The 105,095-nt window shown below is 60.9% G+C and carries 87 protein-coding genes and 1 pseudogene (1 of these 88 running past the window's edge); 42 read left to right on the top strand and 46 right to left on the bottom strand.

From position 1 onward, the window contains the following. The first annotated feature begins 497 nt into the window (after positions 1-497). On the top strand, positions 498-1,349 hold the full coding sequence (locus tag WFM45_RS23145; RefSeq protein WP_015379379.1) for a helix-turn-helix domain-containing protein: 852 nt from the start codon (positions 498-500) through the stop codon (positions 1,347-1,349). Here WFM45_RS23145 and WFM45_RS23140 read toward each other — a convergent pair. From WFM45_RS23140 to WFM45_RS23130, 3 genes and pseudogenes are all read right to left on the bottom strand, one after another. Beyond that, a pseudogene (locus WFM45_RS23140) lies at positions 1,339-3,123 on the bottom strand (ATP-binding response regulator). The gene WFM45_RS23145 and the pseudogene WFM45_RS23140 overlap by 11 nt on opposite strands. Continuing rightward, entirely contained in the window at positions 3,120-3,614 is a 495-nt protein-coding gene (locus WFM45_RS23135) for a molybdopterin-dependent oxidoreductase (RefSeq protein ID WP_004931017.1), read from the bottom strand. The pseudogene WFM45_RS23140 and the gene WFM45_RS23135 overlap by 4 nt, the downstream one beginning before the upstream one ends. Before the next feature lie 162 nt (positions 3,615-3,776). Then, positions 3,777-5,126 (bottom strand): aminotransferase-like domain-containing protein, encoded by a 1,350-nt coding sequence (locus WFM45_RS23130; RefSeq protein WP_075685883.1) that lies wholly within the window; start codon positions 5,124-5,126, stop codon positions 3,777-3,779. 139 nt (positions 5,127-5,265) lie between these two features. On the opposite strand from WFM45_RS23130, the gene WFM45_RS23125 reads away from it, so the two are divergent. From WFM45_RS23125 to WFM45_RS23115, 3 genes are all read left to right on the top strand, one after another. Further along, positions 5,266-5,895 (top strand): LysE family translocator, encoded by a 630-nt coding sequence (locus tag WFM45_RS23125; protein ID WP_044030069.1) that lies wholly within the window; start codon positions 5,266-5,268, stop codon positions 5,893-5,895. Positions 5,896-5,931: 36 nt separating this feature from the next. Further along, positions 5,932-6,783 (top strand): PhzF family phenazine biosynthesis protein, encoded by an 852-nt coding sequence (locus WFM45_RS23120; RefSeq protein ID WP_021505215.1) that lies wholly within the window; start codon positions 5,932-5,934, stop codon positions 6,781-6,783. A 67-nt stretch (positions 6,784-6,850) separates the two neighbouring features. Further along, positions 6,851-7,369: a DinB family protein gene (locus tag WFM45_RS23115; protein WP_021505214.1), complete on the top strand. Its 519-nt coding sequence runs from the start codon at positions 6,851-6,853 to the stop codon at positions 7,367-7,369. 77 nt (positions 7,370-7,446) lie between these two features. Here the strand turns inward: WFM45_RS23115 and gorA are convergent, their stop codons facing one another. Together gorA and WFM45_RS23105 are read right to left on the bottom strand one after the other, a co-directional pair. After that, positions 7,447-8,799, bottom strand: a complete 1,353-nt coding sequence (gorA, locus tag WFM45_RS23110; protein ID WP_004931014.1) for a glutathione-disulfide reductase — start codon at positions 8,797-8,799, stop codon at positions 7,447-7,449. Between the two features lie 130 nt (positions 8,800-8,929). Further along, complete coding sequence (locus WFM45_RS23105) at positions 8,930-9,772, bottom strand: 23S rRNA (adenine(2030)-N(6))-methyltransferase RlmJ (RefSeq protein ID WP_004931012.1); 843 nt, start codon at positions 9,770-9,772, stop codon at positions 8,930-8,932. A 135-nt stretch (positions 9,773-9,907) separates the two neighbouring features. Here WFM45_RS23105 and WFM45_RS23100 point away from each other — a divergent pair, with 135 nt between their 5' ends. From WFM45_RS23100 to rsmJ, 4 genes are all read left to right on the top strand, one after another. Continuing rightward, positions 9,908-10,312: an ASCH domain-containing protein gene (locus WFM45_RS23100; protein ID WP_118892643.1), complete on the top strand. Its 405-nt coding sequence runs from the start codon at positions 9,908-9,910 to the stop codon at positions 10,310-10,312. A 16-nt stretch (positions 10,313-10,328) separates the two neighbouring features. Beyond that, positions 10,329-10,790 (top strand): HIT family protein, encoded by a 462-nt coding sequence (locus tag WFM45_RS23095; RefSeq protein WP_015379372.1) that lies wholly within the window; start codon positions 10,329-10,331, stop codon positions 10,788-10,790. 117 nt (positions 10,791-10,907) lie between these two features. Further along, a complete protein-coding gene (prlC, locus tag WFM45_RS23090; protein ID WP_015379371.1) occupies positions 10,908-12,950 on the top strand; it encodes an oligopeptidase A in 2,043 nt (680 codons plus the stop codon). 8 nt (positions 12,951-12,958) lie between these two features. After that, positions 12,959-13,705: a 16S rRNA (guanine(1516)-N(2))-methyltransferase RsmJ gene (gene rsmJ / locus WFM45_RS23085; protein WP_015379370.1), complete on the top strand. Its 747-nt coding sequence runs from the start codon at positions 12,959-12,961 to the stop codon at positions 13,703-13,705. A gap of 28 nt (positions 13,706-13,733) precedes the next feature. On the opposite strand, the gene WFM45_RS23080 is transcribed toward rsmJ, so the two are convergent. The 10 genes from WFM45_RS23080 to WFM45_RS23035 all read right to left on the bottom strand — a co-directional run bounded on the left by WFM45_RS23080 (position 13,734) and on the right by WFM45_RS23035 (position 24,874). After that, entirely contained in the window at positions 13,734-14,333 is a 600-nt protein-coding gene (locus WFM45_RS23080) for a KpsF/GutQ family sugar-phosphate isomerase (RefSeq protein WP_076741284.1), read from the bottom strand. Beyond that, positions 14,333-15,970 carry an FGGY-family carbohydrate kinase gene (locus WFM45_RS23075; protein ID WP_118892645.1) on the bottom strand — a complete coding sequence of 546 codons (1,638 nt, stop codon included), beginning with the start codon at positions 15,968-15,970 and terminating at the stop codon, positions 14,333-14,335. Before WFM45_RS23075 ends, WFM45_RS23080 begins: the two co-directional genes overlap by 1 nt. 13 nt (positions 15,971-15,983) lie before the next feature. Continuing rightward, entirely contained in the window at positions 15,984-16,937 is a 954-nt protein-coding gene (locus WFM45_RS23070; RefSeq protein ID WP_015379368.1) for an ABC transporter permease, read from the bottom strand. Between the two features lies 1 nt (position 16,938). After that, on the bottom strand, positions 16,939-17,928 hold the full coding sequence (locus tag WFM45_RS23065; protein ID WP_015379367.1) for an ABC transporter permease: 990 nt from the start codon (positions 17,926-17,928) through the stop codon (positions 16,939-16,941). Further along, entirely contained in the window at positions 17,921-19,420 is a 1,500-nt protein-coding gene (locus WFM45_RS23060) for a sugar ABC transporter ATP-binding protein (RefSeq protein WP_015379366.1), read from the bottom strand. The genes WFM45_RS23065 and WFM45_RS23060 overlap by 8 nt, the downstream gene beginning before the upstream one ends. A 105-nt stretch (positions 19,421-19,525) precedes the next feature. Then, on the bottom strand, positions 19,526-20,512 hold the full coding sequence (locus tag WFM45_RS23055; RefSeq protein ID WP_031300309.1) for an autoinducer 2 ABC transporter substrate-binding protein: 987 nt from the start codon (positions 20,510-20,512) through the stop codon (positions 19,526-19,528). Between the two features lie 329 nt (positions 20,513-20,841). Next, a complete protein-coding gene (gdhA, locus tag WFM45_RS23050) occupies positions 20,842-22,185 on the bottom strand; it encodes an NADP-specific glutamate dehydrogenase (RefSeq protein WP_015379364.1) in 1,344 nt (447 codons plus the stop codon). 199 nt (positions 22,186-22,384) lie between these two features. Continuing rightward, on the bottom strand, positions 22,385-22,822 hold the full coding sequence (gene uspA, locus WFM45_RS23045; protein ID WP_004930988.1) for a universal stress protein UspA: 438 nt from the start codon (positions 22,820-22,822) through the stop codon (positions 22,385-22,387). A 267-nt stretch (positions 22,823-23,089) separates the two neighbouring features. Then, complete coding sequence (locus WFM45_RS23040; protein WP_015379363.1) at positions 23,090-23,998, bottom strand: LysR family transcriptional regulator; 909 nt, start codon at positions 23,996-23,998, stop codon at positions 23,090-23,092. A gap of 102 nt (positions 23,999-24,100) precedes the next feature. Then, the gene (locus WFM45_RS23035; RefSeq protein ID WP_033631860.1) at positions 24,101-24,874 is read right to left on the bottom strand and encodes an SDR family oxidoreductase; all 774 of its coding nucleotides are present in this window, start codon (positions 24,872-24,874) and stop codon (positions 24,101-24,103) included. 433 nt (positions 24,875-25,307) lie between these two features. Between WFM45_RS23035 and uspB the strand changes: the two genes are divergently transcribed. Then, positions 25,308-25,643: a universal stress protein UspB gene (gene uspB, locus WFM45_RS23030; RefSeq protein WP_004930978.1), complete on the top strand. Its 336-nt coding sequence runs from the start codon at positions 25,308-25,310 to the stop codon at positions 25,641-25,643. A 73-nt stretch (positions 25,644-25,716) separates the two neighbouring features. On the opposite strand, the gene pitA is transcribed toward uspB, so the two are convergent. Beyond that, entirely contained in the window at positions 25,717-27,219 is a 1,503-nt protein-coding gene (pitA, locus tag WFM45_RS23025) for an inorganic phosphate transporter PitA (RefSeq protein WP_015379362.1), read from the bottom strand. A gap of 300 nt (positions 27,220-27,519) precedes the next feature. Here pitA and WFM45_RS23020 point away from each other — a divergent pair, with 300 nt between their 5' ends. Beyond that, positions 27,520-28,719, top strand: a complete 1,200-nt coding sequence (locus WFM45_RS23020) for an NAD(P)/FAD-dependent oxidoreductase (RefSeq protein WP_060557909.1) — start codon at positions 27,520-27,522, stop codon at positions 28,717-28,719. A 28-nt stretch (positions 28,720-28,747) separates the two neighbouring features. On the opposite strand, the gene add is transcribed toward WFM45_RS23020, so the two are convergent. Continuing rightward, on the bottom strand, positions 28,748-29,740 hold the full coding sequence (add, locus tag WFM45_RS23015; protein WP_336957373.1) for an adenosine deaminase: 993 nt from the start codon (positions 29,738-29,740) through the stop codon (positions 28,748-28,750). A gap of 9 nt (positions 29,741-29,749) precedes the next feature. Continuing rightward, positions 29,750-30,691, bottom strand: a complete 942-nt coding sequence (locus WFM45_RS23010; protein WP_048326418.1) for a nucleoside hydrolase — start codon at positions 30,689-30,691, stop codon at positions 29,750-29,752. Positions 30,692-30,851: 160 nt separating this feature from the next. Between WFM45_RS23010 and WFM45_RS23005 the strand changes: the two genes are divergently transcribed. Further along, positions 30,852-31,535, top strand: coding sequence for a Crp/Fnr family transcriptional regulator (locus WFM45_RS23005; protein ID WP_060557904.1), 684 nt, complete (start codon positions 30,852-30,854; stop codon positions 31,533-31,535). Here the strand turns inward: WFM45_RS23005 and WFM45_RS23000 are convergent. From WFM45_RS23000 to WFM45_RS22985, 4 genes are all read right to left on the bottom strand, one after another. Further along, a complete protein-coding gene (locus WFM45_RS23000) occupies positions 31,532-31,951 on the bottom strand; it encodes a VOC family protein (RefSeq protein WP_336957369.1) in 420 nt (139 codons plus the stop codon). The two genes, WFM45_RS23005 and WFM45_RS23000, sit on opposite strands and share 4 nt — an antisense overlap. Positions 31,952-32,077: 126 nt before the next feature. Further along, on the bottom strand, positions 32,078-32,494 hold the full coding sequence (locus WFM45_RS22995) for an SRPBCC family protein (protein WP_031300306.1): 417 nt from the start codon (positions 32,492-32,494) through the stop codon (positions 32,078-32,080). 36 nt (positions 32,495-32,530) lie between these two features. Then, positions 32,531-33,328, bottom strand: a complete 798-nt coding sequence (locus WFM45_RS22990; protein ID WP_004930955.1) for an SDR family NAD(P)-dependent oxidoreductase — start codon at positions 33,326-33,328, stop codon at positions 32,531-32,533. A gap of 55 nt (positions 33,329-33,383) precedes the next feature. Next, positions 33,384-34,394 carry an aldo/keto reductase gene (locus tag WFM45_RS22985; protein ID WP_033631865.1) on the bottom strand — a complete coding sequence of 337 codons (1,011 nt, stop codon included), beginning with the start codon at positions 34,392-34,394 and terminating at the stop codon, positions 33,384-33,386. A gap of 142 nt (positions 34,395-34,536) precedes the next feature. On the opposite strand from WFM45_RS22985, the gene WFM45_RS22980 reads away from it, so the two are divergent. Continuing rightward, a complete protein-coding gene (locus WFM45_RS22980) occupies positions 34,537-35,436 on the top strand; it encodes a LysR substrate-binding domain-containing protein (RefSeq protein WP_015379354.1) in 900 nt (299 codons plus the stop codon). Positions 35,437-35,469: 33 nt separating this feature from the next. Here the strand turns inward: WFM45_RS22980 and WFM45_RS22975 are convergent, their stop codons facing one another. Genes WFM45_RS22975 through WFM45_RS22965 form a run of 3 tightly spaced genes read right to left on the bottom strand, consistent with a single transcriptional unit; the run spans position 35,470 to position 41,812 of the window. Further along, positions 35,470-37,659 carry a virulence factor SrfC family protein gene (locus WFM45_RS22975; protein ID WP_336957364.1) on the bottom strand — a complete coding sequence of 730 codons (2,190 nt, stop codon included), beginning with the start codon at positions 37,657-37,659 and terminating at the stop codon, positions 35,470-35,472. Then, the gene (locus WFM45_RS22970; RefSeq protein WP_336957362.1) at positions 37,656-40,601 is read right to left on the bottom strand and encodes a virulence factor SrfB; all 2,946 of its coding nucleotides are present in this window, start codon (positions 40,599-40,601) and stop codon (positions 37,656-37,658) included. The genes WFM45_RS22975 and WFM45_RS22970 overlap by 4 nt, the downstream gene beginning before the upstream one ends. Then, positions 40,601-41,812 (bottom strand): SrfA family protein, encoded by a 1,212-nt coding sequence (locus WFM45_RS22965; protein ID WP_261239119.1) that lies wholly within the window; start codon positions 41,810-41,812, stop codon positions 40,601-40,603. Before WFM45_RS22965 ends, WFM45_RS22970 begins: the two co-directional genes overlap by 1 nt. Before the next feature lie 294 nt (positions 41,813-42,106). On the opposite strand from WFM45_RS22965, the gene WFM45_RS22960 reads away from it, so the two are divergent. Beyond that, entirely contained in the window at positions 42,107-43,024 is a 918-nt protein-coding gene (locus WFM45_RS22960) for a DMT family transporter (RefSeq protein ID WP_336957360.1), read from the top strand. On the opposite strand, the gene pdxR is transcribed toward WFM45_RS22960, so the two are convergent. Continuing rightward, positions 43,021-44,514, bottom strand: coding sequence for a MocR-like pyridoxine biosynthesis transcription factor PdxR (pdxR, locus tag WFM45_RS22955; RefSeq protein ID WP_336957358.1), 1,494 nt, complete (start codon positions 44,512-44,514; stop codon positions 43,021-43,023). The two genes, WFM45_RS22960 and pdxR, sit on opposite strands and share 4 nt — an antisense overlap. A 1,049-nt stretch (positions 44,515-45,563) precedes the next feature. Here pdxR and WFM45_RS22950 point away from each other — a divergent pair. From WFM45_RS22950 to WFM45_RS22930, 5 genes are all read left to right on the top strand, one after another. Beyond that, positions 45,564-45,950 (top strand): winged helix-turn-helix domain-containing protein, encoded by a 387-nt coding sequence (locus WFM45_RS22950; protein ID WP_336957356.1) that lies wholly within the window; start codon positions 45,564-45,566, stop codon positions 45,948-45,950. A gap of 118 nt (positions 45,951-46,068) precedes the next feature. Next, a complete protein-coding gene (locus WFM45_RS22945) occupies positions 46,069-46,614 on the top strand; it encodes a fimbrial protein (protein ID WP_164123908.1) in 546 nt (181 codons plus the stop codon). Between the two features lie 56 nt (positions 46,615-46,670). Next, the gene (locus tag WFM45_RS22940) at positions 46,671-47,375 is read left to right on the top strand and encodes a fimbrial biogenesis chaperone (protein ID WP_146033797.1); all 705 of its coding nucleotides are present in this window, start codon (positions 46,671-46,673) and stop codon (positions 47,373-47,375) included. 57 nt (positions 47,376-47,432) lie between these two features. Further along, positions 47,433-49,979, top strand: a complete 2,547-nt coding sequence (locus tag WFM45_RS22935; RefSeq protein ID WP_336957353.1) for a fimbria/pilus outer membrane usher protein — start codon at positions 47,433-47,435, stop codon at positions 49,977-49,979. Between the two features lie 73 nt (positions 49,980-50,052). Continuing rightward, a complete protein-coding gene (locus WFM45_RS22930; RefSeq protein ID WP_336957350.1) occupies positions 50,053-51,144 on the top strand; it encodes a fimbrial protein in 1,092 nt (363 codons plus the stop codon). A 13-nt stretch (positions 51,145-51,157) separates the two neighbouring features. Here WFM45_RS22930 and WFM45_RS22925 read toward each other — a convergent pair whose 3' ends face one another. From WFM45_RS22925 to WFM45_RS22890, 8 genes are all read right to left on the bottom strand, one after another. After that, positions 51,158-51,781, bottom strand: a complete 624-nt coding sequence (locus WFM45_RS22925; RefSeq protein ID WP_176326528.1) for a LuxR C-terminal-related transcriptional regulator — start codon at positions 51,779-51,781, stop codon at positions 51,158-51,160. Positions 51,782-51,890: 109 nt separating this feature from the next. Further along, a complete protein-coding gene (locus WFM45_RS22920; RefSeq protein WP_336957346.1) occupies positions 51,891-52,430 on the bottom strand; it encodes a fimbrial protein in 540 nt (179 codons plus the stop codon). An 18-nt stretch (positions 52,431-52,448) separates the two neighbouring features. Next, the gene (locus WFM45_RS22915; RefSeq protein WP_033631878.1) at positions 52,449-53,453 is read right to left on the bottom strand and encodes a fimbrial protein; all 1,005 of its coding nucleotides are present in this window, start codon (positions 53,451-53,453) and stop codon (positions 52,449-52,451) included. A gap of 14 nt (positions 53,454-53,467) precedes the next feature. After that, the gene (locus tag WFM45_RS22910; protein ID WP_004930909.1) at positions 53,468-54,079 is read right to left on the bottom strand and encodes a fimbrial protein; all 612 of its coding nucleotides are present in this window, start codon (positions 54,077-54,079) and stop codon (positions 53,468-53,470) included. An 11-nt stretch (positions 54,080-54,090) separates the two neighbouring features. Then, on the bottom strand, positions 54,091-54,837 hold the full coding sequence (locus tag WFM45_RS22905; RefSeq protein ID WP_021505171.1) for a fimbrial biogenesis chaperone: 747 nt from the start codon (positions 54,835-54,837) through the stop codon (positions 54,091-54,093). A gap of 24 nt (positions 54,838-54,861) precedes the next feature. After that, positions 54,862-57,348, bottom strand: coding sequence for a fimbria/pilus outer membrane usher protein (locus WFM45_RS22900; RefSeq protein ID WP_050501228.1), 2,487 nt, complete (start codon positions 57,346-57,348; stop codon positions 54,862-54,864). Positions 57,349-57,434: 86 nt separating this feature from the next. Next, on the bottom strand, positions 57,435-57,986 hold the full coding sequence (locus WFM45_RS22895; protein ID WP_004930899.1) for a fimbrial protein: 552 nt from the start codon (positions 57,984-57,986) through the stop codon (positions 57,435-57,437). Positions 57,987-58,077: 91 nt separating this feature from the next. Continuing rightward, the gene (locus WFM45_RS22890) at positions 58,078-58,608 is read right to left on the bottom strand and encodes a fimbrial protein (protein ID WP_015379342.1); all 531 of its coding nucleotides are present in this window, start codon (positions 58,606-58,608) and stop codon (positions 58,078-58,080) included. Positions 58,609-59,435: 827 nt separating this feature from the next. Between WFM45_RS22890 and WFM45_RS22885 the strand changes: the two genes are divergently transcribed. From WFM45_RS22885 to fetB, 5 genes are all read left to right on the top strand, one after another. Next, positions 59,436-59,780, top strand: a complete 345-nt coding sequence (locus WFM45_RS22885) for a hypothetical protein (RefSeq protein WP_370446676.1) — start codon at positions 59,436-59,438, stop codon at positions 59,778-59,780. Positions 59,781-59,809: 29 nt separating this feature from the next. Then, the gene (locus WFM45_RS22880) at positions 59,810-60,919 is read left to right on the top strand and encodes an FKBP-type peptidyl-prolyl cis-trans isomerase N-terminal domain-containing protein (protein WP_336957341.1); all 1,110 of its coding nucleotides are present in this window, start codon (positions 59,810-59,812) and stop codon (positions 60,917-60,919) included. 37 nt (positions 60,920-60,956) lie between these two features. Then, the gene (locus WFM45_RS22875; RefSeq protein ID WP_004930885.1) at positions 60,957-61,244 is read left to right on the top strand and encodes a FaeA/PapI family transcriptional regulator; all 288 of its coding nucleotides are present in this window, start codon (positions 60,957-60,959) and stop codon (positions 61,242-61,244) included. Positions 61,245-61,435: 191 nt separating this feature from the next. Then, the gene (gene fetA, locus WFM45_RS22870) at positions 61,436-62,113 is read left to right on the top strand and encodes an iron efflux ABC transporter ATP-binding subunit FetA (protein ID WP_033631882.1); all 678 of its coding nucleotides are present in this window, start codon (positions 61,436-61,438) and stop codon (positions 62,111-62,113) included. Next, entirely contained in the window at positions 62,100-62,873 is a 774-nt protein-coding gene (gene fetB / locus WFM45_RS22865) for an iron efflux ABC transporter permease subunit FetB (RefSeq protein ID WP_033631883.1), read from the top strand. Before fetA ends, fetB begins: the two co-directional genes overlap by 14 nt. 35 nt (positions 62,874-62,908) lie before the next feature. On the opposite strand, the gene WFM45_RS22860 is transcribed toward fetB, so the two are convergent. Both WFM45_RS22860 and WFM45_RS22855 read right to left on the bottom strand, forming a co-directional pair. Continuing rightward, on the bottom strand, positions 62,909-63,745 hold the full coding sequence (locus WFM45_RS22860; RefSeq protein WP_085337647.1) for a TIM barrel protein: 837 nt from the start codon (positions 63,743-63,745) through the stop codon (positions 62,909-62,911). Positions 63,746-63,777: 32 nt separating this feature from the next. Continuing rightward, positions 63,778-65,220 carry a sugar porter family MFS transporter gene (locus WFM45_RS22855; RefSeq protein ID WP_250602114.1) on the bottom strand — a complete coding sequence of 481 codons (1,443 nt, stop codon included), beginning with the start codon at positions 65,218-65,220 and terminating at the stop codon, positions 63,778-63,780. A gap of 556 nt (positions 65,221-65,776) precedes the next feature. Here WFM45_RS22855 and WFM45_RS22850 point away from each other — a divergent pair. From WFM45_RS22850 to WFM45_RS22835, 4 genes are all read left to right on the top strand, one after another. Further along, positions 65,777-67,282 carry a CoA-acylating methylmalonate-semialdehyde dehydrogenase gene (locus tag WFM45_RS22850; protein WP_015379335.1) on the top strand — a complete coding sequence of 502 codons (1,506 nt, stop codon included), beginning with the start codon at positions 65,777-65,779 and terminating at the stop codon, positions 67,280-67,282. Between the two features lie 77 nt (positions 67,283-67,359). Further along, entirely contained in the window at positions 67,360-68,181 is an 822-nt protein-coding gene (gene iolB / locus WFM45_RS22845; RefSeq protein WP_336957334.1) for a 5-deoxy-glucuronate isomerase, read from the top strand. Positions 68,182-68,355: 174 nt separating this feature from the next. After that, positions 68,356-68,625 carry a hypothetical protein gene (locus WFM45_RS22840; protein WP_004930864.1) on the top strand — a complete coding sequence of 90 codons (270 nt, stop codon included), beginning with the start codon at positions 68,356-68,358 and terminating at the stop codon, positions 68,623-68,625. A gap of 14 nt (positions 68,626-68,639) precedes the next feature. After that, a complete protein-coding gene (locus WFM45_RS22835; protein WP_004930859.1) occupies positions 68,640-68,978 on the top strand; it encodes a type II toxin-antitoxin system RelE/ParE family toxin in 339 nt (112 codons plus the stop codon). 41 nt (positions 68,979-69,019) lie between these two features. Here the strand turns inward: WFM45_RS22835 and WFM45_RS22830 are convergent, their stop codons facing one another. Together WFM45_RS22830 and WFM45_RS22825 are read right to left on the bottom strand one after the other, a co-directional pair. Continuing rightward, positions 69,020-69,856, bottom strand: coding sequence for a MurR/RpiR family transcriptional regulator (locus WFM45_RS22830; RefSeq protein WP_004930856.1), 837 nt, complete (start codon positions 69,854-69,856; stop codon positions 69,020-69,022). A gap of 203 nt (positions 69,857-70,059) precedes the next feature. Continuing rightward, positions 70,060-71,991, bottom strand: coding sequence for a bifunctional 5-dehydro-2-deoxygluconokinase/5-dehydro-2-deoxyphosphogluconate aldolase (locus WFM45_RS22825; RefSeq protein ID WP_033631888.1), 1,932 nt, complete (start codon positions 71,989-71,991; stop codon positions 70,060-70,062). Between the two features lie 547 nt (positions 71,992-72,538). Here WFM45_RS22825 and iolD point away from each other — a divergent pair. Genes iolD through iolE form a run of 4 tightly spaced genes read left to right on the top strand, consistent with a single transcriptional unit; the run spans position 72,539 to position 77,408 of the window. Then, complete coding sequence (gene iolD, locus WFM45_RS22820; protein ID WP_033631889.1) at positions 72,539-74,479, top strand: 3D-(3,5/4)-trihydroxycyclohexane-1,2-dione acylhydrolase (decyclizing); 1,941 nt, start codon at positions 72,539-72,541, stop codon at positions 74,477-74,479. 35 nt (positions 74,480-74,514) lie between these two features. After that, positions 74,515-75,528 (top strand): Gfo/Idh/MocA family protein, encoded by a 1,014-nt coding sequence (locus WFM45_RS22815; protein ID WP_004930848.1) that lies wholly within the window; start codon positions 74,515-74,517, stop codon positions 75,526-75,528. A gap of 39 nt (positions 75,529-75,567) precedes the next feature. Further along, positions 75,568-76,452, top strand: coding sequence for a sugar phosphate isomerase/epimerase family protein (locus WFM45_RS22810; protein WP_004930845.1), 885 nt, complete (start codon positions 75,568-75,570; stop codon positions 76,450-76,452). Between the two features lie 59 nt (positions 76,453-76,511). Next, the gene (iolE, locus tag WFM45_RS22805) at positions 76,512-77,408 is read left to right on the top strand and encodes a myo-inosose-2 dehydratase (RefSeq protein WP_015379329.1); all 897 of its coding nucleotides are present in this window, start codon (positions 76,512-76,514) and stop codon (positions 77,406-77,408) included. Between the two features lie 61 nt (positions 77,409-77,469). Here iolE and WFM45_RS22800 read toward each other — a convergent pair whose 3' ends face one another. Both WFM45_RS22800 and WFM45_RS22795 read right to left on the bottom strand, forming a co-directional pair. Then, on the bottom strand, positions 77,470-78,648 hold the full coding sequence (locus tag WFM45_RS22800) for a P1 family peptidase (protein ID WP_033631891.1): 1,179 nt from the start codon (positions 78,646-78,648) through the stop codon (positions 77,470-77,472). After that, positions 78,641-79,156 carry a GNAT family N-acetyltransferase gene (locus tag WFM45_RS22795; protein ID WP_033631892.1) on the bottom strand — a complete coding sequence of 172 codons (516 nt, stop codon included), beginning with the start codon at positions 79,154-79,156 and terminating at the stop codon, positions 78,641-78,643. The genes WFM45_RS22800 and WFM45_RS22795 overlap by 8 nt, the downstream gene beginning before the upstream one ends. Before the next feature lie 390 nt (positions 79,157-79,546). Here WFM45_RS22795 and WFM45_RS22790 point away from each other — a divergent pair, with 390 nt between their 5' ends. The 4 genes from WFM45_RS22790 to gntK all read left to right on the top strand — a co-directional run bounded on the left by WFM45_RS22790 (position 79,547) and on the right by gntK (position 83,814). Then, positions 79,547-80,242, top strand: coding sequence for a pirin family protein (locus WFM45_RS22790; protein ID WP_049186505.1), 696 nt, complete (start codon positions 79,547-79,549; stop codon positions 80,240-80,242). A gap of 292 nt (positions 80,243-80,534) precedes the next feature. After that, a complete protein-coding gene (gene gntR, locus WFM45_RS22785; protein WP_250602113.1) occupies positions 80,535-81,530 on the top strand; it encodes a gluconate operon transcriptional repressor GntR in 996 nt (331 codons plus the stop codon). Between the two features lie 340 nt (positions 81,531-81,870). Further along, positions 81,871-83,187 (top strand): gluconate transporter, encoded by a 1,317-nt coding sequence (gntT, locus tag WFM45_RS22780; protein ID WP_004930830.1) that lies wholly within the window; start codon positions 81,871-81,873, stop codon positions 83,185-83,187. A gap of 99 nt (positions 83,188-83,286) precedes the next feature. Further along, positions 83,287-83,814, top strand: coding sequence for a gluconokinase (gene gntK, locus WFM45_RS22775; RefSeq protein ID WP_261420380.1), 528 nt, complete (start codon positions 83,287-83,289; stop codon positions 83,812-83,814). A 30-nt stretch (positions 83,815-83,844) separates the two neighbouring features. On the opposite strand, the gene WFM45_RS22770 is transcribed toward gntK, so the two are convergent. Then, on the bottom strand, positions 83,845-84,438 hold the full coding sequence (locus WFM45_RS22770; protein WP_025159894.1) for a YhgN family NAAT transporter: 594 nt from the start codon (positions 84,436-84,438) through the stop codon (positions 83,845-83,847). Between the two features lie 192 nt (positions 84,439-84,630). On the opposite strand from WFM45_RS22770, the gene asd reads away from it, so the two are divergent. The 6 genes from asd (at position 84,631) to glgP (ending at position 95,790) form a co-directional block, all read left to right on the top strand. Next, a complete protein-coding gene (gene asd / locus WFM45_RS22765; protein WP_004930820.1) occupies positions 84,631-85,734 on the top strand; it encodes an aspartate-semialdehyde dehydrogenase in 1,104 nt (367 codons plus the stop codon). 443 nt (positions 85,735-86,177) lie between these two features. Continuing rightward, entirely contained in the window at positions 86,178-88,364 is a 2,187-nt protein-coding gene (glgB, locus tag WFM45_RS22760; RefSeq protein WP_033631894.1) for a 1,4-alpha-glucan branching enzyme, read from the top strand. Further along, complete coding sequence (gene glgX, locus WFM45_RS22755) at positions 88,361-90,343, top strand: glycogen debranching protein GlgX (RefSeq protein ID WP_336957325.1); 1,983 nt, start codon at positions 88,361-88,363, stop codon at positions 90,341-90,343. The genes glgB and glgX overlap by 4 nt, the downstream gene beginning before the upstream one ends. A gap of 15 nt (positions 90,344-90,358) precedes the next feature. Beyond that, positions 90,359-91,636, top strand: coding sequence for a glucose-1-phosphate adenylyltransferase (gene glgC / locus WFM45_RS22750; protein WP_004930810.1), 1,278 nt, complete (start codon positions 90,359-90,361; stop codon positions 91,634-91,636). Between the two features lie 134 nt (positions 91,637-91,770). Further along, positions 91,771-93,201, top strand: coding sequence for a glycogen synthase GlgA (gene glgA, locus WFM45_RS22745; RefSeq protein WP_004930807.1), 1,431 nt, complete (start codon positions 91,771-91,773; stop codon positions 93,199-93,201). A 141-nt stretch (positions 93,202-93,342) separates the two neighbouring features. After that, positions 93,343-95,790 (top strand): glycogen phosphorylase, encoded by a 2,448-nt coding sequence (gene glgP, locus WFM45_RS22740; protein ID WP_033631896.1) that lies wholly within the window; start codon positions 93,343-93,345, stop codon positions 95,788-95,790. A gap of 59 nt (positions 95,791-95,849) precedes the next feature. Here glgP and glpD read toward each other — a convergent pair whose 3' ends face one another. The 5 genes from glpD to malT form a co-directional block, all read right to left on the bottom strand. Continuing rightward, a complete protein-coding gene (glpD, locus tag WFM45_RS22735; protein ID WP_317525372.1) occupies positions 95,850-97,358 on the bottom strand; it encodes a glycerol-3-phosphate dehydrogenase in 1,509 nt (502 codons plus the stop codon). Between the two features lie 247 nt (positions 97,359-97,605). Next, positions 97,606-98,364: a DeoR/GlpR family transcriptional regulator gene (locus WFM45_RS22730; protein WP_004930797.1), complete on the bottom strand. Its 759-nt coding sequence runs from the start codon at positions 98,362-98,364 to the stop codon at positions 97,606-97,608. A gap of 51 nt (positions 98,365-98,415) precedes the next feature. Continuing rightward, complete coding sequence (glpG, locus tag WFM45_RS22725; protein WP_015379321.1) at positions 98,416-99,252, bottom strand: rhomboid family intramembrane serine protease GlpG; 837 nt, start codon at positions 99,250-99,252, stop codon at positions 98,416-98,418. A gap of 171 nt (positions 99,253-99,423) precedes the next feature. Next, positions 99,424-99,750 (bottom strand): thiosulfate sulfurtransferase GlpE, encoded by a 327-nt coding sequence (glpE, locus tag WFM45_RS22720; RefSeq protein ID WP_004930790.1) that lies wholly within the window; start codon positions 99,748-99,750, stop codon positions 99,424-99,426. An 82-nt stretch (positions 99,751-99,832) separates the two neighbouring features. Next, positions 99,833-102,547 carry an HTH-type transcriptional regulator MalT gene (gene malT, locus WFM45_RS22715; protein ID WP_033651750.1) on the bottom strand — a complete coding sequence of 905 codons (2,715 nt, stop codon included), beginning with the start codon at positions 102,545-102,547 and terminating at the stop codon, positions 99,833-99,835. A 460-nt stretch (positions 102,548-103,007) separates the two neighbouring features. Between malT and malP the strand changes: the two genes are divergently transcribed. After that, positions 103,008-105,095: the 5' portion of a maltodextrin phosphorylase gene (gene malP / locus WFM45_RS22710; RefSeq protein ID WP_336957319.1), read on the top strand. Its footprint extends 318 nt past the window's final position; 2,088 of the gene's 2,406 nt are visible here — the first part of the coding sequence; the start codon lies at positions 103,008-103,010; its stop codon lies off the right edge, out of view.

The raw sequence follows: 105,095 nt of genomic DNA, 5'->3' as shown, positions 1-105,095 counted from the left end.
TCAGGACAACAGCGTCAACGCCGGTTTCACCTGGCGCTTCTAAGCCAAGCGGTCATTACAGGGTCAACGGAGCCGGCATGCCGGCTCCGTTTTTATTTGCGGCTGCGGGGTGAGTCCGTATGATGGCGCGGCGCCAGGGCAATAAAAAACCGGGACCCTGACGGATCCCGGCTTAAAAGTGGGTAAAACAGATTAGCGCTAAAGGCTCAAGCCCCGTTTTGCTTATGCAGTCCAAGCGATGTGAGCATCGTCTCAGTAGCGGCAACGGAACAAATTTTCCCTGGTGTTACTATGGTTATTATTAAAAATCGTGCTGGTGTTATTTTTTATAGTGTATTGCTGTATGTCTCTTTTGATACCATGTTTGACGATACAACATGGTATGTCAAGCAACGTTTTTAACGCATAATTGCATGGGATGCTAGTTTTAGGTGTGGCTTTTTCAGCAGAAATAATCAAAACGACTGATAAATCAGTAAAAAAAATCGAAGGAACAAATGGATAACAATCATCAAAAATTCGATTCACAGTCGATTGCCAATCGGGTCAGGGAGCTGTTTTTACATTACGGGATTGGAAAACGTCAGCATGCCCGCGAACTCAGCCGCATCTTGGATCTGAGTTTTTCACATGCGCACCGCAAATTGAAAGGGCAAAGCCCCTGGACGCTGGAACAGATCAACAGCGTCGCGGCCGCGTTGGGAGAAACGCCGGCGGCGATCGCCGATTTGAGCGCCGAACACGAGACGACCGAGCCAAACATGGCGCGTGATGCCATCTTTTTCGTGGCGGGGGTGGCGATCCCTTGCGTCGGGCACATTGGCGACGAACTTTCTGCCGGGCGGCCGGCGGAGTTTGTGGCGCTGCGTGTGGAGGGGCAATGGCATATCTATCGCGCCGAAGAGGCGCCGGCAGGTCTGCGTTACGGCGTCGAACTGATAGAAATCCGGCCCGGCTACGGCGATGACGAGCGGTTGAGCATCGCGGTATTGGACGATTCGCATCAGGCGGCCGATGAGCTGGCCAAGTACCTCGGCGGCTGCGGTTTCAACGCAGTGGCGTTTTACGATGTCGACAGCTTCTGCCAGGCGTTGCAGCAAAGCCTGTTCGACGGTTACGTGGTGGACTGGCTGATCGGTGAGGAAACGGCGGATCGCTGTATCGCCACCATCCGCGCCTCCGACAACCCGGACGCGCCGGTACTGGTGCTGACCGGCGAACTGGGCACCGACCGACGCGAGTCGGAGATCGCTCAGGCGATGCGCGAGTACGATGTGCTCGGTCCTTATGAAAAACCGGTGCGGCTCCATGTGATCGAAGCCGCACTGCAACGCTGTTTTAATCTTTAGCGGGGAACACCTCGGCCAGTGCGCTCGACAGCGCATCCAGCCGAACCGGTTTCATCAGGTAGTTATCGAACAGGGCGCGCTGATCCGCCGTCAGCTGCTCCGGCGTATAGGCGCTGATGCCGATGATTGGCACATGGCGGTTGGGGCCGCGACGATTGCGCAGCTGCCTGGCCAGGGCGGCGCCGTCGATGCCCGGCATCTGCAGATCCAGCAACAGCGCGTCGTAAGGGCGTCTGAGCAGCTTCTGCAACGCGCGCTCCGGCGAGTCGCACAGTTCGTGCTGGTAACCCAGCTTATCCAGCAACGCCGCAAAGGCGTCACCCACCTACTTGTTGTCATCCACCACCAGCACCTGCTGCGGTTTCTGCTGCAGAGAGGTATTGGCGGTGGCGGGCTCGTCGGCGCGTTCTTCTTCACTGATCTGCACCGGAATGCTGACGATAAAGGTGCTGCCCTTCTTGATTTCGCTGTACACCGTGATGGTACCGTCGAGCAGCGTCACCAGGCCGTGTACGATCGCCAACCCCATCCCCACGCCGGCATATTGCTTGGTATGCGACTGATCCAACTGGGTAAAGGGTTTGAAGATCTGATCGAGCTGGTCTTTTTCGATACCGATGCCGGTGTCGGTCACTTCGATAATCAGCGAACTGCCGCCGGGTTGACGGCGCAGGCAGCTGTGCAGCGTAATGCTGCCGCTTTCGGTGTATTTGTAGGCGTTGGTCAGCAGGTTAACGATAATCTGCCGGATGCGCAGCGGATCGGAGTGCACCAACAGGTGGCTGCACTCCACTTCGCAGCTCAGTTTGACCTGCTCTTTGCGGGTCAGGGTGGCGATTTCATTAGCGGTTTCCGCGATCAGCTTCTGCGCGTCGAACGGCACGATGCGCAATTCCATCATGCCGCTGTCGAGGTGCGCGTAGTCGGTCAGATCCTTCATCTGGCTTTCGATTTGCTGCGCGGCGGTCTCCAGCCGCTGGAAAGTGTCCGCATGCTCCGCCGACACCCGGGTGTTCACCAGCACGTCGATGGCCGACATCACGCTCTGCAATGAGGTGCGCAGCTCGTGGCCGATGGCGCCGAGGAAGGCGTTTTTGGTGCGTGTCGCTTTCTCCGCCTCAATGGCCTTGGCCTGCTGGCGAATGGTCAGCCGCTGCTGGCGGAACACGATCAGGGTGATGGCGATCAGCGCGATCACCGAGAACATGACGATCACCAGCCCATAGAAAATGATGTGCCGTTTCTCGATGTAGTCCTCATAGGCGGCGGTGCGCTGCTTCACCTCGGCGTGGTCGGTCAGGTTGGCCATTTCGATGGCGTAAGGCTTGATGGCCTTCATGGCCGCGAAAACCTGGCTGAAGTCGATTTTCGGGTTATCCAGTAGTTTATCGATGCGATCCATCTGCAGGCGCATCTGCTTGACCACTTCCGGGTAGCCCGGCTCGGCGTACAGCGGTTGCGTGGATTCGGAGACGGTTTCCAGCACGTAAAAGCGCGAATAGAGGATTTCGAACCGCAGCCGCAGGTTGTCGCTGTCCACCTGCGCGGCATGGCTTTGCTGCTCGACGAACGTGTCGAATTCCGCCAGCTTGATGGAGAACTTGGCGATCGACCAGGAGTAGTTCTCCTGCGTGCCGGCGATGGCATACAGCCCTTTCTTCGACAGGGTGGCGCTGTAGTAATAGAGCGTGACGGTCGAAGCCACTAAAAACAGCGCGGCAAAGATGGCCGGGATCGCCAGCCTGCTGCCGTTCTTAAAGGTCGTCAGCTTCATTTGATCACGATCCTGTCGACTTGCCAGATAAAGCGTGAATTGTACAACGGCGAGTTCAGTTCAGGCCCGGCGGCGTCGCGCGGGTAAACCAGGAACAGCGGGCCGAAGTTTCTGAGCTTCAGCATTTCCCCGTCCATCCTGTAGGCCAGGATCATGTTGTACTTCTTGACGTCGGACAGCGGCACGTCGATGTAATAATCGTTCAGCGCGTAGAAAGTCAGCGTCTCGCCCTTGGCGCCGACGCGCTCCAGGATATCGGCCACCGAAATCCCTTCAAATTTTCTCTGCGGCGTCCAGGAGGTGGAGGTGGTGATGCTGCGCACCGGCATCGCCAACAGCTGCTTATCGGTGAACAGATAGCTTTTTTTGACCGGGTCGGTCACGTTGTCGATCTTGCCCGCCACTTCCAGGGTAAAGCTGAGCGCGCTGCTCTGGGCGATAATCAGGGCCACGCAGGCCATCGCAAGGGTTTTGCATAGTTTGAACAGCATCGGCGTTCTCCAGAGGCGCGGGGAGGTTTGTATCAGTCCCGCTAATTTATCAGGCAGAATAATGGCAGAAAAAGCAGGCGGGTGCGAAGGGAATAGTAAACCGCACAAAAAGAACAGTCCTGGGCCGGTCGGCCTGTACACGTAACCTTTCTCTTCCGTTTGTCAGCCGTTTCGATGCGCTTTCAACAGCTGCGCCAGCTGCGTCAGGCCTGCCGTTAGCTCGTCCGGCGAGGGGGAACCCAGGCACAGGCGAATGCCCGTCGCACGTTCGTCGCGGTCTACCATCACGGTGTCCGGCGGCGTCACCTTTACGTTGGCCAATGCGGCGGCGGCGGCCACAGACTCGGCGGTTTCGCGCGGCATCGGCAGCCAGACATGATAAGCGTCGGGATGCGATACGCATTCGTCGGCATCGAATATCGAGGTGGCCAGATGTACTCTTCGCTGAGCCTCATGGCGCAACGCTTGCGGTATCGTCTCGATCGCGCTGCTGGCCAGCCACTCCTCCACCACAGCGCAAGACAGTGGCGAAGGCGCGAAAGGAAGATCTTGCAAGGCTTCTTCCGCCGTAGTTTGCATGCCGGGCGGCAGAGTCAGCATGCCGATCCGCAATCCCGGGCCGAGCGTTTTCGACAGGCCATTGACATGGAACACCCGCTCGGGTGCCAGAGCCGCGAGCGCAGGCGCCGCTGAATGCCCCAGCGCATACACGCCATCCTCGATGATCCAGACATTCGCCCGCCGGCATATCTCGACGATAGCCTGCCTGCGCTCGGCGCTCATGGTGGCGGTTGTCGGATTATGCAGCGTCGGCGTCAGATAGACCGCGGTATGGCCGGAGGAGACTCGCTCGAGCGCGCTCGCCAGCGCCTGCGGCACTATGCCTTGCGCATCGATCTCCACGCCGATCAGGCGATGGCCTTTACGTCGGGCCAGCGCGATCGCGCCGGGGTAGGTGAGTCTCTCGGTCAGTATCGTGCCGCGTGGCCCGCAGGCCAGGTCAAACGCCAGCGAAATCGCCTGACGGGCATTGCTGGTCAGCGCCAGGTGCGACGGATCGATCGTGACGCCGGCGTTTTCCAGCCAGCGGGCCAACAAACGCCGGTGCTCCAGATGCCCGGTCGGAGGGGAATAGAAGTTCAGATGGTCCACATCCATTTTCCGCGCAATGCCGGCCAGCGTGCGCGCCAGCAAACGATCGGTAAGCATCGCCGGCGGCGCATTGGATGAAAGATCGATTTCGCGTTTTTCACGGGCGCGGCGGATCGCCACGAACATCCCGCGGCCTTTCACGCTGCGCACCAACCCACGCCGCTCCAGGATGGCATAGGCTTTGGTCACCGTGCCCAGACCGATCGCCAATTGCCAGGCGAGCGTACGGTGGGCCGGCAAACGATCGCCCCCTTGCAGCTTGCCCTCGATAATGTCGTCAGCCAACGCCAACACCAGCCGTTCGACGGTAGTGGCTTCCACATTGGCCAGGCGGGGCTGCCAGGGGGATTGAAGCCGCATATTCGCTCTCCGGAGAAAGAATATAGTGTCACGTGACACTATTTAAATAGGCGAAAAGTGTAACACATACTATGTTGGTGAGGAGTCCCGGCGTTTTCAACTACGGCTCGGCCGTAAGGCGGGTCAGCGGAGTTTTTCCATGATGGTCAGTCAGCTTGCGTTGGTTTACGGCGCCTATCTCCTCGCAACTGCCAGCCCCGGCCCCAGCAACATGGCGATCATGGGCGTGGCGATGCGTGACGGTCGCAGGCCCGCGTTGGTGCTGGCCGCTGGGGTGGTGACCGGATCGCTGTGCTGGGCGATGTTGGCCGCGACCGGCCTTTCCGCCGTGTTGGCCACGTATGCGCAGGCGCTGTGGACCATCAAGATCGTTGGCGGCGTGTATATGCTGTATCTGGCGCTGCGCGCCGGCCGATCCGCATTACGGGCGTCTCCCGTTACGACAGGCATAGCGGCAGGGGATAGCGCGCGATCTTATCAGAGGTTGTATCGGCAGGGCGTGCTGATGCATCTCGGCAATCCCAAGGCCATCATGTCCTGGATGGCGATCATGTCGCTGGGATTGCGGCAAGGCGCGCCTGAGCAGGTTTTACCGGCAATTATTGGCGGTTGCGCGCTGCTCGGCGTGACGATTTTCGGGGGGTATGCCCTGCTGTTCTCAACGTCGCCGATGATCGCGTTTTACACCCGGGTGAGGCGCTGGATTGAAGGAACGCTTGCGCTGCTGTTCGCTTTGGCGGGCCTGGAGCTGTTGATATCGCGGGGGTAATCATGCACGCCCGGCGTTAACCTGAGGAGAGAAGCGATGGTTTTTGGCATGCAGATGGTGGATGTCTTTGGCACCGGGCCACTCGCCGGCAATCCGTTGGCGGTGATTACGGGTGCCGGAGCGTTGTCTACGGAGGACATGCAGCGCTTGACGCGTTGGTTCAACCTGTCGGAAACGGCCTTTTTACTGCCGCCTATGCACTCACAGGCGGATTACCGGGTGCGAATATTCACGCTGGATCGTGAAATGCCGTTTGCCGGGCACCCGACGCTCGGCAGTTGTCATGCCTGGCTCACTGCGGGCGGTACGCCGCGTAATGACGCGGAGATCATCCAGGAGTGCGGGGCGGGCTTGGTGAGCATTCGCCGCGAGGGCGGACGGCTGTGTTTTGCCGCGCCGCCGTTGATTCGCTCCGGGGCGCCGTCAGAAGCGGCGTTGGCCGACGCGCTGCGGTTTTTGGGGATCGCGCCTGAGGAGGCGCTCGATGCCGCCTGGATCGATAACGGTCCGGGGTGGCTGGGGATCCGGCTGGCCAGCGCCGAGCGGGTGCTTTCCCTGACGCCGGCGAGAAGCTGGCCGCGCAGAGTGGACATTGGCGTCGTCGGCCCACATGCCGATGGTGACGCAGCCTTCGAGGTGCGCGCTTTTTTGAGCGATCACCTTGGCGCTATCGTCGAAGATCCGGTCACCGGCAGCCTCAATGCCTCGCTGGCTCAGTGGCTGTTTGCAAGCGGCGTGGTCAGCGGCGGCTATATCGCCGCTCAGGGCCGCTGCCGTGGGCGCAACGGGCGCGTGCATGTCACCCGCGACGAGAGCGGCCGGATTTGGGTGGGTGGCAATACGCGCACTCAGGTCGAAGGTCGGCTGCATGGGATTGGCACGGCGTAGAACGCGCCGCCGCACCCGCGTGCGGCTGAACGGAATATCGATTTTCATCCGATAAGGAGTGAACAGTATGTCTGCAACGGCCATCGATACCTTGAAAATGCTGGTGCGTTACAAAGCGTGGGCGAACGCCTTGACCTTTGACTGCGTGGCGGCCTTGCCGGAGGGCGAAGCGCTGCGGCCGCGCCCGACCCGTTTCGGCAATATGGTGCATACCTTGAATCACGTGTACGTGGTGGACGATATCTTCAGGCACCATCTGCAAGGCCGCAAGCATGGCTACCTCGCGCGCAACACCGAGCAAACGCCTGCGCTTGGCTCTCTGCGGTGTGCGGTGGAGGAAATGGACCGCTGGTATATCGAACAGGTGGACAACTGGTCGCCCGAGGCGCTGGCGCAGGTGGTGCATTTCGAGTTCGTCGGCGGGGGGGAAGGCCGCATGACGCGCCAGGAAATCGTGCTGCATGTCGTCAACCACGCGACCTATCATCGCGGTTTTGTCGGCGATATGCTCTATCAGGTGCCCTTTGCTGCACCGGCGAACGATTTGCCGGTGTTTCTTCGCGATCATTACCGCCGGGCGCCGTGAGGCGAGCGGGATAAATAAAAAAGCCAGACGCTTTCGCGCCTGGCCTGTTACGCGCCGGAACCCGGCGAAGTTGCGCCTCAGCGCATGGTGACGAACTCTTCCGCCGCAGTCGGGTGGATAGCCACGGTGTTGTCGAAGTCCTTCTTGGTGGCGCCCATCTTCACCGCCACCGCGAAGCCCTGCAGGATCTCGTCCATGCCGAAGCCGATGCCGTGCAGGCCGACGATTTTCTCTTCTTTACCCGCGCACACCAGCTTCATGCGGCACGGCTGGCGGTGCTGCGTCACGGCGCTGTACATGGCGGTGAAGGAGGACTTGTACACCTTCACGTTGTCCGCGCCGAACTTCTCGATGGCTTCCGGCTCGGTCAGGCCGACGGTGCCGATCGGCGGGTGGCTGAACACCACGGTGGCGATGTTGCTGTAGTCCAGATGCTCGTCCGGCTTGTTGTTGAACAGGCGCTCGGACAGGCGACGGCCGGCGGCGACGGCGACCGGGGTCAATTCTACCGCGCCGGTGTTGTCGCCCACCGCGTAGATGCCTTTGACGTTGGTGTTCTGGAACTTATCGACGTCGATGTAGCCTTTCTCATTGGTTTTCACCCCGGTCACGCCGAGGTTCAGGTTGTCGGTCGCCGGTTCGCGGCCGATGGCCCAAATCAGGCAGTCGACGGTGAATGCTTTGCCGTTTTCCAGCTGCAGCGTCAGGCTGCCGTCGGCGTTCTTGACGATCGCTTTCGGCACCGATTCGGTGTGCAGGCTCGGCCCTTCGGTGTTCATCACTTCCACCAGGGTTTCGACGATCATCGGATCGAAGGTGCGCAGCGGCGCGTGCTTGCGCACGAACAGGTGCGTTTCCGCGCCCAGCGCGTTCAGCACGCCGGCGATCTCCACGGCGATATAGCCGGCGCCCACCACGGCGACGCGTTTCGGCATGGCGTCCAGCTCAAAGAAGCCGTCGGAGTCGATACCGTATTCCGCGCCCGGAATAGCCGGATGGCTCGGGCGGCCGCCGGTGGCGATCAGGATGTGATCGGCGGTGATGGTCTCGCCGTTCACTTCCACGGTGTGCGCATCCACGAAGCGCGCGAAGCCTTTGATCACGTCGACCTTGTTCTTGCCCAGCACGTTATCGTAGGAGTTGTGGATGCGATCGATATAGGCGGTGCGGTTGGCGACCAGCTTTTTCCAGTCGAAGGCGTTGACGGTGGTGTCGAAGCCGTAGTCCGGGCCGTACTGATGGATGGCCTCGGCGATCTGCGCCGCGTGCCACATGACTTTTTTCGGTACACAACCCACGTTTACACAGGTGCCGCCCAGCTCTTTGGCTTCAATCAGCGCACACTTTTGGCCGTACATGGCTGCCCGGTTGATCGATGCGATACCGCCGCTGCCGCCGCCAATTGCTAGATAATCGTAATGTTTCGTCATCTGGGATTTCCATGAGTTGTGAATTTGAAGAGGGTAAGAGTTTAACGCCTGACCGGGGTTTGTCGCAAAGATTGCGTCGATGGCTGCGATAGGTGGACGCAGGGCGCGGCAAACCGCGCCCTGATGGGGTTTATTCCGGTACCACCCAGTTCACCAGATGGTGACCGATGCCCGACGGCACCAGCACCTTGTGCAGCCACGGCAGCACGTTCTTCATCTGCTGTTCCAGCTTCCACGGCGGGTTGATGACGATCATGCCGGAGGCGGTCATGCCGCGCTGATCGCTGTCGGGTTTCACCGCCAGCTCGATCTGCAGGATGCGGCGAATGCCGGTGGCTTCCAGATCGCGCAGCATGCGTTTGATCTGCTGGCGCATGACCACCGGGTACCACAGCGCGTAGGTGCCGGTGGCGAAACGCTTGTAGCCTTCCTGAATGCCTTTGACCACGTCCTGGTAATCGGTCTTCATTTCATACGGCGGATCCATCAGGATCAGGCCGCGGCGCGACAGGGGCGGCAGCTGGGATTTCAGCTGCTGATAGCCGTCGGCGCGCTGCACTTTGGCGCGCTCGTCTTTCTGGAATTCGCTGCGCAGCAGCGGGTAGTCGCTCGGGTGCAGCTCGGTCAGGTGGATTTTGTCCTGCGGGCGCAGCAGCTGGCGGGCGATCAGCGGCGAGCCGGGATAATAGCGCAGCGTGCCGGAACGGTTGAAGTTGTGCACCACGCTCATGTAGGCCGCCAGCTCTTCCGGCAGATCGTCGCGTTGCCACAGCAAACCGATGCCTTCCAGGTATTCGCCGGTGCGCTCGGCGTGTTCGCCGCTGAGCTGATAACGGCCCGCGCCCGAGTGGGTATCCAGATACAGGAACGGCTTCTCTTTTTCCTTCAGCGACTCGATGATCAGGCTCTGAACGGTGTGCTTGAGCACGTCGGCGTGGTTGCCGGCGTGGAAACTGTGGCGATAACTTAACATGACGGGTGGCGGTTCCTTGTGCTCCGCAGGCGGAGCATTCAATGCAATAAGGCTTATAATCTGCACAGTATAAACTGTCTGGCCGGGAAAAACCGGACTCCGTTGCCGCAGACGTTAACAGAAAGGGACAGGACGATGAGCAAACAGGCGATTTTGGCGAATTACCCCGACGCGGCGCGCTGGGCATTCGGCGACGGCCCCGCGTTAGCCGAAGAACTGCTGGGATTGGTGCTGAGCGGGGATAAAACCGCCACCTGCAGTTCCTATGCGAGCTATCGTCGGGAACAAACCCCGCGGATCGGCGATTACAGCATCGTTCTCGATGGCCGCGGCGAACCGGCCTGCGTGATCAGAACCCTGGCGCTGCGCCTGGTGCGCTACGATCGGGTGACCGCCGAGATGGCGGCCAAAGAGGGTGAAGGCGACAAAAGCCTGGCGTTTTGGCGCCAGGGGCATCAAGAGTTCTTTACCCGCGAGGGCACTTTTGCGCCGGACATGTGGCTGGTGTTCGAAGAGTTCGAATGGGTTGAAACGCTGTGAATCACAAGGAGAAAGGATGAGCTGCATTTTTTGCGACATCGTGGCGGGCAAGGCGCCGTGCCATAAAATCTGGGAAGACGACGACCATCTGGCGTTCCTGTCCATCTTTCCCAATACCGACGGTTTCAGCGTGGTGATCCCCAAGGCGCACCACCCGAGCTACGCGTTTGATCTGCCGGACGAGGTGCTGAGCGCGTTGATGCTGGCGACCAAGCGGGTGGCGAAGCAGCTGGATCGCGCGTTCGACGACGTCGGCCGCTGCGGCATGGTGTTCGAGGGCTACGGCGTCGACCACGTGCACGCCAAACTGATCCCGCTGCACGGCACCGCATCGCTGGAACAGTGGCGGCCGATCGAATCGACCTCGCCGAAGTTTTTCGAACGTTATGAGGGCTATATCTCCTCCCACGACGCCGCGCGCGCCGACGACGAACAGCTGGCGGCGCTGGCCGCCCGCATCCGCCAAAGCGCCGTTTAAGGCACGAACGATCAACGCCGGGCATTGATTTTCCTGTTGTCTGGCTCCATGTTAGAGATTCATACGCATTTTAAGGCTCGCCCGTGCGGCGGGCCCAACGCTAATCAGGACTGCCCTATGACAAATCCGTTGCTGACCCCGTTTTCCCTGCCGCCTTTCTCGGCGATCCGCCCTGAAGATATCGTGCCAGCGGTGCAATCCGCGCTGGCGGACTGCCGCGCTGCGGTAGAGCGCGTGGTCGCGCAGCCGGGCCCGTTCACCTGGGACAATCTGTGTCAGCCGTTGGCGGAGTCGGACGATCGCCTGTCGCGCATCTGGTCGCCGATCGGGCACCTGAACTCGGTGAAAAACAGCCCGGAGCTGCGCGCCGCCTATGAGCAGGCGCTGCCGCTGCTGTCCGAGTACGGCACCTGGGTCGGCCAGCACGAAGGGCTGTACCAGGCCTACCGCAGCCTGAAAGAGGGCGCGGCGTTCGAGGCGTTGAGCGTGCCGCAGCGCAAGGCGGTGGATAACGCGCTGCGCGATTTCGAACTGTCGGGCATCGGCCTGTCGGCGGACAAACAGCAGCGCTACGGCGAGATCGTCGCGCGCCTGTCCGAACTGGGTTCCACCTACAGCAATAACGTGCTCGACGCCACCATGGGCTGGAGCAAACTGATTACCGACGAAGCCGAGCTGAGCGGCCTGCCGGAAAGCGCTCTGGCGCAGGCGCAGGCGATGGCGCAGGCCAAAGAGCAAGACGGCTGGTTGCTGACGCTGGACATGCCGAGCTACCTGCCGGTGCTGACCTACGCCGACAACCGCGCGCTGCGCGAAGAGATGTACCGCGCCTTCGCCACTCGCGCCTCCGATCAGGGGCCGAACGCCGGCAAATGGGACAACAGCGAAGTGATGGCGGAAACGCTGGCGCTGCGCCACGAGCTGGCTCAGCTGCTGGGCTTCGATACCTACGCCGACAAGTCGCTGGCGACCAAAATGGCGGAGAGCCCGGAGCAGGTGATCGGCTTCCTGAGCGATCTGGCCAAGCGCGCCCGCCCGCAGGCCGAGCAAGAGCTGGCGCAGCTGCGCGCCTTCGCCAAACAGCACTATGGCGTGGACGAGCTCGAAGCCTGGGACATCACCTATTACGGCGAAAAACAGAAACAGCACCTGTTCTCCATCAGCGACGAGCAGCTGCGCCCGTACTTCCCGGAGCAGCGGGTGGTGGAAGGGCTGTTCGAAGTGGTGAAACGCATCTACGGCATCACCGCCAAAGAACGTAAAGACGTGGAAACCTGGCATCCGGACGTGCGCTTCTTCGATCTGTTCGCCGCCGACGGCGAGCTGCGCGGCAGTTTCTACCTCGATCTGTACGCCCGCGAAAACAAACGCGGCGGCGCCTGGATGGACGACTGTGTCGGCAGCCTGCGCAAGGCCGACGGCACGTTGCAAAAACCGGTCGCTTACCTGACCTGCAACTTCAACCGCCCGTTGGGCGACCAGCCGGCGCTGTTCACCCATAACGAAGTGACCACGCTGTTCCACGAATTCGGCCACGGTCTGCATCACATGCTGACGCAGATCGATACCGCCGGCGTCTCCGGCATCAACGGGGTGCCGTGGGATGCGGTCGAGCTGCCGAGCCAGTTTATGGAAAACTGGTGCTGGGAGCCGGAAGCGCTGGCGTTTATCTCCGGCCACTACCAGAGCGGCGAGCCGCTGCCGAAGGAAATGCTCGACAAGCTGCTGGCGGCCAAGAATTACCAGGCGGCGCTGTTTATCCTGCGCCAGCTGGAGTTCGGCCTGTTCGATTTCCGCATGCACTTCGAATACAGCCCGGAAAAAGGGGCGCAGATCCTGCCGACGCTGGCGGAAGTGAAGAAAATGGTGGCGGTGGTGCCTTCACCGAGCTGGGGCCGCTTCCCGCACGCCTTCAGCCACATCTTTGCCGGCGGCTACGCGGCGGGTTACTACAGCTACCTGTGGGCGGAAGTGCTGTCGGCCGACGCCTACTCGCGCTTCGAAGAAGAGGGGATATTCAACGCCGAGACCGGCAAATCCTTCCTCGACAACATCCTGTCGCGCGGCGGTTCGGAAGAGCCGATGGCGCTGTTCAAACGCTTCCGTGGCCGCGAGCCGCAGCTGGATGCTATGCTGCGCCATTACGGCATTAAAGGATAACCCGACACGTGAGCGTGTGTTTATTGTGTGAAGCAGGCGCCGATCCCGGCGCCTTGTCTGTTTTGGCGCAGCGCTGGCGGCTGACGTCCGACGATGACGCGCCGATGGCGCTGGTACTGACCCCAGAACGGCTGGAGCTGCGCAAGCGCGACGAGCCGAAGCTCGGCGGGATCTACGTCGATTTCGTCTCCGGTGCCATGGCGCACCGGCGCCGCTTCGGCGGCGGCCGCGGCGAGGCGGTGGCCAAAGCGGTCGGCATCAAGGGCAGCTACCTGCCGGACGTGGTGGACGCCACCGCCGGGCTGGGGCGCGACGCCTTCGTGCTGGCGGCGCTGGGCTGCCGGGTGCGGATGCTGGAGCGCAATCCGGTGGTGGCGGCGTTGCTGGACGACGGCCTGCAGCGCGGCTATCAGGATGCGGAAATCGGCCCGTGGCTGCGCGAGCGCCTGACGCTGCTGCACGCCTCCAGCCTGACGGCGCTGGCGGATCTCAGCCCGCGTCCCGAGGTGGTGTATCTCGATCCGATGTTCCCGCACAAGCAGAAAAGCGCGCTGGTGAAGAAAGAGATGCGGGTGTTTCAATCGCTGGTGGGCAGTGACGATGACGCCGACGGCCTGCTGGAACCGGCGCGCCGTTTGGCCACCAAGCGCGTGGTGGTGAAACGCCCGGACTACGCGCCGCCGCTGGCCGACGTGCCGGCGCACGCCGCCACGCTGACCAAAAGCCACCGCTTCGATATCTACATGCCGCTGTAATGTCTGCCGGGCCCGCTGTGTCGGGCCCTCAGTTTTCCTCTCGTAAACTTTTCCCCACGCCGCCGCCCGGATGCACCGCCAGCAAGGCGTTCTTGTCGTAACCACTGCGCGCCATCAGGCAGGCGCAGGCGGCGTCGAAGATCGCCAACACCAGCACAATTGAGGTGGTGGCCAGCATGTTCAGCGGATCTATCTCCTTCTGCACCCCGGTAGCGATCGTCAGCTGCGCCGCCTGCGCGATGGCGGAATGCGGGTTTTCCGTCACCGCGATCAGCGTCACTCCCTTGGCCTGCAGCGTCGGCAGCAGGCGGGTCAGCTCGTCGGAATTGCCGCCGCGCGAGATCAGGATCAGCAGATCGTCTGCGCGCAGGAAGCCCAGATCGCCGTGCGCCGCGCCGGTGGCGTCGAGATAGACCGCCGGCCGCTCCACGCAGGCCAGCATATGGGCTATCTTGCGCGCCGCAATCCCAGAGGTGCCGACGCCGGTGACGGCGATTTTACCGCGGCAGTCGGCCAGCAGCGCCAGCAGCCGCTGCCAGGTGTGCGCGTCGAGGCGTTCGCCCAGCTGCGCCAGCTCCTGGCTGTAGGTTTGCCAGCCCTGTACGGCCTGCCGCCACTCCTGCTGCATCACGCCTCCTCCTGCATCAACCGGCGGTATTTCATGTGGTCGTTGTACAGCTCGTGGAACACCCGGTATTTACGGTCGTAATAGCTTTTTATCTGGTTGGTCTGCGGCGTGACCGTCTTGCCGATGCGGCTCATGGCGCTCATCGCCTCCGGCAAGGTGTCGAACACGCCGGCCGCCACGGTGCCCATTATCGCGCCGCCCAGCAGCATCGCTTCGCTTTCCTCCGGCAGCAGCATGGCGCAACCGGTGGCGTTGGCGTGCTCCTGCACGAAGATCGGGTTCTTGGTGCCGCCGCCGCTGGCCATGATGGTGTCGATGCTGTAGCCGCTGTGGTTCATGGTTTCGATGATGTGGCGGGTGCCGAGCGCGATGGCCTGAATGGTGGCCAGGTAGTGCAGCGCCATGTCTTCCGGCGTGCGCGACAGCTTCAGCCCGGTCAGGATGCCGGTCAGCGTCGGGTTGGCGCGCGGCGAGCGGTTGCCGTGGAAGTACGGCAGTATGTGAATGTCCTGCGTCAGGAAGGCGATGTTCTCCGGCTCGCCGGCCATGCGGCGCAGAATGGCGTTCAGCACCTCATAGATGGTCTGCCCCTGGGCTTTCGCCTGCGCCAGCAGCTCCTGATAGCACGGATGCGACTGGATGACGTGGTCGATCAGCGCGCCGGTAGCGGACTGGCCGCCCTCGTTCAGCCAGTATTCCGGCAGGATCGCCGAGTAATACGGCCCCCAGACGCCGCCGATAAAGCGCGCGGTGCGCGACATCGCCATATGGCCGGTGGAGGTGCCGCCGATCAGCGCGACGCGGCGATTGAAGTCGGCCACCTCGCCGGAGACGCCGGTGGCGCCCAGCGTGCCGAGGGTGCCGGCGTGCGCGTCGATGATCGATACGCTCACCGCCGTGCCGGCGATCAGCCCCATCTCGCTGGCGGCACGCTGGGTCAGACCGTGACCCAGCGGCTCACCCATCATTTTAACGTCGCTGCCGATCTTGGCCGCGTCATGTTCCAGCACGTCTTCCAGCCCGATCTGCTGGAAGTAGCTCTTGTCCCAACGCTGCTCGTGGCCGAGATAGGTCCACTTGCACACCGTCGAGCACAGCGAGCGGGTGGCGTCCTGGGTGGCGCGCCAGGTGAGGAAGTCCGGCAGATCGAACAGGTAGCCGGCGTTGGCCCAGGTGGTGGGCATGTGCTGTTTCAGCCACAGCAGTTTCGGCGTCTGCATCTCCGGCGAAATGATGCCGCCGACGAAGTCCAGCACCCGGTGTTTGGTGGCGTTGATGCGCTCGGCCTGGGCGATCGCCCGGTGATCCATCCACACGATGATGTTCTGTTCGGTACGACCGGAGGGGCTGACGGTCAGCGGTTTGCCCTCTTTATCCAGCACCACCAGCGAACAGGTGGCGTCGAAGCCCAGCCCTTTGACCTGGATCGGGTTGATGTCGGCCTGGTTGACCGCGTCGCGCACCGCATTGCACACCGCCTGCCAGATGTTATCCGACGACTGCTCGACGAAATCCGCCTTTGGCCGGTACAGATCGATGGCCCGGCTGGCCTGGCCGACCATGCGCCCATTGAGATCGAATACGCCTGCGCGCGCGCTTCCGGTGCCCACATCTACGCCAATAAAATAGCTCGCCATTATCTGTTTTCTCCTAAGCTTTTCGATTCTGTAACGCGATAAACAGGATCAGCACGCCGCCCCACAGGGCCATGGTCAGGTAGCTGCTGACCCCCAGCAAATTGAGGCCGCTTTCCAACATTTGCAGCACGATCAGCGCCAGCACCAGCCCCAGAATGCGGCCGAAACCGCCGTCCGGGTTGATGCCGCCCAGCACCGAGGCCAGAATGGTCACCAGCAGATAAGATTCGCCGTAGCCGGCCTTGGCCGAGTTGAACTTGGCCATCATCAGCAGCGCGGCGCCCCAGCCGAGCAGCGCCGACAGGATGTACACCGCGATCTGCACCCGCGCGGTGTTCACGCCGCTAAAGCGGGTGGCCTGCTCGTTGGAGCCGATCAGGTACAGGCTGCGCCCCAGCGTGGTGTGCTCCAGCAGCAGCCACAGACCGACCGCCACCAGCAGGAACAGGATCAGCGCCACCGGTACGCCGAGCACGGCGCCGTTGCCGAGAAATTGAATCGCCGCCGGGAAGCCGGAGATCACCGCGCCGTTGGACAGCAGGATGTTCAGGCCGGTGATCAGCGTCATGGTGCCGAGCGAGGCGAGGATCGGCGAAACGCCGATCCAGGCTACCAGCACGCCGTTGAGCGCGCCGATCGCCACCGCCACCAACAGGCCGGCCAACAGCGCCAGCGCCAGGAACAGCGGCTGGTCGGGATGGCTGACGATGATCGCCGCCATCACCAGCGAACAGGCGTTGGCGCCGGCGATGATCGACAGGTTGATGCCGCCGGTCAGCATGGTGATGCCCATGCCGAGCGCCAGCAGGCCGAGGATCGGCAGCTGCGAGGCGATCGACTGGAAGTTGCCGAGGCTGAAGAAGCGCGATCCGAGCAGCCCGGCGAACAGCAGCGCCACCGCGATGATGATCGCGCCCTGCAGGCGAATGATCCGATCGTTTGGGATCAACCGAGTTAACTGCGTCATGTCAGATCTCCTTGAGCAGCTTGCGTTTTTCGTTCCAGGCGGTGGTGCTGATGCTGATCAAAATGATCGCGCCGCTGAATACCTGGTGCCAATAGGCCGAGACGCTGAGCAGCGTCAGCCCGTTTTGCAGGAAGGCCAGCAGCACCACGCCGAGCAGGGTGCCGGTCAACGATCCGCGGCCGCCGCTCATGCTGGTGCCGCCCAGCACCACCGCCGCCAATACCGTCAGCTCGAAGCCGAGCAGCGAGTTGGGCGCCACCGACTGGGTGATCTGCGCCTGCACCACCGCCGCGACGCCGGCCAGAATGCCCATATAGCCGTAGACGCAGAAGTGCAGCCGCAGCAGGTTCAACCCCAGGCGCGACGCCGCGTCGCGGTTGCCGCCCATGGCGTAGATCTGGCGCCCCAGCCGGGTGCGGTTCATCAGCACGCCGGTGACGACGATGGTCGCCAGCAGGCACAGCAGCGGCAGCGTCAGGCCGTAGTCGTAACCGTCGGCGCCCTGGAACGAGAACCAGTTGATGCCGTTCATGAACCAGTCCGGGAAGCCGTACAGCCAGGTACCGTTGGTGGCGTACACCAGCAGGCCGTAGAACAGGTTAAGGGTAGCGATGGTGATGATGATCGCCGGCACCTTGAGCCAATACACCAGGAAACCGTTCACCAACCCGAGCAGCAGGCCGACGCCAATCGCCAGGGCGAACGCCAGCGGGAAGCTGCCGCCGTGCTGGATCACCCAGCTGGCCATCACATACTGCGCGATGGCGGTGACCGCCGGGAACGAAATGTCGATGCCGCCGGCGATCAGCACCACGAACAGCCCGCAGGCCAGGATGCCGAGAATGGCGTAGCTGGTGGCGACGTCGGTCAGGTTGCCGAGCGTCAGAAACTCATCGGTGCCGGCGCTCAGGCCGATCGCCAGCAGCAGCACCAGCAGGCCGAGATAAAACTCGTGCCGCCCGGCCAGGCGGGCCAATAATGACTTATCCATTCACCACCTCGGCGATCTGTTGTTCGGTACTCTGGTGCGGCGCGAATTCGGCGATCAGCTCGCCCTTGCGCATCACCATCACCCGATGGCTGTTGTAATAGGCTTCCGGGATCTCGTCGCAGATCATCAGCACCGCCATGCCCAGCTGCGCCAGATCGCGGGCGATCTGATAGATCCCCTCTTTGTTGGCGATGTCGACGCCGACGGTGGGTGAGTCGAGGATCAGGATCTTCGGCTGGGTTGCGACCCATTTGGCGATGGCGATGCGCTGGGCGTTGCCGCCGGACAGGGTCTTCACCGGCAATGCGCTGTCGGACACCTTGATGTTCAGATCGCGGATCAGCCGGTTGACCAGCTCGGTCGCCTTGGCGTGATCCAGCAATCCAAGCGAGGTATGCAGCCGATCGAAGACGGTGACGATGGTGTTGTCGTAGATCGATTGCTCCATGATCAATCCCTGCGTCAGACGATCCTCCGACACATAACCGATGCCGTGGCGCACCGCTTCGCGGTTGTTGTGCAGCTGCACCGCTTGGCCCTCGATGCGGATCTCGCCGCTGTCCGGCCGCGTCATGCCGAACAGGCTGAGGCACAGTTCGGTGCGGCCGGCGCCGAGCAGGCCGACGATCGAGACGATCTCGCCGCCGCGCAGCGCCAGATTGACGTTGCGGTATTTTTCGCCGCGGCTGAGGTTGCGCACCTCGAGCAGCGGCGCCTGTTCGGCCGGCGGCAGCGGCGGCAGCGGGCTGTAGTGGAAGCGTTGGCCGGTCATCAGGAACGCCAGTTCATGGCTGTCCAGTTCGCTGGCCGGCCAGGTGCCCACCAGCTTGCCGTCGCGCATCACGCTGATGCGATCGGCGACTTCCATCACTTCATCCAATCGGTGGCTGACGAACACCACGCAGATGCCGGCTGCTTTCAATTCGTTGACCACCCGCAGCAGGCCGTCGACCTCCTGGCGGGTCAGCGAGGCGGTCGGTTCGTCCATGATAACCAACCGCGCTTCGGCGGCGATGGCGCGGCAAATCGCCACCAGCTGCCGATCGGCGATCGACAGTTTTTCTACTTTTTTATCGGGATCGATGTGTACGCCGACCCGCGCCATGGCGTCCAGCGCCGTCTGGCGCATCACCCGCTTGCGCACCCAGAAGTGGCCGCCGGGCAGGTAACGGTGGATGGCGATGTTTTCCGCCACCGTCAGGTTAGGGAACAGCGACAGGTCCTGGTAGATCACCTGTATGCCGTAATAACCGGACAGCTGCGGCGTCAGGGCGTGGAAGAGTTTGCCTTCCAGCGAAATATTGGCGCCTTTTTCCGGCTGATAGACGCCGGAGATGATTTTAATAATGGTGCTTTTGCCGCAGCCGTTTTGCCCGGCCAGGCAGTGCACTTCGCCTTTATTCAGCGTCAGGTTGATCTGGTCTAATGCCAGCACGCCTGGGAATCGCTTGCTGATATTCTCCAGGGTGATAAATGCGGGGGAGGCTGTCATAACGTTAACCTGTGCTTGCGTAGCGGCCGAAGCCCTGGGCGCAGCAACGCTGCGCCCCTACGAGGGTTTAACTACTTTCCCGGTGTGGCGAAATTACGCGAAAAATCAGAATCCGAGCGATTGGGCGTTGTCTTTGGTCACTTCCAAAATCTTATTAAACCGAATCACTTTGTGCTCCATATCGACGTCGGCCTTACCCAACCCCTCGATCGACAGGTCTTTGTTCACGTCCTTGCCCTGCAGCAGCTGATCGGCCACCGTCACCAGCGCATAACCGGCGTCTTTCGGATCCCACAGCAGCGCTTTCTTGATGTCGCCGCGCATCAGGTAAGGGGCGGCCTGCGCCGGCATGGCGATGCCCACCACCGCGATTTTGTCCTTGGCGCGCTTCTTGGCCACCGCCTGGCCGGCGCCGATCGGGCCGAGCGAACCAAAGCCGATGATGCCCTTCATCTGCGGATAGGTTTTCATCAGATCCAGCGTGGTGGCATAGGATTTGTCGATGCTTTCCGCCACCGGCAAGCGCGAGGTGACTTCAAACATGTCCGGGTATTTTTCTTTCTGGTACTTGATGGCGGAATCGGCCCAGGCGTTGTGCAGCGGCACGGTCAGCGAGCCGACGTAGATCGCGTAGCCGCCTTTGCCGCCCATGTTTTTCGCCAGCTCATCGACGTTGGCCTGCGCGTATTTCTCGCTGTCGATGGTCTCGATGTCCCACTGGCCGATCTGCTGGTCCGGGGATTCATGGGTCAGCACCACGATGCCTTTGTCGCGCGCTTTTTTCAGCACCGGCTCCAGCACCTTGGCGTCGTTCGGCACCACGATGATGGCGTTGACGTTCTTGGCGATCAGATCCTCAATCACCTTGACCTGCGCGGCCGGATCCGGCGTAGAAGGGCCGGTCTGGTAGGCGTTGACGTCGAGTTTTTTCGCCGCTTCGTTGACGCCCACTTCCATGCGGTTGAACCACGGAATGCCGGTCACTTTGGCGACCACGGCAATCTCATATTTATCAGCGGCGAACACAGGTGTTGTCGATAACATGCACGCAGAAACCACACATGCATTTAATAATGCGAGGTTAAATTTCATTAGCTGTACCTTTTTTTATCTGTAGGGGTGGCGGTTTTTCCACCGCTGCAGATTACAAAGGAATGGAAGAGGGGGCGTAGCCGAAGTTAACGAAATGTGATCTGCGCACATTTAAGTAAAATATTGGCGTATTTATTGTTAAATAAATGTTTAATTATTTGGCGGTGGTAAATTTACTACCAACTAAACGGCTGTAAATAACTTTTTATTAACTTTTAATTAACGCTTTCGCATCATTTTGATGGCTTGGACGCGGAAAAAAATGCCGGCGCAGAGGCCGGCATTGAAGCATTTAATCGATGTGTGAACAAGATCACCTTTGCGCCCGATTACAGCACGCCCTGGGCCAGCATCGCCTCTGCAACCTTGACGAAACCGGCGATATTCGCGCCGTGCACATAGTGAGTCTGCTTGCCCTCGCCGCCGTATTCCACGCAGGCATGGTGAATATCCGCCATGATATGTTGTAAACGTACATCCACTTTTTCCGCCCGCCAGCCGATGCGCGCGGCGTTTTGCGCCATCTCCAGTCCCGAGGTGGCCACGCCGCCGGCGTTGGCCGCCTTGCCGGGCGCGAACAGCACCCCGGCGTCGAGGAAGGCGTCGGTGGCCTGGATGGTGGTCGGCATGTTGGCGCCTTCCGCCACCGCTTTCACCCCGTTGCGGATCAGCGTCTGCGCCGCCTCGAGATCCAGCTCGTTCTGGGTGGCGCACGGCAGGGCGATATCCACCGGCACGTTCCACGGCTGCTGGCCCGCCAGGTAGGTCAGGCCGCGTTCGCGGGCGTAGTCCGCCACCCGGCCGTAGCGCTGGTTCTTGATCTCCGCCAGGTGCGCCAGCTTCTCGGTGGTGAAACCGTCTTCGTCCACCAGGGTGCCGCCGGAATCCGATACGGTGATCACGCGCGCGTCCAGCTCCAGCGCTTTCTCGATGGTGTACTGCGCTACGTTGCCGGAACCGGATACCGCCACCCGCATGCCCTCAAAGCCCAGGCCGTGGCGCTGCAGCATGGCGTCGGTAAAGTACACCAGGCCGTAGCCGGTCGCCTCGGGGCGGATCAGGCTGCCGCCGAAGGAGAGGCCCTTGCCGGTAAACACGCAGGCGGTGTTGTTGGACAGTTTTTTCATCATGCCGGCCATAAAGCCGACTTCACGACCGCCGACGCCGATGTCGCCGGCCGGCACGTCGGTGTCCGGGCCCAAGTGGCGATACAGCTCGGTCATCAGCGCCTGGCAGAAGCGCATGATCTCGCCCTGGCTTTTGCCCTTCGGATCGAAATCGGAGCCGCCTTTGCCGCCGCCCATCGGCAGGGTGGTCAGCGCATTCTTGAAGGTCTGCTCAAAGCCGAGGAACTTCAGGATCGACAGGTTTACCGACGGGTGGAAGCGCATGCCGCCCTTGTAGGGGCCGATGGCCGAGTTGAACTGCACGCGGAAGGCGCGGTTGACCTGCACCTGGCCGCGATCGTCCACCCAGCTGACGCGGAACTGAATGACGCGCTCGGGCTCCACCAGGCGCTCCAGCAGCGCCTGTTCGCGATAGCGCGGGTTGCGCTCGATAAACGGCCACAGCGAGGTGAACACTTCGCGCACCGCCTGCAGATATTCCGGCTGGTGGGGGTTATGGCGTTGTAACGAGGACAGGAAAGACTCTACCGATACGGCATATTCCATGGATAACTCCTTTTCGCATTAAATTTCCCCCGCTATTTCTTATAGATTTGGGTATAGGCGATGCTCGGGGGAGGATGTTGTGTCTTTAGCGACTATATCATCGGAGGGCGGTTGATTATCAAGCGATTAATCGGCGTGGCGGCATGAAAAACGCCCGCAGGGCGCGGGCGTTGGTCAGTTAAGTTAGCAAACGCTTACTTCATTCGTCTTCTTCATCGCGCAGCGGCACGATCAGCATATCGATGTGCACGGTATTGATCAGCTGGCGCGCGGAAGACATCAGCTTGCTCCAGAAGTCCTGATGGTGGCCGCACAGCACCAGGTCCATATCGTATTTCTTGATGGCGTCCACCAGCACCTGCGCCAGATCGCCGCTGCCGCTCAGGGTCTCGGTGATCGGGTAGCCGGCGTTTTGCGACAGCTCGGTCAGCGCCTGATGGGTTTCTTCAGAGATGCGTTTTTGCATGTCGCCGAGATTGACGTCGATAAGGCCGGTATAGAGGTCGGAATAGTTGACATCGACGTGGATCAGAGAAACTTTGGCGTTATACGGCCGCGCCATAGAGACGGCTTTTTCTACCAGGATCTTGCTTTCCGGGGATAGGTCTACCGCGATCAATATGTGTTTGTAAGCCATAAGAATACTCCTTCCATAAACATGCCGATTAAAAAGGGTTAGCAGGCGTTCCGTGTACCCGCCTGGCGCTGTTGGTTCCATAGTATCATTCGGATAACGCAATGATATGTTGGGGCGATCACACTGCGCCGCATCGAAAATCTCTGCGCACGATACCTTTTGTTGTACACCCGCGTGGCGTAAAAGCCTATGGGTTATGCGGGTTTTAACGGTCTGACCGCTTGAATTATAAGCGTTATTAAACAAAGTATAGCGCTAAATGTGCAATCAGCGCTCCAGATGCGGCTGCAACAGGCTTTCAAACCACTCATGAAACACCGCCAAACGGCGGGAACGCTGGCGGCGATGGGGGTAGATCAGGGCGATCGGCATGGAGGCGGCGCGGTAACCGGGCAGGACTTCCACCAGTTCACCGGCGTCGAGCAGGTGTTGTACGTCGTAGCGCGGGATTTGCATCAGCCCCAGCCCGGCGCGGCAGCAGGCGATATAGCTTTCGGCGTTGTTGACCACCACCCGGCTGGGTAGTTCGAGCCGTTGCGTATGGCCGTCGCCGGTCAGGTATTCCCAGGGGGATTCGCGGCCGGTCCTGGGTGAGGCGTAGCCGATGCTCCAGTGCCCCTCGGCAAGATCGCCGGGGTGGAGCGGATGACCGAATTCGCTCAGGTAGGCGGGGCTGGCGCAGTTGATCAGCGCGATATGGCCGAGCGGGCGCATCACCAGGCTGCTGTCGTGCAGATCGCCGACGCGCACCGCGCAGTCGACCCCCTCCTGCACCAGATCGATGGCGCGATCGGCGGAGCCGAGCACCAGCTGCAGGTGAGGATGGCGCCGCAGCAAGCCGGGCAGCGCCGGAGCGATCAGCCGGCGGGCGATGCGGCTCGGCACGTCGACGCTGAGCCGTCCGGAGGCCTGCCGTTGGCTGGCCTGAAATGACTGATCGATGTCTTCCACTTCGGCCAGCAGCGGGCGCAGCCGCTCGAGCAGCTGTTCGCCGTCGGCGGTCAGCCGCACCTGCCGCGTGGTGCGGTGCAGCAGGCGCACGCCCAGCTGCGTTTCCAATTGCTGCACGGCGGCGGAGACCGAGGCGCGCGGCACCTCCAGCGCATGGGCCGCCCGGATAAAGCTGCCCATTTCCGCCACCTGTACGAATACGCGGTATTGATTGAATCTGTCCATCTCGTTGACCTGCTGTTCCTTGGCGCCGTTCCCGACAGAAAGTGTAGCCGCATGGCGCGGTTGCGCGCGAGCAGGTGCGGGGGCCTCTCCGCCCCCGTCGAACTATTTGGTGGTGTAGCCGCCGTTGATCAGGATGGTTTGGCCGGTTACCCACCAGCCGTCGCTGACCAGATGGCGGATGAACGGCACCACGTCTTCGATATCGGTCAGGCCGGTTTTGCTGAACGGCGACAGCGCCGCCGCCGTTTTGTGGTAGGCCACGGCGTCCGCACCCTCTGCCGGGTAGAAGAACGGGGTGTCCATCGGGCCGGGGCCGACTGCCGTCACGGAGATGCCGCGTTCGCCGAACTCCTTGGCGGCGGCGCGGGTGAAGTGCTCCACCGGCGCCTTGGTGCCGGCGTAAGCGGCGTAGAACGGCGTGAAGGCGCCGAGCAGCGAGGTGACCAGCGTGCAAATTTTACCGTTGTCGTTAAGGTGCTTGCCCGCCTCTTTCAGGAAGAAGAACGCGGTTTTGGCGTTGACCGCCGTCATCTCGTCGTACTCGGCTTCGCTGATGTCGATCATCGGCTTTTTCAACACCTTGCCGACGGTATTGATGGCGATATCCGGCTTGCCGACGGCGGCTACCGCATCGGCGAACAGCTTCTCGACCGCGCCCGCGGTGGTGAGATCGGCCTGCAGCGCGACACCTTGCGCGCCGGTGGCCTGAATGGCGGCGACGGTTTTTTCCGCTTCGGTTTTGGAGGCGGCGCTGTTGTAGTGGATCACCACCGCTTTGGCGCCTTGTTCAGCCAAATCGCGTGCGATCAGCCCGCCGAGGTTTTTGGCGCCGCCGGCGATGAGGACGGTTTTTCCCTTGATTGAATGGTTTGCCATAACAGTTTCCTTGGATGAGCGTAACGGAAACCTGAGTCTAGCCAGCGTGGGGGGAAAGATCAGCGGCGTGGCGCGGGATAGACTATCCAGAAAAGCGACATAATCGAAACGGACGGTTATCGCTTATAACGCCCCGGCAGGTGACTTTTCGGTACAGGGCGGTAAATTTTATCCACTGCTCAGGCCAGTTTGCGTTTCATTAACCTACAATGATGGATATGGGCCTCATCATTTCTCCTCTGAGTAGAACCATGCCGTGCAAATCTCATCGTGCGGTGCGGCAACGTCTTCGGAGGCGGTGGGTTATGGGCGTGGCCCGTGCAGGCAAAAAAAGGGGATGAGAGCGGTAAGCTCCAGCAGAGTATCGGGTAATGAGGTAGGGCGGTTGGACCCGGCGGATGGCCGCGGATAACAACGCCTTGAGGGGGCAATCATGATCAGTACCGTCGCGCTGTTTTGGGCCTTATGTGTGGTGTGTGTGGTAAACATGGTGCGGTATTACTCTTCTCTGCGCGCGCTGCTGGTGGTATTGCGCGGCTGTGACCCGCTGCTGTACCAATACGTCGACGGCGGCGGCTTCTTCACCGCCCACGGCCAACCCAGCAAGCAGCTGAGGCTGGTGCGCTATATCTTTGCGCAGCGCTATGTCGAACACCACGATCCGGAGTTTATTCGCCGCTGTGAGCGGGTGCGCGGGCAGTTTATGCTGACCTCGGCCCTGTGCGGCCTGGTGGTCATCTGCCTGATAGCGATGATGATTTGGTATTAATGCCTTTCTGTTTCCCTTGATGCAGGCAAAAAAAAGGCGGCCCTGCGGCCGCCTTCCTCATGATGCTTATCGCTTAGATCAGCTTCAACGCAATCCAATACAGCGCACCGGAAAGCAGAATCGAGATTGGCAGGGTCAGTACCCAGGCCAACAGGATGTTCTTCACGGTTTTGCTCTGCACGCCGCCGCCGTCCACGATCATCGTCCCGGCAACCGCCGAAGAGAGGACGTGGGTGGTGGAGACCGGCATGCCGGTATAGCTCGCCACGCCGATCGACAGCGCCGCGGTCATCTGGGCCGATACGCCCTGGGCGTAGGTCATGCCTTTCTTGCCGATCTTCTCGCCGATGGTGGTGGCCACGCGTTTCCAGCCCACCATGGTACCGAGCGACAGCGCCAGCGCGACGGCGACGATGATCCACATCGGCGCGTACTCGACGGTCTGCAGCAGATCCTGACGCAGGTTCTTCAGGAAGCGCTGGTCGGCGGATGAGGTTTCCGGCAGCTTGGCGACTTTATCCGCCGTGTCGGTCACGCACATCAGCAGGCGGCGCAGGTGGCTGCGCTGGTCAACCGTCAGCTGATCGTAGCTTTGCAGGTTGGTCAGCATGCCCTGAGCCAGCTCGATCGCCGGCATGGCGCGCGAACTGTCACAGTGGAACTCGGCCGGTTTGCCAGACGCAGCTTCGTCATCCGGGCTTGGCACCAGCGGCGTCAGCGACACCGCATGCGACAGCGCGTCGCCGTGCTGCTGGTAATATTGCTGCAGGTGGGTCACGGCGTCACGCGTACGGGTGATGTCATAACCGGTTGCATTCATATTGACCACGAAGCCGGCCGGCGCAACGCCGATCAACACCAGCATGATAAGGCCGATGCCTTTCTGGCCGTCGTTGGCGCCGTGCGAGAAGCTGACGCCAATCGCCGACAGGATCAGCGCGATACGGGTCCAGAACGGCGGCTTGCGTTTGCCGTCGACCTTTTCACGTTCCGCAGGGGTCATGTGGATACGCTGGCGTTTCTTGGTGCCACTCCAATAGCGGCGCAAGGCGAACACCATCACTCCCGCCACCATCATGCCGACCAGCGGCGAGAACAGCAGAGAAAGGAAAATGCCAATCATTTTCGGGACGTTAAGCGCATCCACCACCGAAGTGTGGGTCATCAGGGCGTTGGTTAAACCGACACCGATGATTGCGCCTATCAGCGTATGGGAACTGGAGGCCGGCAGACCGAAATACCAGGTGCCGAGGTTCCAGATGATTGCCGCCAACAGCATGGAGAAGACCATGGCTAATCCGTGTGCTGAACTGACGTTCAACAACAGATCGGTAGGCAGCAAGTGGACGATGGCGTAAGCAACACTCAAACCGCCGAGCATTACGCCAAGAAAGTTGAACAAACCTGCCATCACGACCGCAAGTTGCGAGCGCATGGCGCGGGTATAAATAACTGTAGCGACCGCATTGGCCGTATCATGAAAACCGTTGATGGCTTCATAAAACAACACGAACAACAATGCGAGAATTAACATCAGGCCGGTATGGAAATCCAGGCCAGCGAACAAATGCAGCATAAGCGTTACGCCAGTTTGTGGACATGAACGCCGCGCATTATCAGTGACAACCGGGGCCGGGGAAAAGGAAAATATGACGTTTTTTTGATTTGGACATGACGAAACGATGACGCGCCTATAACAAAAATATTGAATATCAACGCGTTATTCTCCTCTGACCTCTGTAATATTTTCTTACTGTGGCGTTGGCGGCGCCGGGGCTTTACAATCTGCCGCCGTGAATTTGGCGGTGACCGGCGGCGAAACGGCGTAATATGGCGCTCTTTTGTCGCGATTGTGGTTTTGATAAGTGAGGCTCAGGTGGAACAGTTTGATGTCGTAGTGATTGGGGCGGGTGCCGCCGGCATGTTTTGCGCCGCGCAGGCGGGGCAACTCGGTTGCCGCGTGTTGCTGCTCGACAACGGCAAAAAACCGGGCCGCAAGATCCTGATGTCCGGCGGCGGGCGCTGCAACTTTACCAACATGTACGCCGAACCGGCGGCCTATCTGTCGAACAACCCGCACTTCTGCAAGTCGGCGCTGGCGCGCTACACCCAGTGGGACTTCATCGATCTGATCAACCGCTACGGCATCGCCTACCATGAAAAAACGCTGGGGCAGCTGTTCTGCGACGATTCGGCGCAGCAGGTGGTGGATCTGCTGGTCAAAGAGTGCGAGCTGGGCCAGGTGACGATGCGCCTGCGCAGCGAAGTGCTGGGCGTGGAGAAAACCGAGAACGGCTACCAGCTGGCGCTCAATGGCGAAAAAGTAAGTGCTCGCTCACTTGTGGTGGCCAGCGGCGGATTATCCATGCCGGGGTTGGGCGCCTCGCCGTTCGGTTACAAACTGGCGGAGCAGTTCGGTCTCAAAGTGCTGCCGACGCGCGCCGGGCTGGTGCCTTTTACCCTGCATAAGCCGCTGCTGGAGCATGTGCAGACGCTATCCGGCGTGTCGGTGCCGGCGGTGATCACCGCCGAGAACGGCGTCAGCTTCCGCGAAAGCATCCTGTTTACCCACCGTGGCCTCTCCGGGCCGGCGGTATTGCAGCTGTCCAGCTACTGGCAACCGGGTGAGTATGTGAGCGTTAACTTACTTCCTGAGCTGGATCTGGCGGGCTTCCTGGATAACCAACGCCAAGAGCACCCGAACCAAAGCCTGAAAAACACCCTGGCGCTGCATTTGCCGAAGCGGCTGGTGGAGTGCTTGCAGACCCTGGGACAACTGCCGGAGGCGACGCTGAAGCAGCTGAATGCGCCGCAACAAGCGGCGCTGGTTGATCTGTTGCAGAACTGGCGCGTGCAGCCGAACGGCACCGAAGGCTACCGCACGGCGGAAGTGACGCTCGGCGGCGTCGACACCAACGAACTTTCTTCCAAGACGATGGAGGCCCACAAGGTGCCGGGGCTCTATTTCATCGGCGAAGTGGTGGACGTGACCGGGTGGCTGGGTGGCTACAACTTCCAGTGGGCCTGGAGTTCGGCCTGGGCCTGCGCCCAGGCGCTGGCGGCGCAGGGGCGTTAAAACCCGCGCAGCCTTGACACGTGCCGGGTCACATTGGCCCGGCCTTGAGCTGATTCATTAATTTCATTTTAGTGTTGCCGTCGAGAAAACTCGCCTCCAGCGCCTGTCGGTTGCTGCGGTTAAAATCGTCATCCTGCCAGCCGAAGGCGTCATGCAACAGCTGATACTCCTTGTTCAGCGTGGTGTCGGCGACGGTGCGCGCATCGGTATTCACGTTCAGCCGCACTCCCATCCTTTTCAGCCGATCTATCGGATGATCGTCGATGCTGTCGAACAGATTGCAGACGAGATTGCAGCTGGGGCAGATCTCGAGCAGGACGCCGGTGGCTATCAGACGCTCGATAAGGGCAGCATCCTCGATGCTCCTGACGCCGTGGCCGATGCGCGACACCTGTAGCTGCTCCAGCGTTTCCCGTACGCTGTCGGCGCCCTTCGCCTCGCCGGCGTGGGCGATGACGTTGCCGCCGGCTGCTCGCACGGCGCGAAAGGCCGCTACGTGATTGGCCAGCGGGTAACGCGCTTCATCGGCGGCCAAATCCAGCGCCACCACGCCGCTTCCCTGATAATCGATAACCAGTTTCGCCGTTTGCAGGCTGGCGGCCGCGTCGAAATGTCGCAGCGTGCACAGGATCAGCCCGGCGGCGATGCCGTAAGCCCGTGATGCGTGATGCATGGCCGCCAGCACCGTCTCGACCACCGTTTCGCCGGTTAATCCCAGCCGGGTATGCAGCAGCGGCGCGAAGCGCAGCTCGGCATAGATGACATTATCCGCCGCCAACTGCGCGAATAAGTCCTCGACGGCCAGTGTTATCGCCTGGCGTGTCTGTAATAGATCTATTTGCGGCGCTATCTTGCTTAAAAAGTTCCCCAGATCGGCGCATCGCTTCGGCGCGATAAATTGCCGATTAAATGCCGCTCTGGTTATTTGCGGGTCGACCTTTTTGACATAGTGGTAGCTTAAACAGGTATCCAAATGGACGTGTAATTCCACTTTCTTCAATTTTCTTGGATCGAATTTCATACGGGCCACTTATTTCATTAACGGCTGAGATAACAACGAAAACAGTTTTTCTTTAAACAGACCGGGTTTGATGCGGGTGATCACGCGCGCATTGGCCGGTTCGCCGGTCAGGTGGGTGGAATCGATGACGTAATGGCCGTAAGACCTTTCACTTTTATATTCAACCCAGGAATACGCCTCCAGACTGGTTTCGACGATGTCTGGGTAGAGCGCCACCGCCATGGTGGTCGGATCGGGCAAATCAAAGCCTTTACGTTCGGTGCGCATGGCGTTGAACGCCATCAGCGTGCGATTGCAGCGCACGGCAAAGCGCCCCAGTTCGCCGAGATTATTCAATCGCTCTATATCGCGTTCGTTGATAAATGCTTCCCCCATGCCGATCTCCCAGCCAACGAGGGTGAGCGGCAGCCCGGCAGTGAGCACCAGATGCGCGGCCTCGGCATCGGCGTAAAAATTAAATTCGGCCAGCGGGGTGATATTGCCGGGCATCAGCCCGGAACCGCCCATCACATAAACCCTCTTTACTTTTTCGGCCAGCGTGGGCGCTTTCAGCACCGCCATCGCGAGATTGGTCAACGGCCCGAGGGTGACGATTTCCAGCTCGCCATTGAGCCGTGCGGCGCAGTCGATGATGGCGTCCACGGCATGAACGGGTTCGGCGCTCTGGCGCGGATCGGGCAAGGCCATGTCGCCCATGCCGTCTTCGCCGTGAATATGGTGCGAATGATAACGCGTTCGGAAGAGCGGTTTCGCCATGCCGGCATAAACCGGGGGCGAATAGGTTCCCGCTTTTTCCACGCAGATAAGTGCATTTTTGACGCACTGTTCAAGCGGGCAGTTTCCCGCGACGGTGGTGATCGCTTCCACCTTCACGTCGGGTGCGCGCAACGCCATCAGCAGCGCGACGGCATCGTCGGAAGCGGTATCGGTGTCTATCAGAATATGTCGCATGGCCATCTCCTCGGGTGGGCTATGCGGAGAAAGTACCCAGACGATCTAAGGCAAAAAAGGTCAGATGTCCTTTTTCGTTCTGAAGCGCGTCGGCTATGCTGAACGCAGTCGAAAGCGAGGATGTAAGACGTTTAAGGATGAGCCCTGGGAGTGAATCGCCTTGAAAACGGTCGGTGACAGCAAGCTAAAAGAAGCTTTTATCGACGCTCACGATCTGCGAACGGCGCTTTCGCCCACGCTGCTCGCCGCACTGCGACTGGTCAGCGTCGAAGCCGGCGAATACCTGGTGACGCAAAGCGATCGTTTGACCCACCTGTTTTTTCTCGTACAGGGAAAATTGCAGGTTGAGAATTTTGATGTGAATGGCGCGCACATTGTCTTTTCCTTCGAAACGGATTTCTCGGTGATTGGCGATCTGGAACTGTTCTCCCAGGCGCAGCGCACGCTGTTCAGCACCGTGCAGGCGGTGACCGACGCGCTGCTCCTCGCGGCACCGATAGAGGCCATCAACAATCACGCCCTGAGCGACCCGGCGTTCCTCACCTTTATCTGCCGGCAATTGAGCAATAAGCTGCTGAATGCCTCTTTGCTGCATGCGAACGGCGCTTTTACGGCGGAGTATAAACTGCGAAAATTTTTATTATTCAAGATAAAGAACGAAGGGGAATTGATTGAGCTGGAAAACCGGGAGGCGCTGGCGGCGAGATTGGGCATCTCCGTCAGACAGCTGAGCCGCGCGCTGGCGCAGCTCGCGGCGGACGGCATCATTCAATTTAAAAACAAATCACTGCGGGTGACGGATCGCCAGCGGCTGTCCGACATCAACGGGAGCGCCAGGATCTAGCCGATCGCCGGCCCCTTCAATTCCACGCGATTGCCGTCCGGATCGCTGAAATAAATGGACAGGCCGTCGCCTTCAGCGCCATAGCGCGATTCGGCGGGATCAACGCCGATCCCCTGCGATCGCAGATAGGCCAACAGCTCGTCCTCGTTGAAAGGATCGATGCGCAGGCAGATGTGATCGACATTTTGCCGGTGAGGATCGGGCGCCGTGCCGCCTTTTTTCCCCAACACGCCGTTAATATCCACCAGATCGATCATGGCCGCTCCGGCGCGCAGGTGCATCAGCCCCAAATCCGGCCGCTGTTTGGCGATATCACAGCCGACGATCCGGGTATAAAAATGCAGGCTTTTCTGCATATCGCGCACGCGCAGCACCACATGGTCGATAGTCTTCAGGCTGAAAGGGCGCACGGCCATCTCCTCAAACGGAAGTCTCCTTTACAGCATAAACGGCGCTGGCGGATTTATCCTGCTCCAGAGCTAAAGCAAAAAAATGGCCGATGGGTTTCACCATCGGCCGTAAGCGTGAGGAGTGTTCACGCATTAACGCGGGAAGTTGCCGCTCAGCGCATCCAGGCCATCCTGGTAGATGCCATGGAACAGGGCGACGGCTTCGTCGTCGCTGATATTGACCGGCGTGAAGCTGCCCGACCATTCCACGCGCGCCACGTTGGCGTCGTCGGTGGCGTGTACCGACAGGGTGGACAGGTAATTCACCACCGGGAACGGCGCCTGCATGATGGAGTAGCTGTAGCTGCGTTGACGGTTGTCGAACGCTTCCAGCCGCTCGATAACGGTGCCGCCGTCAGAGGTCGTCAAAGTGCGCACGCGGCCGCCTTCAGAAACGACGCTTTTCGGAATGAACGGCAGCCAGTCAGGCAGGGCGTCGAAGCCGCCGATCAGTTGCCATACGGTGTCGGCGGATGCCGGGATGTTCATAGATACGGATGTAGTAGCCATTTTCTTTCTCTCTTGATATCGGTTTAGGGTACGGAATTACATTGCCAGGGTGTCGACGACGCCGCCGTCGACGCGCAGCGCCGCGCCGGTAGTGGCCGAAGACAGCGGGGACGCGAGGTAAACGGCCAGGTTGGCCACTTCATCGACGTCCGCCGCGCGTTGAATGATGGAGCTTGGGCGTTCGGTTTTAACGAACTCGTCGGCCTGATCGCGCGCGCTGCGCCCGGATTTGGCCGCCGCTTCCGCCAGCATCTCCTGCAGGCCTTCGGTAAAGGTTGGCCCTGGCAGGATGGCGTTGACCGTCACGCCGGTGCCGGCGAGGCGCTTCGCCAGGCCGTGAGATACCGCCAGGTTGGCGCTTTTGGTCACGCCGTAGTTGATCATATCCGCCGGGATGGCGACGCCGGATTCGGACGACACGAAAATAATGCGTCCCCAGCCCTGTTCGGTCATGCTCTGCGCGTAGTGGCGCGCCAGACGCACGCCCGAGAGGACGTTGACGTTATAGAAGTGCATCCACTCGCTGTCGGGCACGGTAAAGAAGTCTTTATCGTTGAAAATACCGAGGTTGTTGACCAGCACGTCGGCTTTAGGCTCCGCGGCGAACAGGGTTGCAGCCCCTTGTTCGGTGCCGAGATCGGCGACCACGCCGCGTACCTGCGCGCCGGGCACGTTGGCACTGATGTCGGCGATGGCGTTATCGACTCCGGCTTTCTGACGGCCGACGATCACCACGGTGGCGCCCGTTTTGGCAAGCCCGCGCGCGATGCCGAGACCGATGCCGGAGGTGGAGCCGCTGACGACGGCGACTTTGCCTGAAAGATCCAGTTTCATCATGTATATCACTCTGTAATGTGGGTAATGGGGCCGGGGGCCGGCCCCATAAAACTTAACGAATCGGCAGCGGCGCGTTGTCGGCCACCAGTTTCTGGCGGCGCATCTCCGCCCAGAATTCAGCCGGGATCGCTGCATCCAGCGCAGCCAGATCTTCGGCCATGCGGCCAGGACGGCTCGAACCGGGGATCACGGCGGCGACGGCCGGGTTAGCCAGCGCGAATTGCAGCGCAGCGGCTTTGACGTCTACCTGGAAGCGAGCGGCGATCTCTTTGATTTTCGCGACTTGCTGGCGAATAGCCGGGGACGCTTTCTGATATTCGAAATGTTCGCCGCCGGCCAGTACGCCGGAGCTGTATGGGCCGCCGACGACGATATCGACATTCTGTTCCAGCGCTTCCGGCATCAGGCGTTGCAGGGCGCGTTCGTGATCCAGCAGGCTGTAGCGGCCGGCCAGCAGGAAGGCATCCGGTTTCGGCTCATCAAGCGCCAGCGTCAGTTCGCAAGGCTCGACGCGGTTGACCCCGAGGCCCCAGGCTTTGATCACGCCTTCGTCACGCAGGCGGGACAGTGCGCGGAAGGCGCCGGTACGGGCGATATTGAACTGTTCCAGCCAGCTGTCGCCGTAGAAATCCTGAGCGACGTCGTGGATCCAGACGATATCCAGACGGTCGGTTTTAAGACGCTTCAGGCTGTGTTCAATGGAGCGAAGCGTGCCGTCTTCCGAGTAGTCGTTCAGGATCTTGTTTTTCAAACCGTGTTCGAACAGGCCGCCTTTCTCACCCAGATCGCGAGCGGCGGGATCTTCCATTTCGTCCAGCATGATGCGGCCCACTTTGGTGCTCAGCACGAACTCATCGCGTGGATACTGAGAGAGCGCTTCGCCCATGCGAATTTCCGACAGGCCGGAACCGTAAAGCGGTGCGGTGTCGAAGTAGCGGATGCCCAAGTCCCAGGCGCTGGTTACGGTAGCCAGCGCTTCTTCTTCTGGAATGGCGCGGAACATATTGCCGAGCGGCGCGCCGCCCAAACCGATCTTGCCGGGTAAAATATTTTTGATGCTCATGGTGAATCCTCAATTCGTTATCTTTTCAGGGAAACTAGTGGGGCTCATACAGCGTCTGCCCCGTCACGAGGCTAAAGATAACTTGGCAAGTTGTGACTTGATAGGACATAATTTGTCTAAGTTAAGTCCTTTGAGGTCTCACATGATCGATTTACGTCAGTTGAAATACTTTGTGGCGGTGGCGGAAGAAGAGCACGTCGGCCGCGCCGCCGAACGGCTGCACATTTCCCAGTCACCGCTGAGCCGGCAGATTTCCCAACTTGAGGAACGTCTGGGTTTGATGCTGTTCGAGCGCAATCAGCAGCGCATCCGCCTGACCGCCGACGGCCAGACGTTTCTGGCAGAAACCCGCGCGCTATTGACGCACGCCACCCGGCTCGAGTCGCTTGGGCGCCGTCTGGGGCGCGGGGAAGACGGCGGGCTGTGCATTGGCTATATCGAAAATGCGATGCACTCCGGCGTCTTGTCGAACGCCTTGCGGTCGCTGCGGGTGTCCCGGCCGGATGTGCACATCGTGCTTTACAGCCAGCCTTCTTCCATGCAGCTGGAAGGGCTGCGGCAGCGCAGCCTGGACGTGGCGCTGGTCAATACGGCGCCGGATCGCGACGATCAGGATTTGGACTATACGCAGGTGTTGGACGATCGCATGTTGCTGGCCCTGCCGCAGACGCATCCGCTGGCGGACAGGGAAACGCTGCAGCCGGCGGATCTCACCGATCAGGCCTGGATCTCGGTGATCCACAAAGAGGATGCCCATTCGCGCGACGACTTCGTGGCGGCCTGCGTGAAGGCCGGGTTCGATCCGGATATTCGGCTGGAGGCGGGCGAGCCGCTGACTGCGTTGGGGCTGGTCGCCGCCGGGTTGGGGATGACGTTGATCCAGCACAGCCTGCGGCATAACGCGCCGCAAGGCGTGGTGCTGCGCGAGCTGCCCTGGATGCAATACACCACGCAGCTGTGGGCCGTGTGGCACAAGGCCAACCTGCGCCCGCTGGTCACCCATTTCCGCGAAGTGATGTCGGCCGGGCCGGCCTGCCACTGACTGCGCGGTGGTGTCCGGCCCGGATGGCGCCCGCTACGGCGCAGCGCGCAGGGCGGCGACGATCGCCGCCAGTGCGGCGCGTTGCTCGTCTGCCAGCGCCGGCTGCGCCTGCGCGGCATTTTCCGCCAGCAGGGTCTGCAGGCCGATCAGCCAGTCATAGATATAAAATGCGGTATTTTTGGTTGGCGTCGGCGCCAGCCGAGTGAGCCGCTGCTGGCCGCTCCAGTCCACCGCCGGCTGCGGCGGCGGGGTAAAGATCGGTTGGCCGGGATTGACGCGGCTCTCGGGGCGCGTTGCCGCATCGCGCCGCTGGAAGCCGAGCCAGGCGACGAAGTCGCCCAACAGCGCTAACGCCTGGCTGATCTGCCGATCTTCCCCCTGTTCCGGCAGGCCGCCGGCGCACAGCGCGCGCTCCAGCTCATCATCGAGCCGCTGGCGGCAGGCGGCGCCGATCAACGCATCAACCAGCAGTTCGAGATGCGGTTTGTCGACGCCGAGCAGATCCAGCAACCGGCGGCTGTCCGGCAGGCTGCGCAGATGGTTGATCCAATCCGCGAATATCCGCGCGGCAAAGGGTGACGTGGGGGGCTCGCCGGGCGCCGGGGTTTCCGGTGCGCCGAACAGATCGATGTCGAGCCCGAACGGCGCAGGCGTCGCCGGGGTCGGCGCGGCGTGCTGCTGTTGCTGGTAAAGTTGGCGCAGCGTATCGCGCTGGGGCAACAATCGTTCCAGCAGTTCGCCGTGGCGGCCGGCCTGCGCCTGCAGCGCGCGCAGCAGCTGTTGGGCGCGTTGCTGGGGCGCGTATGGATCGGCGGCGGTGAGCCAGTTGCCGAGCAGGCTTTCCGTCAGCTCGCGCTGCAACTCTTCGCGCAGCTCGAGCAGGCGCGCTTGCTTGTGGGCCGGGCGCGCCTGTGCGGCCAGGTAGTTCACCATGCGGCGGCAATCCTGCTCATCCAGCGCCAGCAGTGTGGCCCAGCTGTCACCGGGTTCGCCGACCTGGCGCTGAACGGCGTCGTCAGGGCGCGGTTTGCCTTCCTGGCGTGGGTCGAACGGCGTGATCGCCCAGATTAAACCGGGTTTGCGGCGCTGGCGCAGCGCCGGGGTTTCCCCCTGGGTGTGGTCGACCCAACCGGCGAGCGCCTGGCCGATGCGCGCGGCGTCCTGCGGCGTGGCGGCGGCATCGGCTACCAGCAGCAGGTTGGCGTGCAGGCCGTCCGCGCAGCGGGCCAGCAAATGGGCGCGTTTCGCCTGTTGCAGCCGCTGCGTCGGTTCCGCCTGCGGGCGGGCGCAGCTGCCGGGCAGGTCGATCAGCGCCACGTCGGCGGGCAGGCCCGCCTGCGCGGTTTGCGGCAGAACGGTGGTGACTTCGGCGGTCAACCAGACCAGATCGCTCAGCGCGATCTCCCGTTCACCGCCGTGTTCGGCCATCACGACGATTGCCGTGTTTTCCGGTGCGGCGCTCGCGGTCAGCAGCGTCAAGGCGCGGCGCGGGGCATGAACCTGCCGGCTGTCACCGAGGGCATGCAGCGTGTGTGCCAGCTGGCGATAATGCGTCGTCAGCGTCGGTTCCTCTCCCCACAGCGGCGCAAACAGGCGCGCGCGATCGTCGATGCTCAGCTGCGGCGCCAGCGCCACGGCCTGCGGCCAGAAATGCCTGTCCAGCGTCTGTTGCCCCTTGTCGCCGTGGCGGCGTTGGCTATCCCACAGCGCCAGCACATCGCCGTCGCTGAGGCCGTCGGGGGCGATGGCTTGGCGGTGGCGCGCCAACGTTTGCAGATGGCCGGCGATCGCGCGGGCGTCCCAGTCCAGCCGGAAGCCGCCCATCGCGGCGGCATCGAGCGTGATGGCCAGCCACTGCGCTTCATTGAGCAGGGCGAGGGCGATCGGATACTCGGCGGGCCCCGCCTCGGCCGCCGTGCAGTAGCGCACCGCGAGCGAAAGGTCCGCGTTGAAGCGCTTTGCGCCAGGCGCCAGCGCCGCCAGCAGATGGGCCTTGGCGGCGGCGTTGTGGCCATACAAACCGATGGCGACCTGCGCAGGGCATGTGTTTTCCAACCGTGCGGCGCGGTTATGGCAACGGCGCAGACGCTGTATCAGGCGATCGGCCTCCCGCTCCAGGCGGGGGGACTGCCGGCGCGCGGCGTCCACCCAGTCGATAGCTTGCAAAATGCCGGCGCTGAGCGCGTTATTCGGAGCCGCAGGGGCGAAGGTTTGCGTGTTCATCGTGGGTAAATGCTCCCGCTGTCTATCCAGTAGTGGGTCGCGCCGGAGGCGCTGGCAGCCAGGGTATTGAGTTTCAGTTGCAGGTGGTGCGCCGGGATGGGGCTGCCGTCGGCCAGCAGCGCCTGCGCGATCTTGACGCTCTCAGCGCCCTGTTCGGCGCTGGCGGTGATGGCCAGACGCAGGCAGATCACCGCATCGCCGGCCAGCTTGCGCGCCAGCTGGGCGTCATTGATGGTCAGCGTATAGAGCGGCGAGGCCGGCCAGCGTTCGTTGTCCAATTGGCGGAACCCCAGACGCAGCGGGCCGCGCAGCTGGAAGCTGCCGGCGGGATCGAGCGCGAAATCGGCGCGATCCAGATCGATGTCGCGGTAATAGACGTTATCGTCCGCCAGCATGTTGTTACCGTCCAGCATGCCCAGATAGCGAATGGTGGAGTAGGGCTGGAAATCGCCGACGTTGAAGTAAAAGCTCTCCAGCCGCAGATCGATCGCCAGCAGGCACAGCATGGCGCCCACCGCTGCGGTGGATTTCGGGTTGTCGATGCGGCCGCGTTTGTTGAACGGGTACCAGCTGCGGGTGTGATACCCCTCGAGCGGCAGAATGCGGCTGGCGGGCAGCGGCTGCAGATGGCGCAGCAGCGCCTGCACGCCGGGGAAGCGCGCCGGGCGGCCGGTCAGCAGCAGTACGTCGCAGGTATACAGCGCCACCACTTCGGCCAGCAGGCGCAGACAGCGGCCGATGCCGATGCGATCGGACAAGAAAGCGGCGTGCAGATCGGCCAGGCGGATCACCAGCGGGGTGTGCAGGATATCGAAGGCGTTGCTGTCGGCTTCGCGCTGCACTTCGCCGTTGATAAACGCCAGCACCTGCGGCGTCGGCGGCTGCGGCAGCAGATCGCCCAGGCTGGCGGCGATTTCCGCCCGGTTGTCCAGCGGGTCGTATTCTTCATAGGCGCCGAGCAGCGCGCGTCCGGCGGGCATGAAGATCTGCAGCGCGGCCTGCTGACGCAGGGTGGAAAGCCCGTCCATGCGCCCTTCGTTGCCGAACAGCCTGTCCATCAGCGCCGGGGCGGCGCTCACGCCGGCGGTTTCGAATGCCTGCTGCACGGCGGGCAGGATAAACTGCTGGATGGCGTCCAGCAGGATATCGTCGCCGGCGACTTTAAAGCCCTCGCGGAACAGCAGGCGCGGGTTGATTTTGATGTTGTTGCCCACGCCGTCGTCGAGCGAATAGTGCGTGATCGCCAGATCCGTGGTGCCCCCGCCGATGTCGATGGAGGCGATACGCAGCGTTTTTCCCGCCTGCTCACCCGGCGCCAACGGCCGGTCGGGCCGGGCCATGGCGGCGAAAAAGGCGTCGGTGCGGCCGGCGAAGTTCACCTGGGTTTCGTTGTACAGATAGACCATCTGACCGCAGGTGGCCTCGTCCCACTCCATCTGTACCTGCGGCGCCGGGAAGCGGGTGTGCGCGCCGTCGAACGGCGCATCCTGCGGGTGCCAGCCGAGGGCCTTCCACACCAGCCCGATCGCCTCCTGCATGCGGCGGCGGAAAATCTCGCGCTCCGGTTTCGGCATCGCCGAAGGCAGCGTCAGAATGATGGCGCGCAAACGGCGCGGCGCGGCGGCGTTCGGCATGCGGCTGCGCTGGGCGATGCTGTTGATCTGCATCAGCGCCTGCGCCAGCAGCTCGCTCAGCATCAATGTCATCACCGCGCTGCGGCTGTAATGGGCGGCGAACACCGGCAGCCGTTGCGCCGTCGGCAGGGCGGACAGCGGCACGCCTTCGTCGTTGATCAGGGTGGTCAACGGCGCGGCGGCGGCCATCGGCTCGTGCCGCTCGTTGAAGCGCCAGCCGGGCGCATAGCGCTCCTCGTCCCACAGGTAGCGGCGCGGGCTGGAAATGCCGGTGGTGCCTTCATGGCCCGTTCGCCGCTGCGCCAGCTGCGCGGCTTCGCGGCCGACGCGGGTGATGGACGGCCACTGGAAGGCGTCGTCGCGCCCGCTCTGGAACGACAGATGCGGCTTGCCGAAGCTGGCCTGAGAAAACTCCACCCGGCTCTCGAACAGCTCGTTGTAGACGCGGTGCGGTTCGGACAGCGAACGCAGCTGCAGCTCGTAGGTTTGCTTCAGGCCGTTGCTCTCTTCCGGGTGGTCTTCGACCAGCACGCCGCAGGTGTGCGAGTTGCCGACGTCCAGCACCAGATCGACGCCGATCGCCGGTTGCTGCAGCGTCGCCGCCACCATTTTTATCTGCGGCACCGCCAGCTGGTGGCCGAGCATGTGCAACAGGTTGAGGTAGTGCGCCTGATACTCGAAGGTTTTCAGCCCGGCGTTGATCTCCACTTCGGCGCGCTGCTCCCGCTCGGCGGCGCGCTGGCTGAACGCCTCGCGCAGCCAGCCGTCCACCCAGGTCAGATCGAGAAATTCGCCCAGCTCGTGGTTGCGGTGCGCCAGCGCGAAGCTCAGATCGGCGCCGAGATCGCTTTCGCCCGGCGCCAGCGCCTCCTGGCCGGGCGCGGCGGCGCGAGTGTCGAAGGCCAGCACCACGCGCAGCAGGTTACCGTCCTGATCCGGTTCATCCAGCTGCACCACCTGCAGGCGCGCCCAGTTGTCCGGGCCCGACAAAAACAGGCCCGCCGGGGTGTGGCGCAAGAAGGGCAGCGGCAGCCAGAGCTTATCCAGCAGGCGCAGCGACTGCTGCAGCGGGTAGCTGAACTCCGGCCGCACCACTTCGGCGGCCTGGTCGCCCACGGCCGGCAACTGGTATTTGCCGCTCTCGGCCTCCCATTGCAGGCGCAGCAGTGGGCCGCTGGCGGTCTTGCGCACGAATTTGCCGGGAAACTCGGCGTCCAGCCGCGGGGTCAAGGCAAAGTCCAGAAACTGAATGCCGCTGTCCTGGATCAGCGTAATGCCGTGTTTGTAGTCCGTAAGGGGTGCCAGCATCATTTACTCTCGCGCTTGAACGTCATGGGATAGGTGGTGTCCGCATCGTAGCGGCCGGTGCACTCTGCCGCGCCGGTTTCGCCCTGGCGGCAGACGATCTCCGGGATCTGGTAGCGGCTGCCGTCGCTGCAGCGCGCCTTGGTGCGGCTGTTGATCACCAGATTGCCGGACTGCATCAGCCCGGCTTCAACCGCCACCCGGCAGCTGACGCCGTCGCCGTAGGCGATGACAGCGCTGCCCTTGCCGCCGTTCAGACGGTATTGCAGGCCGGGGCGCTTGCCGGTAATCGGGTCTTTCAGCGCCACCGTGGCGCGCCATTTGCCGTTAAGGAAACGGGTGGAACCGGCCTTCACCGCCTCGGGCGGCAGCACCAGCGCATTTTTGTCCAGCGGTTGCGGGATGGCCGGCGCCGGGGGCGGCGGCATCAGCGTCGCGTGCGCCAGCGGCAAGCGCAGCTTGGGCAACGGCGCGGCGGTTTTTTTCGGCGGCGCCGGATGCCGTACCTCAGCCGGCATCGCCGGTTGCGGCGGCGGTGAGCGGTGCAGCCAGGCGGCCAGCGCCGCACTGCCAAGCAACAGAACGGGCAACAGCCAGAGAGCGTGGCGCCGGCGAGCGGCAGGGGATTCGATAGGCGCTGCCGGGGCTGGTTTTACCGGTTCGACAACGGCCGGTTTGCGCGGAGCGGCAGCGATCGGCGCCGGTTTTTCCACTTCGACTTTCATCTCTGCGTCGATCGGGCGCAGGCAGGCCAACGGATCGTTCGGGCTCTGCGCCTGCGGCTTGATAAAGCCCCAGAAGGTCAGCACCGGTCGATCGTCCACCAGGTAAACGTGGTTGGGGTCGGGTATGTGCATCGCTTTGGCCAGCAGCGCGCCGAACAGGCGATGACTGGGGTGATCGGTCGCCAGGGCCTGTTCCGTCAGGCTGCGGAAGGTCGTCAGGCTGTGTTCCAGGTGCCGTACCGCCTGCGCGCGCTGGGCATCGCTCGCCGCCAGCCAGGAGGTGACTTTGCCGGGGAAGGGCGCATACCAGTCGATGCGGGTGCCGCTTTCGTTCGGCTGGGGGATCGCCAGACAGTCGGCGGCCTGCTGCTGCCGGCGAAGGCGCAGGGTTTCCCGCAGCTGCTGCGCGCAGGCGTAGACCGGTTGCCCGTTCTCGCCTAAAGCCAGCACATCATCCAAACTGCCACTGCGTAAGAAGGGTTTCACCACGGCGCCGCACCTTGTCCTGTTCTGCAAAAACGCATAAAAGTCCATGATACCCCGCAGGCAGGGCCGCCAAACGGCCAAGGACAGCCCGAAAAACGCCCTTCTTTGGCGTTAGCGGCGCGCTTTGCTAACCGGCACAGTGAAAATCTCGCTATCTGGACCTGTCTGTGAACCGCTTTATCTGAAAAATAGAACGCAGCCCCGGCAAGCGACGCCGGGCAACGATGTTCTCTTTCACTATGACATCGCCTCGCGGGTTGCCGATTTCGGTATGCCTCAGGCGTGCGGAGCGTTCACATGACGGACAGTCAGTCTGCAAAAACTCTCGTTGTTACCCCTGCACATCCCGCCGCCGGGCATTCGGCCCAGGGCTGGATGAACGGTTTTCTTGGCATGATGATCTTCAGCGGCTCGTTGCCCGCCACCCGGGTGGCGGTGCTGGAGCTCGATCCGCTGTTTCTGACGGCGGTCAGGGCGGCGATCGCCGCTTTGCTGGCCCTGTGTGCGCTGCGGATCACCCGGCAGGCGCGGCCGACGCGGGCGGATTTGCCGCCGCTGCTGTTTGTGGCGCTTGGCGTAGTCATCGGTTTTCCGCTGCTGACGGCGCTGGCGCTGCAGCACACCACGTCGGCGCATTCGCTGGTGTATATCGGCCTGCTGCCGCTGGCGACCGCCGGTTTTGGCGTTTTGCGCGGCGGAGAGCGGCCCAAGCCCGCTTTTTGGGCTTTTTCAGGCGTCGGCGCCGTGTTGGTGGGCGCTTTCGCGTTGAGCCAGGGGAGCGGCGGCGCCTGGCAAGGGGATGCGCTGATGGTCGGGGCGGTGTTGCTGTGCGGCCTGGGTTATGCCGAAGGGGCGGTGCTGTCGCGCCGGATCGGCGGCTGGCAGGCGATCTCCTGGGCGCTGGTGGTCGCCTTGCCGTTGACGCTGGCGGCCACCTGGCTGGCGGCACCGGCCGCCTGGCCCGTGGTCAGCGGCGCTGCCTGGCTGTCGCTGGTTTACGTCTCGGTGTTCAGCATGTGGATTGGGTTTATTTTCTGGTATCGCGGCCTGGCGCAGGGCGGCATCGCCGCCGTCGGGCAGTTGCAGCTGCTGCAGCCGTTCTTCGGCCTGGCGCTGGCGGGCTGGCTGCTGCATGAGACCGTCCAGCCGATGATGATCGCCGTGATGGCCGGCGTGGTGGTTTGCGTGTTCGGCGCCAAACGTTTTTCCCGCTAGGCGCCGCTGCCGGCGCAGGCCAGGATCACCCGTCCGAGCCGTTCCACCGCCTGTTGCACCTGGCGGTCGGCGTAACCGCCCAACCCCAGCACCAGGCCCGGCTCACCGTGGTCGGGCGCATACATCGGCGACACCGCCCGCAGCGCCAACCCGGCTTCGTTGGCCTGCAGGGCGACCCGCAGGTCGTCGAGATCTTTTCTCAACCACAGCACCATGTGCATGCCCTGATCGCAGGGCTGCACCACCGCCAGCTCGGCCGGGATGTACGCGTTGATCGCCTCGATCAGCACCCGACGCTTCTCGGCGTAGACGCCGCGCATTTTGCGGATATGCCGGTCGAGATACCCTTCGGCGATAAAGGCGGCCAGCACGTATTGATCCGCGCTGGGTGGATGGCGATCCATCAGGATCCTGGCGCCGCAAAAGGCGTCGACCAGCGGCGGCGGCACGATGGCGTAACCCAGCCGCAGCGAAGGGAACAGCACCTTGCTGAAGGTGCCGAGATAGAGCGTCCGCTCGGGCGCCAGCCCCTGCAGCGAAGGGAACGGGTGGCCGGCGTAGCGCATCTCGCTGTCGTAATCGTCTTCCACGATCCAGGCTTGCCGCTCTCTGGCCCAGGCCAGCAGGGCGCTTCTTTTCGCCATGCTCATCGGCATGCCCAGCGGATACTGATGCGACGGCGTGACAAAGGCGGCGCGGGCATTGGCGGCCAGGCGCACGCCGGCGGCGACGTCGATGCCGTCGTCGGCGACGGGCACCCTAATCATGCGCCGATCGCGGAACAGGCTATCGAAAATGGCGGTAATGCCGGCGTAGGCAGGATCTTCGACCCAGGCGCTGTCGCCGGCGTCCAACAGGATCTGCGCGGCCAGATACAGCCCCTGTTGGGTGCCGGAGGTAATGAGGATTTGCTGCGGCGTACAGTTTACCGAGCGGGAACGGCGCACATAGTCGCAGATGGCTTCGCGCAGCGGCAGTGCGCCCAGCGGATCGTCGTAGCCCGACGGCGCGCCGGGGCCGCGGGCGCGGATGCGGTTGCCGAGCCGCCGCCAGATATCGTCGGGCGCGGTATCGCCGATTGGCACTGACACAGTGAACGGCACCGGCGGCAGCGCCCGCGCCTGCGTGGCAAAGCGCGCCAGATGCTGCGCCTGTGAAGAAAGCGGAACCGCTACCGCCGAACTCGCCTGCGCCGTGGCGTGCAGCGTGCGGCGCGGCGCCTGATAGTGGGCGACCCGGGTGCCGGAGCCGGGCTGCGGTTCGAGAAAGCCTTCCGCCGTCAGCTGAGCAAAGGCTTCCAACACTGTGCCGCGCGCCAGATCCAGCGCCGCCGACAGCCGGCGCGTCGAGGGCAGCAGATCGCCCGCTTTCAGATCGCCGCGGTGGATGGCCTGACGCAGAGCCTGCGCCAGCTGGTGGCTAAGCTGACCCGCCTGGCGATCGAGCTCGCCGAGGGCGGGAACGTCAACGACTTTGGCTGTTCTGGGCATGGATTCCGGCTCGCTTTGCAGTGCGAAAATGAGTATTCAGCGTAAACCACTCTTACTGTGTTCGCTAATGCGCCGTACCAGATTGAAAAAAGGAGCGCGAATCTTGGGGGATGGCCGCGAGAACATTTTACCCGGTATTGTATGCGCTTCATTATTTTAGCGCTATTACCAGGCTTCTATAACGGGGTTACATAATGCAATGTTGCTTATCGGCGAATTTGAAATAAACCTCATCACCAAAATGTTTGGTGATGGCTTTCAGGTGTTAACCAGAGGTGCGCCGCATCTGTTGTGAATTGATTGATGGCGTGTGGGGCTAATGGTGAAGGTAGCATGCATTGTTACACTGCGTAGTGGAATGCCTAAGGTTGCGCAACTCTGCGGCTGTACACGCGTTTAGCGAAATTTCCCCAAGCTAAAATCGGCGATTTGGTATCTGGGATATATTTTTTATTAAAATCAACTAATCCCATTAGTCTTATATTCTGTTTGTTCTATTTTCTTTCTAATTTAAATTTACAAAAACCTATTTCATGTTTTTTTGTAGGTTTTTATTTTAAATTTAAATATAATTTCAATATATAAAACTTTTTTCTTCGGGGTTTGTGTATTATGTCTCTGCGTTATCTGAATGGCTTTTTCTATCATAAATATTAATTCCATGATGAGAGGGTTGCCTTTTTAAGGACGGAAGGAAAACAGTCTGAGGCAGTGTTTTGGTGGGAGGTACGATGAAGATATAAATAGCAGGCTATGCTTTTCGTGTTTTTGGAATTTATATCTGATTTTTTTTGAAATGCGGGATTTAAGACTCATGATTAAAATCTAATGATAATCATGATTTATTGCACTGTGTGAAGATGACGGCAGTGGAATATATCGGTTGTCAGGCGCTTCTTGAGACTAACTTCTCATGGTTCTCGTAATATTGAATGGCAACTGATCAATTTTAAGGGATTGCCCAAGACTTTTCTGAATTTATAATGACATAAAGACATTATGAATTTAAATGATGCAGTTTTATTTTTTTATTCTTTCAGGGAATCTTAATGATGGAACGCCATCTCTTCGGTTTTATTATAGATCACGACATTCAACTGGACATCGCCAACAAGCGATTGGTGAGAATCAATTCTCTGGCGCCGGAAAAATGGGTGCACTTTAGCGCGGTGACATTAAATGATGCCATGGTGAGCTTACTGATTTTTTTATTACAACACCATGGCGACGGTCGGAAATTCACCAAAGCGGAAATATTGCAACAGGTGTGGGATGACAACAGTTACTCGTCATCCAGCCAAAAACTCTGGCAAACCATTAAAGAGCTCAGATTAAGGCTCGATGTGATAGGTTTGCCGCACGACTTCATCGTTAATGTGAAGGGGGCGGGGTATACCCTTAATAACCCAGTCGTTACGCCTTTATTCTACGAGTGATTGTATTTAAAAGCGTAAAATAAAAGCGCGCATATCAATATTATCGTTCCTGCTTGGCGTTATTCATGGAAATAAAAGGTAATAGAATGCGTTATTGATAAAATAATCAGGAGTCTATATGAAAAAGTCCTCCGCAATAGTGTTTACCTTGCTCGGCCTGTCTGGCTTGGTCGGCCAGGCGCAAGCGGCCAGCAACGGGACGATTAACTTTAGCGGCGCCGTTTCCGCGACGACTTGCGATGTGAGAGTCAATGGGCAGGCAGCCGATGGCAACATCACGCTGCCTGTCGTCACTCAGGATCAACTGAGCGTGATGAGTTGGACCGCCGGCCGCACGGCGTTTGAGCTGAAACTGAATAACTGCCAGGGCACCCTGAAAACGGTGGCCGCTTATTTTGAGGCCGGCCCAGGGGTGGACTCCAGCGGGCGTCTGCATAACCTCACCGGCTCGGCGAAGAATGTCGCGCTGCAATTGCGTGAAGGTTCGGGATCATTCAATCCGATCGTGGCCGGCAGCCCAAGTCAAATAACGAATGCTACCTATCACACTATCGCTTCTACCGGTATGGCCACGTTACCGTATACGGTTGAATATTATGCTAAGGGCGCAGCAAGCGCCGGTTCGGTAGTGAGTAATGTGGTGTATTCCCTGCAGTACAAATAACCATTTTACAGGGGGGGCTCCCCCCTGTATTTATCAAAATTACTGGAGTGATGATTATGAGCAATAAAGCTCGTGTTTTTTCGTGCGCGTTTTTTTGGGCCGTGCTTGCCTCTTTTCCCATGATGGCTTCCGCCAGCGTAGTGATTAACGGTACGCGGGTTATTTACTCTTCGTCAGATAAAGAAACTACGGTGAGATTAAATAATGTGGGCAAATCGCCGGTATTAATTCAAAGCTGGATTGATGACGGCGATCCGAATAAAAAACCAGAAAATATCAATGTGCCTTTTATTTTGACGCCGCCGATTAACCGCATTGATGCAGGCAAGGGGCAGACATTGCGTCTGAGTTACACCGGTGCACCGTTGCCGGCGGATAAAGAGAGCGTTTACTGGCTTAACGTGCTGGAGATCCCGGCCAAAAAGCAGCTTACAGGCGATGAAAGCCTGCTGCAAATGGCCTTCCGTTCGCGCATCAAGTTGTTTTTCCGTCCGGATGGACTGAGCGGTGACGCCAATGAGGCGGCAAAGCAGTTGAGCTGGTCCGTGACGCCGGGCGGCGTCAAGGCGACTAACCCGACGCCGTATTTTGTGTCGCTGGTCAGCCTTGCTGCCAACGGCAAGGAAACTGAGGGGCAAATGATCGCGCCGCGATCCGCATTGGAATTTAAAGGCGTCAGCGCTGCAGCGGGAAAATCGTTAAGTGTCGAATTCGTCAATGACTACGGCGCCGTCAATAAATTCATTGCTTTGGTTAAGTAAGCGCGAGCGAAGTCATTAATGGGGCGAATATCGGCCGGGCGTGACGGGGAAAATAACATGAGCGGATATTTTAGCTTTGCGCGCGCGGGCCGCCATGGCGCGTGGCGTTTAACGCCGGCGGCGCTGTGCGTGCTCGGCGCATTAAGCGGCTCAGCCTGGGCCGAAAACGTTGAATTCGATCCGTCATTTCTGAATATGGGTAATCGCGAGCATGTCGATTTGTCACGCTTTGCACGCGGGGCGGCGGGGTTGATCGGAAAACATCGGGTGGCGCTGTATATCAATGAAGAAGCCACAACCAATAGAGAAATTGAATTCAAAACGCGCGCCGATGGCAGCCTGTATCCCTGCCTGACGTCGGACATCGTCAAGGCGATCGCGTTTAACGAGGCGGCGTTGCCGAAAGCGGCGCTGGCGCCACTGGCGCAGGGAGAGGCATGCTTCGATCTGCCGCGGCAAATCCCCGACGCGCAGATGAACTTTGATAGCGGCGAGCAGCGGCTGGATATTGTGATACCGCAGATTTATATGCGTAAAACCGCGCGCGGCAGCGTTGATCCGGCACAGTGGGACAGCGGCGTCGCGGCTCTGTTTCTGAATTACAACCTGAACGGCTATACCAGCTCGTCGCGCGGCGTGGACTACCAATCTTTTTACGCCGGTTTGTCCGGCGGCGCCAACCTGGGCGCTTGGTATCTGCGGCATAACGGCACGTATAGCTGGATGCAAAACGGCACTTCGCAATACGACAGCATCAACACCTTCCTGCAGCGCGATATTCCGCTGCTGAAGGGCAGAGGTGTGATCGGCCAGGCGAACACCACCGGTCAACTGTTCGATACGCTGGCGTTTAACGGCGTGCAGCTGGCCAGCGATGAGCGCATGCTGCCGGAATCGCAGCGCGGCTATGCGCCGGAAATCCGCGGCATCGCCAGAAGCAACGCTCAGGTGACCGTGCGGCAAAGCGGGCAGATCATTTATCAAACCACGGTAACGCCGGGGGTATTCCTGATTGACGATCTGTATCCCACCGGTTACGGCGGCGATCTGGAGGTTACGGTGCGCGAAGCCGATGGCGCGCAGAGTGTCTTCACTGTGCCCTATGCGGCGGTCACTCAGCTGCTGCGACCGGGGGCCGATCGTTATGAAGCGGTGCTTGGCAAGGCCGACAGTGACAGCCTGCGGGAAAAGCCCTGGCTGTATCAGGCTACCTATCAGCGCGGCCTGTCCAATGCGCTGACCGCTTACGGCGGGTTGCAGGGGGCGGCCGATTATCGGGCCGTACAATTAGGGGCGGCCGTCGGCACGTCGTTGGGTGCGGTGGGGATCGACGTGACCCAAAGCGACAGCCGCCTGAGCCGCGAGCGACGGCAAAGCGGGCAGAGCTATCGGCTCAGCTACAGCAAAACCGTCAACGAAACCAACAGCAGTCTTTCGCTGGCCGCCTATCGGTTTTCCACCTCAGGCTATATGGATTTCATGACCGCCATGCAGACGCGTGAGCGCATGGCTCCGGGTGAGGGGGATAACGCCGTTCCGCGCGCCAAGAATCGTCTGACCTTCTCTGTTGCCCAAGGGCTGGCGTCGGGATGGGGGCAACTTTATGTCAGCGGCTCGCTGCAGGATTATTGGAACGGGTACGGGCGTGATAAGCAGTATCAGTTGGGCTACAGCAACGGCTATCGGTCGGTCGCCTATGGCCTGAGCGCGGCGCGCAGCAAGACGAGTAACGGCAAGGCGCAAAATAGCTTTTTGCTGAATATCAGCCTGCCATTGGGGCGGCGCGACAAGGCGGGCGCGCCGCAGCTGCGCCTGGGCCTGGCGCATGACAGCAACGGGGCGAGGAGCCAGCAGGCGATGATTTCCGGCAATCTCGGCACTGCCAATCAGTTCAGCTATGGCCTGAGTGCGATGAACGCCAACCGCAATGGCGGCAGCGGCTCGTTGAACGCTCAGTATCGCAGCCAGATGGCGCTGCTCAGCGGCGCTTACAGCGCGGGCAAAGGCTATCGCAGCGGCTCCGCCGGGCTCAGCGGCACCGTAGTGGGGCATGCCGGCGGCGTATCGTTCAGTTCTTACGGTTCGGAAACGTTCGCTCTGGTGGAAGCGAAAGGCGCCGAAGGCGCCGGAGTTTCCACCTACCCGGGCGTCGCTGTCGATGCGCGCGGTTATGCGTTGGTGCCTTATTTAACCCCCTACCAGCTGAATGAAATTAGCCTGGATCCCAAAGGCGCAGCGTCCGACGTCGAGCTGGAAGAGACGACGCGCAAGGTCGCGCCTTATTCTGGCGCGTTGGTGAAAGTGAAATATAACGCCCGTAAAGGCATGCCGGTATTGATCGACACCGGGTCTGCGGGCGTGCCGGCGCCTTTCGGCGCCGAAGTGCTCGACGAAAGCGGCGCCGTGGTTGGCGCCGTGGGGCAGGGCGGGCTGGTTTATGCGCGCGTCGCTCAGGACAGAGGCGGTTTGCGGGTGCGCTGGGGGGCGGATCGCAATGCGCAGTGCGACTTGAATTATGTGCTGATGCCGCAGCAGAAAGGCGGTCGGCCGGTGTTGCAGCGCTTTAGCGCGCCGTGTCGCAGCGGCGTTGGCGCAGAACGATGAGATCTATTTTTGGCTTGAGAACGCCGCCGGGCACGGCTGCAGCGGCGCGTTTCAACGCACGGGAGAGAATGAGATGACACAAAAAAACCGCCAGGTTATTTGGCGCGGCATCGCCTTGTTGGCGCTGTTGCTGGCTCAATCGGCGTGGGCCGACTGTTATTACAGCGATAAGTCGAGTATCAAGAACGATCTGACGGTCAATGCGCCTTTGGTGACCGGCAATATCAGTATTGGCGCAGATGTGCCGGTTGGCTCAGTGATCTATACGCAAAACTTTAATCCCTCATTCGGCACAGTATGGGTTAAATGCGATACGCCGCAGACGTTCGTCTCGCTGGTGATGGATTATGAAACGCCTCCGTACCCGTTATCGGGGTGGAGCTCGGCGAAATTCGGCAAAGTGTATGAAACCGGCTTGCCGGGGGTGGGCGTATTTATCGATAATCACTCGTTGGATACTTTCACGCTGCCGTATATTTCCAACGGTACGTTAGTGAAAGAGGATAATGGCTGGGCGAATAACTTGTTCAAGTATCGTATCCGCTTAATCAAGACTGGCGACGTGCAACCCGGTACCGTCACCGGCGCCGCTCTGCCCTGCCTGATGACGCGGGTGGGACCGACCGCAGCCCCCTTTACGGCGATGCGGCTGTGCTTTACCGGCGCTATCAACGTGGAAGCGAAAACTTGCACCACGCCCGATGTTTTCGTCGCCATGGGGAAATATGACATGGGGCGACATTTCACCGGAAAAGGCAGCGTAACCGAATGGAAAGACGCCTCGATCCGCCTGCTGGATTGCCCGAGGTTTTACGGCACGGCCGAGGCCCAGTATTCGGATGACGGTACTGGCAGCATTAGCGGCGCGACCGGCAACAGTCTGACGCTTTCGTTGACGCCCAACACGTCGGTGATCGATGACGTCAATGGCGTCATGGGCGTGAAAGAAGGCAGCGGCAGCGCCGGCGGCGTAGGCATTCAGTTGGGATATGGAGCCTCTTTACCTCAGAGCGTACAGTTCTCGCGGGCAATCACCGTGCCGCTTTCTCCTGCAACGCCCACGTCTTTTACTATTCCGTTAAAAGCCCGCTATATCCAAACCGAGCCCACGGTCACGCCGGGTGCCGCCGACGCGACCGTGACCTTTAACATCAATTATTATTGAGTGGGCGGCCTGGTCAACTCAGCCCGCGCTGATTCAGCAGCACTTTATTCAACTCGCTGTTTTTACGCACGTTAAGCTTGCGCATCGCCGAGCGCTTATGGGCGCTGATGGTTTTCTGGCTGCGCTGCAGCAGGCCGGCGATGCTGCAGGCGGACATGCCGCTGCTCATCAACCCCAACACCTTTTTTTCGCAGTGGCTGAGCGCGGCGATGCGGCAGGCCTGGCATTTCCACATGCCGGCGGCGTGCAGCGCCATCCACGGATGCTGAATAAATTTCTCCAGCGCCATCTGCAACTTGAGGCGGATGGCGTAGGCCGAATCGCGCCGATGGATGCTGAACAGCGGCGGCAGGTTTTTCACCTGTTGCTGGGTCGTGTCGTCGAGGATGAGCAGAGTCAGCTGCCGCTGGCGCGGGATGCCGTAGGGGCTCTGGTAACAGCAGGCACAGCCCCAGCGCTCTTCCGGCGTGCGGAACACGATTTCGATGTTATCCAACGCCTGCAGCGCCAGCGGCGAGAACTGCGGGTACCGGCGCTGGCATTCGTTCAGGGAGTGCAGATAATCCTGCAGCAGCAGACGCAGCCCCTGCTGGTAGAAGTTATCGCTGTCGAACAGCGTGAAGCGAATATCTGGCATGGGTGGCTCCTTAAAAGGCCGCGGCACCGCGCCGGAGCGAACGGTGACGGCCCATTGCCGGCGATAGCGCGCCGGGCGTTTTCCTGATTTCCCTGGGGCGGTGCGGGGCTTATTGGTACGCCAGCACAAAATTGGCGACGGACGTGAATTCGCCTTCGGTAATGCTTTGGTTCTGAATCGCGCTCGGCCGCCCTTGTACGTAGGCGGTGAAGTTCAGGTTGTTGGGACCGTTTTGTAACGCGACGGCGCTGGTGGCCTTATTCAGAGAGATGTCCGCACCCTGATGATCGAACAGGGCGATGGCGGCGCCGTTCGCGCCGTTGTTGATCGCCAGCTTGCCCGGCAGCTCTCCGTCTTCGGCGCCGCTGAAGGTCACGCTGACGGATTTGAACACCGTGGTCTTGCAGTCGGTCAGCTTGATGCTGAATGGCACCGGCGTGGTGTGGCCGTAGCGGTACAGGGTTTTGACGATCACCGTGCCCATCTCCACCAGCTGATCGGCGGACTGCGGTTCGATATTGCACGGGCGGCTCACCACGGTGCCGTGGAACTGCACCGGCGCGCCGATAAGCTCGGTGTTCGCCGCCGCCTGCATGGCGGCAAACCACCAGGGCGCGCAGCTCAGCAGCGCTAAAGCGCGTAGACGCATTTTCCGTTCCTCCCTCGGTTACTGGAATGCCGCCACGATGGTGGCCGATGCATTGAATTCCCCTTCGCCGATCTCTGCGCCGCCGTTGGCGAACGGCGCCGCCACCAGGTTCCAGGAGCCGCCGTTGCCGATGTTCGGCACCGGGTAAAACTCATTCGGGATAACCAACTGGCCTTTATGCGTCAGCCGGATGCCGAGATCGTTCTTGTCGGTTTTGAATACCTCGTTGCTGAAGGAGGCCGCCGTGCCCGACACCGCCAGCTTGATATTCAGCGTGCCGTCCTCGAAGCTGCCGCCCTCGCACTGGAAGCGCACCGGAATGCTTTGCGGGTAGTTCGAGCCGTTGAGATCGCTGCCGCCGATCTCGCCGAACTCCACGTTGATCAACTGGCCTTCGTTCACCACGCATTTATCGGGCACGTAGAGGATTGCGGACTGGATAAACACCTGCGCCATCGGGTTGGGGCCGAAACCGCCGTCGGTCGAGCCGAGGCGGCCGTACATCTCGATGATCTGCCGATCGTTAATCTCAACGCCGTTAATGATTTTCTTGCGCACCCGGAAGGTGATCTTGCCTTTGGAGCCGCTGCCGTAGTTGTTGACCTGCAAGTACGGCGGCTGGCAGCGGTGTTGGCTCAGCAGATTCGATTCGTTGTAAAAAGGCACGGTGACGTAGGCGTTCTTGTTGCCGGCAATCCACACCTCGGCTTTTAAATCCAAAAAGTCATTCAGTTTTAAATAGCCGTTGCCGTAGTCGGAGGGAGGCAACGCCGAATCCGACTTGTAAAAGTGCGGGCTGGTGGGGATAGGGGTATCGCAATACACCTTGCCGGTATAGGTGCCGCCCAGATCATAGGGAAACAGTTTGGTGAACCCCACCTGGTTGGTGATGTTGCTTTCATTCAGATCGATATAGAACTGTTTCGGCCCGCCGTCCGGCGTGACATAGCCGTTGGCCCAGGCGGCGGGGGCCGCCAGCGCGATCGCCAGCGGCAGGCAGAGTTTGGTCAGTTGAGTTTTCATTGCGTTCTCGAGCCTCACAGGTAAATCACCTGAATGTGCGCCACGGCGGCGAACCCGGCCGCCATCACCGCCCGCTGGGTGGATTCCACGCTGGCGCTGAACCACAGGGTGTTGCTGCCGGGCTGCAGAATGTAGGGGCGGCTGCGCTGATTCAGCTCCAGCGCCTGGCCCTGCTGGTCTTGCAGCCGCAGGCCGATGCCCTGTACGCCGCCGTTCAGCTTCAGCAGTGACGGGTTGTCGACGTCGCTTTCGCCGAGAAACACCAGCGTGGCGGCCTGCTCACCCTGCAGGTAGAGGCGGCCGGCATCGCCGTTGCGCGGGCCGGCCGGGTTATCCGCCAGCGCGCGCGCGCCCAGCAGGCAATTGCGGAACGAGAGACGAAAACGCACCGGCGCGCTGCGATCGCCGGCGTTGCGGAAGTCGCGTGCGCTGACGTCGCCCAGATCGACGGACTGATCCCGGCTGTCCGGCGTCAGGCTGCAGGGAGAGCTGAGCAGACCGCCGTGAAAGCTGACGGTGCCGGTGGTGCCTTCGATCACGCCCAGCGGCGTTGCCGCCAGCGCGCCGCCGCCGCACAGCAGTGCGCCGAGCAGCAGAGGGCGCAGTCGATCGGTGAATTCAGCCATGCTGGACCTCCTTATTTTTTCTCGGGCACGGCGGTGCAAACGCCGCCATTGCAGACGAAGCGAAGCTCCGGATGGCCGCCGTAGTCGTTGATGTAGGTGATGACGAAGCTGTTCATGCCGGTGTCGTGCAGCTTGAGGCTTTCGCTGGATTTCGGCTTCAGCATCAGCGGCTGAAAACCGCCGATCGCGCCGCCGCCCTGTTTTTGCGTCTGCCGCGTCATGCCGGTCAGGGTGATGTAAAACGGCGTCGGGTTGTCGACGGTGATGGCGCCGCCGCTTTTACGGAACACCAGCTTTTCCTGCCACACTTCACCCTTGGGCGCGACAATCGCCTTCGGCCGGTAAAACAGCTTGATCTGCGTCTGCAGCGCCAGCTGCATCACGTTGGTTTTGGTGCTTTTCGGCGGGATCTCGCGCAGGTTGAAGTAGAACACCGACTCGCGATCCTGCGGCAGGCGATCCGCTTCCGGCGTCTTGGTGATGCGCACCACGCTGCGCTCGCTCGGCTCCACGCGCTGCAACGGCGGCAGCACCACCAGCGGCGAGGTGATTTTCTGATGCTGCTCGTTCTCCAGCCAGGACTGCGCCAGGAAAGGCAGCTCTTTGTTTTCGTTGACGATATTCAGGCTGATCGATTTGGCGTCGCTCACATAAACGGCGCGCGTGCGATCCAGCGATATCGCCGCGTCGGCGGTGGGCAGTACGGCGCTCAGGGCCAGGCCGGCGGCGGTCAGTAGCGTTATCGGGTGTTTGTTCATGTCATTATTTCTCAGCGTTACGGATTACAGGGTGGCGCACGGCAGCAGCAGCTGGTCCAGCGGCTTGGCGGCGCCCGGGATCACGATGCGGCAGCGGCGTTGGCCTTCCCAGGCGACATCCAGTTTTTCCTCCGGCTGTACGCCGGTCAGATAGACCGAGCCGCCGTCGTTGACCACCGCGACCTCGCGGCCTTTCTCGCTCAGCACCGCGGCGCCGAACGGCGGTTCGCTGCCGTCCGCGAGGCGAATGGTGGCCAGCAGCTTGCTGCCTTTCACCACCTCGAAGTGGCGGTAACCGATGGCGCCTTCGGTCAGCGTGCCTTGCACCACGGCGCGAGTGGCCTCGACGTCGTCCGCCAGCTTGTTGACGTCGATACGGGTGTCGGTGTTGTAGTAGCTGGTGATGTCGGAAATCACCGCCAGCCCGAAACGGTTGCTGTAGGCGCGGCCGTTGTTGATCGGCACGCCGGCGATGCCGTCGGTGTCGAGCATCATGCGGCTGCCGCCGTTGCTCGAGTTCTGATGCGCCGCGATGCCGTGCCGGGTCGCGGTGAGACCGCCGCGGAACGAGCCGCCGATCGACGAGTAGCTGTCCTGCTGGTAAGAGGCGCTGGCGTTCAGCGAGCCGAACGAGGCGTTGTGGGTGTAGTACCCGCGCGCCAGCGATTTGCCGGACTGGTTAAAGCCGCCGCTGACCTGCCAGGTATTGTCCGGATCGCTGTAGTCGTTGTACGACGCGGTCTGCGTGACGTCGCCGTTGTTGGTTTGCAGCGCATAGCCGACGCGCCGACGATCGCCGATCGGTACGGTGAAGTTGAGCATCACGCTGTCGTCGGTGCGGCCCTGGTAATAGGTGCGGTAAGCCGACAGCGAGGCGGTGATGTTGCTGATATCGCCGATGCTGAACAACTTGCTGGTCGACAGCCCGTAACGATCCTGGGTTCGCGCGTCCCAATAGGTCTGGTGCGAGTAAGTCAGATAGGTGGTGATCGCCCTGGCGCTGTCTTCCGCCATAAAGGTTTTACTGGCGGTGATGGTATACAGCTCTTTCTGACGGCCGTTGTAATTCTTGTCGTAATCGCCGTAGCGCTCCTGCAGATACTGCGACATGTTCATGAATTTGCGTTGCGAGAAGCGGTAGCCGGCGAAGGTGATCTGGCTGTTCAGCTCGTCGAAGCGTTTGGCGTAGTTGAGCTTGAACGACATGCCGCTGGCGGTCGGCTCGCCGGGCAGGCGAGCGATCGACTGGGTGACGTCCAGCGACATGGCGCCGAACACGTTCAGATCGCGGCCGAGGCCGAGCGCCCAGGCGTTATAGTCGCCGCCGAGCAGCGCGCCACCATACAGCGACCAGGCGTTGCTCAGCCCCCAGGAGAAGTCGCTGGCGGAAAACAGCGGCCCCTGGGTGCGGTGGTCGTAGGCCGAGGTTTTGCCGAGCGCCACGTTGTAGCGCACGTAGCCCGGGCGGGTCAGGTACGGAATGGTGGCGGTATCCACCTGGAAGGTCGAAACGGTGCCGTCCTGCTCTTCCACCTTGACGTCCAGCTTGCCGCGCACCGAGCTGTTGAGATCCTGGATGGCGAACGGCCCGGCGGGCACGGTGGTTTCGTACAGCGTGCGGCCTTCCTGCGAGACGGTGATCTTGGCGTTGCTCTTGGCGATGCCGCGCACTTCCGGCGCGTAGCCCTGCAGGTTAGGCGGCAGCATGCGCTCGTCGCTGGCCAGGTTGAGGCCGGTGAAGCGATAGGCGTCGAACACCCCGGAGTCGAGATAGATCTCACCCAGCGTTAGCTTGGCGGCCTGCATCGGCAGCGCGCGGTAGGCGTAGATCTGGTTCCAGTCGAAACCGGTGCTGCGATCGCCGGCCTGCTGATTGTAATTGGCCTGGTAGTCCGCGCGCAGGCGCCAGGGGCCCAGGTTGGCGCCCAGCGTGCCGTAGCTGCTCAGGTTCTGGGCGGTGTTGTTGTTATGGCTCTGTTTGCCTAGCTGACCGCTGACGTTGTAATCCAGCAGCAGGCCGGGAATGCCGTCGTCCCACTGCTCGGGCGGCGTCCAGTCGGGATCGGAGTATTTCATCCACGCCTGCGGGATGGTGATCGCCAGCACGCCGCCGCCGATGCGATCGGAGATGGTCGCGCCTTTGATGCCGCGAATGTCGGCGCACTGGTTGTCGTGCCACAGGGTGATTTTTTTGGCCGCTTCTTCTTTCAGCGCCATTTTTTCCACCAGATCAGGCGGCAGGCACACCTGGCTGCCGCTCTTGTTATCCGGCGACGGGAAATACTGAATGCTGCGCTGGGGCAGCGTTTTCTGGTTGATCTTGATGTCCAGCAAATAAGCGCCGGGCATGACGTAGTCGGCGTCGGAGAAGCGCGAAAGATCCACTTTGCTGCGCTCGCCGATATCCAGGACGTCGGTATTGAATTCCGTGGCGGAAAATGCCGGACGCACCCAGAGGAAAGACAGAATGACGAGGAGAGGTAGGTGTTTCCGTGTCTGTAATGACGTCATAGCATAATCACTCATGGCAAGTCCGCGCCCAATAGCAGGTCATCCGTACGACCTGAATACGTAATGCTGTGCAGCGCCCGCCGGCGCTAGAGATAAGACAGGGTGAATTTGGCCAGAGAGCTGAAGCCGCCCGCCCGCGCCTTGTCGGGATGCAGGCGCAACTGCGCGCCAAAGCGCAGCGTGTTGTCGCCGGCGACGATCTGGTAATCCGCCGTCGTGCTGCCGAGCGGGATCGGCGTGCCGGCATCGTTCAACAGCTCGATAGCCACGCCCTTCGCCTCGCCGTAAACGCCGAGCAGGGAAGGATCCCCGCTGTCGGCGGTGCCGTCGAACGTGACGTTGGCCGCGCGATAGATGAAGTCAGGCTTCACCTGGCTGGCCAGCTCGCAGTTCACCAGTTTGATCGTGAAATGGCGGCGGCTGCCGATCAGCACCGACTGCCCATCCTGCGAGGCGTCGGTCATGGAAATCAGACCAAAATCGACGGTTTGATCCAGGCTGTCGCTGGCGATGCCGCACGGCGTTTCAACGATGGTGCCGCCCAGGCTGACTTTGCCGTGGCCCTGATTTTTCGCTGCCGCCGCCGCGCTGCCGACGCTGAGCGCGATGAGCAACAGGCCGCAAAGGCGGATAGTCATGCTGGCGTCTCCCTGTCTTTCCCTGTTCCCTTGCCGGTATCCTCGGCATGCAATAAAGCGGGGGATGCCCTGAGACATCCCCTGTGGGGTATTACAGGTAAGCCAGGGTGAAGTTCGCCACGCTGGTGAAGTCGCCCGGCACCACGGCGCTTGAGGCGCTGCTGCCCTGCAGATAAGCGGCGAATTTCAGCGAGTTGTCGCCGTCGTTCAGGCCCTGACCGTCGGTCGCGGTGCCCAGTTCCACCTCTTTGGAGTGCAGGTTGTCGTAGATCACGATGCCGGCGCCGGTTGCCGTGCCGCTCAGGGCCAGCAGTTTGTTGTTGACCGGATCAGGCGTGCCGGTAAAGGTCACTTTGACGTTTTTCATGGTGGAGATGGAGCAATCTTTCAGTTCGATGTTGAAAGGCTGCATGCTGGATTTACCCTGGTTGGCCAGGATGCGGCTGCTGATCTGGCCCATCGGCACGGTTTGGTCAACGGATTCCGGCGCGACGCTGCATGGCGCATCGATAATTTCGCCGGTAAAGGTGACTTTACCGCTGCCCTGATTAGATGCGGCATGAGCAACAGATGCGGAAGCGAAAGCAATCACGGTTGCCAGCATTAATTTATTCAGTTTCATTTCTCAGGTTCCTGTAGAGAGTTTTTAAATAAAAAGAACAGCACATCTAAATCCCCCGCGGCGGCGGCAACGCCATGTCGCCGTCCGTGCGGTTGGAGCCAGATCCTTTTGCTCTGGGCAATACGCCGACATCCGTTATTTATGAGAAATAACGAGATTTGGAAAATCGATAATGGATTTTCTGGTAAATAAAATACGTTTTTTACGTGTGGCGTGTTGCTGGGAATATTCTTGCAAATAATAGTATTGCTTGGAAATAGATTTTATTAAATTAAGTCAAATTCAGAATATAAAACCAAAAGGAAAAAGAAATATATTTGCTTTAAAATCAATAGATCGTATACAAATATTATCCAGTATAAATCACTATATAAATAACGATATGCGAGATATTAGATCGGGGGAAATAGGATGGCACCTACAATTCACAATATTGTTTTGCTAATATCGCTCTGAGGCAGCAGATGATGCATTTCCCTTTAGAAACAAAATATAAAACATAATTTATTGTTTTTATTGTCGTTTCATGGTTGTTTGTTCATGAGGGAATGGGGTTTCTTATTCGCGTTTAGCCAGCGTTTAGACCTAATTGGTTAACAATTAAATAACAATTGCACCGGTAGTGAATTATTCTATCACATTGCGTGATAGGGATTTTTCGCTACCTAACCCATTTTGATTAATCAAATTAAGGCATGTGCTGCTGCCGTTCGCCACATAATGATGACCTAAGTGACAATTAAAGGATTATAAACGGAATGATAACGATGATTAATGCTTGCGGCGGGCGCCGTTGGGCGGGTTTGACCCTATTTCTGCTGTCTCTTATGGCGCTTTCTGGCTGTGCGGGCGGGAGCAAGACAAAACTGAATTCCGTGAAAAAAATCTCACAGAATAATCCTAATGATAAATCCGATGAGCAACGCATCGCGCTTTGTCAGCAGCGGGTTAATTCATTAAAGAATATTAATCCGCAAAGTTATCAAAAACGCATCGCCTATTTTAATGGCCTGCTTTCCAACGCTTCGGGATATGCCGGGGTGCGCGGCAACGTGGATGAGAGTACCCGTAAAGCGATTGATGCTCTTTATCAATATAAAACCGAGAAATTCTGCGCTGACGTCGAGCATGAGCTGATGTCCGATCTGTCCAGCCGGGTTGAGAATCTGTAGCCATGAAGCGATGCGCGCAAGGATGGGCGATGGGGCTTTTGCTGTTGGCGGCGAGCGGGGCCGCTTGCGCCGCCGATGACGGCATTCCCGCGCTGTTGAAGTTTGCCGAACAGCGGCAGGCGCCGCCGGCCGCGCCCAGGGAAGACAGCGCGCGTAAACCGGCGCCCGCACCGGCCGCCAAACCGGCCGCCGTCGCGGGGGCAGACGGCGCTCGTTTAACTTCTCTGAAGCACTCTGTGCAACAGCAGGCGGAGAAAATCCGTCAGCTGGAGCGGCAGTTGGCGGCGGCTCAGGCCGCCGCGGCGCCGAAACGGGAACCGGCCGTCGTCGATATTCGGCCGCTGGCCGATGCCCTGAAGGGATTGCGGCAGGCCGTTGCGCCGGTGCCTGAAGTGAGCGTGCTGTCCGCTTCGTTAACGCGGTCCGAACAGCGCAGTGCAAGTTTGGCGGCGCAGCTGGCGCAGCAGCAGCGGCGGGTGGAGACCTTGCTGGCCGAACGGCAGCAGGCGGCCGAGCCGCCCGCGCTGGCCAGCGAGGCGGACAAGCAGGCGTATGCCGCCGGCGTGTCGCTCGGACGCGACATTCTGCATCTGCAGCAGGAGAACCGGCGCGCGGGGCTGGAGGCGGATCGCCAGCTGTTGCTGGCGGGCATCGCCGATACCCTGGCCGGGCGATTGCGGCTCGATGAAGCCGCCATCGACGGCGCGCTGCACACGGCGCAGCAGCGGTTGCAGCAGGCGCAACAGACGCAGGCGCCGCCTCGGGATGACAACGCCTACCTGGCCAATTTCGTCCGTCAGGAGGGGGTCAAGCAGGATGCGCTCGGTTTCTATTACCGGGTGGACTATGCCGGCAGCGGGGCGATCGGCGCCGACGATCGGGTGGATATCGTGGTGCGCGAAAGCCTGACCGACGGCCGGGTAGTCAAAGACATGGAGCTGGCGGGGACGGTGATCTCGCAGCCGTTGACGCGCTACCCGCCGCTGTTTCGCGCGGCTATCGAGAAGCTGCAGCGCCACGGCGCGATCACGCTGGTGGTGCCGCCGGCGCTGGCGTACGGCAAACAGGGCAACCCGCCGGCGATCCCCCCGAATGCCACCATGATTTACACCCTGCGCATCGCTGACGTGCAGCCGTGAGCGGGGTGCTCAGCAGTAACCACTCAGGAGGAATGCTATGGCCAAGGCGCCGAAAACGTTTGAAAGCAGAAAATCGCTGATGCTGAATGTGTTGCAAGGATTGTGCAGGGAGCGTGTGGAAGGATCTGGGGGCCATCATCCCCCGCCGGAGCAGTGGCCGAAGACGCGCGAGCTGGCGGATAAATGCGGCGAAAATATTTATACCACCCGCACCCTGCTGCTGGCGCTGGAAAAGGAGGGTAAGGTTCACTGCACCCACCGCAGCATCAACAATTCTCTCCGCTGGTACAGCTGCGACGAACAGGCAGCGATAAAAAAAGAGTGATTCGACCCTGGCGGTCGCTTTTGACTATTCCTACAGCTAATCATTAATTAAATTTATCATTTGGCGGGGCGTTTCGCTCCGTCAATCCTTCCCCTCCGTTCGCTGCCATCCGCACAGCCATTGCTAAGATGTTTTTGGCAGCCATATACTTATCGCTCAGACGGGAACAGGTATAGGGAGCCGGCATCGTAATGAAGGAAAAGAAAGACATACTGAGATTGGATGATATTCATTATCAAATAGACAGCCAGGTGATCCTGGATTCCGTCTCTTTCACGCTGGGTGAAGGCGAGTTCAAACTGATCACCGGACCTTCCGGCTGCGGGAAAAGCACCCTGCTGAAAATCATCTCTTCCTTAATGGATCCGACCCGCGGAAAGCTCTATTTCGACGGCCAGGCGATCGACGAGATGTCGCCGGAGGCGTATCGCAAGCAGGTCTCTTACTGCTTCCAGACGCCGTCACTGTTCGGCAATACGGTTTACGACAATCTGGCGCTGCCCTACCAGATCCGCCAGGAACCGCCGGCCGAGCGAAAAATGAAGGCCGATCTGGCGCGTTTCGGGCTGCCGGAGGCGATGCTGACCAAGAGCATCAATGAACTGTCCGGCGGGGAGAAGCAGCGGGTGTCCCTGATCCGCAACCTGCAGTTTATGCCCCGGGTGTTGTTGCTCGATGAGATCACCAGTGCGCTGGACGAGGAAAACAAACGCAACGTCAATGAGATAGTGCATCAGCTGGTGGCGGAACACCGGCTGGCGGTGCTGTGGGTGACGCACGATACCGAAGAGATAGCGCATGCGGACGAGGTGATCACCCTGCGCGCGCACGGCGCCGAGCAACAGGAGCAACAGCATGAATCAGCATAACATCACCAACGAATCCTTGGGCTTGTCGATGGTGCTGGTGGTGGTCGCCATCCTGATCAGCCATCGGGAAAAGCTGGCGCTGGAAAAGGACATTATCTGGAGCATCTGCCGCGCGGTGGTGCAGCTGATCATCGTCGGCTACGTGCTGAAGTATATTTTCGACCTGGATAACGCCGTTCTCACCGTGTTGATGGTGCTGTTCATCTGCTTTAACGCGGCTTACAACGCCAAGAAACGCAGCAAGTACGTCGAACACGCGTTCGTGACGTCGTTTATCGCCATCACCACCGGCGCGGTGCTGACGTTGGCGGTGCTGGTATTGACCGGCTCCATCGAATTTACGCCGATGCAGGTGATCCCCATCTCCGGGATGATCGCCGGCAACGCCATGGTGGCGGTGGGGCTGTGCTACACCAACCTCGGCCAGCGTTTCAAAGGCGAGCAGCAGAAGATTCAGGAGATGCTCAGCCTGGGGGCGACGCCCAAGTTCGCCTCGGCGGCGCTGATCCGCGATAGCATCCGCGCTTCGCTGATCCCGACCGTGGACTCGGCGAAAACCGTTGGGCTGGTCAGCCTGCCGGGCATGATGTCCGGCCTGATCTTTGCCGGCATCGACCCGGTGAAAGCGATCAAATACCAGATTATGGTGACCTTTATGCTGCTTTCCACCGCCAGCCTGTCGACCATCATCGCCTGCTATCTGGCCTACCGTAAGTTTTACAATGCGCGCCACCAGCTGGTGGTCGGCAACCTGAAGTAACGCCATGAAAAACGGCCTCCGCGGAGGCCGTTTTTTTACCCTTGCAGCAGGGCGATGCTCTGGCGGATTTCCCGTTCGATATCCGCCTCGCTCCAGCCGTCCAACTGCGAAGAGAAGGGCTCGAAGGCATAGACGCCGGTGTAGCCCAGACGTTCCAGGTTCTGTACCTGACGGCGGCTTTCCAGCCGATCGCCCGCGCTCAGCATGATGCGCTCTTCATCGCTCAGCGCGCCTTTATCCCGCCCATCCTCCACGCCGGACAGATGCACCAGGCCGATCTGCGCCACCTGGATCTGCGAGTCGAAGTCGGCTTGCGCCACACCGCTCAAATAGTGGTGGAAAGTATCGAGCACGATGCGGTATGGCGCGCCCGAATCGCGGATGATCGCCTGGGTCAGCAGCGACGATCGCAACGAGCTGATGCCGAAGCCCAGCGGCTCGACGTATCCCTGCACGCCGTAGCGGGCAAACAGCGGCGCCAGCAGACGCAACGCGGCGAGGGTATCGTCCCGTTTTTGCTGCTCGCTGCGCGTGTCGTCGGCGCTGCAGTGCGGGCACAGCACCAGCGCCCGGCTGTGGATGGCCTGCGCCTGCGCCAGCAACGCTTCGGCGCGCTGCTGCAGCGCCGCCGGGTCATCCACCCGATTGAACATGCCGAGGGCGTTGATCGTGACGATTTCAATGCCGTATTGCGCGGCGAGCGCGTTGAGCTGCGCGTCGCTCAGATCGTCGGTCACCTTGCCGCTGGGCATGTCGTTGCGCAGCTCAACTTTGCTGAGCCCGCAGCGTTTCACCAGGCGGAAAAAATTGTCCAGGTCGAGATTCGGCGCGATCTTGCGGTTAATACAGAAGCGGTCCAGCGCAATGTTCATGGGGCATGACTCCAGCGATAAGGGGTGAGAGATCAGGATTTGCCGTTTTCCAGCGGCAGCGGCTTGCCGTCGGGCAGGGATTGGCGGTGGCGTTTGGCCAGCACCACCTGTTCCATTTTTTCCAGCGAGACGCCTTTGGTTTCAGGAATATAGCGGCCGATAAACCAGTAGCTGAACAGGCAGCAGGCGGCAAAGATCCACATCGGGAAGGCGCCGTGGAAATGCGAGAACAGGTAAGGGTGGTCGTTGATCATCGGGAACGACTGCGACACCGCAAAGTTGGCGACCCACATGCAGCCGACGGCGATGCTCATCCCCTGCGCGCGCATGCGGTTCGGGAAGATTTCCGACACCAGCACCCAGGCGCCGACGCCCCAGGACAGCGCATAAAACACCATGAAGAACAGCATGCCGAACAGCGCGAAATAGCCGGTGGCCTGCGTGTAGAGCGCGTACGAGGTGAGCAGCAGGCCGGCGATGGCGCCCAGCGTGCCGTAACGCATCAGCGGAATGCGGCCCATGCGATCCATCAGCATGGCGCCGATGACCGAACCGACCAACTGCAGCACGCCGATCCAGATGGTCTGGAACAGCGCTTCCTGCGCGTTTTCGGTGACGGTTTTCAGCACCACCGGCGCGTAATACATCATCACGTTGACGCCGGTGACCTGCTGCAACATGGCGATCATGCAGCCGACGAACAGGATGAACCGCACCCGCACATCGCCGTAGTTCAGCTTCCGGTGCTGCTGCTGTTGATCCTGCTGCAGCGAGTCTTTGATTTCTTTCAGCAGATTCTGCGCGTGGGCGGCGTTGGAGACCTTGGTCAACATCGCCAGCGCCTGATCGTCGCGGCCCATCATCACGTTCCAGCGCGGCGATTCAGGAATGACGAACACCAGGATGCAGAACAGAATGCAGGGGATCACGCCCGAGGCGAACATCCAGCGCCAGCCCATTTCCACCAGCCAGGCTTCGCTGGCGAGGCTGGCGATTTTGAAGTTGACGTAGAAAATCACGATCTGGCCGAAGACGATGGCGAATTGCTGCATGCTGAGCGCCCGCCCGCGCATGTCTTTCGGCGACACCTCCGACATGTACATCGGCGACACGGTGGCGGCAATGCCGACCGCCAGCCCGCCGATGATGCGGTAGATGACGAACCAGGTGAAAGTTGGGGCCAAAGCTGCGCCGACGGCGGACACGGTGAACAGCAGCGCTGCCAGCATCAGCGCCTTTTTACGGCCCCAGCGCGCCGCCAGCGGCCCGGCGGCGAAGGCGCCGACCACGCAGCCGATCACCACGTTGGAGACTGCCCAGCCGGTTTCGGCCGGGCTGAGATCGAAATAGGTTTTCAACGCTTCGATCGCGCCGGAGATCACGGCGGTGTCGTAGCCGAACAGAATGCCGCCCAGGGCGGCGATGCCGCAAATTCGCAATATGTAACCGGTATTGTGCTTACGCTGATATGACATGTGTTGCTCCGATTTTTATCCTGGCTTCCGTCCGCACGGTTAGGGTGTCGGGAAGAGGGCGAGCGGAAGGGTGTGAACCGTGCCTGTCATCAAGGCGATGTCGTCGATAAATGCTGGAACAAACAAGAACATTTATTTCATAATTAGTGAATAATGGAATATTGATTTTTAGATCCAGTTCAAAAAAAACCGTCGCGAGCGATCCGGGCGCCTTGGGCGCTCGGAGGGAGGCGGTAACGGCCGCAGGTCAGGCGCAGTGCGGACTTTCTGTAGCAAAGTCAGTATGCATTAGCGATGGACTCTCCTGCGAAACCGCGCCTTGATTGGCGCGGTAATGAAAGCGCCAACCCGATCGACACCGCAAAATTGCGACCTCACGCACTAAAAACAAATTTTCCAAAACAATTTATTTGAAACTTTTTTTTCAATGAAATAGAGTTTGCTGCATCCGGTCAGGATTTAGCCGGCTTGCCGACGGGGTTTGGCGAGCGGGACGATTAACGCCGCGCCGCCTGGGTGTGGCCAGGCGACAGCGGACTTGAAAAGAGGGCGTGACATGAAAACCGTGGGTAACTTTATTGACGGGCAGGTGTGCCTGAGCAGCAGCAATCAAACCGTCGACGTGCACAACCCGGCCAGCGGGCAGGTTGAGCGACGCGTCACGCAGAGCACCGCCGCCGAAGTCAAACAGGCCATCGACGTGGCCCACCGGGCGTTTGCCGACTGGTCGCGCACCACGCCGCTGCGCCGCGCGCGCATCATGTTCAATTTCAAGGCGCTGCTGGAACAGCACCGCGACGAGCTGGCCGAGCTTATCGTCAGCGAACACGGCAAAGTGTATTCGGATGCGCTGGGCGAACTGACGCGCGGCATGGAAGTGGTCGAATTTGCCTGCGGCATCCCGCATCTGATCAAGGGCGAATACTCGCCGGACGTCGGCAGCGGCGTCGACAGTTTCTCGCTGATGCAGCCGCTGGGCGTGGTGGCGGGCATTACCCCGTTCAACTTCCCGGCGATGGTGCCGATGTGGATGTTCCCTATCGCGTTGGCCTGCGGCAATACCTTTATCCTCAAGCCGCCGGCGCTGGTGCCTTCGGCCTCGGTGCGCCTGGCGGAGCTGCTGAAAGAAGCCGGCCTGCCGGACGGCGTGTTCAACGTGGTGCACTGCGCCAATGAAGACGCGGCGCAGCTGTGCACCGATCCGCGCATTCAGGCGGTGAGCTTCGTCGGTTCCTCCACCGTGGCGGAACATATCTATACCACCGCCAGCGCGCACGGCAAGCGGGTACAGGCCTTCGGCGCGGCGAAAAACCAGGCGATCGTCATGCCGGACGCCGATCTGGACGCCACGGTCAACGCGTTGATGGGCGGCGCGTTCGGCTCTGCCGGCGAGCGCTGCATGGCGCTGCCGATCGCCGTGGTGGTCGGTGACGACACCGCCGACAAACTGATCGCCAAACTGAAGCCGCTGATCGCGCAACTGCGCGTCGGGCCGGGCTTGCAGCAGGGCGGCGAAGAGAATGAAATGGGGCCGCTGGTATCGTCCGCTCACCAGAAAAAGGTGCTGGGCTACATCGATCTGGGCGTGGAAGAAGGCGCCACCCTGGTGGCCGACGGCCGCAATTATCAGGTGCCGGGCTACCCTGAAGGCTACTACGTCGGCGGCACGCTGTTCGACCATGTGAAGCCGAACATGCGCATCTACCGCGAAGAGATCTTCGGGCCGGTGCTGGGCATCGTGCGGGTGCCGGACTATCGCACCGCCATCGACACGGTCAACGGCCACGAGTTTGGCAACGGCAGCGCCATCTTTACCGGCAGCGGCCACTACGCGCGCCAGTTCGTGCAGGAAGTGCAGGCCGGGATGGTCGGCGTCAACGTGCCGGTGCCGGTGCCGATGGCGTTCCACAGCTTCGGCGGCTGGAAGCGCTCGGTGTTCGGCGCGCTGAACGTGCACGGCACCGACGGCGTGCGCTTCTACACGCGCATGAAGACCGCCACCGCGCGCTGGCCGGCCGGACAACAGACGGTGTCTGAATTCAGCATGCCGACGCTGGGTTAAGCGATCGCAGAGTATGAGCGGGCCGTTGCTCCATGGGGGCAGCGGCCTTTGCACGGGGAGTTAACAGGAGAATCGAAATGTCTTCACTGCTTGCCAAATGTCAGGCGCCGAACGCCGAGGGGCGTATCCAGCACGTGACGCCGGAAAATGCCGGTTGGGGCTATGTCGGCTTTGACGTTTACCGCCTGGCCGCCGGGCAGTCGCTGCGGTTGGAATGCGGTGACAAGGAACTGTGTCTGGTACTGGTGGCCGGTATCGCCTCCGTCGCCACGCTGCGCGCCGAATACCCGCATATCGGCAAACGCATGAGCCCGTTCGAGCGCACGCCGCCTTACGCGGTGTACGTGCCGCACCACGATCGCATCGACGTGCGGGCAGAAACCGATCTGGAGTTGGCGGTGTGCAGCGCGCCCGGCAGCGGCCATCTGCCTTCACGCCTGATCACGCCGGCGGAAATCGGCGTGGAGCGGCGCGGCAAGGGGCGCAACCAGCGGTTGGTGCATAACATTCTGCCGGACAGCGAGCCGGCCGACAGTCTGCTGGTGGTGGAGGTTTACACCGACGAGGGCAACACCAGCTCCTACCCGAGCCACAAGCACGATCAAGAATATTCGCCGGACGAGACCTATCTCGAAGAGACGTACTATCACCGCATTCAGCCGGAGCAAGGGTTCTGCATGCAGCGCGTCTATACCGACGATCGCACGCTCGACGAATGCATGCCGGTCTACAATCGCGACGTGGTAAAAGTGCCGCGCGGTTATCATCCGGTGGCGACCCTGGCGGGCTACGACAACTATTACCTCAACGTGATGGCCGGGCCGGTGCGGCAGTGGAAATTCACCTGGGAAAAAGACCACGCCTGGATTAACGGCGACGGCTACCCCGCCGCGCAATAAGCGCTTGAGGCCCGGCTTGCCGGGCTTTCTCTTTATCAGGGGATAAATTTGACCTAAATTTGCCCTCTATCTTGCTCAAATGATAACCTGTCCGCACGCGATTGCTCCCTGGCTGAGTGAATCTAACGAACCGCTGTTATGCAGTGAGAATGCCGGTACACAGGAGGAAAAATTATGACAACCACCATGTCTCAAAAAGCGGCGCGCGAAGGATTAGGTTCGCCCGATCTGTTTGAAGGCGGGGTTTACGTCACAAAAAATGGTGTTGCCGAGCTGTTTGTACAAACGGCGGCTGAGAGAGAGGCCGAAATACGGGAACGCAATCTCGAGCGCCAGTCCAACGCGTTGTTGAAACTGACTATGATGGCGAAGCAAGAGATTAAAAATCAGCGCGGTCTGTCGCCCGAAGAAACCTTGCAGCGGCTGCGTGACGCGCGGAAATAGACCCGAGGTGCAGGATGCCCCAGGAAATACGTTTTACCGTCGCGCCGGCGGCGGAATGGAGCCTGAAAGACATCGAGTCTTATAAGAGCGGAACGATAGGGGCCGTCGCAGCCGGGATGTTCGTGGACAATCTGTTGTTATCGTCCCTCGCGGCAATTGCCGACGATCCCGCCCGCTACCGCTTCAACGCCGTGCTGGCGGGCATGGGAGTGCGGTTGCACGAACGATTGGATCCCGACAGCGAATACCGCGTCATCTATGACTACGACGGCCAAACGGTGGAGATTCTGCTTTTCATCAGCATGAAGCAGGATCTGGAAAGCGCGCTCTACCGCTATTTGTTGCTGCAATAATCCCGCCGCGCCCGAGCCTATCGGGCGCGTTCACATCCGCCTTACTCGTCCCGGGCGTTATTCAGCGCCAGCGAGACCGCCAGCGTTTGCGCCAGGCACATCGAGGCCACCTGCGAACGGAACCCGTCCACCTGCGCTTCACGCACCACGAAACAGACGTCGCTGAACGCGGCCAGCGGGCTGACCTGGCTGTCGGTGATGGCGATCTGCTGCGCGCCGCGCTTGGCGCCCAATTCCACCAGTTCCACCGCCTCGCGGGCGTACGGCGAATAGCTGATGGCGATCACCACGTCTTTCGGTTTCACCATGCTCAGCTGTTCGGTGAACATGCCGCCCAGGCCGTCGATCAGAAATGCGCGGCGCTCCAGATGACGCAGCGCATAGGTGAGGTAGGAGGCGACGCTGAACGAGCGGCGCAGGCCAATCACGTAGATGTTTTCGGCGTTGTTGAGCAGTTCGACGGCGCGATCCAACTGCTCGGGGGCAATCTGCATCGCCAGCTGCTGCAGCGCCTGCGCATTGACCATGGTGAATACGTTGAGAATCTCCGCCGGTTTCTCCGGCGCGACGTTGTCGTCGGTAGAGGTTTGGCGGAACAGGCGCGCGCGCTCGGTATAGTTCACCGTTTCTTCCATCAGATGCTGACGGAACACCTGCTTCATTTCGTTGAAGCCGCTGAAGCCGAAGGCGTTGGCGAAACGGATCAGGGTGGAAGGCGGCACGCTGGCCTGTGCGGCGATGGAGGCAACGGTATCGAAAGCGATGCTGTTACTGTTATCCAAAATATAGCGCGCCACCTGCTTCAAACGCTTGCTCAGCGTTTCATAACGGTGGCGGATCTCGTCCTGTAACAGCGAAAGTTGAGTTGGGTTGTTCATCCATTCGGCTCGCAGTGGGGTGAAGGCGCATTGGCCTGATGCCTGAAATATTGACAGGGTATTTTAACAGACGGAGCGGAAATTTCATTTCCTCAAAAAGCGATTTATTCGATCGCACATTGCGCGACTTCACAGAAAAGGGGCAAAAAAATCCCCTTAAAGCGGCGAAATGGCTTTAAGGGGACGTGAACCTGCTGTCGCTGTCAGTGCGCGCCGCCCGCCTGCGGACGGTACTGGCGCCAGAAACCGATCAGCGTCAGGTATTTTTGTTTCACCTGCTCGATCAGGGCCGCGTCGTCGATTTCCCCCTGCAGCCAGCGGCGCGAAGGTTGGCCGAAAATGGTGCGGCCGACGGCGAAACCTTTCACCCAGCGCGCATCCGCGGCGGCGGCGAAGCCCGCCTTCAGCACCGCCTCCGGGGAGTCGAGCCCCAGGATCAGCACGCCGCGGCAGAAGGGATCGTAGGTGTCGATCAGGGCACCGACCTGCCGCCAGTTTTCTGCGCTCAGCGGTGGCAGTTTCCACCAGTCGGGCTGAATGCCCAACTGGTAGAAATGCTCAATCATCTCCAGGTAATAGCGTTCGTCTTTGTCGGCGTTGCTGTCCGGCAGGATCACCTCCAGCAGCAGCTCGTGGCCGGATTTACAGCAGCCGCGGTAGACGTCGGCGATCAGCTCATCCTGTTCGCGGCGCAGTTCCTCCGCATCCTGCGGGTGATAAAACACCAGGCACTTCACCACGTGCTCCTGCGGCCAGTCGATCAATTGCGAACCGATATTGCCGTGCTCCAGGCGCAGCGGGCGCGAGCTGGGCAGCTCCACCGGCCGGCCGATCCACCATCCCTGGCCAGTGATCTCGTTCAGCGCCGCCTGCCCGTAGGTGGTGTCGGCCAGAATGCCGCTGTTGCCGTTGAGGCCGGCCTGCGCGGCAGCCTGTTGCGCCGCGGTGAGCAGCAGGGTCTTCAGGCGCGGAATGCGTTCCTCGCCGACGCCGGCTTCGCGCGCCATGTCCGCCAGCTGCTTGCGGTGATCGAAGGCGAACACGCACAGTTCCGGCCACTGTTGCTTGCGGGTGGTGACCCGGTGCAGGTGGTTCAGGCGTGCGTCGCGGTCCGGGCGCGTGACCTGCTGTTCACGCTGCAGGTAGTCGTCCAGTTCCCGTTTGGTCGGCATCGCCGGCGCGCAGCCGTGGCGCGAAACCACCAATGCGCCGCAGGCGTTGGCGTAGCGGCAGGCCTGCTCCCAGCCCTCATCGTTCAGGTAGCCGCGCAGCAGCCCGGACATAAAGGCGTCGCCGGCCCCCAGCACGTTCAGCACTTCAACCCGCACACCGGCGTGCAGCTTCACCTGCGCCCAGTCGTCGGCGATTTCACCTTCGAACACCGAGCAGCCCTGCGCGCCGCGCTTGCACACCAGCGTGGCCGCGGTAGTCCGGCGCACGTTTTTCAGCGCCGTCAGCGTGTCGGTGCTGCCGCCGGCGATATGAAATTCCTCTTCGGTGCCGACGATCAGATCGAAATGGTGCAGCACCTCCTGCAGTTCGCGGGTCACCTGGTCTGATTCCACAAAGCGGGTTTCGCCGTCGCCCAGCGACGTCAGCCCCCACAGTACCGGGCGGTAATCGATGTCGAGCGCGGTGCGCAGGCCGTGGCGGCGCGCATACTCCAGCGCCTTCAGCACCGCGGCGCGGGTGTTCGGGTGCGACAGGTGCGTGCCGGTGATGGCCAGCGCGCGGGAGGAGGCGATGTAGGCCTCGTCGATGTCGTCCGGCGTCAGCGCCATGTCCGCGCAGTTTTCGCGGTAGAAGATCAGCGGGAAGGTTTCCTGATCCTTGATGCCGAGGATCACCAGGCCGGTTAATCGTTGCTTGTCGGTGATCAGACAGCGGGTATCGGCCCCGACGCGCTGCAGCTCTTCACGCAGAAAGCGGCCCATGTGTTCATCGCCGACGCGGGCCAGCATGCCGGATTTCAACCCCTGAATGGCGGTGCCGTAGGCCACGTTGCCGGAAGAGCCGCCGAGGTATTTGGCGAATGTGCCGGCGTCTTCCAGACGCGCGCCGATCTGCTGAGCATAGAAATCGACGGCGATGCGCCCGAGACAAATGACATCAAGCTGTTTTTGTTGTGTAGCCATACCCGTTTCCTTCTGTTAAGCAAAACTCCGGCGGCGGCCCGAGCGTGGCGCCCTGCAGGAAGCATGGGGACAGTATGGGGAATGAAAATTTCAATTTCAATATGAAATGAAATTTACACCCCAAAAATGTGATGCGTTTAAAACATCGACAGAGGCGTGGGAAAAGGCGATGAATCGGCTGCGCAAGGGCCGCCGGGGCCGAACATAAAAGGGAGGTGAGGGCAGAGGAAAAGGCTGTCAGCCCATGTGCCAACGACTTTTATCGGCCGGTGCGCGGCACGAAGCCCATGAAGGCTGAACCACGAGATGAAACGGGCTTTTCATGTAATATGCGATCTTTATCGCAAAATGAAATGTTTCTTCTGTAATGTGATTTTATGAAAAATATATTTGTTTATAATCGCTTCACGTTTCAGGTTGTCGACTTCGTGAGCAGCGCGGGCATCGCCTGCTCAAGATAATAGCTGCCGCCGCGTAACACAAACACGGGATTGTCGGCTCGGCATGAGCGCTTTCCGGGGCGGCCCTTAATCTAAAGGGTGGGTAAATGGGCAAGATCAGGTTAACCATGGCGCAGGCGCTCGTCAGATTTCTCGATAACCAGTATCTGCTGGCCGACGGCGTGGAAACCAAATTCGTCGCGGGCATTTTCGCGATTTTCGGCCACGGCAACGTGCTGGGGCTGGGGCAGGCGCTGGAACAGGATAGCGGCGATCTGCGGGTGCACCAGGGCCGCAACGAACAGGGGATGGCCCATGCGGCGATCGGCTTCGCCAAACAGAAGCTGCGCCGGCAAATTTACGCCTGCACCTCATCGGTCGGCCCCGGCGCCGCCAATATGATCACCGCCGCGGCCACCGCCACCGCCAACCGCATTCCTTTATTGCTGCTGCCGGGCGACGTTTACGCCTCCCGCCAGCCGGACCCGGTGTTGCAGCAAATCGAACAGTCTTACGATCTCAGCATCAGCACCAACGACGCGTTCCGTGCGGTGAGCAAATACTGGGATCGCATCGTGCGCCCGGAACAGCTGATGAGCGCCTGCATCAATGCGATGCGCGTGTTGACCGATCCGGCGGAAACCGGCGCGGTAACGCTGTGTCTGCCGCAGGACGTGCAGGGGGAAGCCTACGACTATCCCGACTATTTCTTCCAAAAGCGCGTGCATCGGCTCGATCGCCGCCCGGCGACCGACGGCATGTTGGCGGACGCCTTGGCGCTGCTGACGGCCAAACGCAAACCGCTGCTGGTGTGCGGCGGCGGCGTGAAGTACTCGCAGGCCGGGCGAGCGCTGCGCGAATTCGCCGAGCGCTTCGGCATTCCGTTCGCCGAGACCCAGGCCGGTAAAGGCACGGTATCGAGCGACCATGAATTCAACCTCGGCGGCATCGGCGAAACCGGCTGCCTGGCGGCCAACACGCTGGCCCGGCAGGCCGATCTGGTGATTGGCGTCGGCACCCGTTACACCGATTTCACCACCTCGTCCAAATGGCTGTTCCAACACCCGGACGTCAGCTTCCTCAATATCAACGTCAGCGCCTTCGACGCCGGCAAGCTCGACGGCGTGCAGGTGCTGGCGGACGCCCGCGAGGCCCTGAACGCACTGGGCGCGCTGCTGGCGCAGGCCGATTATCGCGCCGGCTGGGGCGACGCCATCGCCGCGGCGCGTGGTGCCCAGCGCGAAGAGACCGAGCGCGTTTACGCGGTGGAATACAGCGGCGCAGACTTTGTGCCGGAGATAGACGATCACCTCGATCGCGAGCAGGTGTTCGCCGAATTTATCGCCCAGACCGGCTCGGCGATGACGCAAAGCCGGGTGCTGGGGGTGCTGAACCGCGAGCTGCCGTCGGACAGCGTGATCGTCGCCGCCGCCGGCAGCCTGCCGGGCGATCTGCAGCGGGTGTGGCACAACCGCGGCGAGCACGGTTACCACGTGGAATACGGCTACTCCTGCATGGGGTACGAGGTGAACGCAGCGCTGGGGGTCAAGCTGGCCGAGCCCCAGCGCGAGGTGTACGCGATGGTGGGCGACGGCGCCTTCATGATGCTGCATTCCGAACTGGTCACCTCGATTCAGGAAGGCTGCAAGATCAACGTGGTGCTGTTCGACAACATGACCAACGGCTGCATCAACAACCTGCAGATGGAACACGGCATGGACAGCTACACCACCGAATTCCGCTTCCGCAATCCACAAGGCGGCAAGCTCGACGGCAAACTGGTGCCGGTCGATTTCGCCATGCTGGCGGCGGCTTACGGCTGTAAAACCTATCGCGTCACTACCGAGCAGCAGTTGCTCGACGCGCTGGCCGACGCCCGCAGGCAAACCGTGTCCACGCTGCTGGACATCAAGGTGCTGCCGAAGACCATGGTGCACAAGTATCTCAGCTGGTGGCGCGTGGGCGGCGCTCAGGTGGCCGACAGCGAAAAAATCGTCGCAGTGGCGCGCAAGCTGCAGGAAAACATCGATAAGGCGCGCGATTACTGATTCGTTTTCATACATTAATCTCGAGGGTAGCGAAAATGACATTGAACATTGGGGTTATCGGCACCGGCGCCATCGGCCGCGATCATATCCGTCGCTGCAGCAAAGTGTTGCAGGGCGCCCGCGTGGTGGCGGTGAACGACATCAACCGCGACAACGCCGCCAAGGTGGTGAGCGATCTGCAGCTGGATGCGCGGGTGTATGACAACGGCCACGATCTGATCAAGGCCGCCGACGTGCAGGCGGTGCTGGTCACCTCCTGGGGGCCGAGTCATGAAGAGTTCGTGCTGGCGGCCATCGCCGCCGGCAAACCGGTATTCTGCGAGAAGCCGCTGGCGGTGACCGCGCAGGGCTGCAAAAACATCGTCGACGCCGAAGCGAAGCACGGCAAACGGCTGGTGCAGGTCGGCTTCATGCGCCCCTATGACCAGGGCTATCGCGCGCTGAAACAGGTACTGACCAGCGGCCAGATCGGCGAGCCGCTGATGCTGCACTGCGCGCACCGCAATCCGACGGTCGGCGAGGCCTATACCACCGATATGGCGATCACCGACACCCTGATCCACGAAATCGACGTGCTGCGCTGGCTGCTCGACGACGACTATGTGTCGGTGCAGGTGGTGTTCCCACGCAAGAGCCCGAAGGCGTTCCCGCACCTGAAAGATCCGCAAATTGTGCTGTTTGAAACCGCCAAGGGGACGCGCATCGACGTCGAAATCTTCGTCAACTGCCAGTACGGCTACGACATTCAGTGCGAAGTGGTGGGGGAAACCGGCATCGCCAAACTGCCGGAACCGTCCTCGGTGCAGATGCGCAGCGGCGCCCGCCTGTCGACCGAAATCCTGACCGACTGGAAGGATCGCTTTATCGATGCCTATGACGTCGAGCTGCAGGGCTTCATCAACGACGTAGCCGCGGGCAAGTTGACCGGGCCTTCCGCCTGGGACGGCTACGCCGCCGCAGTGACCGCCGACGCCTGCGTGGCGGCCCAGCTCAGCGGCGAGATCGTGCCGGTGACCCTGCCGGCGCGCCCGGCGTTTTACGGCAAATAACCGCTCGCAGCGCGTAACCACGATTGCAGAGGAGTGACCATGAAGATCGCTTTTGATGTCGACGTTATCCGGGATTTGGGCGTCACCAAAATGGTTCAGCAGGTGGCGGACTGGGGCTACAAATACATCGAGCAGTCGCCGCACCCGCAGATCAACCCGTTTTACAAACATCCGAAGGCCAGCCGCGAAATCATGGCGGAGTATAAAAACGCCCTAAAAGCGACCGGCGTGGAGATCTCCTCATTTATCGTGGTGTATCGCTGGTCCGGTCCGGGGGAAGATCGCCGCCAGGCGGCGGTCAAAAACTGGCGGCGGATGATCGAAATCGCGGTGGAAATGGGCGTGCAGGTGATCAACACCGAGCTGGCCGGCAATCCCAACGAACCGGAGATCTGCGAGGAGCTGTGGTATCGCTCGATGGAGGAGCTGCTGCCGATCGTTGAGCGCGAGGGTATTCGTATGGAGATCCAGTCGCATCCGTGGGACTTCTGCGAGCTGAGCAACGAAACCGCCGATCTGGTGAAGTCGCTGCGCAGCGACCACGTCAAATATCTCTACAGCGTGCCGCACACCTTCTACTACGACAAGGGGCAGGGTGACGTAGCCGGGATGCTGCAGTACGCCGGGGACGATCTGTCCCACGTGCTGATCGCCGACACCATGAACCACACCAAGCACTGCCGCTATATCGTCAACCCGCCGGGCGTTGACGCCGCGGTGCACCAGCACGTCGGCATCGGCGAAGGCGAGGTGAATTTCGACGCCCTGTTCCAGACGCTGCGCGACATGGAATTTGCCAACCGCAGCTTCAAGGTCGGCGGCGAATCGATCATCTGCACCTCGCTGTTCGGTTACCCGGAAAAGATGCCGAGCCAGGCGGTGGCGACCAGAGAACGCATCGAAAGAGAGCTGTTGGGCAAATAATCTGATTCGGCTCGCCGGCGGCGTTTGTACCGGCGGCCCTGCAAGGACCGAGGCAAACCATGAATAAAGACAACGTGAAATTGGCCATTGCGCCGATCGGCTGGACCAACGACGACATGCCCGATCTGGGCAAGGAGAACACCTTCCAGCAATGCGTCAGTGAAATGGCGCTGGCCGGTTTCACCGGCAGCGAAGTGGGCAGCAAATACCCGCGCGATCCGGCGGTGCTGAAACCGATGCTGGATATTCGCGGCATCCAGATCTGCAACGCCTGGTTCAGCACCTTTTTCGCCGACGGCCAGAAAGACAAAACCATTGATGAATTTATCAACCACATGAATTTCCTGCATGCCATGGGCGCCAGGGTGATTGGCTGCTCCGAGCAGAGCAAGAGCATTCAGGGCACCACCAAAGGCGTGTTCGAAGAGAAGCCGTACTTCAGCGATGAAGAGTGGCAGCGCGTGGCCGACGGTTACAACGAGTTGGCGAAGATCGCCGCCGATAAAGGCATGCAGGTGTGCCTGCACCACCACATGGGCACCGGCATTCAGACCACGGCCGAAATCGATCGCTACATGAGCATGGTCAACGACGACGTTTACCTGCTGTTCGATACCGGCCACGCCTACTATTCGGAAGGCAGCCAACAGGCGATGATGGCGATCCTGGAGAAGTATCTGCCGCGCATCAACCATGTCCACCTGAAGGACGTGCGCGATGAGGTGGTGGCGGAAGTGAAGGCCAACAAGCTGAGCTTCCTCGACGGCGTGAAGAAGGGCACCTTCACCGTGCCGGGTGATGGCGTGATCGACTTCAGGCCGGTGTTCAAGCTGCTGGACGAGCGCGGTTACAAAGGGTGGATGGTGGTGGAGGCCGAGCAGGATCCGGCGCTGGCCAACCCGTTCGAGTATGCGGTGAAGGCGCGCCGTTATATTCGGGAAACCGCCGGCATTTAGGCGGTGGGGGGCAATAAAGATCGAGGGGCGCCGCCGGCGCCCCTTTTTTGATGGCGGCGCGTTAGCCGCCGAGCGTTTGCCAGGTTGTGACCTGGCTGCCCGGCCACGGCGTGGCGGCGTATACGCCCCGGGCGATCGCCCGAGCGAGGGTGTCCGCCGCCAGCGCGCCGATCTGCAGCACCGCCAGTTCGCGGCTGCCCTGTACCTCGCGCTGCCCGGTGGACAGGGCGAACACCACGTCGCCGTCAAACGGGCTGTGCAGCGGGCGAATAGCGCGCGCCATGCCGTCTTGCGCCATGATGGCCACCCGTTTCAACTCCACCCGCGTCAGCGCCAGATCGGTGGCGATGCAGGCCAGGGTGGTGTTCTTTCTGCCGCCCTGCGGCTCTTGCACCATCCAGTCTTCGCCCTGCGCGCGCAGTTGCGCCAGAGCCGCCGCGCCGCCGTTGCCGAATTCACCGTCAATTTCATAGGGCGTCGCCCAGAAGGCACGGGTGCCGGGCGCCACCACCGCTCCCAGGCTGTTGACCGCCACCAGTGCGCCGACGGTAGCGCCGCTGGCGGCAACGATCGATGCCGAACCGAGCCCGCCTTTCAGCTTGCCCATGCCGGTCATGGCGCCGTAGCCGGCGCCGACGGTGCCCAGTGGAAAGTCCAAACCAGCCTTGCCGACCGCGTCGATGCCCAGCTGGCGATACGGCGGCGTGAGCTGCCAGTTTTTATCGCCGCCGTTGGCAAGGTCGTACAGGCAGGCGGTGGGCACGATAGGTGAGACCGGCACGCCGGGATCCGGCCGCAGCGCATAGCCTCTGCCTTGTAGCCCGAGCCAGGCCGCGACGCCGTCCGCCGCCGCCAGGCCGTATACCGAACCGCCGCTGAACGTCAACGCATCGACGGTCTGTACCAAATTGTCTTCACCCAGCGCGTCGGTTTCCCGGGTGGCGGGGCCGCCGCCGCGCACGTCTACGGCGGCAATCGCCGGGCTGTCCGGCAGGATCACCGTCGCGCCGGTGCGCACCCGGCTGTCCTGCGCCACGCCGACCTTCAGGCCGGGCACATCGGTAATCAGGTTGCGGGCGCCAGGGCGCCCGGCGGCGGAAGTTGGCATAGCGGCACCTAATGGGGTGAAGGGGGAGAACATGCCGGCGGCGGTCAGGCCGGCCAGCGCGTGTAAAAAGGTTCGGCGGTTGATATTCAGGGGCCGGCGCAGCGGCCCCTGCGGGGGGATGAGATCACGCATCGCCGCGCGGCTGCCCGGAGCGAAAACGCGCCATATGGTAGGCATCGACCAGCACGCCGTCGCGAATGGCGAAAGCGCGGCTGGTGCCTTCAATCTCAAAACCGAACTTTCGATACAGCGCGATGGCCGCCGGGTTGTCGGTAAACACCGTCAGTTCGATGCGCTCGATGGCCGCCCAGTTGTCGCACAGGTCGATCATCGCCTGCATCAGGCGGCTGCCGACGCCTTTACCGTGGTAGCGCGGATCGACGCCGATGCCGAAGGTGGCCACGTGGCGGCGGCGAACGCGCTGATTCAGCATCACGGCTAACTGACCGACAAGCTGTCCGTCAACGAAGGCCGCCAGGTTATGCACGCCCGGTTCGGGGTTGGCGAGGCGTTTTTGCCAGGACTCGACGGACGGTAGCGGGAGCTGCAGCGTATCGCGGTAGACGGGCGTCTGAGAATAAAGATGATGCAGAGCCTGCGCATCCGATGTTTCCACGTGGCGTATCACGATCTCGCTCATCTCGCTGCTCCTTTTGCTTACCGGTTGAATAACCTCTGAATTTATCCGTTTACTGCCTTGAGTCAATATTATTTGAACGGGTCAAAAAAAACGCTTTACAGGTGCGAATGATAATGATTATTATTGCGATGCGTTCCGGGGAGGGCATCAATCCTTGATACTCTCGCTGCGAAGGCACGACATTGCTCACATTGCTTCCAGTGTTTACTTAGCCAGCTCGGGTGCTGGCTTTTTTTTTTGCCCTTTTTCAGCCGGTTCCGCTTTCAACAAATCCGCTGCCCATCCGCTGTTTCATTCCATCGAAATTTTTGAACAGAGGCATGAGTTTTTTACGCTTTCTTATTCTGCTGGCAGGACTAGACTGTAAAAAAACATTGAGGAGAGTTGAAAATGATTTATGTACGTAAAGCGGAAGACCGCGGCCACGCCAATCATGGCTGGCTGGATAGCTGGCACACCTTCTCATTTGCCGATTACTACGATCCGAACTTTATGGGGTTCTCGGCGCTGCGAGTGATCAACGAAGATGTGATCGACGCAGGGCAGGGTTTCGGTACTCACCCGCATAAAGACATGGAAATCCTGACCTACGTGCTGAGCGGTACGGTGGAACATCAGGACAGCATGGGCAACAAGGAGCAGATCCAGGCCGGCGAATTCCAGATCATGAGTGCGGGCACCGGGGTGCGTCACTCTGAGTACAACGCTAATCAGGATCGTCCGTTGCACCTGTACCAGATTTGGATCATCCCGGATCAGGTCGGGCTGGAGCCGCGCTACGAGCAGCGCATGTTCGACGCGCCGCAGGGCCGTCAGCTGGTGCTGTCGCCGGATGCGCGTGACGGCTCGCTGAAGGTGTTCCAGGATATGACGCTGTCGCGTTGGGCGCTGAATAAAGGCGAGCAGGGGGAATGCCCGATCGCCGCCGGCCGTCGCGTTTGGATCCAGGTGGTGCGCGGCAAGGTCTCGGTCAACGGCCAGGCCGCCGGCATCAGCGACGCGTTCGCGGTGTGGGATGAATCGGCGCTGACGATCCAGGCCGACGAAGAGAGCGAAATCCTGCTGTTCGATCTGCCGCCGGTGTGATTAAGCGGTAAATTTCAAGGGCTCACGATGTGAGCCCTTGAGGTTAATGACACGTCTGACGATGTTGCCTGACTTGACGCCGCCAGCATATAAAAACAAGGAAAATCAATTTATTGATTTTCGGCTAATCATCACAAAGGGGGAAAAACCACGCTTTTTCCCCCTTTGTCAGCGTATGAAGGGCCCACGGTGTGAGCCCTTTTTGCGTTGGCCGTCGCATAACCGACAATATCGGCCCGCCGTTTTTTTTGCTAAAATGACTGCCCATTCACGGTTAGTCAGTTCATTGATAATGAAGAAAAAACGGCCGGTACTCCAGGATGTGGCGGACAAGGTGGGCGTGACCAAGATGACGGTGAGCCGTTATCTGCGCAATCCCGACCAGGTTTCCGCCGCCCTGCAGCAAAAAATCGCCGTCGCGCTGGATGAGCTGGGCTACATCCCCAACCGCGCGCCGGATATCCTCTCCAACGCCACCAGCCGGGCGATTGGCGTGCTGTTGCCGTCGCTGACCAACCAGGTGTTCGCCGAAGTGCTGCGCGGTATCGAAAGCGTGACCGACGCGCACAACTACCAAACCATGCTGGCGCACTATGGCTACCTGCCGGAACGTGAAGAAGAACGTCTGACCTCGCTGCTGTCTTACAATATCGACGGCCTGATCCTGTCTGAGCGCCACCATACGCCGCGTACCCTGAAAATGATCGAGGTGGCGGGCATTCCGGTGGTGGAGCTGATGGACTGCGTCTCGCCGTGCATCGATCTGGCGGTGGGCTTCAACAACTTCGAGGCGGCGCGCCAGATGACCCAGCAGATCATCGCGCACGGCCACCGTCACGTGGTCTATTTCGGCGCTCGTCAGGATGAGCGTACCATCATCAAGCAGCAGGGGTATGAGCAGGCGATGCGTGAATCCGGCCTGGAGCCGTACAGCATCATGACCGCGCGTTCTTCCTCTTATTCCGCCGGCGGCGAGCTGTTGCGCCAGGCGCAGCGTGGCTACCCGCAGATCGACAGTATCTTCTGCACCAACGATGACCTGGCGATCGGCGCGGCCTTCGAATGCCAGCGGCAAGGGCTGTCGATCCCGCAGGACATGGCGATCGCCGGTTTCCACGGCCATGACATCGGCCAGGTGATGGTGCCGAAGCTGGCCAGCGTGCTGACGCCGCGCGAACGCATGGGCCAGATTGGCGCCGAGCGCTTGCTGGCCCGGCTGCGCGGCGAAACGGTGTGTCCGCGCATGGTGGACGTCGGTTTCACCGTGATCCCCGGCGGCAGCATCTGAGCCATTTTAACGTTCTGTTTTAACACTCTTTCTTTTTACAGCGCGCCCTGAGGCGCGCTGGTTATCCCGCCTGTAAGCCCGCCGCTCGTTGCCGGCATAAGTTTGATCTCTGTCCCAGAACGCGAATTTTAGCCGGTTACCCGGTTCCGGCGCTCATGTTGTTACCGGTATCATGATACCGGTAACAACATGAGCGCGGTCATCTTGCTGCAAGACTGAACCTCTGACTCAACAACACCTACAGCTCTTCTTAAACACCGGGAAAGAGCCTAAAAATAAAACAACCGCACGCTTTACGCCTATTGTAAAGAGAGTCGCGATAAAAGGTTGGAGAAAAACTATGCCATTAGTGATTGTTGCAGGCGGCGTAGCGCTGCTGCTGCTGCTGATGATCCGCTTCAAGCTGAACGGCTTTATCTCTCTGGTTCTGGTTGCTTTGGCGGTCGGGATTGCGCAGGGTATGCCGGTCGATAAGGTCATCGGCTCCATCAAGGCCGGCGTGGGCGGCACGTTGGGCAGCCTGGCGCTGATCATGGGCTTCGGCGCCATGCTCGGCAAACTGCTGGCGGACTGCGGCGGCGCACAGCGCATCGCCACCACGCTGATCGACAAGTTCGGCAGAAAACACATTCAATGGGCGGTGGTGCTGACCGGCTTCACCGTCGGCTTCGCGCTGTTCTACGAAGTGGGCTTCGTGCTGCTGCTGCCGCTGGTGTTCACCATCGCCGCCTCCGCGCGTATCCCGCTGCTGTACGTCGGCGTGCCGATGGCCGCCGCGCTGTCGGTGACCCACGGCTTCCTGCCGCCGCACCCAGGCCCGACCGCCATCGCCACCATCTTCCATGCCGACATGGGTAAAACCCTGCTGTACGGCACGCTGCTGGCGATCCCGACGGTGATCCTGGCCGGCCCGGTCTACGCCCGCTTCCTGAAAGGCATCGACAAGCCGGTGCCGGAAGGCCTGTACAACCCGAAAACCTTTACCGACGCGGAGATGCCAAGCTTTGGCGTCAGCGTTGCCACGTCGCTGGTGCCGGTGATCCTGATGGCGCTGCGCGCGGTCGCTGAAATGGTGCTGCCGAAGGGCCACAGCCTGCTGCGCTTCGCCGAGTTCTTCGGCGACCCGGTGATGGCGACCCTGATCGCCGTGCTGATCGCCATCTTCACCTTCGGCCTGAACCGTGGCCGTACCATGGATGAAGTGATGGGCACCATCACCGACTCGATTAAAATCATCGCCATGATGCTGTTGATCATCGGCGGCGGCGGCGCCTTCAAGCAGGTGCTGGTGGACAGCGGCGTTGAGAAGTACATCGCCGGCCTGATGGAAGGCAGCAACGTTTCGCCGATCCTGATGGCCTGGTCGATCGCCGCTGCGCTGCGTCTGGCGCTGGGTTCCGCCACCGTGGCGGCGATCACCGCCGGCGGCATCGTGGCGCCGCTGATCGCCACCACCGGCGTCAGCCCTGAGCTGATGGTGATTGCGGTCGGTTCCGGCAGCGTCATCTTCTCGCACGTCAACGATCCGGGCTTCTGGCTGTTCAAGGAGTACTTCAACCTGAGCATCATGGAAACCATCAAATCCTGGTCGGTGCTGGAAACCATTATCTCGGTGTGCGGCCTGGTGGGCTGTCTGCTGCTGGCGACGGTCGTATAATCTTTATCCGGCGCCCTGCGGGGCGCCGGCGTTCCAGAGTATCTTTATCAGTAGGGACGCATTTGGCGCGCGCGCCAGTTCCCATAAGGGCATGACACAATGAGTAATCCGCAGAATCACGTATTTGTTTTGATGGGCGTTTCCGGCAGCGGCAAATCCGCCGTGGCCAGCGCTGTCGCTCACGAGGCCAACGCCGCCATGCTGGATGGTGACTACCTGCACCCGCGCGCCAACATCATCAAAATGTCCTCCGGGCATGCGTTGGACGACAACGATCGCGCGCCGTGGCTGGCGGCTCTGAACGACGCCATCTTCGCCATGCAGCGCACCAACGACGTGTCGCTGCTGGTGTGCTCGGCGCTGAAGAAAAGCTATCGCGATCGCCTGCGCGACGGCAATCTCAACCTGCATTTCCTCTACCTGAAAGGCGACCAGTCGGTGATCGAGGAGCGCCTGAAGCAGCGCAAAGGCCACTTCTTCAAGCCGCAGATGTTGATTTCCCAGTTCGCCACGCTGGAAGAGCCGGGCGAGCAGGAGCCGGATGTGCAAGCGATCGACATCAACCAGCCGCTGGACGGCGTGGTTGCCGATACGCTCGCCTATATTCGCCGCGTTACCGCCCGCTAAGCGCGGACCGTTGTCGGCGCCGCCAGGCGCCTACAGCTTCATGTAAGCCCGCACGCCGTCCAGGAACATCTGGGTCGACAGCATCACCAGAATCAGCCCCATCAACCGCTCCAGCGCGCTGACGCCTTTGCTGCCCAGCAGGCGCAGGAACAGGTTCGACATCAGCAAAATGGCCGCAGAGAGGCCCCAGGCGATCAGCAGCGCCGCCACCAAATGCGGCAGCTGATGCGGATACTGGTGCGACAGCAGCATCAGCGCCGCCAGAATCGATGGCCCGGCCACCAGCGGGATCGCCAGCGGCACCAGGAATGGCTCCTCGCCAGCGGACAGCCCGGAGCTGTTCCCCTCCTGCGAGGGAAAAATCATCTTGATGGCGATCAGAAACAGGATGATGCCGCCGGAAATGGAGACGGTTTCGGTGCGCAGGTTGAGGAACGCCAGAATTTTCTCGCCGGCGAACAGAAAGATTAGCATCAGCAGCAGGGCGATCAGCAGCTCGCGGATCAGCACCACCCGGCGGCGGCGCGGTTCCAGGTGCTTGAGCACCGACATGAAAATCGGCAGATTGCCCAGCGGATCCATAATTAAAAACAGCAATACCGTAGCGGAAATCATCTCTGTCATGGTGACCTCGTGATCGGGAAAACGCCTCGGCCTTTCCGGCCGCGTCCTTGCCTATAAGAAGGATTGCTGAGAAATCCCCAGCCATCGAATAAATTCACTTTGCGCCCGCGCCGACATTTTGTAAGGTGAGGAGATATTGCACACAACTCGTTATCACCTAATAAGCCCTTATCCGGGCGGGACACAGATATTATGAAAAACGTTGGTTTCATCGGTTGGCGCGGAATGGTCGGCTCGGTTCTCATGCAACGCATGACGGAAGAGCGCGATTTCGACGCCATTCGCCCGGTCTTTTTCTCTACCTCGCAGCACGGTTCCGCCGCGCCGGCCTTCGGCGGCCAGCAGGGCACGCTGCAGGATGCGTATGACATCGACGCGCTGAGCGCGCTCGATATCATTATTACCTGTCAGGGCGGCGATTATACCAACGAAGTTTATCCTAAGCTGCGCGCCAGCGGTTGGCAGGGTTACTGGATCGACGCGGCCTCGTCGCTGCGCATGCAGGACGACGCCATCATCATCCTGGATCCGGTCAACCACGCGGTGATCCAGCAGGGCCTGGACAAAGGCATCAAAACCTTCGTCGGCGGCAACTGCACCGTCAGCCTGATGCTGATGTCGCTCGGCGGCCTGTTCGCCAACGATCTGGTGGAGTGGGCGTCGGTCGCCACCTACCAGGCGGCCTCCGGCGGCGGCGCGCGCCACATGCGCGAACTGCTGACCCAAATGGGCATGCTGCACGCCGACGTGGCGAAAGAGCTGCAGAACCCGGCCTCCGCGATTCTGGATATCGAACGCAAGGTGACCGAAGCCACCCGCAGCGGCAAACTGCCGACCGACAACTTCGGCGTGCCGTTGGCCGGCAGCCTGATCCCGTGGATCGACAAGCAGCTCGACAACGGCCAGAGCCGCGAAGAGTGGAAAGGCCAGGCGGAAACCAACAAGATCCTGAACACCGCCAGCGTGATCCCGGTCGACGGTCTGTGCGTGCGCGTCGGCGCGCTGCGCTGCCACAGCCAGGCGTTCACGCTGAAGCTGAAAAAAGACGTGTCGCTGCCGGAAATCGAGCAGATGCTGGCGACGCACAACGACTGGGTGCGCGTGATCCCGAACGACCGCGAACTGACCATGCGCGAACTGACGCCGGCGGCGGTGACCGGTACGCTGAATACGCCGGTCGGCCGTCTGCGCAAGCTGAATATGGGGCCGGAGTACCTGTCGGCGTTCACCGTGGGCGACCAACTGCTGTGGGGCGCGGCCGAGCCGCTGCGCCGCATGCTGCGCATCCTGCTGTAAACCCGCACTTCCAGGGGGCTGGCTGCTTTCAGCCCCCTAATGCCTTATTTTCCGCTTTTTTGTTCGCCGCGCACCGCGTCGGGCAGCGTCATCGCCAGCCTCGTTTCAATGGGCGGGATCCCGCCTATCTCCTCGTCAGCCGCCGCATGCAAACGCCGCCAGGCTGGCAGTTTTCTTAATGAAGAATTTTCCTGAGCAATGCTGAGCAGTTTTTAACAGACATTGGCTATGCTTAACGCATGGGTGGACAATTTTTCACCATGACTGAAATATTTCAAAAAATAAGCATAAAGAGCGAAATTCAGGTCGGCAGAGTAAAGATTGGTCAATAACCGACCGCAATCACGCTTTAGAGTCCGAATGCATTGCATGATGACCAAAACGGCCAAGGAATAATCAACAAGCCGTGCTTAGATCATGCTGTTAATCTAAGGAAGAAGACTATGCCTGTACTTCCCGATCGTGACGTGATTGATCAGATCATCGCCGGCCATTACGCCGATCCCTTCGCTCTGCTTGGCATGCATGCGACCGATAACGGTCTGCAGGTGCGCGCGCTGCTGCCGGACGCCGGCGCAGTCTGGCTGGTGGAACAGCAAACCGGCCGGCGGCTGGTGCAGCTGAACTGCGACGATCCGCGCGGTTTCTTCAGCGCGGTGGTGCCGCGGCGCAAAAATCCTTTCCGCTATCAGCTGCAGGTCAGCTGGCGCGATCATCAACAGATCGTCGACGATCCTTATCGATTCGGCCCGCTGCTGCAGGATATCGACAGTTGGCTATTGGCTGAGGGTACGCATTTGCGCCCCTATGAACGGCTGGGCGCCCACCTCGTCACGCTGGATGGCATCGACGGCGTCAGCTTTGCGGTCTGGGCGCCCAACGCCCAGCGTGTTTCGGTGGTGGGGGAATTCAACTTCTGGGACGGCCGCCGCCACCCGATGCGTCTGCGGCGTGAAAACGGCATCTGGGAGCTGTTCTTGCCCGGCGTGCAGGCCGGCCAGCTGTACAAATATGAAATCGTCGATTGCTACGGCAATACTCAGTTGAAAGCCGATCCTTACGCCTTCGAGGCGCAGATGCGCCCGGATACCGCCTCGCTGGTGGCGCCGCTGCCGGAGGTGGTGCCGTCGACGCCGGCGCGCCGCCGCGCCAACGATTTTGACCAGCCGATCGCCATCTACGAGGTGCATCTCGGCTCATGGCGCCGCCACACTGACAACCACTTCTGGCTCAGCTACGGCGAGCTGGCGGTGCAGCTGATCGATTATGTGAAGGACATGGGATTCACCCATATCGAGCTGCTGCCGATCAACGAGCACCCGTTCGACGGCAGCTGGGGCTATCAGCCGCTGGGGCTGTATGCGCCGACCCGGCGCTTCGGCACGCCGGCTGACTTCAGGGCGTTTGTGGCGGCGGCGCATGAGGCGGGCATCAACGTGATCCTCGACTGGGTGCCGGGGCACTTCCCGAGCGACGCCTACGGCCTGGCGAATTTCGACGGCACTGCGCTGTACGAGTACGCCGATCCGCGCGAGGGCTACCATCAGGACTGGAATACGCTGATCTACAACTACGGTCGTCACGAGGTGCGCAACTACCTGGCGGGCAACGCGCTGTATTGGCTGGAGCGTTTCGGCATCGACGCGCTGCGGGTCGATGCGGTGGCGTCGATGATCTATCGCGATTACAGCCGCGCCGACGGCGAGTGGGTGCCGAATTACTACGGCGGCAACGAGAATCTGGAGGCCATCGCCTTCCTGCGTTATACCAACCAGACTATCGGCCAGGCGCAGCCGGGCGCGGTGACGCTGGCGGAGGAGTCCACCGACTATCCCGGCGTCACCCTGCCGCCGGACGCCAACGGCCTTGGGTTCCACTACAAATGGAACCTCGGCTGGATGCACGACACGCTCAATTACATGAAGTGCGATCCGGTGCACCGCAAGTATCACCACAACCAGATGACCTTCGGCATGCTGTACGCCTATACCGAGAACTTCGTATTGCCTATCTCGCACGATGAAGTGGTGCACGGCAAAAAATCGATCCTCGACCGTATGCCGGGCGACGCCTGGCAGAAATTCGCCAACCTGCGCGCCTATTACGGCTTTATGTGGGCGCATCCGGGCAAGAAGCTGCTGTTTATGGGCTGCGAATTCGCACAGGGGCGTGAGTGGAATTTCGATACCAGCCTCGACTGGCATTTATTGGAAGGGTTGGATAACTGGCATAACGGCGTGCAGCGGCTGGTGCGCGATCTGAACCACTGCTACCGGCAGCAGGCGCCGCTGTACGAGCGCGACTACCGGCCGGACGGCTTCGAGTGGCTGGTGGTCGACGATCACGATAACTCGGTGTTTGCCTTCGCGCGCTACGATTCGCAGGGCAATGAGCTGATCGCCATCAGCAACTTTACCCCGGTGCCGCGCTATCGCTACCGCATCGGCATTTCCCGCGCCGGTGACTACCGCGAGATCCTCAATACCGATTCGCATCACTATCACGGCAGCAACGCCGGCAATCAGGGGCGGGTCTCTTCCGAAACGGTCGGCAGCCATGGCCGCGATTTCTCTATCAGCGTGACGTTGCCGCCATTGTCGACCATTTATCTGCTGCGGGAGGCGCCATGACCGAGCTGACGGCTGGCCGCGCCGCGCCGCTGGGCGCGCAGTATGACGGCGAAGGCATCAACTTTACCCTGTACTCGGCGCATGCCGAGCGGGTGGAGCTGTGTCTGTTCGACGGCCAGCAGCGCGAAGTGCGCCTGCTGCTGCCGGCGCGCAGCGGCGATATCTGGCATGGCTATTTGCCGGGCGGCAGGCCGGGGCAACGTTACGGCTACCGGGTCTACGGCCCGTTTGATCCGGCGAACGGGCAGCGCTTCAACCCCAACAAGCTGGCGCTCGATCCGGCCGCGCGCGCGGTGGAAGGGCCGGTGGCGGACCACCCGCACCTGCACGGCGGTTACGAGCAGCCGGACCCGCACGACAGCGCCGAGCTGATGCCGAAGTGCGTGGTGGTGGACGAACAGTATGACTGGCAGGACGATCGCCCGCCCGCCACGCCCTGGGGGCAGACGGTGATTTACGAAGCCCACGTGCGCGGCCTGACGCTGCTGCACCCGCAGATCCCACCGGCGCTGCGCGGCAGTTTCGCCGCGCTGGGGCACCCGGCGATGATCGCCCACTTCAAACGCCTCGGCATTACCGCGCTGGAACTGCTGCCGGTGCAACAGCATACCTCCGAGCCGCGCTTGCAGCGGCTGGGGCTGATCAACTACTGGGGCTATAACGTGCTGGCGCCCTATGCGCTGGACAACCGCTACGCCAGCCTGAGCACCGATGCCACGCCGCTCAACGAATTTCGCGATGCGGTCAAGGCGCTGCACCAAGCCGGCATTGAGGTGATCCTCGACGTGGTGTTCAACCACAGCGCCGAGCTGGACAGGGATGGGCCGATGCTGTCGCTGAGCGGCATCGATAATCTGAGTTACTACTGGCTGACGCCCGAAGGGGACTATGTCAACGACACCGGCTGCGGCAACACGCTGCGGTTGGATCAGCCGCAGGGCGTAGCCTGGGTGATGGATTGCCTGCATTTTTGGGTGCGGGAGTGCCACGTCGACGGCTTCCGCTTCGATCTGGGCAGCGTGCTGGGCCGCACGCCGGGGTTCGATCGCGATGCGCCGCTGTTCCAGGCGATGCTGGCGGACGATCTGCTGTCGCGCTGCAAGCTGATCGCCGAACCCTGGGACATTGGTCCCGGCGGCTATCAGGTGGGGGCATTTCCCGGCCGCTTCGCCGAATGGAACGATCATTACCGCGACGACATGCGCCGTTTCTGGCTGCAGAGCGGCGTGTCGCTTGGCCAGTTCGCCCGGCGTTTTGCCGCTTCCAGCGATCTGTACAACCAGCGCGGGCGGGCGCCTTACGCCACCGTCAACATGCTGACCGCGCATGACGGTTTTACCCTGCAGGACGTGGTCAGCTTCAACGAGAAACACAATCAGCCGAACGGTGAGGGCAACCGCGACGGCAGCGACCGCAATTTCAGCAACAACCACGGCGTGGAAGGCCTGGTCGCCGACGACGCCATTGTGCAACGCCGCAGGGCCAGCCAGCGGGCGATGCTCGCCACGCTGTTGCTGTCCCAGGGCACGCCGATGCTGCTGGCCGGCGATGAACAGGGACACAGCCAGCAGGGGAACAACAATGCCTATTGTCAGGACAACGCCACCACCTGGCTCGATTGGGCCACGGCGGATGACGCGCTGACCGATTACGTCGCGGCGCTGATCGCGCTGCGCCGCCAGATCCCCGCGCTGCAGCAGGACCACTGGTGGCAGCAGGACGACGGCAGCGTGCAGTGGCTGAACGCGCAAGGCCAGCCGCTCGACGCGCAGCAGTGGGAGCGGGGCGAGCTGCTCATGCAGATCCTGCTGTCGCAGCGCTGGCTGTTGCTGGTTAACGCCACGCCGCAAACGACGGAGATGAGATTGCCGGAAGGCGATTGGCAGGTTGTCGCCCCGTTCACTCAGGAAGACTCACGGGCGGTATTGCCCGCCTGGCACCAGGCCGCGCGCTCGCTTTGCGTTCTGGTACGGAAATAATAAAAGGAGTCCGCTATGGTTAGGTTTGAAAATAAAGACCCCCTGATGTTGGCGCGCCAGTTGCCGATTAAATCCGTAGCGCTGATCCTGGCCGGCGGCCGCGGCTCACGTTTGAAAGATTTGACCTCCACCCGCGCCAAGCCCGCCGTCCACTTTGGCGGCAAATTCCGCATCATCGATTTCGCCTTGTCGAACTGCCTGAACTCCGGCATCCGCCGCATCGGCGTGATCACCCAATACCAGTCGCACACGCTGGTGCAGCACATTCAGCGCGGCTGGTCGTTCCTCAACGAGGAGATGAACGAGTTCGTCGATCTGCTGCCGGCCCAGCAGCGTCTCAGCACTGAGCATTGGTACAAGGGCACCGCCGACGCGGTGTACCAGAACCTGGATATCATCCGCCGCTACGAGGCCGAATACGTGGTGATCCTGGCGGGCGATCACATCTACAAGATGGATTATTCGCGCATGCTGATCGATCACGTCGAGAAGGGCGCTCAGTGCACCGTGGCCTGCCTGCCGGTGCCGCGCAGCGAAGCCGGCGAATTCGGCGTGATGAAGGTGGATGAAAGCGACCGCATCATCGAGTTTCTGGAAAAGCCCGCCGATCCGCCGGCGATGCCGGGCAATCCGGATATGTCGCTGGCCAGCATGGGCATCTATATTTTTAATGCCGCCTATCTATTCCAGCTGCTGGAAGAGGATATGTCGACCCCCGGCTCCAGCCACGATTTCGGCAAGGATCTGATCCCGAAAATCACCGCGCAGCAGGCGGCGTGGGCGCATCCGTTTACCTTGTCCTGCGTGACGTCCAACCCCGATCTGCCGCCGTACTGGCGCGACGTGGGCACGCTGGACGCCTACTGGCGCGCCAATCTCGATCTGGCGTCGGTGACGCCGGAGCTGGACATGTACGACCGCGCCTGGCCGATCCGCACCCACATGGAACCGCTGCCGCCGGCCAAGTTCGTGCAGGATCGCTCCGGCAGCCACGGCATGACCATGAACTCGCTGGTGTCCGGCGGTTGCATCGTGTCCGGATCGGTGGTGGTGCATTCGGTGCTGTTCCCGCGCGTGCGAGTGAACTCGTTCTGCACCATCGACTCTACCGTATTGTTGCCGGACGTGAACGTCGGCCGTTCCTGCCGCCTGCGGCGCTGCATCATCGACCGCGCCTGCCACATTCCGGAGGGCATGGTGATCGGGGAAAACGCCGATGAGGACAGCAAGCGTTTCTATCGCTCGGAAGGCGGCATCGTGCTGGTGACGCGCGAAATGTTGTCAAAATTGTGAGTTAACGTGGGGGCAGAACGATAGCCTGCCGCCCGATGAACGGTTCGATGGCTTGCGCAACGCGGCACACATAACAGCGGCAAGCCTGCTTTATTTCTTATCCAGAGGCCTTCGGCCGACTTTCAGGAGTGATAATGCAGGTCTTACACGTATGTTCTGAAATGTTCCCCCTGCTGAAAACGGGCGGACTCGCAGACGTGGTTGGCGCGCTGCCGGCGGCGCAAATCGCCGAAGGCGCCGATGTTCGGGTGCTATTGCCCGCTTTCCCTGACGTACGCAACGGCATACCCGACACCGTGCTGGTGGCGGAAATCGACTCGTTCGCCGGCCGGGTAGGCCTGCGTTACGGCACCTACCATGGCGTGGGCATCTATCTCATCGATGCGCCCTGGCTGTATGACCGGCCGGGCAGCCCGTACCACGATCAGTCCATGTACGCCTACCCCGACAACCACCGCCGCTTTGCGCTGCTGGGCTGGATGGCCTGCGAGCTGGCCAAGGGGCTGGATCGCTACTGGCGCCCGCAGCTGGTGCATGCCCACGACTGGCACGCCGGTCTTAGCTGCGCCTATCTGGCCGCCAACGGCCACCCGGCGCGTTCGGTGTTCACGGTGCATAACCTGGCCTATCAAGGGCTGTTCTCCGCCCATCACGTGACCGAGCTGTGGCTGCCGGCGTCGTTCTATAACGTCTATGGCCTGGAGTTCTACGGCCAGATGTCGTTCCTCAAGGCCGGGCTGTTTTATGCCGACCACGTGACCGCCGTCAGCCCGACCTATGCGCGTGAGATCACCCGGCCGGAGTTCGGCTACGGCATGGAGGGGCTGCTGCAGGAGCGGCAGCGGCAGGGCAGGCTGAGCGGCATCCTCAACGGGGTGGACGACAAGATTTGGGATCCGGCCCACGACCCGCGGCTGAGCGCCCGCTATGACGCCGACGATCTGAAAAGCAAGGTCAAAAACAAGCTGCATCTGCAAAAGGCCATGGGGCTGAAGGTGGACGAATCACTGCCGGTGTTCGCGGTAGTGAGCCGATTGACCAGCCAGAAAGGCCTCGATCTGGTGCTGCAGGCGTTGCCTGAACTGTTGGCGCAGGGCGGGCAGCTGGCGCTGCTGGGCGCCGGCGATGCGGTGCTGCAACAGGCGTTTCTGGCCGCCGCCGCCGACTACCCTGAACAGGTCGGCGTGCAGATCGGTTATCACGAATCCTTCTCCCACCGCATCATCGGCGGCGCCGACGTCATTCTGGTGCCGAGCCGCTTCGAGCCCTGCGGCCTGACTCAGCTCTACGGTCTGAAGTACGGCACGCTGCCGCTGGTGCGCCGTACCGGCGGGCTGGCGGACACGGTGGTGGACTGCGCGCTGGAGAACCTGGCCGACGGCACCGCCAGCGGATTCGTGTTCGACGATTGCGACGCCGTCGCGCTGGGCAACGCCATCCGCCGCGCCATGGTGCTGTGGAGCCGGCCGAAACACTGGCGCCACGTTCAGCGCCACGCCATGAGCGTGGACTTCGGCTGGCCGGTGGCGGCGAAAGAGTATTTATCGCTTTATCAACGCTTGTAGCCCGCGTTTCGCGTTTCGGGTTGACGCGCGGCGGGCAGCCGTAAGGGTAGATTGTCGGGGCGCGGCGTGCCGCGTCCATGTTCAGCGGAGCCCGCTATTCCGCGGCGAATGGCGGGGCTCCCCACAAGGGATTAAAAAGCCATGACTTCACCGTTTAGTTACACCTCACCTACGGTCAGTGTGGAAGCGCTGAAACACTCCATCGCCTATAAGCTGATGTTTATCGTCGGCAAGGATCCGGCCATCGCCAACCGGCACGATTGGCTGAACGCCGTGCTGTTCGCGGTACGCGATCGCATGGTGGAGCGCTGGCTGCGTTCCAACCGCGCCCAGCTGTCTCAAGACGTGCGGCAGGTGTATTACCTGTCGATGGAGTTCCTGATCGGCCGCACCCTGTCAAACGCGCTGCTGTCGATGGGCATCTATCAGGACATCGACAACGCGCTGAACGAGATGGGGCTGAACCTGGCGGAGCTGCTGGAGGAAGAAAACGACCCCGGGCTTGGTAACGGCGGCCTGGGCCGGCTGGCGGCCTGTTTCCTCGACTCGCTGGCGACGCTGGCGCTGCCGGGGCGCGGCTACGGCATTCGTTATGAATACGGCATGTTCAAGCAGAACATCGTCAACGGCCAACAGATGGAATCGCCGGACTACTGGCTGGAGTACGGCAATCCGTGGGAGTTTCCGCGCCATAACACCCGCTACAAGGTGCGCTTCGGCGGCCGCGTGCAGCAGGAGGGGGCCAAGGCGCGCTGGCTGGAGACCGAAGAGGTCGTGGCCATCGCCTACGATCAGGTGATCCCCGGTTTTGACACCGACGCCACCAACACGCTGCGGTTGTGGGGCGCGCAGGCCAGTAATGAGATCAACCTCGGCAAGTTCAACCAGGGCGATTACTTCGCGGCGGTGGAAGACAAAAACCACTCGGAGAACGTGTCGCGCGTGCTCTATCCGGACGATTCGACCTCGTCCGGGCGCGAGCTGCGGCTGCGGCAGGAGTATTTCCTGGTGTCGGCCACGGTGCAGGATATTCTCAACCGCCATTGGCTGATGCACAAAACCTTCGACAACCTGGCGGACAAGATCGCCATTCACCTCAACGACACCCACCCGGTATTGTCGATTCCGGAGCTGATGCACCGGCTGATCGACGAGCATAAATTCAAGTGGCTCGACGCCTGGGAAGTGGTGGAGCAGGTGTTCTCTTACACCAACCACACGTTGATGAGCGAGGCGCTGGAGACCTGGCCGCTGGATATGATTGGCCGCATCTTGCCGCGCCATCTGCAGCTGATTTTCGAAATCAACGATCACTTCCTCAAGATGGTGCAGGAAGTGGCGCCGGACGACAACGATCTGCTGGCGCGGGTCTCGATCATCGACGAAACCAACGGCCGCCGGGTGCGCATGGCGTGGCTGGCGGTGGTGGCCAGCCACAAGGTCAACGGCGTTTCCGCCCTGCATTCCGAACTGATGGTGCAGTCGCTGTTCGCCGACTTCGCCCGGCTATTCCCGACCCGTTTCTGCAACAAAACCAACGGGGTGACGCCGCGCCGTTGGTTGGCGCTGGCCAATCCGCCGCTGGCGGCGGTGCTGGACGACTGCATCGGTCAAACCTGGCGCACCGATCTCAGCCAGCTGAGCGAGATCCAAGCCAACGTCGATTACCCGAGCTTCCTGCAGGCGGTGCAGCGCGCCAAACGGCAGAACAAGGAGCGGCTGGCGCTGTACATCGCCAAAACGCTCAACGTGGTGGTCAACCCGGATGCGTTGTTCGATGTGCAAATCAAGCGCATCCACGAGTACAAACGGCAGCTGCTCAACGTGCTGCACGTCATCACGCTGTATAACCGTTTGCTGGCTGACCCTGACATCGAGCGCGTGCCGCGGGTGGTGATCTTCGCCGGCAAGGCGGCCTCAGCCTACTATGCCGCCAAGCAGATCATCCGTCTGATCAACGACGTGGCCAAAGTGATCAACAACGATCCGCGCGTGCATACCCAACTGAAGGTGGTGTTCATCCCGAACTACGGCGTCAGCCTGGCGCAGATCATTATCCCGGCGGCGGATCTGTCGGAACAGATCTCGCTGGCGGGCACCGAGGCCTCGGGCACCAGCAACATGAAGTTCGCGCTGAACGGCGCGCTGACCATCGGCACGCTGGACGGCGCCAACGTCGAGATGCGCGAGCACGTGGGGGAGGAGAATATCTTTATCTTCGGCAATACCGCCGAGCAGGTTGAGGAACTGCGCCGCAACGGTTACAACCCGCGCCAGTACTATGAGCAGGATCCGGAGCTGCATCAGGCGCTGACGCAGATCGCCACCGGGGTGTTCAGCCCGGAAGAGCCGAAACGCTATGGCAATTTGTTCGACTCGCTGGTCAACCTCGGCGATCACTATCAGCTGTTGGCGGATTACCGCAGCTATGTGGACACGCAGGACAAGGTGGACGAGGTCTATCTCAATCAGGACGAGTGGACGCGGCGCGCGGTGCTGAATATCGCCAATATGGGCTACTTCTCATCCGATCGCACCATTCAGGAATACGCGGATGAAATTTGGCACATTAAGCCGGTGAAGCTGTAAAGCGAGAGAGGAAAAAAGCAAAGGGCCGGATAACCGGCCCTTTTTCATTACGCTGCAGCTCAGGAAGCCAGAGACAGCGCTTTCGTTTTCGCGTGTTCCGCCAGCCAGGCTTCTACTCGCGCCTGCTGCGCTTCGTCCAGCCACATGCCCAGCTTGGTGCGGCGCCAGATGGCGTCGTCCAGCTCTACGACCCACTCTTTCTCGGTCAGGTAGCGCAGCTCGGCTTCATACAGACCGTGGCCGAAATCTTCGCCCAGATCGGCGAGGCCGTTGGCGCCGGCCAGGATCAGCTCGCTCTGGCTGCCGTAGGTGCGGGCATAACGGCGCGCCAGGGCTTCCGGCAGCCAGCCGTGCGCACGGCGCAGTTTGGCCGCGTAACCGTCGCGGTCGCCGTCGATGTCACCGCCCGGCAGCGTGGCATTTTTGGTCCACGCCGGGCCGCAGCCTGGGTAGTAGTGGGCCAGTTTTTCCATCGCATGTTCGGCCAGCTTGCGGTAGGTGGTCAGCTTGCCGCCGAAGACCGACAGCAGCGGCGCCTTGCCCTGCTCATCGTGCACGTCCAGCGTGTAATCGCGGGTGATCGCCTGCGGTGAATCGGATTCGTCGTCGCACAGCGGACGCACGCCGGAGTAAGTCCAGACGATGTCGTCGCGGCCCAGCTGCTTCTTGAAGTGGTCGTTGTACACTTTCAGCAGATAAGCGATTTCGTTCTCGTCGATCTTCACGTCTTTCGGATCGCCTTTGTACTCCACGTCGGTGGTGCCGATGATGGAGAACTCGTCATTCCACGGGATCACGAACACGATGCGGTGGTCTTCGTTCTGCAGAATGTAAGACTGCGGCTGATCGTGCACGCGCGGCACCACGATGTGGCTGCCTTTGATCAGGCGGATGCCGTAAGGCGATTTCAGCTTCAAGCCGTCGTCGAAGAAGTTTTTCACCCACGGGCCGGTGGCGTTCACCAGGCCTTTGGCGCGCCAGGTGAAGGTTTTGCCGCTGTCGATATCGACCGCTTCCACCATCCACTGGCCGTTTTCACGCCATGCGCGGGTCACTTTGGTGCGGGTGCGCACTTCGCCGCCGCGTTTTTCCACTTCCTGCGCGTTCAGCACCACCAGGCGAGCATCATCAACCCAGCAGTCAGAATATTCGAAACCGCGCTTCAGTTCAGGCTTAAGCACTGACTCTGGTCCAAAGCGCAAACCCTTGCTGCCTGGCAGGCTGGTGCGTTTACCCAGGTGATCGTACAGGAACAGGCCGATACGGATCATCCAGGCTGGACGCAGATGCGGCTGGTGCGGCAGGCGGAAACGCATCGGGAACGCGATGTGCGGCGCCAGTTTCAGCAGCACTTCACGCTCGGCCAGCGCTTCGCTCACCAGACGGAATTCGTAGTGTTCCAGGTAGCGCAGGCCACCGTGGATCAGTTTGGAACTGGCGGAAGACGTAGCACAGGCCAAGTCTTGCGCTTCCAGTAGCAGTACCGACAGCCCGCGCCCGGCAGCATCCGCCGCGATGCCGGCACCGTTGATGCCGCCACCGATAACGATCAAGTCTTTGGTTTCCACGTCATCTTCCTCCAGATGTTCGAAATAGCTCTTTCATGTTCGTTTTCGCTCATGATTGTAATCAAAAACCAACAAGCAAGCCAAGAGTTAACCAAACAAAAACATTTAGGCGTGATAGAGGTAACAGTTTGGTGATGATAGTCACACAAATGGTATGGATATGGCGTGGGCGCGCAAACGGCTGTCGATGAGGGGTGCCTGAAGGGATGAAACGGGGCGGCGGTGCGCCCCGCAGGTTAAGGCCGGATCAGCACAGCTCCAGCTGCACGTCGTACTGTTCGATGATTTTCATCACGCTCGGCGGCGGCAGCTGGTCGGTAAACAGGTAGTCGATCAGGTTCATGTTGCCCAGGTTGACCATGGCGTTGCGGCCGAATTTGGAATGGTCGGTCACCAGCATCACGCAGCGGGAATTTTCGATAATCGCGCGTTTGGTGCGCACTTCGTGATAGTCGAATTCGAGCAGCGAGCCGTCCATATCGATGCCGCTGATGCCGAGAATGCCGTAATCGAGACGGAATTGGGAGATGAAGTCCAGCGTGGCTTCGCCCATGATGCCGCCGTCGCGGGTGCGCACTTCGCCGCCGGCCAGGATCAGGCGGAAGTCTTCCTTGGCGGTCAGCAGGGTGGCGACGTTAAGGTTGTTGGTGACCACGCGCAGGTTCTTGTGGTTCATCAGCGCATGGGCCACCGCCTCCGGCGTGGTGCCGATATCGATGAACAGCGTGGCGCCGTCCGGGATCTGGCTGGCGACGCGCTGCGCGATGCGGGCCTTCTCTTCCGACCACATCACCTTGCGATCGTTATAGGCAGCGTTGACCGAGCTGGAAGGCAGCGCCGCGCCGCCGTGGTGACGCTGGATCTTGTTCTGGTCGGCCAGGTCATTCAAATCGCGGCGAATCGTTTGCGGGCTGACGTCAAAATGTTCGACCAGCTCTTCCGTGCTGACGTAACCCTGCAGGCGCACCAGCTCGATAATTGCGTCATGACGCTGTGTTTGCTTCACGATAATCCCCTAAAACGCCCGCTATGCCCATTGGGGCATAGCTCCCGGCTGTTATTGTTCGTTGTGTGCGCGATGACGCGTATCCCAAAATGCCATCAATAACCCTAACACTAAACCGGCTATGTGTGCCGCGTTGGCGATCGACATTCCTAAAATATCGAAATATCCGGCCACCAGCCACAGCACCGAGAACACCATCAGGCCGCGCGGCAGCATCAAGCCGCGCTCCGGCGCCCGTTCGCCCGACAGCCACACATAGCCCATCAGCGCATAAACCACGCCCGACAGTCCGCCGAACAGCGCGCCGCTGAACAACGATTGCGCCCAGCCGCTGAAGAACGCCGACACCACCGCCAGCACGAACAGCTTGCCGGCGCCGAGGCGTTTTTCCATCTGGCCGCCGAGATACCACCACCACATCAGGTTAAACAGGATATGCAGCAGGGAGAAATGCAGGAACGCATGGCTGACCCAGCGCCACAGCTGCGTGTATTGGCTGCTGTCCTGCGGCCAGGAGAGCCAGTACATCACGGTATCGTCGCCCAGCGCCTGCATCAGAATATAGACCGCGATGCACAGCACCATCACGCCGAGCGTCAGCGGCCCGGCCTTGCTGCGCAGGGTGTGCAGGTAGGATTCGCTCTGATAATGCAGGCCGGCGTCGGTATGGCCGGTCTGCCAACTGGCGGCCTGATAACGGCGGTTGAGCGGATCGGCCAGAAACTGCTGCAGCTCGTGTTGCACCTGCTCGAGGTGACCGTCGTCGGCCAGCCAGATTTCCGCCGCCTCGCCGCTGTTGCGCAGCTCAAGCCGGATGCCCTGGGTCGCCATATAGTCGACAAAGGCCAGCGCCAGGCGCGGGTTGGATATGGCGATTACTCTAACCATTGCTCTTCCGTCGTAAGTGAATGATTTTGGCCGCGGCTTGCTCGCCGGCGACCCTGACGGCCGATTATAACGTCGAAATCCTGAGCGCTGGCAAACGGATCTGCGAAAAACCCGCGAAAACGCGCACAAAAACGAAAGGGAAGCCCGCCGATGCAGGGCGGGCGGCGGGGATCAGGCAGAGGTTTCCACGTCTTGCGGATACTGGCGGGCCCAGGCTTCGAAGCCGCCGTCGATGCTGTAGACCGCGTCGAACCCCTGGTGCAGCAGGTACTGCGCCGCGCTGCGGCTGCTGTTGCCGTGGTAGCACATCACCATCACCGGCCGCTCGAAGTCGTTTTGCTGCATAAAGGCCGACAAGGTGGCGTTGGTGAGGTGAAAAGCGCCCGGCGTATGCCCGGCTTCAAAACTTTGCGGATCGCGGATGTCGACCAGGGCGGCGCTGCCCTCTTTCCAGCGGGTGTACGCCTGCTCAACGTTGATCGCTTCGAACTGTTCCATACTGCTGACTGCCTCGTAATAGGGGGACGCCGCTATTGTAACCAACTCTGCGGCGTTTAAGACCAGAGGGATATCAGGGTTTTTACGCGCCGTAGCCCATCATTTTCAGCAGTTGCTGCGCCTGCTGCACCGCCTCCTGGCGATGGGCCACGCCCAGTTTCTGGTACAGATTGCGGATATGCGTCTTGATGGTGGTGGCCGCCACGTCCAACTCGCCGGCGATCTGGTCGTTGCTGTAACCGGAATAGATCAGCCCCAGCACCTGCCATTCGCGTTGGGTCAGCGGGCTGGTGCGGATCAGTTCTGGCACCTGCGGGTGGGTCAGCAGCTTATCGACGAAGTTCTCGTCAAAATGCGCGAACTTGTGCCGATGATGCTGGTTGATGTCGCGCAAGATACGCTGGGCGCGATGCTGTTCCAGCTCCGGCAGCGTGTTGAGCTGGATCAGCTGGCGCAGCTGCTGCGCCATCGCTTCGCCCTCGATGACGAAGTGGCTGATAAAACCGGTGCGGTTGGCCAGCGACAGCGCTTCGATCAACGCCTGCTGCGCTTCGCCTTTGCGCTCTTGCAGCCAGTAAAGCTGGTTGCTGAGCAGCAGATTGCGGTTGAGATCGCTCACCAGTCGCAAGCGGCGAGCGTTTTCGTTCAGTTCATCCAGCACCACGCCGGCCTCTTCATACTGGCCGAGCAGGATCTGCACCCGCGCGATGTTGCGCCATTGGCCCTGCGTGAAATGGTTGTCCGCCATGCCGGGTTTTTCGGTATGACGCAGCCACTGGGCGGCGGCGGCGGTGTCGCCGGTCATCTGCCAGTGGATCACCCGCGATTTGTCGGTGTTGGTCAGCCAGTCGCGATGATAGTGCGCGCCGTGCAGCAGGGTTTCGCAGCGCTGCAGATGGGTATTGGCGTTGTCCAGATCGCCGCGCGCCAGCGAGCATTTGGCCAGCATGGCGATGCACTGCAACTGCTGCTGCGGTTGGTAGTTAGCCAGGATTTTCAGCCCGGCGCGCGCCGCGTCTTCCGCCTCGTCCAGCCGCGACCACGACCACAGGATCTGGGCGCGGATGCGCAGCAGGAACTCGTGCATCGGCAGCTGTTCCAGGTGCTGCTCGCGGATCAGTTCGAACGCCTTGTCCTGGGTTTCGTAAGCGGCCTGCAGGAAGCCTTGGGCGATAAGGATTTCGCTCTGCTGCAGCAGCGCCCAGAGCGCATAATGGTTGGCCTGATGGCGTCGCGCCATCTGCTCGGTTTGCTGCATCATCGGCAGCGCGCGCGCCAGTTCGCCCTTGCAGTGGTGCACTTCGCCGGTCACCGAGGTGGCGACGATGCGGCTGTAGTAGCTGGACAGCGGCAGGAATTTCAACGCTTCGGTCGCCAGCCGTTCGGCCTCTTCCGGTTTACCGGCGTTGATCGCCACCTGGGCGCGCAAGGCGTCGAACTCGGCGTGCAGCGTTTGGTCTATTTCGATTTTCTGCTCGCGCATGGTGCGCTCGGCGCGCTCCAGCAGGGTGTTGACCTCACTGTAGCGGTGCTGGCTCTGCGCCAGCCAGGCCTGCAGCAGCGCCAGCTTGGGGTTTTGGATCAGGCGCTCATACGGCAGCGCGTTGAGGCATTCCTCCAGCAGGGCCAGTTCGCTGTGGTGGAACAGCGACCAGGCGTGTTGCAGCAGGATATCGCGCAGCATGCTGACGTCGCTGGCCGCCAGCGCGTGGTGAATGGCCTCCGCCGGATACCCCAGCGCCAGCCAGCCCTCGGCGGCGGCGCGGTGCAATCCCGGCAGTTCCAGCGCCAGTTCCCACTGGCAGCGCTGGCGCAGGAAAGAGGCGAACAGCGGATGGAAGTTGAACCATTCGCCGGTGTCGTCCATGCGGTGGATAAACAGCCCCTGGCGCTCCAGCTCCTCTAGCCGTTGCTGGCCGTTGTCTTCGCCGGTCAGCCGCACGATCAGCGCGTCGTTCATCGAGCGCAACACCGAACAGCGCAGCAGGAAGGCGCGCGCATCGGCATCAACGTGATCCAGCACTTCGTCCACCAGATAGTCGGACAGGTGACTGGCGTTCAGCCCCGCCAGCCGCTTGGCCGACAGCTGAGCCGATGAGGCGGATTGGCGAGCCGACAGCGCGATCAGCTGCAGCGCGGTGGCCCAGCCTTCGACTTCGTCGCACAGGCGGCTGCTGTCCTGCTGTTCCATCGGCGCCGCCAGGCGGCAATCGAAGAACTGTTTGGCTTCCTGATGGGTGAACGCCAGCTGCTGCGTGCCCATTTCCAGCAGCTGATCGCGCACCCGCAGGTTGGCGATGCCGAGCGGCGGCAGAGTGCGCGAGAGCAGGATCAGCGTCAGGTTTTCCGGCTGATGGCGCAGGAAAAAGCGCATGGCTTCATGGATGGCGTCGTTGGTGATCAGGTGGTAGTCGTCGATCACCAGGTACAGCGGCTGATGCCAGTCGGCCAGCTCGATAAACAGTTGGGCGAACAGCGCCGACAGGCTGGCGTACTGGTGTTTCTGGCTCAGCGCCTCGCTCTTGACGCAGCGGCCGCCGCTGGCCTGCTGCAGGGCGGCGATCAGGTAGCTGGCGAAGCGCTCCGGCTGGTTGTCGCTCTCATCCAGGGAATACCAGCCCAGATCGGCCTTGCCGGCCGCCCATTGGGCGATCAGCGTGGTTTTCCCGTATCCCGCCGGGCAATTGACCAGTGTCAGACGATAGTTGCCCGCGCTGGCCAGTTTGGCCAGCAGGCGATCGCGGATCACGGTATTTTGCAGCCGTACCGGGCGGCTCAGTTTTGATGGGATCAGCATAGTATTCCAGGGTATAAATCGCGGTTCCCGCCGGGATTGGAGTGGCGCTAATTATTTTATGGTTCGTAATTAATAGCTCCCCCTAACTTCTGCCAACCCTAAACGTATTGCAACAAGCTTCCGCATCGGCTTGGAGTTAAGTTGCTATCGATCACACTTTTTTACGTTTGGCGCCGGCGTGCGGCGATACGGTGGCGGATCGCATTTCCGGCCATGGACAAAACTTCAGCAGCGCGAATACTTGTGCTAACGTCAGGGTTAACGTTCTCAGTGCTCGCCGCACGCGTTGGCGGGCTTTTTTGCATCGTTGCAAGGGAGTCAAACAGTGCCTGAGATCACAATTCCAGCTACGCCCCAATCCTCCTCCCCAGCTAATCCCCAGGCGGGATGATGCCGTCAGGCTTTCTCACCGGCACGATAGCGGCAATTTGACCCACTTACTGGATAGAGAGTTTTCCTTATGTCACAGCCTACGCTCAAGAAGGATGCTTTTCTGGCGGCGCTCGCCCGTCAGTGGCAACAGTTCGGCCTCAGTTCCGCGCAGCAAATGACGCAACATCAATGGTGGGAAGCCGTCAGTGCGGCGCTGGCCGAGCAGTTGGCCGCACAGCCGGCGCCGCGCAAAAGCGCCAAACCGCTGCGTCACGTGAACTACATCTCGATGGAGTTTCTGATCGGTCGGCTGACGGCGAACAACCTGATCAACCTGGGCTGGTACGACACCGTCGAGCAGGCGCTGGCCGAGCAAAACGTCAAGCTGGCGGATCTGCTGGAGCAGGAAACCGATCCGGCGCTGGGCAACGGCGGGTTGGGGCGGCTGGCGGCCTGTTTCCTCGACTCGATGGCGACGGTGGAACAACCGGCCACCGGCTATGGGCTGAACTACCAGTACGGGCTGTTCCGTCAGTCGTTCCGCGATGGGCAACAGCAAGAGGCGCCGGATAACTGGCAACGCGAGAGCTATCCGTGGTTCCGTCACAACGCCGCGCTGGCGGTGGACGTGGGCATCGGCGGCAAGCTGGAAAAGCAGGCCGACGGCCGAGAACTGTGGCGCCCCGCCTTCACCCTGCGCGGCGAAGCCTGGGATTTGCCGGTGCTGGGGTATCGCAACGGCGTGGCGCAGCCGCTGCGCCTGTGGCAGGCGACCCATCAGCATCCGTTCAACCTGAGCGATTTCAACGACGGCAAGTTCCTGCAGGCGGAGAAGCAGGGCGTAGAAGCCGACAAGCTGACCAAGGTGCTTTACCCGAACGACAACCATCAGGCCGGCAAGCGCCTGCGCCTGATGCAGCAGTATTTCCAGTGCGCCTGCTCGGTGGCGGACATTTTGCGCAAGCACCATCAGGCCGGCCGCAAGATTGAAGAGCTGCCGAAGTACGAAGTGATCCAGCTGAACGACACCCACCCGACCATCGCCATTCCGGAAATGCTGCGCATTCTGCTGGACGAGCACCAGCTGGAGTGGGAGGCGGCCTGGGCGATCACCAGCAACACCTTCGCCTATACCAACCACACCCTGATGCCGGAAGCGCTGGAATGCTGGGATGAAAAATTGGTGCGCAGCCTGCTGCCGCGCCATTTCTCCATCATCAAACAAATCAACGCCAGGTTTAAAAAATTGGTGGATAAGCACTGGCCGGGCGACAAGGCGGTGTGGGCCAAACTGGCGGTGCACCACAACAAGCAGGTGCGCATGGCCAACCTGTGCGTGGTCAGCGGCTTTGCGGTCAACGGCGTGGCGCAGCTGCATTCGGATCTGGTGGTGAAAGATCTGTTCCCGGAATACCACCAGCTGTGGCCGAATAAATTCCATAACGTCACCAACGGCATCACGCCGCGCCGCTGGCTCAAACAGTGCAACCCGGCGCTGTCGGGTCTGATCGATGAGACGCTGAAGGTGGAGTGGGCGAACGATCTCGACGCGCTGCGCGGGCTGGAGAAATTCGCTGACGACGCGGCGTTCCGCCAGCGTTATCAGCAGATCAAACGCGACAACAAGGTGGCGCTGGCTCAGTACGTGCACGGCGTGATGGGGTTGACGCTCGACCCGGACGCGATCTTCGACGTGCAGATCAAACGCCTGCACGAGTACAAACGCCAGCACCTGAATCTGCTGCACATCCTGTCGCTGTATCGCCAGCTGCGCGACAACCCGAACCTGGACATCGTGCCGCGCGTGTTCCTGTTCGGCGCCAAGGCGGCGCCGGGTTACTACCTGGCGAAGAACATCATCTACGCCATTAACCAGGCGGCCGAGAAGATCAACAACGATCCGCTGGTGAAGGATCGCCTGAAAGTGGCGTTCATCCCTGACTACCGTGTGTCGGTGGCCGAATTGATGATCCCGGCGGCGGATATCTCCGAACAGATCTCCACCGCCGGCAAAGAGGCTTCCGGCACCGGCAACATGAAGCTGGCGTTGAACGGCGCGCTGACGGTCGGCACGCTGGACGGCGCCAACGTCGAAATCGCCGAGCAGGTGGGCGAAGACAATATCTTTATCTTCGGCAATACCGTGGAGCAGGTGAAGGCGATAGTGGCGAAGGGT

Origin of the sequence: Serratia sp. KG1D, from assembly GCF_037150675.1 — a bacterium.
In the GTDB taxonomy this organism is placed as follows: domain Bacteria; phylum Pseudomonadota; class Gammaproteobacteria; order Enterobacterales; family Enterobacteriaceae; genus Serratia; species Serratia nematodiphila.
Note: the sequence above shows the minus strand (reverse complement) of the source record. Positions and strands in the feature narration are given on the sequence as shown.

What these genes read in the sequence shown, in the direction of transcription:
- WFM45_RS22960 (WP_336957360.1), top strand. Translation starts at nt 42,107, where the DNA reads ATGACGGACAGTCAGTCTGCAAAAACTCTCGTTGTTACCCCTGCACAT.
- WFM45_RS22905 (WP_021505171.1), bottom strand. Translation starts at nt 54,837, where the DNA reads ATGAACAAACACCCGATAACGCTACTGACCGCCGCCGGCCTGGCCCTG.
- glpE (WP_004930790.1), bottom strand. Translation starts at nt 99,750, where the DNA reads ATGGAACAGTTCGAAGCGATCAACGTTGAGCAGGCGTACACCCGCTGG.
- WFM45_RS23105 (WP_004931012.1), bottom strand. Translation starts at nt 9,772, where the DNA reads ATGTTAAGTTATCGCCACAGTTTCCACGCCGGCAACCACGCCGACGTG.
- WFM45_RS23095 (WP_015379372.1), top strand. Translation starts at nt 10,329, where the DNA reads ATGAGCTGCATTTTTTGCGACATCGTGGCGGGCAAGGCGCCGTGCCAT.
- WFM45_RS23065 (WP_015379367.1), bottom strand. Translation starts at nt 17,928, where the DNA reads ATGGATAAGTCATTATTGGCCCGCCTGGCCGGGCGGCACGAGTTTTAT.
- WFM45_RS23120 (WP_021505215.1), top strand. Translation starts at nt 5,932, where the DNA reads ATGGTTTTTGGCATGCAGATGGTGGATGTCTTTGGCACCGGGCCACTC.
- WFM45_RS23070 (WP_015379368.1), bottom strand. Translation starts at nt 16,937, where the DNA reads ATGACGCAGTTAACTCGGTTGATCCCAAACGATCGGATCATTCGCCTG.
- WFM45_RS22875 (WP_004930885.1), top strand. Translation starts at nt 60,957, where the DNA reads ATGGCCAAGGCGCCGAAAACGTTTGAAAGCAGAAAATCGCTGATGCTG.
- pitA (WP_015379362.1), bottom strand. Translation starts at nt 27,219, where the DNA reads ATGCTGCATTTGTTCGCTGGCCTGGATTTCCATACCGGCCTGATGTTA.
- WFM45_RS22995 (WP_031300306.1), bottom strand. Translation starts at nt 32,494, where the DNA reads ATGGCTACTACATCCGTATCTATGAACATCCCGGCATCCGCCGACACC.
- WFM45_RS22970 (WP_336957362.1), bottom strand. Translation starts at nt 40,601, where the DNA reads ATGCTGGCACCCCTTACGGACTACAAACACGGCATTACGCTGATCCAG.
- glgB (WP_033631894.1), top strand. Translation starts at nt 86,178, where the DNA reads ATGCCTGTACTTCCCGATCGTGACGTGATTGATCAGATCATCGCCGGC.
- WFM45_RS22835 (WP_004930859.1), top strand. Translation starts at nt 68,640, where the DNA reads ATGCCCCAGGAAATACGTTTTACCGTCGCGCCGGCGGCGGAATGGAGC.
- WFM45_RS22830 (WP_004930856.1), bottom strand. Translation starts at nt 69,856, where the DNA reads ATGAACAACCCAACTCAACTTTCGCTGTTACAGGACGAGATCCGCCAC.
- WFM45_RS23130 (WP_075685883.1), bottom strand. Translation starts at nt 5,126, where the DNA reads ATGCGGCTTCAATCCCCCTGGCAGCCCCGCCTGGCCAATGTGGAAGCC.
- gntR (WP_250602113.1), top strand. Translation starts at nt 80,535, where the DNA reads ATGAAGAAAAAACGGCCGGTACTCCAGGATGTGGCGGACAAGGTGGGC.
- WFM45_RS22795 (WP_033631892.1), bottom strand. Translation starts at nt 79,156, where the DNA reads ATGAGCGAGATCGTGATACGCCACGTGGAAACATCGGATGCGCAGGCT.
- WFM45_RS22915 (WP_033631878.1), bottom strand. Translation starts at nt 53,453, where the DNA reads ATGAAAACTCAACTGACCAAACTCTGCCTGCCGCTGGCGATCGCGCTG.
- WFM45_RS22790 (WP_049186505.1), top strand. Translation starts at nt 79,547, where the DNA reads ATGATTTATGTACGTAAAGCGGAAGACCGCGGCCACGCCAATCATGGC.
- WFM45_RS22860 (WP_085337647.1), bottom strand. Translation starts at nt 63,745, where the DNA reads ATGAACATTGCGCTGGACCGCTTCTGTATTAACCGCAAGATCGCGCCG.
- WFM45_RS22925 (WP_176326528.1), bottom strand. Translation starts at nt 51,781, where the DNA reads ATGCCAGATATTCGCTTCACGCTGTTCGACAGCGATAACTTCTACCAG.
- iolB (WP_336957334.1), top strand. Translation starts at nt 67,360, where the DNA reads ATGTCTTCACTGCTTGCCAAATGTCAGGCGCCGAACGCCGAGGGGCGT.
- pdxR (WP_336957358.1), bottom strand. Translation starts at nt 44,514, where the DNA reads ATGCCCAGAACAGCCAAAGTCGTTGACGTTCCCGCCCTCGGCGAGCTC.
- WFM45_RS23135 (WP_004931017.1), bottom strand. Translation starts at nt 3,614, where the DNA reads ATGCTGTTCAAACTATGCAAAACCCTTGCGATGGCCTGCGTGGCCCTG.
- WFM45_RS22800 (WP_033631891.1), bottom strand. Translation starts at nt 78,648, where the DNA reads ATGCGTGATCTCATCCCCCCGCAGGGGCCGCTGCGCCGGCCCCTGAAT.
- prlC (WP_015379371.1), top strand. Translation starts at nt 10,908, where the DNA reads ATGACAAATCCGTTGCTGACCCCGTTTTCCCTGCCGCCTTTCTCGGCG.
- add (WP_336957373.1), bottom strand. Translation starts at nt 29,740, where the DNA reads ATGAAATTCGATCCAAGAAAATTGAAGAAAGTGGAATTACACGTCCAT.
- WFM45_RS22850 (WP_015379335.1), top strand. Translation starts at nt 65,777, where the DNA reads ATGAAAACCGTGGGTAACTTTATTGACGGGCAGGTGTGCCTGAGCAGC.
- WFM45_RS22900 (WP_050501228.1), bottom strand. Translation starts at nt 57,348, where the DNA reads ATGACGTCATTACAGACACGGAAACACCTACCTCTCCTCGTCATTCTG.
- WFM45_RS22770 (WP_025159894.1), bottom strand. Translation starts at nt 84,438, where the DNA reads ATGACAGAGATGATTTCCGCTACGGTATTGCTGTTTTTAATTATGGAT.
- WFM45_RS22890 (WP_015379342.1), bottom strand. Translation starts at nt 58,608, where the DNA reads ATGAAACTGAATAAATTAATGCTGGCAACCGTGATTGCTTTCGCTTCC.
- WFM45_RS23115 (WP_021505214.1), top strand. Translation starts at nt 6,851, where the DNA reads ATGTCTGCAACGGCCATCGATACCTTGAAAATGCTGGTGCGTTACAAA.
- WFM45_RS22810 (WP_004930845.1), top strand. Translation starts at nt 75,568, where the DNA reads ATGAAGATCGCTTTTGATGTCGACGTTATCCGGGATTTGGGCGTCACC.
- WFM45_RS22990 (WP_004930955.1), bottom strand. Translation starts at nt 33,328, where the DNA reads ATGAAACTGGATCTTTCAGGCAAAGTCGCCGTCGTCAGCGGCTCCACC.
- WFM45_RS22985 (WP_033631865.1), bottom strand. Translation starts at nt 34,394, where the DNA reads ATGAGCATCAAAAATATTTTACCCGGCAAGATCGGTTTGGGCGGCGCG.
- fetB (WP_033631883.1), top strand. Translation starts at nt 62,100, where the DNA reads ATGAATCAGCATAACATCACCAACGAATCCTTGGGCTTGTCGATGGTG.
- WFM45_RS22930 (WP_336957350.1), top strand. Translation starts at nt 50,053, where the DNA reads ATGACACAAAAAAACCGCCAGGTTATTTGGCGCGGCATCGCCTTGTTG.
- WFM45_RS22825 (WP_033631888.1), bottom strand. Translation starts at nt 71,991, where the DNA reads ATGGCTACACAACAAAAACAGCTTGATGTCATTTGTCTCGGGCGCATC.
- glpG (WP_015379321.1), bottom strand. Translation starts at nt 99,252, where the DNA reads ATGGTTAGAGTAATCGCCATATCCAACCCGCGCCTGGCGCTGGCCTTT.
- glgX (WP_336957325.1), top strand. Translation starts at nt 88,361, where the DNA reads ATGACCGAGCTGACGGCTGGCCGCGCCGCGCCGCTGGGCGCGCAGTAT.
- glgP (WP_033631896.1), top strand. Translation starts at nt 93,343, where the DNA reads ATGACTTCACCGTTTAGTTACACCTCACCTACGGTCAGTGTGGAAGCG.
- uspA (WP_004930988.1), bottom strand. Translation starts at nt 22,822, where the DNA reads ATGGCTTACAAACACATATTGATCGCGGTAGACCTATCCCCGGAAAGC.
- WFM45_RS23060 (WP_015379366.1), bottom strand. Translation starts at nt 19,420, where the DNA reads ATGACAGCCTCCCCCGCATTTATCACCCTGGAGAATATCAGCAAGCGA.
- WFM45_RS23100 (WP_118892643.1), top strand. Translation starts at nt 9,908, where the DNA reads ATGAGCAAACAGGCGATTTTGGCGAATTACCCCGACGCGGCGCGCTGG.
- WFM45_RS23055 (WP_031300309.1), bottom strand. Translation starts at nt 20,512, where the DNA reads ATGAAATTTAACCTCGCATTATTAAATGCATGTGTGGTTTCTGCGTGC.
- WFM45_RS22855 (WP_250602114.1), bottom strand. Translation starts at nt 65,220, where the DNA reads ATGTCATATCAGCGTAAGCACAATACCGGTTACATATTGCGAATTTGC.
- WFM45_RS22945 (WP_164123908.1), top strand. Translation starts at nt 46,069, where the DNA reads ATGAAAAAGTCCTCCGCAATAGTGTTTACCTTGCTCGGCCTGTCTGGC.
- WFM45_RS23000 (WP_336957369.1), bottom strand. Translation starts at nt 31,951, where the DNA reads ATGGCCGTGCGCCCTTTCAGCCTGAAGACTATCGACCATGTGGTGCTG.
- gdhA (WP_015379364.1), bottom strand. Translation starts at nt 22,185, where the DNA reads ATGGAATATGCCGTATCGGTAGAGTCTTTCCTGTCCTCGTTACAACGC.
- WFM45_RS23080 (WP_076741284.1), bottom strand. Translation starts at nt 14,333, where the DNA reads ATGCAGCAGGAGTGGCGGCAGGCCGTACAGGGCTGGCAAACCTACAGC.
- iolE (WP_015379329.1), top strand. Translation starts at nt 76,512, where the DNA reads ATGAATAAAGACAACGTGAAATTGGCCATTGCGCCGATCGGCTGGACC.
- WFM45_RS22910 (WP_004930909.1), bottom strand. Translation starts at nt 54,079, where the DNA reads ATGGCTGAATTCACCGATCGACTGCGCCCTCTGCTGCTCGGCGCACTG.
- WFM45_RS23040 (WP_015379363.1), bottom strand. Translation starts at nt 23,998, where the DNA reads ATGGACAGATTCAATCAATACCGCGTATTCGTACAGGTGGCGGAAATG.
- WFM45_RS22940 (WP_146033797.1), top strand. Translation starts at nt 46,671, where the DNA reads ATGAGCAATAAAGCTCGTGTTTTTTCGTGCGCGTTTTTTTGGGCCGTG.
- WFM45_RS23010 (WP_048326418.1), bottom strand. Translation starts at nt 30,691, where the DNA reads ATGCGACATATTCTGATAGACACCGATACCGCTTCCGACGATGCCGTC.
- malT (WP_033651750.1), bottom strand. Translation starts at nt 102,547, where the DNA reads ATGCTGATCCCATCAAAACTGAGCCGCCCGGTACGGCTGCAAAATACC.
- uspB (WP_004930978.1), top strand. Translation starts at nt 25,308, where the DNA reads ATGATCAGTACCGTCGCGCTGTTTTGGGCCTTATGTGTGGTGTGTGTG.
- WFM45_RS23125 (WP_044030069.1), top strand. Translation starts at nt 5,266, where the DNA reads ATGATGGTCAGTCAGCTTGCGTTGGTTTACGGCGCCTATCTCCTCGCA.
- WFM45_RS23035 (WP_033631860.1), bottom strand. Translation starts at nt 24,874, where the DNA reads ATGGCAAACCATTCAATCAAGGGAAAAACCGTCCTCATCGCCGGCGGC.
- gorA (WP_004931014.1), bottom strand. Translation starts at nt 8,799, where the DNA reads ATGACGAAACATTACGATTATCTAGCAATTGGCGGCGGCAGCGGCGGT.
- WFM45_RS22880 (WP_336957341.1), top strand. Translation starts at nt 59,810, where the DNA reads ATGGGGCTTTTGCTGTTGGCGGCGAGCGGGGCCGCTTGCGCCGCCGAT.
- WFM45_RS22885 (WP_370446676.1), top strand. Translation starts at nt 59,436, where the DNA reads ATGGCGCTTTCTGGCTGTGCGGGCGGGAGCAAGACAAAACTGAATTCC.
- WFM45_RS22950 (WP_336957356.1), top strand. Translation starts at nt 45,564, where the DNA reads ATGATGGAACGCCATCTCTTCGGTTTTATTATAGATCACGACATTCAA.
- WFM45_RS23075 (WP_118892645.1), bottom strand. Translation starts at nt 15,970, where the DNA reads ATGGCGAGCTATTTTATTGGCGTAGATGTGGGCACCGGAAGCGCGCGC.
- glgA (WP_004930807.1), top strand. Translation starts at nt 91,771, where the DNA reads ATGCAGGTCTTACACGTATGTTCTGAAATGTTCCCCCTGCTGAAAACG.
- gntK (WP_261420380.1), top strand. Translation starts at nt 83,287, where the DNA reads ATGAGTAATCCGCAGAATCACGTATTTGTTTTGATGGGCGTTTCCGGC.
- WFM45_RS22935 (WP_336957353.1), top strand. Translation starts at nt 47,433, where the DNA reads ATGAGCGGATATTTTAGCTTTGCGCGCGCGGGCCGCCATGGCGCGTGG.
- iolD (WP_033631889.1), top strand. Translation starts at nt 72,539, where the DNA reads ATGGGCAAGATCAGGTTAACCATGGCGCAGGCGCTCGTCAGATTTCTC.
- gntT (WP_004930830.1), top strand. Translation starts at nt 81,871, where the DNA reads ATGCCATTAGTGATTGTTGCAGGCGGCGTAGCGCTGCTGCTGCTGCTG.
- WFM45_RS23145 (WP_015379379.1), top strand. Translation starts at nt 498, where the DNA reads ATGGATAACAATCATCAAAAATTCGATTCACAGTCGATTGCCAATCGG.
- WFM45_RS22920 (WP_336957346.1), bottom strand. Translation starts at nt 52,430, where the DNA reads ATGCGTCTACGCGCTTTAGCGCTGCTGAGCTGCGCGCCCTGGTGGTTT.
- fetA (WP_033631882.1), top strand. Translation starts at nt 61,436, where the DNA reads ATGAAGGAAAAGAAAGACATACTGAGATTGGATGATATTCATTATCAA.
- WFM45_RS22975 (WP_336957364.1), bottom strand. Translation starts at nt 37,659, where the DNA reads ATGAACACGCAAACCTTCGCCCCTGCGGCTCCGAATAACGCGCTCAGC.
- WFM45_RS22840 (WP_004930864.1), top strand. Translation starts at nt 68,356, where the DNA reads ATGACAACCACCATGTCTCAAAAAGCGGCGCGCGAAGGATTAGGTTCG.
- asd (WP_004930820.1), top strand. Translation starts at nt 84,631, where the DNA reads ATGAAAAACGTTGGTTTCATCGGTTGGCGCGGAATGGTCGGCTCGGTT.
- glgC (WP_004930810.1), top strand. Translation starts at nt 90,359, where the DNA reads ATGGTTAGGTTTGAAAATAAAGACCCCCTGATGTTGGCGCGCCAGTTG.
- WFM45_RS22980 (WP_015379354.1), top strand. Translation starts at nt 34,537, where the DNA reads ATGATCGATTTACGTCAGTTGAAATACTTTGTGGCGGTGGCGGAAGAA.
- WFM45_RS22895 (WP_004930899.1), bottom strand. Translation starts at nt 57,986, where the DNA reads ATGACTATCCGCCTTTGCGGCCTGTTGCTCATCGCGCTCAGCGTCGGC.
- WFM45_RS22815 (WP_004930848.1), top strand. Translation starts at nt 74,515, where the DNA reads ATGACATTGAACATTGGGGTTATCGGCACCGGCGCCATCGGCCGCGAT.